This is a genomic window from Streptomyces sp. SirexAA-E, assembly GCF_000177195.2.
In the GTDB taxonomy this organism is placed as follows: domain Bacteria; phylum Actinomycetota; class Actinomycetes; order Streptomycetales; family Streptomycetaceae; genus Streptomyces; species Streptomyces flavovirens.
The window spans coordinates 4,229,088-4,342,641 of the sequence record NC_015953.1 but is presented as its reverse complement, the minus strand read 5'-3'; the positions used below and the strand labels follow the sequence as shown (position 1 = coordinate 4,342,641).

At 72.2% G+C, this 113,554-nt stretch carries 101 protein-coding genes and 1 pseudogene (2 of these 102 only partly in view); 41 read left to right on the top strand and 61 right to left on the bottom strand.

Annotated features, from left to right (window positions below):
- Positions 1 to 847: the 3' portion of an SDR family oxidoreductase gene (locus SACTE_RS19450; RefSeq protein ID WP_014047729.1), read on the top strand. 14 nt of this gene lie to the left of the window's left edge; the window shows 847 of its 861 coding nt (coding positions 15-861); its start codon lies off the left edge, out of view; the stop codon is at positions 845 to 847.
- A gap of 113 nt (positions 848 to 960) precedes the next feature.
- Positions 961 to 1,989 carry an EamA family transporter RarD gene (rarD, locus tag SACTE_RS19445; protein WP_014047728.1) on the top strand — a complete coding sequence of 343 codons (1,029 nt, stop codon included), beginning with the start codon at positions 961 to 963 and terminating at the stop codon, positions 1,987 to 1,989.
- Positions 1,990 to 2,019: 30 nt separating this feature from the next.
- Here the strand turns inward: rarD and SACTE_RS19440 are convergent, their stop codons facing one another.
- Together SACTE_RS19440 and SACTE_RS19435 are read right to left on the bottom strand one after the other, a co-directional pair.
- On the bottom strand, positions 2,020 to 2,409 hold the full coding sequence (locus SACTE_RS19440; protein ID WP_014047727.1) for a hypothetical protein: 390 nt from the start codon (positions 2,407 to 2,409) through the stop codon (positions 2,020 to 2,022).
- Complete coding sequence (locus SACTE_RS19435; protein WP_226995180.1) at positions 2,409 to 3,056, bottom strand: ABATE domain-containing protein; 648 nt, start codon at positions 3,054 to 3,056, stop codon at positions 2,409 to 2,411. Before SACTE_RS19435 ends, SACTE_RS19440 begins: the two co-directional genes overlap by 1 nt.
- Positions 3,057 to 3,078: 22 nt before the next feature.
- Here SACTE_RS19435 and SACTE_RS19430 point away from each other — a divergent pair, with 22 nt between their 5' ends.
- Entirely contained in the window at positions 3,079 to 3,528 is a 450-nt protein-coding gene (locus SACTE_RS19430) for a VOC family protein (protein ID WP_014047725.1), read from the top strand.
- A 15-nt stretch (positions 3,529 to 3,543) separates the two neighbouring features.
- Here SACTE_RS19430 and SACTE_RS19425 read toward each other — a convergent pair whose 3' ends face one another.
- Positions 3,544 to 3,909, bottom strand: coding sequence for a hypothetical protein (locus SACTE_RS19425; RefSeq protein WP_014047724.1), 366 nt, complete (start codon positions 3,907 to 3,909; stop codon positions 3,544 to 3,546).
- 53 nt (positions 3,910 to 3,962) lie between these two features.
- Complete coding sequence (locus SACTE_RS19420; RefSeq protein ID WP_014047723.1) at positions 3,963 to 4,223, bottom strand: hypothetical protein; 261 nt, start codon at positions 4,221 to 4,223, stop codon at positions 3,963 to 3,965.
- A 106-nt stretch (positions 4,224 to 4,329) separates the two neighbouring features.
- Between SACTE_RS19420 and SACTE_RS19415 the strand changes: the two genes are divergently transcribed.
- From SACTE_RS19415 to SACTE_RS19395, 5 genes are all read left to right on the top strand, one after another.
- Entirely contained in the window at positions 4,330 to 5,166 is an 837-nt protein-coding gene (locus SACTE_RS19415) for a helix-turn-helix transcriptional regulator (protein WP_014047722.1), read from the top strand.
- Positions 5,163 to 5,372: a DUF397 domain-containing protein gene (locus tag SACTE_RS19410; protein ID WP_014047721.1), complete on the top strand. Its 210-nt coding sequence runs from the start codon at positions 5,163 to 5,165 to the stop codon at positions 5,370 to 5,372. Before SACTE_RS19415 ends, SACTE_RS19410 begins: the two co-directional genes overlap by 4 nt.
- 33 nt (positions 5,373 to 5,405) lie before the next feature.
- Complete coding sequence (locus SACTE_RS19405; RefSeq protein WP_014047720.1) at positions 5,406 to 5,678, top strand: DUF397 domain-containing protein; 273 nt, start codon at positions 5,406 to 5,408, stop codon at positions 5,676 to 5,678.
- 34 nt (positions 5,679 to 5,712) lie between these two features.
- Positions 5,713 to 5,922 (top strand): DUF397 domain-containing protein, encoded by a 210-nt coding sequence (locus tag SACTE_RS19400; protein WP_014047719.1) that lies wholly within the window; start codon positions 5,713 to 5,715, stop codon positions 5,920 to 5,922.
- A 64-nt stretch (positions 5,923 to 5,986) separates the two neighbouring features.
- Positions 5,987 to 6,817 carry an HAD family hydrolase gene (locus SACTE_RS19395; protein ID WP_014047718.1) on the top strand — a complete coding sequence of 277 codons (831 nt, stop codon included), beginning with the start codon at positions 5,987 to 5,989 and terminating at the stop codon, positions 6,815 to 6,817.
- On the opposite strand, the gene SACTE_RS35125 is transcribed toward SACTE_RS19395, so the two are convergent.
- A complete protein-coding gene (locus SACTE_RS35125) occupies positions 6,735 to 7,001 on the bottom strand; it encodes an EthD domain-containing protein (protein WP_232793475.1) in 267 nt (88 codons plus the stop codon). The two genes, SACTE_RS19395 and SACTE_RS35125, sit on opposite strands and share 83 nt — an antisense overlap.
- A 21-nt stretch (positions 7,002 to 7,022) precedes the next feature.
- Here SACTE_RS35125 and SACTE_RS35120 point away from each other — a divergent pair.
- Positions 7,023 to 7,142: pseudogene (locus SACTE_RS35120) on the top strand (flavodoxin); the annotation flags it as partial.
- Here SACTE_RS35120 and SACTE_RS19390 read toward each other — a convergent pair.
- The 5 genes from SACTE_RS19390 to SACTE_RS19370 form a co-directional block, all read right to left on the bottom strand.
- The gene (locus tag SACTE_RS19390) at positions 7,135 to 7,782 is read right to left on the bottom strand and encodes a TetR/AcrR family transcriptional regulator (RefSeq protein WP_014047717.1); all 648 of its coding nucleotides are present in this window, start codon (positions 7,780 to 7,782) and stop codon (positions 7,135 to 7,137) included. The pseudogene SACTE_RS35120 and the gene SACTE_RS19390 sit on opposite strands and share 8 nt — an antisense overlap.
- A gap of 203 nt (positions 7,783 to 7,985) precedes the next feature.
- On the bottom strand, positions 7,986 to 8,867 hold the full coding sequence (locus SACTE_RS19385) for an ABC transporter permease (RefSeq protein WP_014047716.1): 882 nt from the start codon (positions 8,865 to 8,867) through the stop codon (positions 7,986 to 7,988).
- Positions 8,854 to 9,846, bottom strand: a complete 993-nt coding sequence (locus SACTE_RS19380) for an ABC transporter ATP-binding protein (protein WP_014047715.1) — start codon at positions 9,844 to 9,846, stop codon at positions 8,854 to 8,856. Before SACTE_RS19380 ends, SACTE_RS19385 begins: the two co-directional genes overlap by 14 nt.
- A 96-nt stretch (positions 9,847 to 9,942) precedes the next feature.
- A complete protein-coding gene (locus tag SACTE_RS19375; RefSeq protein WP_014047714.1) occupies positions 9,943 to 11,175 on the bottom strand; it encodes a sigma-E factor regulatory protein RseB domain-containing protein in 1,233 nt (410 codons plus the stop codon).
- 189 nt (positions 11,176 to 11,364) lie between these two features.
- Entirely contained in the window at positions 11,365 to 12,375 is a 1,011-nt protein-coding gene (locus SACTE_RS19370) for a polyprenyl synthetase family protein (RefSeq protein ID WP_014047713.1), read from the bottom strand.
- 156 nt (positions 12,376 to 12,531) lie between these two features.
- On the opposite strand from SACTE_RS19370, the gene SACTE_RS19365 reads away from it, so the two are divergent.
- The 3 genes from SACTE_RS19365 (at position 12,532) to fahA (ending at position 17,379) form a co-directional block, all read left to right on the top strand.
- A complete protein-coding gene (locus tag SACTE_RS19365) occupies positions 12,532 to 14,031 on the top strand; it encodes a peptide MFS transporter (RefSeq protein ID WP_014047712.1) in 1,500 nt (499 codons plus the stop codon).
- Positions 14,032 to 14,040: 9 nt separating this feature from the next.
- Positions 14,041 to 16,035, top strand: a complete 1,995-nt coding sequence (locus SACTE_RS19360; RefSeq protein ID WP_014047711.1) for a CocE/NonD family hydrolase — start codon at positions 14,041 to 14,043, stop codon at positions 16,033 to 16,035.
- A gap of 114 nt (positions 16,036 to 16,149) precedes the next feature.
- Complete coding sequence (gene fahA, locus SACTE_RS19355) at positions 16,150 to 17,379, top strand: fumarylacetoacetase (RefSeq protein WP_014047710.1); 1,230 nt, start codon at positions 16,150 to 16,152, stop codon at positions 17,377 to 17,379.
- A 143-nt stretch (positions 17,380 to 17,522) separates the two neighbouring features.
- Here the strand turns inward: fahA and recQ are convergent, their stop codons facing one another.
- From recQ to SACTE_RS19280, 15 genes are all read right to left on the bottom strand, one after another.
- Positions 17,523 to 19,532, bottom strand: coding sequence for a DNA helicase RecQ (recQ, locus tag SACTE_RS19350; RefSeq protein WP_014047709.1), 2,010 nt, complete (start codon positions 19,530 to 19,532; stop codon positions 17,523 to 17,525).
- A 119-nt stretch (positions 19,533 to 19,651) separates the two neighbouring features.
- Positions 19,652 to 21,355, bottom strand: coding sequence for an NADH-quinone oxidoreductase subunit NuoN (gene nuoN / locus SACTE_RS19345; protein WP_014047708.1), 1,704 nt, complete (start codon positions 21,353 to 21,355; stop codon positions 19,652 to 19,654).
- The gene (locus SACTE_RS19340) at positions 21,352 to 22,923 is read right to left on the bottom strand and encodes an NADH-quinone oxidoreductase subunit M (RefSeq protein WP_014047707.1); all 1,572 of its coding nucleotides are present in this window, start codon (positions 22,921 to 22,923) and stop codon (positions 21,352 to 21,354) included. The genes nuoN and SACTE_RS19340 overlap by 4 nt, the downstream gene beginning before the upstream one ends.
- Before the next feature lie 4 nt (positions 22,924 to 22,927).
- Complete coding sequence (gene nuoL / locus SACTE_RS19335) at positions 22,928 to 24,862, bottom strand: NADH-quinone oxidoreductase subunit L (RefSeq protein ID WP_014047706.1); 1,935 nt, start codon at positions 24,860 to 24,862, stop codon at positions 22,928 to 22,930.
- 12 nt (positions 24,863 to 24,874) lie between these two features.
- A complete protein-coding gene (nuoK, locus tag SACTE_RS19330; RefSeq protein ID WP_014047705.1) occupies positions 24,875 to 25,174 on the bottom strand; it encodes an NADH-quinone oxidoreductase subunit NuoK in 300 nt (99 codons plus the stop codon).
- Positions 25,171 to 26,037, bottom strand: a complete 867-nt coding sequence (locus SACTE_RS19325; RefSeq protein ID WP_014047704.1) for an NADH-quinone oxidoreductase subunit J — start codon at positions 26,035 to 26,037, stop codon at positions 25,171 to 25,173. Before SACTE_RS19325 ends, nuoK begins: the two co-directional genes overlap by 4 nt.
- Positions 26,034 to 26,594 (bottom strand): NADH-quinone oxidoreductase subunit NuoI, encoded by a 561-nt coding sequence (nuoI, locus tag SACTE_RS19320; protein ID WP_019993352.1) that lies wholly within the window; start codon positions 26,592 to 26,594, stop codon positions 26,034 to 26,036. Before nuoI ends, SACTE_RS19325 begins: the two co-directional genes overlap by 4 nt.
- 28 nt (positions 26,595 to 26,622) lie before the next feature.
- Positions 26,623 to 28,026, bottom strand: a complete 1,404-nt coding sequence (gene nuoH / locus SACTE_RS19315; protein ID WP_014047702.1) for an NADH-quinone oxidoreductase subunit NuoH — start codon at positions 28,024 to 28,026, stop codon at positions 26,623 to 26,625.
- Positions 28,023 to 30,548, bottom strand: a complete 2,526-nt coding sequence (locus tag SACTE_RS19310; protein WP_014047701.1) for an NADH-quinone oxidoreductase subunit G — start codon at positions 30,546 to 30,548, stop codon at positions 28,023 to 28,025. The genes nuoH and SACTE_RS19310 overlap by 4 nt, the downstream gene beginning before the upstream one ends.
- Entirely contained in the window at positions 30,545 to 31,921 is a 1,377-nt protein-coding gene (nuoF, locus tag SACTE_RS19305) for an NADH-quinone oxidoreductase subunit NuoF (protein ID WP_176724360.1), read from the bottom strand. Before nuoF ends, SACTE_RS19310 begins: the two co-directional genes overlap by 4 nt.
- Complete coding sequence (gene nuoE / locus SACTE_RS19300; protein WP_019993353.1) at positions 31,918 to 32,742, bottom strand: NADH-quinone oxidoreductase subunit NuoE; 825 nt, start codon at positions 32,740 to 32,742, stop codon at positions 31,918 to 31,920. The genes nuoF and nuoE overlap by 4 nt, the downstream gene beginning before the upstream one ends.
- 29 nt (positions 32,743 to 32,771) lie before the next feature.
- Complete coding sequence (locus SACTE_RS19295) at positions 32,772 to 34,094, bottom strand: NADH-quinone oxidoreductase subunit D (protein ID WP_014047698.1); 1,323 nt, start codon at positions 34,092 to 34,094, stop codon at positions 32,772 to 32,774.
- Positions 34,094 to 34,810: an NADH-quinone oxidoreductase subunit C gene (locus tag SACTE_RS19290; RefSeq protein ID WP_014047697.1), complete on the bottom strand. Its 717-nt coding sequence runs from the start codon at positions 34,808 to 34,810 to the stop codon at positions 34,094 to 34,096. The genes SACTE_RS19295 and SACTE_RS19290 overlap by 1 nt, the downstream gene beginning before the upstream one ends.
- Positions 34,807 to 35,361 (bottom strand): NADH-quinone oxidoreductase subunit B, encoded by a 555-nt coding sequence (locus SACTE_RS19285; RefSeq protein WP_014047696.1) that lies wholly within the window; start codon positions 35,359 to 35,361, stop codon positions 34,807 to 34,809. Before SACTE_RS19285 ends, SACTE_RS19290 begins: the two co-directional genes overlap by 4 nt.
- Before the next feature lie 18 nt (positions 35,362 to 35,379).
- On the bottom strand, positions 35,380 to 35,739 hold the full coding sequence (locus SACTE_RS19280; protein WP_003992243.1) for an NADH-quinone oxidoreductase subunit A: 360 nt from the start codon (positions 35,737 to 35,739) through the stop codon (positions 35,380 to 35,382).
- An 826-nt stretch (positions 35,740 to 36,565) separates the two neighbouring features.
- On the opposite strand from SACTE_RS19280, the gene SACTE_RS19275 reads away from it, so the two are divergent.
- A complete protein-coding gene (locus tag SACTE_RS19275) occupies positions 36,566 to 37,420 on the top strand; it encodes a C40 family peptidase (protein WP_014047694.1) in 855 nt (284 codons plus the stop codon).
- Between the two features lie 121 nt (positions 37,421 to 37,541).
- Here the strand turns inward: SACTE_RS19275 and mptB are convergent, their stop codons facing one another.
- Positions 37,542 to 39,020: a polyprenol phosphomannose-dependent alpha 1,6 mannosyltransferase MptB gene (mptB, locus tag SACTE_RS19270; protein ID WP_019993355.1), complete on the bottom strand. Its 1,479-nt coding sequence runs from the start codon at positions 39,018 to 39,020 to the stop codon at positions 37,542 to 37,544.
- A gap of 57 nt (positions 39,021 to 39,077) precedes the next feature.
- The gene (locus SACTE_RS19265; protein ID WP_014047692.1) at positions 39,078 to 40,364 is read right to left on the bottom strand and encodes a geranylgeranyl reductase family protein; all 1,287 of its coding nucleotides are present in this window, start codon (positions 40,362 to 40,364) and stop codon (positions 39,078 to 39,080) included.
- A 96-nt stretch (positions 40,365 to 40,460) separates the two neighbouring features.
- On the opposite strand from SACTE_RS19265, the gene SACTE_RS19260 reads away from it, so the two are divergent.
- A complete protein-coding gene (locus tag SACTE_RS19260; protein WP_014047691.1) occupies positions 40,461 to 40,976 on the top strand; it encodes a GNAT family N-acetyltransferase in 516 nt (171 codons plus the stop codon).
- Positions 40,977 to 41,000: 24 nt separating this feature from the next.
- Here SACTE_RS19260 and SACTE_RS19255 read toward each other — a convergent pair whose 3' ends face one another.
- Positions 41,001 to 41,693 (bottom strand): demethylmenaquinone methyltransferase, encoded by a 693-nt coding sequence (locus tag SACTE_RS19255; RefSeq protein WP_014047690.1) that lies wholly within the window; start codon positions 41,691 to 41,693, stop codon positions 41,001 to 41,003.
- Positions 41,694 to 42,020: 327 nt separating this feature from the next.
- Here SACTE_RS19255 and SACTE_RS19250 point away from each other — a divergent pair, with 327 nt between their 5' ends.
- Entirely contained in the window at positions 42,021 to 42,944 is a 924-nt protein-coding gene (locus SACTE_RS19250; RefSeq protein ID WP_226995179.1) for a DUF3152 domain-containing protein, read from the top strand.
- A 368-nt stretch (positions 42,945 to 43,312) separates the two neighbouring features.
- Entirely contained in the window at positions 43,313 to 46,213 is a 2,901-nt protein-coding gene (fxsT, locus tag SACTE_RS19245) for an FxSxx-COOH system tetratricopeptide repeat protein (protein WP_014047688.1), read from the top strand.
- A 163-nt stretch (positions 46,214 to 46,376) separates the two neighbouring features.
- Here the strand turns inward: fxsT and SACTE_RS19240 are convergent, their stop codons facing one another.
- The 4 genes from SACTE_RS19240 to SACTE_RS19225 form a co-directional block, all read right to left on the bottom strand.
- Positions 46,377 to 47,000 (bottom strand): hypothetical protein, encoded by a 624-nt coding sequence (locus tag SACTE_RS19240; protein ID WP_014047687.1) that lies wholly within the window; start codon positions 46,998 to 47,000, stop codon positions 46,377 to 46,379.
- A gap of 7 nt (positions 47,001 to 47,007) precedes the next feature.
- Positions 47,008 to 48,207 carry a cyclic dehypoxanthinyl futalosine synthase gene (mqnC, locus tag SACTE_RS19235; protein ID WP_014047686.1) on the bottom strand — a complete coding sequence of 400 codons (1,200 nt, stop codon included), beginning with the start codon at positions 48,205 to 48,207 and terminating at the stop codon, positions 47,008 to 47,010.
- 72 nt (positions 48,208 to 48,279) lie between these two features.
- The gene (locus SACTE_RS19230) at positions 48,280 to 49,941 is read right to left on the bottom strand and encodes a serine/threonine-protein kinase (RefSeq protein ID WP_014047685.1); all 1,662 of its coding nucleotides are present in this window, start codon (positions 49,939 to 49,941) and stop codon (positions 48,280 to 48,282) included.
- Between the two features lie 380 nt (positions 49,942 to 50,321).
- On the bottom strand, positions 50,322 to 51,200 hold the full coding sequence (locus tag SACTE_RS19225; protein WP_014047684.1) for a menaquinone biosynthesis protein: 879 nt from the start codon (positions 51,198 to 51,200) through the stop codon (positions 50,322 to 50,324).
- A 285-nt stretch (positions 51,201 to 51,485) separates the two neighbouring features.
- Here SACTE_RS19225 and SACTE_RS19220 point away from each other — a divergent pair, with 285 nt between their 5' ends.
- The 4 genes from SACTE_RS19220 to SACTE_RS34640 all read left to right on the top strand — a co-directional run bounded on the left by SACTE_RS19220 (position 51,486) and on the right by SACTE_RS34640 (position 56,278).
- Complete coding sequence (locus tag SACTE_RS19220) at positions 51,486 to 51,689, top strand: cold-shock protein (RefSeq protein WP_003967102.1); 204 nt, start codon at positions 51,486 to 51,488, stop codon at positions 51,687 to 51,689.
- A 244-nt stretch (positions 51,690 to 51,933) separates the two neighbouring features.
- Positions 51,934 to 52,758 (top strand): MerR family transcriptional regulator, encoded by an 825-nt coding sequence (locus SACTE_RS19215; protein ID WP_014047683.1) that lies wholly within the window; start codon positions 51,934 to 51,936, stop codon positions 52,756 to 52,758.
- Positions 52,759 to 52,938: 180 nt separating this feature from the next.
- The gene (locus SACTE_RS19210; protein ID WP_014047682.1) at positions 52,939 to 55,911 is read left to right on the top strand and encodes an AfsR/SARP family transcriptional regulator; all 2,973 of its coding nucleotides are present in this window, start codon (positions 52,939 to 52,941) and stop codon (positions 55,909 to 55,911) included.
- Positions 55,912 to 56,104: 193 nt separating this feature from the next.
- Positions 56,105 to 56,278 carry a hypothetical protein gene (locus tag SACTE_RS34640; protein WP_014047681.1) on the top strand — a complete coding sequence of 58 codons (174 nt, stop codon included), beginning with the start codon at positions 56,105 to 56,107 and terminating at the stop codon, positions 56,276 to 56,278.
- A 205-nt stretch (positions 56,279 to 56,483) separates the two neighbouring features.
- On the opposite strand, the gene SACTE_RS19205 is transcribed toward SACTE_RS34640, so the two are convergent.
- On the bottom strand, positions 56,484 to 57,026 hold the full coding sequence (locus SACTE_RS19205; protein ID WP_014047680.1) for a hypothetical protein: 543 nt from the start codon (positions 57,024 to 57,026) through the stop codon (positions 56,484 to 56,486).
- A 241-nt stretch (positions 57,027 to 57,267) separates the two neighbouring features.
- Here SACTE_RS19205 and SACTE_RS19200 point away from each other — a divergent pair, with 241 nt between their 5' ends.
- Complete coding sequence (locus SACTE_RS19200) at positions 57,268 to 57,918, top strand: hypothetical protein (protein ID WP_014047679.1); 651 nt, start codon at positions 57,268 to 57,270, stop codon at positions 57,916 to 57,918.
- Between the two features lie 17 nt (positions 57,919 to 57,935).
- On the opposite strand, the gene SACTE_RS19195 is transcribed toward SACTE_RS19200, so the two are convergent.
- Positions 57,936 to 60,308, bottom strand: coding sequence for a PQQ-binding-like beta-propeller repeat protein (locus tag SACTE_RS19195; RefSeq protein WP_014047678.1), 2,373 nt, complete (start codon positions 60,306 to 60,308; stop codon positions 57,936 to 57,938).
- A gap of 205 nt (positions 60,309 to 60,513) precedes the next feature.
- A complete protein-coding gene (locus tag SACTE_RS19190; protein WP_014047677.1) occupies positions 60,514 to 61,329 on the bottom strand; it encodes a VOC family protein in 816 nt (271 codons plus the stop codon).
- Positions 61,330 to 61,666: 337 nt separating this feature from the next.
- Between SACTE_RS19190 and SACTE_RS19185 the strand changes: the two genes are divergently transcribed.
- The 5 genes from SACTE_RS19185 to SACTE_RS19165 all read left to right on the top strand — a co-directional run bounded on the left by SACTE_RS19185 (position 61,667) and on the right by SACTE_RS19165 (position 66,013).
- Complete coding sequence (locus tag SACTE_RS19185; RefSeq protein ID WP_014047676.1) at positions 61,667 to 62,314, top strand: TetR family transcriptional regulator; 648 nt, start codon at positions 61,667 to 61,669, stop codon at positions 62,312 to 62,314.
- A 168-nt stretch (positions 62,315 to 62,482) separates the two neighbouring features.
- Entirely contained in the window at positions 62,483 to 63,151 is a 669-nt protein-coding gene (locus SACTE_RS19180; RefSeq protein ID WP_014047675.1) for a pyridoxal 5'-phosphate synthase, read from the top strand.
- A 76-nt stretch (positions 63,152 to 63,227) separates the two neighbouring features.
- A complete protein-coding gene (htpX, locus tag SACTE_RS19175; protein WP_014047674.1) occupies positions 63,228 to 64,139 on the top strand; it encodes a zinc metalloprotease HtpX in 912 nt (303 codons plus the stop codon).
- A gap of 9 nt (positions 64,140 to 64,148) precedes the next feature.
- Positions 64,149 to 64,733 carry a hypothetical protein gene (locus SACTE_RS19170; RefSeq protein WP_014047673.1) on the top strand — a complete coding sequence of 195 codons (585 nt, stop codon included), beginning with the start codon at positions 64,149 to 64,151 and terminating at the stop codon, positions 64,731 to 64,733.
- A 92-nt stretch (positions 64,734 to 64,825) separates the two neighbouring features.
- A complete protein-coding gene (locus SACTE_RS19165; protein WP_026359138.1) occupies positions 64,826 to 66,013 on the top strand; it encodes an NAD(P)/FAD-dependent oxidoreductase in 1,188 nt (395 codons plus the stop codon).
- 50 nt (positions 66,014 to 66,063) lie between these two features.
- On the opposite strand, the gene SACTE_RS19160 is transcribed toward SACTE_RS19165, so the two are convergent.
- The 3 genes from SACTE_RS19160 to SACTE_RS19150 all read right to left on the bottom strand — a co-directional run bounded on the left by SACTE_RS19160 (position 66,064) and on the right by SACTE_RS19150 (position 69,383).
- Complete coding sequence (locus SACTE_RS19160) at positions 66,064 to 67,410, bottom strand: hypothetical protein (RefSeq protein ID WP_014047671.1); 1,347 nt, start codon at positions 67,408 to 67,410, stop codon at positions 66,064 to 66,066.
- A 165-nt stretch (positions 67,411 to 67,575) separates the two neighbouring features.
- Positions 67,576 to 68,880 carry an MFS transporter gene (locus SACTE_RS19155; RefSeq protein WP_026359139.1) on the bottom strand — a complete coding sequence of 435 codons (1,305 nt, stop codon included), beginning with the start codon at positions 68,878 to 68,880 and terminating at the stop codon, positions 67,576 to 67,578.
- Positions 68,881 to 68,957: 77 nt separating this feature from the next.
- A complete protein-coding gene (locus SACTE_RS19150; RefSeq protein WP_014047669.1) occupies positions 68,958 to 69,383 on the bottom strand; it encodes a DUF2809 domain-containing protein in 426 nt (141 codons plus the stop codon).
- A 62-nt stretch (positions 69,384 to 69,445) separates the two neighbouring features.
- On the opposite strand from SACTE_RS19150, the gene SACTE_RS19145 reads away from it, so the two are divergent.
- The gene (locus SACTE_RS19145) at positions 69,446 to 70,447 is read left to right on the top strand and encodes a helix-turn-helix domain-containing protein (protein WP_014047668.1); all 1,002 of its coding nucleotides are present in this window, start codon (positions 69,446 to 69,448) and stop codon (positions 70,445 to 70,447) included.
- Between the two features lie 61 nt (positions 70,448 to 70,508).
- On the opposite strand, the gene SACTE_RS19140 is transcribed toward SACTE_RS19145, so the two are convergent.
- From SACTE_RS19140 to SACTE_RS19130, 3 genes are all read right to left on the bottom strand, one after another.
- Positions 70,509 to 70,970 (bottom strand): ATP-binding protein, encoded by a 462-nt coding sequence (locus tag SACTE_RS19140; RefSeq protein WP_014047667.1) that lies wholly within the window; start codon positions 70,968 to 70,970, stop codon positions 70,509 to 70,511.
- 525 nt (positions 70,971 to 71,495) lie between these two features.
- Positions 71,496 to 72,020 carry an EF-hand domain-containing protein gene (locus SACTE_RS19135; RefSeq protein WP_014047666.1) on the bottom strand — a complete coding sequence of 175 codons (525 nt, stop codon included), beginning with the start codon at positions 72,018 to 72,020 and terminating at the stop codon, positions 71,496 to 71,498.
- Positions 72,021 to 72,103: 83 nt separating this feature from the next.
- A complete protein-coding gene (locus SACTE_RS19130; RefSeq protein WP_014047665.1) occupies positions 72,104 to 72,478 on the bottom strand; it encodes an STAS domain-containing protein in 375 nt (124 codons plus the stop codon).
- Positions 72,479 to 72,770: 292 nt separating this feature from the next.
- Between SACTE_RS19130 and SACTE_RS19125 the strand changes: the two genes are divergently transcribed.
- Both SACTE_RS19125 and SACTE_RS19120 read left to right on the top strand, forming a co-directional pair.
- Entirely contained in the window at positions 72,771 to 73,352 is a 582-nt protein-coding gene (locus SACTE_RS19125) for a sigma-70 family RNA polymerase sigma factor (RefSeq protein ID WP_026359140.1), read from the top strand.
- A complete protein-coding gene (locus SACTE_RS19120; protein WP_014047663.1) occupies positions 73,349 to 74,563 on the top strand; it encodes a zf-HC2 domain-containing protein in 1,215 nt (404 codons plus the stop codon). The genes SACTE_RS19125 and SACTE_RS19120 overlap by 4 nt, the downstream gene beginning before the upstream one ends.
- 39 nt (positions 74,564 to 74,602) lie before the next feature.
- Here the strand turns inward: SACTE_RS19120 and purU are convergent, their stop codons facing one another.
- Both purU and SACTE_RS19110 read right to left on the bottom strand, forming a co-directional pair.
- Positions 74,603 to 75,505: a formyltetrahydrofolate deformylase gene (purU, locus tag SACTE_RS19115; protein WP_014047662.1), complete on the bottom strand. Its 903-nt coding sequence runs from the start codon at positions 75,503 to 75,505 to the stop codon at positions 74,603 to 74,605.
- A 28-nt stretch (positions 75,506 to 75,533) separates the two neighbouring features.
- A complete protein-coding gene (locus tag SACTE_RS19110) occupies positions 75,534 to 75,971 on the bottom strand; it encodes a hypothetical protein (protein ID WP_226995178.1) in 438 nt (145 codons plus the stop codon).
- A 183-nt stretch (positions 75,972 to 76,154) separates the two neighbouring features.
- Here SACTE_RS19110 and SACTE_RS19105 point away from each other — a divergent pair, with 183 nt between their 5' ends.
- Positions 76,155 to 77,426: an ABC transporter substrate-binding protein gene (locus tag SACTE_RS19105; protein ID WP_026359141.1), complete on the top strand. Its 1,272-nt coding sequence runs from the start codon at positions 76,155 to 76,157 to the stop codon at positions 77,424 to 77,426.
- Between the two features lie 24 nt (positions 77,427 to 77,450).
- Here SACTE_RS19105 and SACTE_RS19100 read toward each other — a convergent pair whose 3' ends face one another.
- On the bottom strand, positions 77,451 to 78,875 hold the full coding sequence (locus SACTE_RS19100; RefSeq protein ID WP_014047659.1) for a hypothetical protein: 1,425 nt from the start codon (positions 78,873 to 78,875) through the stop codon (positions 77,451 to 77,453).
- A 155-nt stretch (positions 78,876 to 79,030) separates the two neighbouring features.
- Positions 79,031 to 80,413 (bottom strand): hypothetical protein, encoded by a 1,383-nt coding sequence (locus tag SACTE_RS19095; RefSeq protein ID WP_014047658.1) that lies wholly within the window; start codon positions 80,411 to 80,413, stop codon positions 79,031 to 79,033.
- A gap of 231 nt (positions 80,414 to 80,644) precedes the next feature.
- On the opposite strand from SACTE_RS19095, the gene SACTE_RS19090 reads away from it, so the two are divergent.
- The 3 genes from SACTE_RS19090 to SACTE_RS19080 are packed head-to-tail and all read left to right on the top strand — an operon-like array spanning position 80,645 to position 83,842.
- A complete protein-coding gene (locus tag SACTE_RS19090; protein WP_014047657.1) occupies positions 80,645 to 81,358 on the top strand; it encodes a bifunctional DNA primase/polymerase in 714 nt (237 codons plus the stop codon).
- Between the two features lie 37 nt (positions 81,359 to 81,395).
- A complete protein-coding gene (locus tag SACTE_RS19085; protein ID WP_014047656.1) occupies positions 81,396 to 82,202 on the top strand; it encodes an ABC transporter ATP-binding protein in 807 nt (268 codons plus the stop codon).
- Positions 82,199 to 83,842, top strand: a complete 1,644-nt coding sequence (locus tag SACTE_RS19080; RefSeq protein WP_014047655.1) for a hypothetical protein — start codon at positions 82,199 to 82,201, stop codon at positions 83,840 to 83,842. The genes SACTE_RS19085 and SACTE_RS19080 overlap by 4 nt, the downstream gene beginning before the upstream one ends.
- Positions 83,843 to 83,872: 30 nt before the next feature.
- Here SACTE_RS19080 and SACTE_RS19075 read toward each other — a convergent pair whose 3' ends face one another.
- Entirely contained in the window at positions 83,873 to 84,778 is a 906-nt protein-coding gene (locus SACTE_RS19075) for an alpha/beta hydrolase (RefSeq protein ID WP_026359142.1), read from the bottom strand.
- An 808-nt stretch (positions 84,779 to 85,586) separates the two neighbouring features.
- Positions 85,587 to 86,279: a metal-dependent transcriptional regulator gene (locus tag SACTE_RS19070; protein WP_014047653.1), complete on the bottom strand. Its 693-nt coding sequence runs from the start codon at positions 86,277 to 86,279 to the stop codon at positions 85,587 to 85,589.
- A 198-nt stretch (positions 86,280 to 86,477) separates the two neighbouring features.
- On the opposite strand from SACTE_RS19070, the gene SACTE_RS19065 reads away from it, so the two are divergent.
- Positions 86,478 to 87,233 (top strand): SIS domain-containing protein, encoded by a 756-nt coding sequence (locus SACTE_RS19065; protein WP_014047652.1) that lies wholly within the window; start codon positions 86,478 to 86,480, stop codon positions 87,231 to 87,233.
- A 33-nt stretch (positions 87,234 to 87,266) separates the two neighbouring features.
- On the opposite strand, the gene SACTE_RS19060 is transcribed toward SACTE_RS19065, so the two are convergent.
- Together SACTE_RS19060 and pdxH are read right to left on the bottom strand one after the other, a co-directional pair.
- Positions 87,267 to 88,622, bottom strand: a complete 1,356-nt coding sequence (locus SACTE_RS19060; RefSeq protein ID WP_014047651.1) for a PAS domain S-box protein — start codon at positions 88,620 to 88,622, stop codon at positions 87,267 to 87,269.
- A 418-nt stretch (positions 88,623 to 89,040) separates the two neighbouring features.
- Positions 89,041 to 89,667: a pyridoxamine 5'-phosphate oxidase gene (pdxH, locus tag SACTE_RS19055; RefSeq protein ID WP_019993366.1), complete on the bottom strand. Its 627-nt coding sequence runs from the start codon at positions 89,665 to 89,667 to the stop codon at positions 89,041 to 89,043.
- Between the two features lie 289 nt (positions 89,668 to 89,956).
- Here pdxH and SACTE_RS19050 point away from each other — a divergent pair, with 289 nt between their 5' ends.
- From SACTE_RS19050 to SACTE_RS32600, 3 genes are all read left to right on the top strand, one after another.
- Positions 89,957 to 91,066: a citrate synthase 2 gene (locus SACTE_RS19050; protein ID WP_014047649.1), complete on the top strand. Its 1,110-nt coding sequence runs from the start codon at positions 89,957 to 89,959 to the stop codon at positions 91,064 to 91,066.
- 130 nt (positions 91,067 to 91,196) lie between these two features.
- A complete protein-coding gene (locus SACTE_RS19045) occupies positions 91,197 to 92,843 on the top strand; it encodes a DUF4158 domain-containing protein (protein WP_050986373.1) in 1,647 nt (548 codons plus the stop codon).
- Complete coding sequence (locus SACTE_RS32600; RefSeq protein WP_157839237.1) at positions 92,782 to 93,570, top strand: Tn3 family transposase; 789 nt, start codon at positions 92,782 to 92,784, stop codon at positions 93,568 to 93,570. The genes SACTE_RS19045 and SACTE_RS32600 overlap by 62 nt, the downstream gene beginning before the upstream one ends.
- Before the next feature lie 203 nt (positions 93,571 to 93,773).
- On the opposite strand, the gene SACTE_RS19040 is transcribed toward SACTE_RS32600, so the two are convergent.
- Complete coding sequence (locus SACTE_RS19040) at positions 93,774 to 94,436, bottom strand: response regulator transcription factor (RefSeq protein WP_014047648.1); 663 nt, start codon at positions 94,434 to 94,436, stop codon at positions 93,774 to 93,776.
- Complete coding sequence (locus SACTE_RS19035) at positions 94,433 to 95,593, bottom strand: histidine kinase (protein ID WP_014047647.1); 1,161 nt, start codon at positions 95,591 to 95,593, stop codon at positions 94,433 to 94,435. The genes SACTE_RS19040 and SACTE_RS19035 overlap by 4 nt, the downstream gene beginning before the upstream one ends.
- A 595-nt stretch (positions 95,594 to 96,188) precedes the next feature.
- Here SACTE_RS19035 and SACTE_RS19030 point away from each other — a divergent pair.
- Together SACTE_RS19030 and SACTE_RS19025 are read left to right on the top strand one after the other, a co-directional pair.
- Positions 96,189 to 97,679, top strand: a complete 1,491-nt coding sequence (locus tag SACTE_RS19030; RefSeq protein ID WP_014047646.1) for a dienelactone hydrolase family protein — start codon at positions 96,189 to 96,191, stop codon at positions 97,677 to 97,679.
- A gap of 1,099 nt (positions 97,680 to 98,778) precedes the next feature.
- Complete coding sequence (locus SACTE_RS19025; RefSeq protein ID WP_014047645.1) at positions 98,779 to 99,705, top strand: hypothetical protein; 927 nt, start codon at positions 98,779 to 98,781, stop codon at positions 99,703 to 99,705.
- A 47-nt stretch (positions 99,706 to 99,752) separates the two neighbouring features.
- Here SACTE_RS19025 and SACTE_RS19020 read toward each other — a convergent pair whose 3' ends face one another.
- The 10 genes from SACTE_RS19020 to SACTE_RS18980 all read right to left on the bottom strand — a co-directional run bounded on the left by SACTE_RS19020 (position 99,753) and on the right by SACTE_RS18980 (position 111,431).
- Positions 99,753 to 100,331, bottom strand: coding sequence for a TetR/AcrR family transcriptional regulator (locus tag SACTE_RS19020; protein WP_014047644.1), 579 nt, complete (start codon positions 100,329 to 100,331; stop codon positions 99,753 to 99,755).
- A complete protein-coding gene (locus SACTE_RS19015) occupies positions 100,319 to 101,056 on the bottom strand; it encodes an enoyl-CoA hydratase family protein (protein ID WP_014047643.1) in 738 nt (245 codons plus the stop codon). The genes SACTE_RS19020 and SACTE_RS19015 overlap by 13 nt, the downstream gene beginning before the upstream one ends.
- Entirely contained in the window at positions 101,053 to 102,633 is a 1,581-nt protein-coding gene (locus tag SACTE_RS19010) for a 4-coumarate--CoA ligase family protein (protein WP_014047642.1), read from the bottom strand. Before SACTE_RS19010 ends, SACTE_RS19015 begins: the two co-directional genes overlap by 4 nt.
- A 105-nt stretch (positions 102,634 to 102,738) precedes the next feature.
- The gene (locus SACTE_RS19005; RefSeq protein ID WP_014047641.1) at positions 102,739 to 103,899 is read right to left on the bottom strand and encodes an acyl-CoA dehydrogenase family protein; all 1,161 of its coding nucleotides are present in this window, start codon (positions 103,897 to 103,899) and stop codon (positions 102,739 to 102,741) included.
- Positions 103,896 to 105,872, bottom strand: coding sequence for a biotin carboxylase N-terminal domain-containing protein (locus SACTE_RS19000; RefSeq protein WP_014047640.1), 1,977 nt, complete (start codon positions 105,870 to 105,872; stop codon positions 103,896 to 103,898). Before SACTE_RS19000 ends, SACTE_RS19005 begins: the two co-directional genes overlap by 4 nt.
- A 7-nt stretch (positions 105,873 to 105,879) precedes the next feature.
- Positions 105,880 to 107,478, bottom strand: coding sequence for a carboxyl transferase domain-containing protein (locus SACTE_RS18995; protein WP_014047639.1), 1,599 nt, complete (start codon positions 107,476 to 107,478; stop codon positions 105,880 to 105,882).
- Positions 107,475 to 109,178, bottom strand: a complete 1,704-nt coding sequence (locus SACTE_RS18990; protein ID WP_014047638.1) for an acyclic terpene utilization AtuA family protein — start codon at positions 109,176 to 109,178, stop codon at positions 107,475 to 107,477. Before SACTE_RS18990 ends, SACTE_RS18995 begins: the two co-directional genes overlap by 4 nt.
- Entirely contained in the window at positions 109,175 to 109,981 is an 807-nt protein-coding gene (locus SACTE_RS18985; protein WP_014047637.1) for a TIGR03084 family metal-binding protein, read from the bottom strand. The genes SACTE_RS18990 and SACTE_RS18985 overlap by 4 nt, the downstream gene beginning before the upstream one ends.
- A gap of 297 nt (positions 109,982 to 110,278) precedes the next feature.
- Positions 110,279 to 110,446, bottom strand: coding sequence for a hypothetical protein (locus SACTE_RS34635; RefSeq protein WP_014047636.1), 168 nt, complete (start codon positions 110,444 to 110,446; stop codon positions 110,279 to 110,281).
- Positions 110,424 to 111,431 (bottom strand): EamA family transporter, encoded by a 1,008-nt coding sequence (locus tag SACTE_RS18980; protein ID WP_014047635.1) that lies wholly within the window; start codon positions 111,429 to 111,431, stop codon positions 110,424 to 110,426. Before SACTE_RS18980 ends, SACTE_RS34635 begins: the two co-directional genes overlap by 23 nt.
- A gap of 113 nt (positions 111,432 to 111,544) precedes the next feature.
- Here SACTE_RS18980 and SACTE_RS18975 point away from each other — a divergent pair, with 113 nt between their 5' ends.
- Together SACTE_RS18975 and SACTE_RS18970 are read left to right on the top strand one after the other, a co-directional pair.
- Entirely contained in the window at positions 111,545 to 112,432 is an 888-nt protein-coding gene (locus SACTE_RS18975) for a LysR family transcriptional regulator (RefSeq protein ID WP_014047634.1), read from the top strand.
- Positions 112,433 to 112,493: 61 nt separating this feature from the next.
- Positions 112,494 to 113,554 carry the 5' portion of an EstA family serine hydrolase gene (locus SACTE_RS18970; RefSeq protein WP_014047633.1) on the top strand. Its footprint extends 106 nt past the window's final position, so the window shows 1,061 of its 1,167 coding nt (coding positions 1-1,061); its start codon is at positions 112,494 to 112,496; the stop codon falls past the right edge of the window.

The following is a 113,554-nucleotide window of genomic DNA, read 5'->3' as shown; positions in this document are numbered from 1 at the left end:
CACCGGAGCCACCGGCGCCCTCGGCCGTCTCGTCGTCGAGCAGCTGCTCGACACGGTCCCGGCCGACCGGATCGTCGCCGTCGTCCGCGACAAGGAGAAGGCCGCCGCGCTCGCCGCCCGGGGCGTCGAGCTCCGCGTCGCCGACTACGACCGCCCCGAGACCCTCGCCGGGGCCTTCCGGGCCGGCGACCGCGTCCTGCTCATCTCGGGCAGCGAGGTCGGCCGGCGGATACCCCAGCACACCGCCGTGATCGACGCGGCGAAGGCCGCCGGGGTCGCGCAGCTCGCGTACACCGGAGTGCTGGGCGGGCCGGACGCGGACTTCCTGCTGGCCGAGGAGCACAAGGCCACCGAGCAGCTGGTCCTCGACTCCGGGCTCCCGTACACCTTCCTGCGCAACGGCTGGTACACCGAGAACTACACGGCGAACCTGGCCCCGGTCCTGGAGCACGGCGCCGTCGTCGGCAACGCGGGCGACGGACGCATCGCCTCCGCCACCCGGGCGGACTACGCCGCGGCCGCCGTCGCGGTCCTCACCGGCGAGGGCCACCTCGGCACGGCGTACGAGCTGAGCGGGGACACCGCCTGGTCGCTGGACGAGTACGCCGCGGTGGTCGCCGAGGCCACCGGCAAGGAGATCGCGTACAACCGGGTCCCGGCCGCCGTGCACCAGGAGATCCTCGTCGGCGCCGGGCTGCCCGAGGCCTTCGCCGCGATCCTCGTCGACGTCGACGAGGCGATCGGGCGCGGGCTGCTCGCCGCCACCGGCGGTGACCTGGCCCGGCTCATCGGCCGGCCGACGACCCCCCTCGCCGAGACGGTGACCGCGGCGGTCGCCGCCCTGTGAGCCACCGGCCGCCTGTCATGACCGTATCCGTGAGACGGCTGTGACAGGCGGCCCTTCCGGGGCTACCGTCGTGCAGTCGGCCGACCGCCGGCCGAGGAGCGCCGGGAGGGCCTGTGGAAGGGAAGAACGAACAGCGGGCAGGCCTGCTGTACGGAATCGGCGCGTACGGGATGTGGGGTCTGGTGCCCCTCTTCTGGCCGCTGCTGGAGCCGTCGGGCGCGGTGGAGATCCTCGCCCACCGGATGGTCTGGTCGCTCGCCGTGGTGGGTGTGGCCCTGCTGGCGCTGCGCCGCTGGGCCTGGATACGTGAACTGCTCGGCCGGCCCCGGCGGCTGGCGCTGATCGCCGTCGCCGCGACCGTCATCTCGGTCAACTGGGGCCTGTACATCTGGTCGGTCAACAACGGCCATGTCGTCGAGGCGTCGCTCGGCTACTTCATCAACCCGCTGGTCACGATCGCCATGGGCGTCCTGCTGCTCGGTGAGCGGCTGCGGCCCGCCCAGTGGGCCGCGGTCGCGACCGGCCTCGCGGCGGTGCTCGTGCTGGCGATCGGCTACGGGCAGCCGCCGTGGATCTCGTTGGTGCTGGCGTTCTCGTTCGCGACGTACGGCCTGGTGAAGAAGAAGGTCGACATGGGCGGCCTGGAGTCCCTGGCCGCCGAGACCGCCGTGCTGTTCGTGCCCGCGCTCGGGTTCCTGCTGTGGCTCGCGGCGCGCGGCGAGTCGACGTTCGTCACCTCGGGCGCGGGCCACGGGGCCCTGCTCGCCGCGACGGGCATCATCACCGCGATCCCGCTCATCTGCTTCGGCGCGGCCGCGATCCGGGTGCCGCTGTCCGTGCTGGGCCTGCTGCAGTATCTGGCGCCGGTCTTCCAGTTCGCGCTGGGCATCCTGTACTTCCACGAGGAGATGCCGCCCGAGCGCTGGGCCGGCTTCGCACTCGTCTGGGTCGCGCTGGCCCTGCTGACCTGGGAAGCGCTGCGCACGGCACGGCGCACGAGGGCCGAGGCGCTGCGCCTGGCGGTACGCGCGGCCGAGGCCGGAGCGCCGACGGGCACGGATTCCGCTTCGGCGCCGTCCGGACCGGGCTCCACGGCCGCCACGGACGGGGGCCCGGCCCAGGAGCGTACGCCCGCTCCCTGACCCCGGCGGCCGGGCGGGCGAGGCCGCGCGTCAGCCGAGGGCGGCCTCGATCCGGTCCATCACATTCCGCCAGTGGGCGCGCCGCTCCTCGCGCTCCCCGGCGCCGCCCAGATGTTCCTGGTGCAGGCGGAGAACGGCCCGGTCGTCGGAGCGGCCGGGTGAGACCGCGACCTGGACCGTCGTCGGTCCGTGGGTGAGCCGGACCCGGTCGCCGGGGCGGTAGCTGCGGAGCTCCCCCTCGACGCCGTCGTCCGTGCGGTATCCGGCGCCCTTCTCGGTGGGCAGCCGCACCCCCGGCCCGAGCCAGAGGGCCACCCCTTCGTCGCTCGTCACGAATTCCCAGAGCGCCTCGACGGGCCTGGGCAGGGCCCGGGAGACCCCGATCTCCCATCCCGCGTCCTGTGTCAGTCCGGTCGGCATCACGCCTCTCCTTCCGCTCGTCCGGCACCGTCGCCGGGCAGGGCGGTACGGGCGCGATGGGCCCGCACCTTGTGGCGGTTCCCGCAGCGGCCCATGGCGCACCAGCGCCGTCTGCCGGGGCGGGACGTGTCGACGAAGTGCAGGGCGCATTCCACGGCCTCGCACTCCCGGACGCGGTGGGCGTTCGGCCCGGTGAAGAGTTCGACCGCGTCGCGGGCGACCGTCGACAGCAGGGCGCTGCCGGTCGCGCCCGGCGCCCACACCCGCTCGCCCGACGGGGTCACCGCCGCCACCAGCGGGGGTGCCGCGGCGACCTCGTTCACCACCTGCGTGTCGGCCGGCGCCAGCTCCTCGCCCCGCGCACGGGCCCGCGTCATCCGCCAGAGGGCACCGCGCAGCACACGTGCCCGCTCCAGCTCCTCGTCGCCGACGACCAGCGGCAGCCCGTCCGGCAGCCGGCTCTCCGCCGCCCAGCGGACCAGGTCGGCGGGCTCGCGCAGTGTCTCGTACGTCCACGGCATCCCGCCCGGATCACTGGTGAGCAGCAGCTCCAGGCAGAGAGCGCCGGGATCGAACCGGAACACGCGGCCTCGCGGTGTCCGCAGGACCATCCCCGGCTCCGGAGTTTCGGTTGCCCTCTCCGTCATGTAACCACTATAAACGGTTTCCATGACCCTGCACTGGAAGCTCGTCATCGACGCCGGCGACCCGCACGCCCAGGCCGACTTCTGGGCCGAGGCCCTCGGCTACGAGGTCGAGGACAACAGCCCTCTCATCACCGAACTGCTCGCCGGCGGCCAGGTCCCCGAAGCCGCCGTCGTCGAGTCCCACGGCCGCCACGCCTGGCGCGGCCTGGCTGCGGTGCGGCACCCTGACGACCCGCACGACGCCCGCAGCGGGACCGGCCTGGGCCGCCGTCTGCTCTTCCAGCAGGTCGTGGAGCCGAAGACGGTGAAGAACCGCCTCCACATCGATGTCCACACCGAGCCCGGACAGCGCGAGGAGGAGGTGGCCCGACTGGTGCGACTCGGAGCGAGCGTGCTGGACACGATCGAGGAGCCTGGGGGCTCGTGGCAGGTCCTCCTGGACCCGGAGGGCAACGAGTTCTGCGTGCACTGAGCGGCGGGGCGGACCTCAGGGTGCGTCCTGCTCGGGGAACAGGTGCGGGCTGTCCCTCCTCACCAGCTCCCACAAGGCCGCCCTCGTGGGGTCGACGACGTCCCAGCTGTGCCCGGAGGAGTGCTCGGCGAACAGCTCGCACGCACCCCCCTCGCCGTCCACCTCCGGGCACCACGCGAACGGCGCCAGCCGCGTGCGCCGTTCGTCCCAGCGCGCCCACACGCCACCGCTGTCGCCGTCCAGGTCCCACAGCAGCGTGGCGTGGTCGCCCTCGTGCCCCTCGCCGAGTTCGCACAGGACGTACGCCGGTTCCGGATCTTCCAGCAATTCCACGAGGTGGCGCGGAGGACTCAGCAGGGTGAAGGCGGTGCACTGGTCCACGGTTCAGCCCTCCAGGGCACGACGGGGTCCTTCGGAACGGTCACGGCGGCACCTCACAGCCACTCCCCCGCGCTCCGGCGGTTCGCGATGGCCGTCGCCGCGTGCAGATGCTCCCTGGCGTCGGCGGGCCGCACGTGTGCGGGATCCGCCTCCCATTCGGCCCCGCCCCTGACGGGCCGCAGGGACCAGTACGGGCCGGCGACCCCCCGGAACTCGCCCACGCGGTCACCGCGTTGGGTGTCCACCACGAGCGTGCCGGGGGCGGGGACGGGTGGGAGTCCCGGTCGGCTCGGCAGTCCGCGTTCCACAGACATGGGCCACTCCTCTCCGTAGCGACTCCGCTACTGTGCGGCTCAGCGTGTCCCACACCTGGGCACCCTTCAAGCTGTGAGAAGCGAATGAAAGGTTGGCGAGCCCCCCATGAACCGCAAGGAGTTGAACCCAGACGCCTCGCCCCAGGCGGCCTACGGCGCACGTTTACGCAGCCTGCGGGAAGCACGCGGCTGGACCCAGGACGATCTCGCCGCGCGCATCGGCTACTCCAGCGTGCACATCTCAGCGGTCGAAACCGGCCGCAAGCCTCCAACCCTTCGCTTTTCGCTCAGTACCGACAAGGCACTCGGCCTGACCGGCGGGGCGGACACATTCGAGCGCCAGTACCGCAAGATCCGGCAGGGCGCACTGCTGGAGGGATTTCCGGAGTACCTCAGGTACGAGGGTCAGGCAGTTGAGATCCGGCTCTACAACGTCGGGATCATCCCCGGCTTGTTGCAGACCCCTGCGTACGCACGCGTGCTGGCCGACAGCACCGTACGCCGAGGCGCCATCGCACCTGAACAGGCCGACGAGCGCGTGTCTTTCCTGGCGGAGCGGCAGGCGGCACTGGTTCGCGATCGGCCGCCCATGGTGTTCGTGATCATGGACGAAAGCTGCATCCGCCGCCCTGTCGGCGGATCCGCCGTCATGAGCGCCCAGATGGCACGGTTGGCCGAGTTCGCCGAATCACCGAACTCGCTGCTGCAGATCGCACCGTACGAGATAGGGGAACGACGCACCTTCGACCTGCCCGTCAACCTCCTGACGCTGCCGGACCGCTCGGTTGTCTGCTACGCCGAATCCCAGGCCCAGGGAAACCTGGACCGGGAGAGCACCTCGGTGATGCCCATGTTGACGGCCTACCATCAACTACAGGCCGAAGCGCTGTCCCAGGCGGCATCAGTGGCCATGATCGAGCAGGTACGAAAGGGCATGTCGTGACGACCGATTCCCCCCGCTGGTTCAAGTCCTCCTACAGCAACAACGGCGGCGACTGCATCGAGGTCGCCGTGAACCTCGCCACCTCACGCGGCGTCGTTCCCGTCCGTGATTCCAAGGATCCGCTCAGCCCCGTACTGACCGTCCCCACCGCCGCCTTCGCGTCCTTCGTGACCGGCGTCAAGACCGGAGAGTTCCGCACCGTCTGAGCGCATCCATCGGACCACCGCGAAAGGGCACCCATGACGACCAACTCCCTCCGCTGGTACAAGTCCTCCTACAGCGGCAACGGCGGATCCTGCATCGAGGTCGCCCTCGACCCTGCCTGGATCAAATCCTCGTACAGCGACAACGGCGGTACCTGCGTCGAGTGGTCACCCGGCCACGCGGCCGCCACCGGCACCGTCCCTGTCCGCGACTCGAAGGACCCGAGCGGGCCGGTCCTCGCCGTCCCCGCCGCCGCCTTCGCGTCCTTCGTGACCGGGGTCAAGGCCGGGACGTTCGACGCCGCCTGAGGGCACCTACCGGACAACCGCGAAAGGGCAACTCGTGACGACCAACTCCGCCCGCTGGTACAAGTCCTCGTACAGCGGCAACGGCGGCACCTGCATCGAGGTCGCCGTGAACCTCGCCACCTCACGCGGCGTCGTTCCCCTCCGTGATTCCAAGGATCCGCTCAGCCCCGTACTGACCGTCCCCGCCGCCGCCTTCGCGTCCTTCGTGACCGGGGTCAAGGCCGGAGAGTTCGGCGCCGTCTGAGCGGTGAGCACAGCCGGAGCCCCGTGCGCAAGCCGGGGCTCCGGGCGTCTCTAGGCTGACCCCCATGGTCACGCCACTCGCACCCGTCCTCGTCGCCACGGACCTGGACGGCACCCTGCTGCGCTCCGACGACACCGTGAGCCCCCGCACCCGGGCCGCCCTGGCCCGCGCCACCGCGGCCGGTGCGCTCCATCTCGTCGTGACGGGGCGGCCGGTGCCGAACATACGGGCCCTCCTCGCCGACCTCGGCTACGAGGGCATCGCCGTCTGCGGCCAGGGCACCCAGGTGTACGACGCCGGTTCGGCCCGGATGCTGCACTCCGTGGCGCTCGACCGGGAGCTGGCCGAGACGGCGCTCGGCAAGATCGAGGCCGAGGCCGGAGGGGTCTTCGCGGCCGTGGACCAGGACGGCGCCGACGGCGTGACCCTGATCGAGCAGGGCTACCGCATGCCGCACGCGTCACTGCCCGCCCGGACCGTCACCCGGCGGAGCGAACTCTTCGCGACGCCGGTCATCAAGGTCCTGGTGCGCCACCCGGAGCTGACGGACGACGAGCTGACCGCCCTGGCCCGTGCCGCCGTGGGCGATCTCGCCTCCGTGACGATGGCGGGCCCCGGCACGGTGGAGCTGGCACCGTACGGGGTGGACAAGGGCACCGGAATCGCTCTGGCCACCGCACAGTTGGACCGCGACCCCGCCGGGGCGGTCGCCTTCGGAGACATGCCCAACGACCTGCCGATGTTCCGGCTCTGCGGCCACGGCGTCGCGATGGCCGACGCCCATCCCGAACTCAAGGCGGCGGCGGACGAGATCACCCTGTCGAACGAGGAGGACGGGGTCGCGGTGGTCCTGGAGCGCCTCTTCGACCAGAGAGCACAACCCTTTCTTCAGTGACCATCACTGCCACTGAATGCATGACCGTGCTCTCGTCCGGGTTCACCAGCTCCTCGTAGTTCTTGGACGCGAAGAAGGCATCGTGGTCCGCACAGCTTTCGAACCAGATCTCAGTCAGGCCGTCGTAGGCGGGGCTCGGGTAGCTTTCAGCGGACACCGGGTGGGAGACGGGGTACTTCTTCACGTACTGCTGCGCTTCCGGTGCAATTCCGCGGCCTGTCTGGGCATGCGGTGGGGCGGGGCGCTGCTGGGCAACGGCACCCGCCCCGGTGACGTACGGTCCGACACCGAGGCGGTGGCCCGGGCCAAGACCTTCTTCAGCTGAGGTCTCCGGAAGCGGGACGGGGGACGGCCCCCGGCAAGGCACCCCGGGGGCCGTCCGGTGCCGCGCCCAGGGAGCGCAGGACGTGGTCCACCAGCGTCGCGACCGTCGCCTCGTCCTGCGGCGGCTTACGCAGCACGTGGCGGTAGTAGACGGGGCCGTAGAGCATCTCCACGGCCAGTGGGAGATTCGCCCCCGCCGGCACCTGCCCCTGCTCCTGGGCCTTCGCCAGTCGCGCCTCGGCCGCCGCGAAGCGCGGGCCGACCAGTTGTTCCTGGACGGCCTCGGCCAGGGCGTCGTCGTAGTGCATCTCGGAGAGGATCCCGGCGTACGCCGGTCCGTAGGGCGGTGTGGAGGTCAGCTTCACCGCGCTGTTGATGTGCGTCCGCAGGTCGAGCGCGATGTCGCCGGTGTCGACGAACGGTGTGGCGCCGACGAACGCGTCGACGAAGGCCTCCAGGAGCACCGCCCCCTTCGAGGACCACCAGCGGTAGATCGTCTTCTTGCTCACGCCGGCGCGGGCCGCGATGGCCTCCACGGTGACCCGGCCGTACCCCTTTTCCGTGCACAGTTCCAAGGCGGCGTCGAGCGTCGCCCGTCGTGATCTCTCGCTGCGGCGCAGGGAACTCTGCGATGTGATCATTCGGTGAGCATAGGGGGATACCGGCCACTGCTTGTTGACAGGTCGTCGCCAGAAGTCGAACAATGACCTTGCAGAAACGGAACGTACCGTGTCGTGACGTTTCGCCTACACCGTTCGTGCCGTTCGTGCCGCGACGAGCCGATCGGGGGACGGCTCGACCGGCCGACGGCGCGGACGGACGGCTCCCGGCAGGTGGTCATCGCTCAGGCGGTGATGTCCTTCGTCGTGAATCGGGCCCAGGCAGCCGAGCCGAACACGGCGGTGTACAGCGCCTGGAGGCCCAGGTTCCTGACCATCTCGTCCCAGTAGACGGGCTCGCGCAGCAGGTCCGTGAAGGACAGCCAGTAGTGCGGGAAGAGATACGGTCCGATCGCCTCCAGCTGCGGCATCGTGTCCAGGATCTGCGCGGTGATCAGCACGCCGACGGTGGCCGCCATCGCCGCGATCCCGCTGTCGGTGAGCGTCGAGACGAACAGGCCCAGCGCGGCGAACCCGGCCAGCGACACCGCGACCGTCACCGCGATCAGCGCGGCGCGCACCAGACCTTGGCCGAAACTGATCCGGGTCCCGGAGATCGTCGTGACCTCACCGACGGGGAAGAGCAGCGACCCCACCACGAGCGCCGAGACCGCCACGACCAGGGTCGCTACCAGGCAGAAGACCAGCACCGACGTGTACTTGGCGAGCAGCAGCCTGCTCCGGCCCGCCGGGGCGACCAGCAGGTAGCGCAGGGTCCCGGCGCTCGCCTCCCCCGCGACGCTGTCGCCCGCGACCACCCCGGCCGCCATCGGCAGGAGGACGGGGAGCGTCGCGGAGAGGGCCGCGAAGACCAGGAAGAGGCCGTTGTGGGTGGCCTGGGTGAGGAAGGCCGGTCCTCCGCCGCCTCCGGGACCGGCCGGGGAGCCGTCGCCGGTCTCGACGCGCACGGCGATGCCGATGAGGACGGGCACGGCCGCCAGCACCCCGAGCAGGGCCAGGGTGCGTCCCCGGCGGAGCACGGTGACCAGTTCGGAGCGCAGGATCCCGAGGGTCCACAGCGCGCGCCGCCGCGGTGCGGTGGGGGCGGTGAGCTCAGCCGGCGACATCGAATCCCTCTCCGGTGAGGGCGACGAACGCGTCCTCCAACGAGCCGCGTTCGACGCCGAAGGACCGTACGCGCACGCCCTCGCGGACCAGCGCGGCGTTGAGGTCCGCGAGCTCCGTTTCCGGGGGCGGGGCGTCCGCGCCGACCCGTTCCCCGTCGGTGAGGATCCCGCTCGCACCGCGCTCCCGCAGGACGCGCGCCGCGCTGTCCGGGTCGGGGGTGGTGACGACGAGCCGGCCGCGGGCGTGCGCCGCGATTTCGGCCACCGGTCCCTGGACGAGGAGCCGGCCCCGGGCCATCACGGCGGCGTGGCCGCAGAGCTGCTCGATCTCGTCCAGCAGGTGGGAGGAGAGGAAGACGGTGGTGCCCTCGGACGCCAGCTCCCGTACCAGCGCGCGGATCTCACGCATGCCCTGCGGGTCGAGGCCGTTCGTCGGTTCGTCCAGGACGAGCAGCCGGCGCGGCCGGAGCAGCGCGGCGGCGAGTCCGAGGCGCTGCTTCATGCCGAGCGAGTACGCCTTGGCCTTCTTCTGGGCCGCCGCCGCGAGGCCGACCCGCTCCAGGGCGGCCTCCACCCGTGCCCGACGGGTACGGGGATCGGCCGTCGGGTCGGCGCGGTCGTAGCGTACGAGGTTGTCGCGGCCGGTCAGGAAGCCGTACGGCGCGGGGCCTTCGATGAGGGCGCCGACGTGCGGCAGTACCGTGCGGGCGCCTGCCGGCATGGGGGCGCCGAGGACGCGGGCGGTGCCCGAGGTCGGTTCGACGAGGCCCATCAGCATGCGGATCGTCGTGGTCTTGCCCGAGCCGTTGGGCCCGAGGAAGCCGAAGACGCTGCCGCCCGGCACACGGAGGTCGAGTCCGTCGACCGCCAACTGGCCCCCGCGGTAGCGCTTGGTGAGCCCCCTGGTCTCGATGACGGCGTCCGTGTCCCGGCCCGTGCCCGGCACCGGGTCCGCCGCCCGGTCGGCTGTGCGTTCCATACGCGCTCCGGTTCCCCTTCCCGCGGCCGGCCGGGCCGCCGTACGCGTCCGCCCCGCCGTACGGAGCGTACGGCGGGGCGGTGTGAGGTGTGTGTCCTACCGTGCGGTGTCGGCGGCCTTCACCAGCGCGTCCTTGGTGACGGCGCCGACGTAGACCTTGCCGTCGTCGGTCAGCAGGGCGTTGACCAGGCGCGTCTTGAAGACCGTGCCCGTGCCGAAGTCGCCGGTGACCTTGTCGCCGAGGGCGCCCAGCAGGCCCTGGGCCTCGGCGGGCAGCCCGGCGGCGTCCTTTCCGGAGAGCCCCTCGGCGCCGCTGCCCGCGTCGATCACGGCGACCGAGGTCCAGCCCTCGCCGATGACGTCGGCGGAGCCGAGGTCGCCCAGTCCCGCCAGGTCCTGGTGGAAGGCGCCGCCGCTCTGGTCGTCCGCGCCCGCCGCGAGCTCGTCCGCCTCGGTCACCACCGCGCCCTTCGGCGGGGTGAAGGAGAAGGACGAGGCGTCGGGCTTCGCGAAGTCGACCTGGGTGAAGCCCGCGTCGACGACCGCCTTGCCGCCGCCGCTCGGCGCCAGGGTGAATTTCAGCGGGACGCCGTTCTCGGCGTCCACCGCGACCCTGACGGACCCCACCGTGGAACCGGACTGCTTGGGCTTGATCAGCAGCTGGTACGCGTCGCGACCCGCCACCCGCGCCGTGCCGTCGACCGTGACGGAGGTGGTGTCCCCCGCCGCGTCGAGTGCCTTCTCGGCCATCTCCTTGGGCGTGCCGGGCACGTCCTTGTGGGCCGGTCCGTCCTGGGCCCCGCCCTCCGCCCGCTGGTGGAAGACCGCGTCGCTCTCGCTGTCGTACGCCCAGACGTCGTCCCCGTTGTGGACGATGCTGTACTCGCTGCCCTTGTCCAGGAGCGACAGGCGCTGGCGGTCGGGGCCGTCGGCCGCCAGCCGGAGCGTGTGCGTGCCGGAGGTGAGCTCCGTCAGCCGGTCCGCGGGTGCGGCGCTCGGCCTGTCCCCGCCTTGCGACCCGCCCGCCAGGAGCGAGTCCGTGAGCCCGCCGAACGACGGGATCCCGAGGTCGGTGCTGATCTTCAGCGTGCCGGAGAGCTGCTGCTCGTCCGACGCGGCGATCTTCTCGACGAGTTCCTGCGCCGTGATCCGGGGCAGCTCCGGGTCGCCGGAGTCGGCGAGCGCCGGGACGAGTCCGATCGTCGCGGCCGCCACCCCCGCCACCGCGACGGGGACGACGTAGCGCGCCGCCTTCCGGCGTCCCACGACCGTGCCCGGGGCCTCGCCGGTGGCGTCACCCGTGGTCTGTGCGCTGTCCTTCGGTGCCATGTGTGCCCTACCTCCGTGATCGGCGGCTGCCATCCCGTTGCGCTCGCCCACTCCCCGCCGCCCTTCTCACCCGATGTGGTCGGAAGTGGTCGTACTCCATCTGACCAAATCGGACGGCGACAGGCGTCAGCCCGGGGGAGCAACTGGGCCTACCTCTCCGGGATGACACCGACGGGAGACACCCTAGGGTCAGCCCGCGCGGTGCACCACGGCGTCGCACAGCTCTTCGAGGGCGGACTTCGCGTAGCACTCCGGCAGCGGCGTCAGCACGGCCCGCGCCTCCTGGGCGTACCGGACGGTGTCCCGCCTGGCCTGCTCCAGCGCCGGGTGGGCGCGCAGCCCGTGCAGCGCCTCGGCGAGCCGGGCGTCGTCGTTCAGGTCGCCGTCGAGCAGCTCCACCAGCTTCAGGTCCTCGGGCCTGCCCTCGGCGGCGGCCCGCGCCCGCAGGTGGAGGACGGGGAGGGTGGAGATGCCCTCGCGGAGGTCGGTGCCCGGGGTCTTGCCGGACTCGTGGGAGTCGGAGGCGATGTCCAGGACGTCGTCGGCGAGCTGGAAGGCGATGCCGAGCCGCTCCCCGTACTGGGTGAGGATGTCGACGACCGACTCGTCGGCGCCCGCCATCATGGCGCCGAACCGCCCGGCCACGGCGACCAGCGAACCGGTCTTGCCGCCCAGGACGTCCATGTAGTGGTCGACCGGGTCGCGCCCGTCACGCGGGCCGGCGGTCTCCAGGATCTGGCCGGTGACCAGCCGCTCGAACGCCTCGGCCTGGATGCGTACGGCCTCGGGGCCGAGGTCGGCCAGGATGTGCGAGGCGCGGGCGAAGAGGAAGTCGCCCGTCAGGACGGCCACGGAGTTGCCCCAGCGGGTGTTGGCGCTCTCCACCCCGCGGCGTACGTCCGCCTCGTCCATCACGTCGTCGTGGTACAGCGTCGCGAGGTGCGTCAGCTCGACGACCACGGCCGCGGGGACGACGCCCGGCGCGTCGGGGTCGCCGAACTGCGAAGCGAGCATCACCAGCAGCGGGCGGAACCGCTTGCCCCCGGCGCTGACGAGGTGCTGCGCGGCCTCCGTGATGAACGGGACCTCGCTCTTGGTGGCGTCCAGCAGCCCGGCCTCGACAGCGGCCAAACCGGCCTGGACATCGGCCTCAAGGGCCTGGTCCCGCACGCGCAGTCCGAACGGCCCGACGACGGTCACGAGGGGATCTCCTGTCTGCTGACGATCACACGGAATGTCGATGTGTCGCTGTCTTCACTCAAGTCAGCGTATCCGGTCCCCTTTGGATCACCGTGGGCGCCTTCCCGCCACCGCCGGTATGTTCGGGATCAGCTCATACGATCAGGAGTTGCCGCTTTGTCCCACGCCGCCACCACCAACGAACCGGAAGGCCCCGCACCCGAGGACGACCACGCCTTCTTCGGGCAGCCACGGGGCCTGATGACCCTGTCCGGGCTGGAGGTCTGGGAACGTTTCTCGTTCCTCGGCATGCAGGCCATCCTGGTCCTCTTCTTCGCGGACTCGGTCGCGAACGACGGCCTGGGCATGGACCCGGGCACCGCCGCCTCGGTCTCCGCCGCGTACGGCACGCTGGTCTACCTCGTCTCCGTCGCGGGCGGCTGGCTGGCCGACCGCATCCTCGGCTCCTACCGCGCGGTCCTGTACGGCGGCATCCTCATCGCCTGCGGCCACTACGCGATGGCCGTGCCGACCGCCACGATGACCTGGGTGGGCCTCGGCCTGATCAGCGCCGGCACCGGACTGCTCAAGCCCAACGTGGCGTCCATGGTCGGCAAGCTCTACCGCACCGAGGACGAGCGCCGGGACGCCGGCTTCGCCCTCTACTACATGGGCATCAACATCGGCGCCTTCGCCGGTCCGCTGATCACCGGCTGGCTCGGTGACCACGCCGGATGGCACTGGGGCTTCTCCGCCGCCGCCTTCGGCATGACGCTCGGGCTGATCCAGTACGTGGCGGGCAGGCGTCACCTGGCCGGGCGAAAGCGCGCGGCGGAGTACGCCCTGGCGCCGGGCCCGATGCGCCGGGCCGTGCTGCTGATCGTGGGCGGCGTCGTCGTGGTGGCCGTCGTGGCGACCGCCCTGGCGCTGATCGGCTGGCTCACCATGGACCGGTTCGTCGACGTGCTCACCCTCGTCTCGGTGATCGCCCCGGTCGTCTACTTCGTCGTGATGTTCCGGAGCCCCCGGGTCACCACGGAGGAACGCGGCAGGCTGCGGCCCTACGTCGTGCTCTTCCTGGCCTCGGTCGTCTTCAACTTCATCCTCTTCCAGGCGTACTCGACGATGATGCTGCTGGCCTCGACGAACGCGCGTACGGAGATCTTCGGCTTCCACTTCCCGGCCGGCTGGTACGCCTCCGCGCTCGGCGCCTTCGAGGTGGCGCTGGCGCCCGTGGTGGCCGCCGTCTGGGCCCGGATGGGGACGCGCCAGCCGCACGCCTCCAACAAGATCGCCATCGGGGTGATCCTCGGCGGACTCTCCTTCCTGCTGATGGTCCTGCCGACCTCCGGTCACGCCGACGGCACCTACCGGATGGCCGCCTGGTGGATCGTCGGCTCCTACCTGCTGCTCGGACTCGGCGACATCCTGCTGGAGACCTCGGGCATGTCGGCCACCACCAAGCTCGCGCCCAAGGCGTTCGCCAGCCAGACGATGGCGCTGTGGTTCCTGTCGCTGGCGCTGGCCAACGGCATCCAGGCACAGATCGTGAAGCTCTACGGCGAGGTCTCCAACCCCGCCTACTTCGGTGTCAATGGCGCCGTCGCGGTGCTGGCCGGTGTGGCCGTCATCGCAGCCGCTCCCTGGCTCAAGCGCACCATGCACCCCGTCCACTGAGGTACCACCATGCAGATCCGCACCGAGTTCCCGTACGAGACCACCCACGAAGACCTCTACATCCCCCTGTCGGACGGCACCCAGCTGTACGCCAGGATCTGGCGGCCGGTCACCGACGAACCGGTGCCCGCGCTGCTGGAGTACCTGCCCTACCGGCTCAGCGACTGGACGGCTCCCCGCGACTGGCAGCGCCACCCCTGGTACGCCGGCCACGGCTACGCCTCCGTGCGTGTCGACGTGCGCGGGCACGGCAACAGCGAGGGGCTGCCGGGCGACGAGTACGACGCGACGGAGCTCGCCGACGGGGTGGCCGTCGTGCACTGGCTCGCCCAGCAGGAGTGGTGCTCGGGCCGGGTCGGCATGTTCGGCATCTCCTGGGGCGGCTTCAACTCGCTCCAGATCGCCGCGCTCGCCCCCGAACCGCTGAAGGCGATCGTCACGGTCTGCTCGGCCGACGACCGCTACGACAACGACGTCCACTACATGGGCGGCTCCGTCCTGGGCGTCGACATGCACGCCTGGGCCTCCACCATGCTGGCCTTCGTCTCCCGCCCGCCGGACCCGGCGGACGTCGGCGACGACTGGCGGCAGATGTGGCTGGACCGCCTGGAGGCCGTCGACCCGTTCATCCACACCTGGCTGGCCCACCAGTCCCGCGACGACTACTGGAAGCACGGCAGCGTCTGCGAGGACTACGGCGCGATCAAGGCGAAGGTCCTGGCGGTCGGCGGCTGGCACGACCCGTACCGCGACACCGTCCTGCGGCTCGTGGAGCACCTGGACCCGGGGCAGGTGCGCGGGCTGATCGGCCCCTGGTCGCACCAGTACCCGGACCGGGGGCTGCCGCCGGGGCCCGCGATCGGCTTCCTCCAGGAGACGCTGCGCTGGTGGGACCAGCACCTCAAGGGCAAGGACACCGGAGTGATGACCGAGCCCCTGCTGCGCTCCTGGATCAGCGGCTCGCACCGCCCGGCCACGGTCTACGAGACGCTGCCGGGCCGCTGGGTCGGCGACGCCTCCTGGCCCTCGGAGAACGTGACCCCGGTGGCGTACGCGCTGGCGGGCGGCGCGCAGATCGTCCGGTCGCCGCAGCAGACCGGGCTGGACGCCGGCCGCTTCTTCCCGTTCGGCAACGACGCGGACCTGCCGCCGGACCAGCGCGACGAGGACGCCAAGTCGGTGTGCTTCGAGTTCCCCGTCGAGGACGGCCCCGTCGAGATCCTGGGACGGCCCCGGGTGCGGCTTCGGCTGCGGCTGGACGTGCCGCGCGGCCAGGTGATCGCCCGGCTCTGCGACGTGGCCCCGGACGGCGCCTCCACGCTGGTGACCCGGGGGGCGCTCAACCTGGCGGCCCGCAACGGGCGCGACCGCGCGGAGGACTGGCCCGTCGGGGAGACCGAGGACGTGACCTTCGAGCTGAACGGCATCGGCCACACCTTCCCGCGCGGCCACCGCATCCGGATCGCCGTCTCCTCCTCGTACTGGCCGTGGATCTGGCCGCAGGCCGGTTCGGCGGGCTTCACCCTGGAGGCCGACGGCAGCCTCGTCGAGCTGCCGGTGCGCCGGCACACCGAGGACCCGGGGATCACCTTCGGCGAACCGGAGCAGTCGGAGCCGCTGGGTGTCGTGTACCCGGCCACCCTCGACGAACAGCGCCCGGAGCGGCTGGTGGTCCGGGACGTGGCCAAGGGCGAGTGGCGCCTGGAGGTCGACCCGCGCTACGGCGGCACCCGGGTCTACCCGGACGGCCTGGAGTTCACCGAGGACGCCGTGGAGACGTACACGATCCAGGAGGACGACCCGCTGTCGGCCCGGGCGCGCTCCGACTGGACGATCCGGCTGCACCGCCCCGAGATGGCCTGGGACGTGCGGGTCGAGACGCGTTCGGAGACCTCCGCGGACGCGCACGACTTCATCACGTCCAACGAGGTCGTGTGCCGGGACGGTGGTGAGGTCGTCTTCCACCGGACCTGGGAGAAGAGGATTCCGCGGACGGCCGGCTGAACGCGGTTATCGGGTAACTTTCCGGGCATTACGCGTCGTTGAGGCATGCCGCCGGGTGGTGGCGCCGACGTAACGTGTGACCCTCAAGCGACCTGGAAAGCGAGGCAGCAACAGATGCCCGAGCAGAGCAGCCCGCTCGATCTGGCCGAGGGCGACCCCTTCGGTCCGCACAACCTTCCGTACGGCGTGTTCTCCACCCCCGAACACCCGGCGGACCGCAGGGTCGGTGTCCGTATCGGCGGCCATGTGCTGGACGCGGGGGCGGCCGCGCACGCGCTCGGTTCGCCCTACGCCCAGCTGCTGGCACAGCCGAGCCTGACGCCGCTGCTGGCGGCCGGGCGCACCGCCTGGCGTGACGTCCGGCGCGCGCTGACCGCCTGGGTGTCCGTGCCCGCGCACCGCCCGGACATCGAGCCGCTGCTCTATCCGATCGAGTCGGTGACGCTGCACCTGCCGTACGAGGTCGCCGACTACGTCGACTTCTACGCCAGCGAGCACCACGCCACCAACGTCGGGAAGATCTTCCGTCCCGACGGCGACGCGCTCACCCCCAACTGGAAGCACCTGCCGATCGGTTACCACGGGAGGGCCGGCACCGTCGTGGTCTCCGGCACGGACGTGGTGCGGCCCTCGGGGCAGCGCAAGGCGCCCGCGGACCCGGCGCCCGTCTTCGGACCGTCGGTGAAGCTGGACATCGAGGCGGAGGTCGGCTTCGTCGTCGGCGTCCCGTCCGAGCAGGGCGCCCCCGTCGCGCTCGGCGACTTCCGGGAGCACGTCTTCGGGCTCTGCCTGCTCAACGACTGGTCGGCCCGGGACATCCAGGCGTGGGAGTACGTTCCGCTGGGCCCCTTCCTCGGCAAGTCCTTCGCCACCTCCGTGTCGGCGTGGGTGACCCCGCTGGAGGCGCTGGACGCCGCCCGTACCGCGCCGCCGGCCCGGGACTTCCCGCTGCTGCCCTATCTGGAGGACGCGGACGACGAGGAGCCGGGCGGCTTCGACATCCGGATCCAGGTCGCGGTCAACGGGCGGACCGTCGCCGAGCCGCCCTTCGCCTCCATGTACTGGACGGCGGCCCAGCAACTGGCGCAGATGACGGTGAACGGCGCCTCGCTGCGCACCGGTGACCTCTACGGTTCCGGCACGGTCAGCGGCGCGGAGCCGGGCGAGCGCGGGTCCCTGCTCGAACTCACCTGGAACGGCCGCGACCCGCTGGACCTGCCCGACGGCGAGCGGACGTTCCTGGAGGACGGGGACACGGTCACGCTGACCGCCTGGGCGCCGGGACCGCACGGGACGCGGGTGGGGCTGGGCGAGGTGACCGGGCGGATCGTGCCGGCCGGGTGACTCCTCGGGGTGCCCCGGCGGTACGCGGCCCCTCTCGTCGTGTACCGCCGGGCGCCCGGCCCGGAGCACCCGGCGTAAGGGCCCTCCGTCAGGACCTTCCGTCACGACCTTCCGTCAGGTCCTTCCGTCAGGTCCTTCGCGGGTCAGTCGAACTCAGGCGGCTCCTCGTCCCAGCCGAGGTGCCGGTCCTCCTCGGCCGCCGCCCGTGCGGGGGCGGCCGGCTCCGCCGGTGCACGCGGTGCCGGTGCCTGCTGCGGGACCGCGGCCGGGACGGCCGTGGGGGCCGGCTCCGGGGCGTCCAGCCCCTCGGGGGCGTCCAGCCCGGACAGCACCTCCAGGACCCCCTCGCCGTACGTCGCGAGCTTCTTCTCGCCCAGGCCGCTGACCCCGCCCAGCTCCGCCAGGGAACCGGGTCGCAGGGCCGCGATCTCGCGCAGCGTCGCGTCGTGGAAGATCACGTAGGCCGGGAGGCCCAGCTCCTTCGCCTGGGCCCCGCGCCAGGCGCGCAGCGCCTCGAAGACCGGGACCGCCTCGGCCGGGAGGTCCACGGGGGCCTGCTTGCCCTTGCGCTCGCCCCGGGCGGACGTCTTGGCCGTCGGCCTCTTCGGCTCCTTGCGGAGCAGCACCTCGCGCTCCCGGCCGAGCACCGAACCGCTCGCTTCGGTCAGCACCAGCGTGCCGTACTCGCCCTCGACCGCGAGCAGCCCCTGGGCCAGCAGCTGGCGCACCACGCCCCGCCACTCCGCCTCGGCCAGCTCCTCGCCGATGCCGAACACGGAGAGCTGGTCGTGGTCGAACTGGATGACCTTCGCCGTCTTGCGTCCCAGCAGGATGTCGATGATCTGCCCGGCCCCGAACTTCTGGTTCCGCTCGCGCTTCAGCCGGACGACGGTGGACAGCAGCTTCTGCGCGACCACCGTGCCGTCCCAGGTCTCCGGCGGGCTGAGGCAGGTGTCGCAGTTGCCGCAGGCCTCCTCGGAGGGCGCCTGGCCGAAGTACGTCAGGAGCTGGGCCCGGCGGCACCGCACGGTCTCGCAGAGCGCCAGCATCGAGTCGAGGTGCGCGGACGCCCGGCGCCGGAACGCCTCGTCGCCCTCCCCGCCCTGGATCAGCTTGCGCTGCTGGACGACGTCCTGGAGGCCGTACGCCATCCAGGCGGTGGACGGCGCCCCGTCACGGCCCGCCCGGCCGGTCTCCTGGTAATAGCCCTCGACGGACTTGGGCAGGTCGAGGTGGGCGACGAAGCGGACGTCCGGCTTGTCGATGCCCATGCCGAAGGCGATCGTCGCGACGACGACCAGGCCCTCCTCGCGCAGGAAGCGCGACTGGTGGGCGGCGCGCGTCCCGGCGTCCAGGCCCGCGTGGTACGGCACGGCCTCGATGCCGTTGCGGCAGAGGTACTCGGCGGTCTTCTCCGTCGCGTTGCGCGAGAGGCAGTAGACGATGCCCGCGTCCCCCGCGTGCTCCTCCTTGAGGAAGGTGAGCAGCTGCTTCTTCGGGTCGGACTTCCCCACGACCCGGTACTGGATGTTGGGGCGGTCGAAACTGGCGACGAAGTGCTTCGCCTCGGGCATCCCGAGGCGCTGGGTGATCTCCTGGTGGGTGGCGTCGGTCGCCGTGGCCGTCAGCGCGATACGCGGCACATCGGGCCAGCGCTCCCCCAGCACCGACAGGGCCAGGTAGTCGGGGCGGAAGTCGTGGCCCCACTGGGCGACGCAGTGCGCCTCGTCGATGGCGAACACGGAGATCTCGCCGCGGGCGAGCAGCCCGAGGGTGGAGTCCAGACGCAGCCGCTCGGGGGCCAGGTACAGCAGGTCCAGCTCGCCCGCCAGGAACTGGGCCTCCATCGAGCGGCGCTCGTCGAAGTCCTGGGTGGAGTTCATGAAGCCGGCGCGGACACCGAGGGCCCGCAGGGCGTCCACCTGGTCCTGCATGAGGGCGATCAGCGGGGAGATCACGATGCCGGTGCCGGGCCTGACCAGGGCGGGGATCTGGTAGCAGAGGGACTTGCCACCGCCGGTGGGCATCAGGACGACCGCGTCGCCACCCGCGACCACATGGTCGATCACGGCACCCTGCTCGCCGCGGAACGCCTCGTACCCGAATACCCGGTGCAGCGTCTGCTGCGCAGCGCTCTCGGTCGTCACACTCATGGTCGCGCCCGTCCGTCCGTCTTCACCCGTCACCGGCAACCATAGGCGCCGCCTACGACAACGCCGGACGGGCTTGACTTTCGTCCCTGCCCGTCCGGCGTCGCGGTGTGTTCGTCCCGTTACCGCACGAACCCTCCGGCCTGGCTCGCCAGGTCCAGGAAGTACTGCGGGGCCAGACCGAGCACCAGGGTCACGGCGACCCCGACGGCGATCGTGGTCATCGTCAGCGGGGACGGGACGGCGACCGTGGGGCCGTCCGCCTTCGGCTCGCTGAAGAACATCAGGACGATGACCCGGATGTAGAAGAACGCGGCGATGGCCGAGGAGATCACACCGACCACGACCAGCGGAGCCGCACCGCCGTCCGCCGCCGCCTTGAAGACGGCGAACTTGCCGGAGAAGCCCGAGGTGAGCGGGATGCCGGCGAAGGACAGCAGGAAGACCGCGAAGACCGCGGCGGTCAGCGGCGAGCGGCGGCCGAGCCCGGCCCACTTCGACAGGTGCGTCGCCTCGCCGCCCGCGTCGCGCACCAGGGTGACGACGGCGAAGGCGCCGACCGTCACGAAGGAGTACACGCCCAGGTAGAAGAGGACCGACGAGATGCCGTCCGGGCTGGCCGCGATGACACCGGCCAGGATGAAGCCGGCGTGCGCGATCGAGGAGTAGGCCAGCAGCCGCTTGATGTCGGTCTGGGTGATCGCGACGACCGCGCCGCCCACCATCGTGACGATGGCCACGCCCCACATGACGGGGCGCAGGTCCCAGGTGAGGCCCGGCAGCACCACGTACAGCAGGCGCAGCAGGGCGCCGAACGCGGCGACCTTGGTGGCCGCGGCCATGAAGCCGGTGACCGGCGTGGGGGCGCCCTGGTAGACGTCCGGGGTCCACATGTGGAACGGCACGGCGCCGACCTTGAAGAAGAGGCCCATCAGGATCATCGCGCCGCCGATGAGCAGCAGCGCGTCGTTGCCCATGGTGTCGGCGAGTGCCGGGTCGATGTCCTGGATGTCGCCGTCGACCACGCCCGCGATGCCCGCGTACGAGACGGTGCCCGCGTAGCCGTAGAGCAGGGCGATCCCGAAGAGCAGGAACGCCGAGGAGAAGGAGCCGAGCAGGAAGTACTTCACCGCGGCCTCCTGCGACATCAGCCGCTTGCGGCGGGCGACGGCGCACAGGAGGTAGAGCGGGAGGGAGAAGACCTCCAGCGCGATGAAGAGCGTCAGCAGGTCGTTGGCGGCGGGGAAGACCAGCATGCCCGCCACCGAGAACAGGAGCAGCGGGAAGACCTCGGTGGTGGTGAACCCGGCCTTGACCGCGGCCTTCTCGCTGTCGCTGCCGGGAACCGAACCGGCCTGGGCGGCGAAGGAGTCGACCCTTCCCCAGGCTCTCGACTTCGTCCCGGCAGGGGATACCCCGTCGCCGTGTGGAGCCGGTTCCAGGCGCCGCTCGGCGAAAGTGAAGACGGACACCATCGAGACGAGAAGGATCGTGCCCTGGAGGAAGAGGGCCGGGCCGTCGACGGCGATGGCCCCCATGGCGGCGATGTGCGCGCTCTTGGTGGCGTATCCGTCGGCCGCGAGGCCGATGACCGCGGCGAACGACGCCGCGAGGGCGACGACCGTCAGGAACACCTGGGTGGTGTACCGGGCGCGCCGCGGGACGAAGGCCTCGACCAGGACGCCCAGGACGGCGACGCCGACCACGATCAGGACGGGCGCCAGTTGGGCGTACTCGATGGTCGGCGCGGTGAAGCGGTCACCCGGCGCCGCAGATGTCACCTCGCCCGCCGTCGTCCACAGGCTGTGGACAGCTGTTGCGCTCACTTGGCGGCCTCCACCTCGGGCTGGGGGTCCTTCTTCTGTACGTCCTGCATGGTGTGCTGCACCGCCGGGTTGACGACGTCGGTGACCGGCTTCGGGAAGACGCCCAGGAAGATCAGCAGGGCGATCAGCGGAAGGGCCACGGCCAGCTCACGGACCCTGAGGTCGGGCATGGCCCGCACGCTCTCCCGGACCGGCCCCGTCATCGTCCGCTGGTAGAGGACGAGGACGTAGAGCGCGGCGAGCACGATGCCCACCGTGGCCACGATGCCGACCACCGGATACGCGCTGAACGCGCCGACCAGGACCAGGAACTCACTGACGAAGGGGGCGAGTCCGGGCAGCGAGAGGGTGGCGAGACCGCCGATCAGGAAGGTGCCGGCCAGCACCGGCGCCACCTTCTGCACCCCGCCGTAGTCGGCGATCAGGCGCGAGCCCCGACGGGTGATCAGGAATCCGGCGACGAGCATCAGCGCGGCGGTCGAGATCCCGTGGTTGACCATGTAGAGCGTGGCGCCCGACTGTCCCTGGCTGGTCATCGCGAAGATGCCCAGCACGATGAAGCCGAAGTGCGAGATCGACGCGTAGGCGATGAGCCGCTTGATGTCGCGCTGGCCGACGGCGAGCAGCGCCCCGTAGATGATGGAGACCAGGGCCAGCACCAGGATCACCGGCGTCGCCCACTTGCTGGCCTCCGGGAAGAGCTGGAGGCAGTAGCGGAGCATCGCGAAGGTGCCGACCTTGTCGACGACCGCGGTGATCAGGACGGCGACCGGGGTGGTCGCCTCGCCCATGGCGTTGGGCAGCCAGGTGTGCAGCGGCCAGAGCGGGGCCTTGACCGCGAAGGCGAAGAAGAAGCCGAGGAAGAGCCACTTCTCGGTGCTGCCGGCCATCTCCAGCGAGCCGTTGGCCCGTGCCTCGGCGATCTCCGAGAGCGAGAAGCTTCCGGCGACGACGTAGAGGCCGATGACGGCGGCCAGCATGATGAGCCCGCCGGCCAGGTTGTAGAGGAGGAACTTGACGGCCGCGTAGCTGCGCTGGGCCGCCGCGTTCTCCTCGCTGCCCGCGTGCGCCCGGTCCCCGAAGCCGCCGATGAGGAAGTACATCGGGATGAGCATGGCCTCGAAGAGGATGTAGAAGAGGAAGACGTCGGTGGCCTCGAAGGAGAGGATCACCATCGCCTCCACCATCAGGATCAGGGCGAAGAAGCCCTGGGTGGGGCGCCAGCGGCTGGAGTGCGTCTCCAGGGGGTCGGCGTCGTGCCAGCCGGCCAGCAGGACGAAGGGGATCAGCAGCGCGGTGAGTCCGAGGAGCGCCACCCCGATGCCGTCGACCCCGAGGTCGTACCGGACGCCGAAGTCCGCGATCCAGGGGTGCGACTCGGTGAGCTGGTAGCGGTCGCCGCCGGGTTCGAAGCGGGCGAAGACCAGGCCCGCGAGGACGAGGGTACCCAGGGAGAAGAGCAGCGCCGTCCATTTGGCGGCGGTGCGGCGCCCGGCCGGGACGGCGGCGGTGACGATCGCGCCGACCGCCGGCAGGGCCGCCGTCGCTGTCAGGAGGGGAAAGGACATGGGATCAGACCGCCCTCATCAGCAGGGTCGCGGCGATGAGTACCGCCGTACCGCCGAACATCGAGACCGCGTAGGAGCGGGCGTAGCCGTTCTGCAGCTTGCGCAGCCGGCCGGAGAGCCCGCCCATCGAGGCGGCCGTGCCGTTGACGACGCCGTCGACCAGGGTGTGGTCGACGTAGACCAGGGACCGGGTGAGGTGCTCGCCGCCGCGGACCAGGACGACGTGGTTGAAGTCGTCCTGGAGCAGGTCGCGGCGGGCCGCCCGGGTGAGCAGCGAGCCGCGCGGGGCGACGGCCGGGACCGGCTTGCGCCCGTACATCGCCCAGGCGACGGCGACACCGATGACGAGGACCACCATGGTGGCCGCCGTGACGGTGGTCGCGCTGACCGGGGCGTGGCCGTGGTCGTGTCCGGTGACGGGCTCCAGCCAGTGCAGGAACCGGTCGCCGACCGAGAAGAGCCCGCCGGCGAAGACCGATCCGAAGGCCAGCACGATCATCGGGATCGTCATGGACTTCGGCGACTCGTGCGGGTGCGGCTCGCCCGTCGCGGCAGCGGGCTCCACGTCGGGCTCGTCCGGTGACGGGGTGGCCGCGTGGCGCCAGCGCTCCTCGCCGAAGAAGGTCATCAGCATCACCCGCGTCATGTAGAACGCGGTGATCGCGGCGCCCAGCAGGGCCACGGAACCGAGGATCCAGCCCTCGGTGCCGCCCTTCGCGAACGCGGCCTCGATGATCTTGTCCTTGGAGAAGAAGCCCGACAGGCCGGGGAAGCCGATGATCGCGAGGTAGCCGAGGCCGAAGGTGACGAAGGTGACCGGCATGTACTTCCGCAGGCCGCCGTACCTCCGCATGTCCACCTCGTCGTTCATGCCGTGCATGACCGAACCGGCGCCGAGGAAGAGGCCCGCCTTGAAGAAGCCGTGCGTCACCAGGTGCATGATCGCGAAGACGTAGCCGATGGGGCCGAGGCCCGCGGCGAGGATCATGTAGCCGATCTGCGACATCGTCGACCCGGCGAGGGCCTTCTTGATGTCGTCCTTCGCGCAACCGACGATCGCACCGAAGAGCAGTGTGACCGCACCGACGATCGTGACGACCAGTTGGGCGTCGGGGGCGGCGTTGAAGATCGCGCCGGAGCGGACGATCAGGTAGACGCCCGCGGTCACCATGGTGGCGGCGTGGATGAGGGCCGAGACCGGGGTCGGGCCCTCCATCGCGTCACCCAGCCAGGACTGCAGCGGTACCTGGGCGGACTTGCCGCAGGCCGCGAGGAGCAGCATCAGGCCGATCGCGGTGAGCTTGCCCTCGCTCGTGTCCCCGGTGGCCTCCAGCACCGGCCCGAAGGCGAAGGTGCCGAAGGTGGTGAACATCAGCATGATCGCGATGGACAGCCCGATGTCGCCGACCCGGTTGACCAGGAAGGCCTTCTTCGCCGCGGTCGCCGCGCTGGGCTTGTGCTGCCAGAAGCCGATGAGCAGGTACGACGCCAGGCCGACGCCCTCCCACCCGACGTACAGCAGCAGGTAGTTGTCGGCGATGACGAGGATGAGCATCGCCGCGAGGAACAGGTTCAGATAGCCGAAGAAGCGGCGGCGGCGCTCGTCGTGCTCCATGTAGCCGATGGAGTAGATGTGGATCAGCGTGCCCACACCCGTGATCAGCAGGACGAACGTCATCGACAGTTGGTCGAGCTGGAAGGCCACGTCGGCCTGGAAGCCCTCGACGGGGATCCAGCTGAAGAGTTTCTGGTGCAGGGCGCGGTCCTCGGCGCCCTTGCCCAGCATGTCGGTGAAGAGCACCGCACCGACGACGAAGGACGCGGCGGCGAGCACCGTACCGATCCAGTGTCCGGACCGGTCGAGCCGGCGGCCGCCGCAGAGCAGGACCGCCGCTCCGAGCAAGGGCGCCGCGACCAGCAGCGCGATCAGGTTTTCCACGACTGCGACCCCTTACAGCTTCATCAGGCTGGCGTCGTCGACCGAGGCCGAGTGGCGGGAGCGGAACAGCGACACGATGATCGCGAGCCCGACCACGACCTCCGCGGCGGCGACGACCATCGTGAAGAAGGCGAGGATCTGGCCGTCGAGGTTGCCGTGCATCCGGGAGAACGAGACGAGCGCGAGATTGCAGGCGTTGAGCATCAGCTCGATGCACATGAACACCACGATCGCGTTCCGCCTGATCAGCACCCCGGAGGCGCCGATCGTGAACAAAAGGGCCGCGAGGTAGAGGTAGTTGACCGGATTCACTTGGCGACCTCCTCCCCTTCTTCTGCGTGTTCCTCGGACGCTTCGGCACGGTCCGCGAGGCCGCGGCCCAGCCGCTCGCCGGAGCGCTGTTCCAGCGCCTTGAGGTCGGCGAGCGCCTCGCCGGACACGTCACGGATCTGGCCGCGGCGGCGCAGTGTCTGCATGACCGTCAGCTCGGACGGGGTGCCGTCCGGGAGCAGACCGGCGATGTCCACGGCGTTGTGCCGGGCGTAGACACCGGGGGCCGGCAGCGGCGGCAGGTGGCTGCTGCGCACCCGCTCCTGGGACAGCTCCCGCTGGGTCTTGGCACGTTCGGTGCGCTCGCGGTGGGTGAGCAGCATCGCGCCGACGGTCGCCGTGATCAGCAGGGCGCCGGTGATCTCGAACGCGAAGACGTACTTGGTGAAGATGAGGTTGGCCAGCCCCTCGACGTTGCCGCCGTGCAGGGCGTTGGCGGCACCGAGGCCGTTGTAGCTGCGCAGCGAGGCCTGGCCGATCCCGGCGATCAGCAGGACGCCGAAGCCGAGCCCGCAGCCGGCGGCCAGCCAGCGCTGGCCCTTGATGGTCTCCTTCAGGGAGTCCGCGGCCGTGACGCCGACGAGCATGACGACGAAGAGGAACAGCATCATGATCGCGCCGGTGTAGACGACGATCTGCACGATGCCCAGGAAGTAGGCGCCGTTGGCGAGGTAGAAGACCGCCAGCACGATCATGGTGCCGGCGAGCGACAGCGCGCTGTGCACCGCCTTCTTCATCAGGACCGTGGAGAGCGCCCCGATGACGGCGACGGTGCCGAGCAGCCAGAACTGGACGGCCTCACCGGTGGAGGTGGCGGAGGCCGCTGCGGCCAGGGAGGCGTTCACGCGTCCACCTCCTTCTCGGTCTCGCCCTTGGAGACGGCGCTCTGGCGCTCGGTGCCCGGGGCCGCCTCGGTCACCAGGCCCCGGTAGTAGTCCTGTTCGTCCATGCCGGGGAAGATCGCGTGCGGACTGTCGACCATGCCCTCCTCCAGCCCGGCGAGGAGCTCGTCCTTGGTGTAGATGAGGCTCGCGCGGGTGGTGTTGGCCAGCTCGAAGTCGTTGGTCATGGTCAGCGCCCGGGTGGGGCACGCCTCGATGCACAGCCCGCACAGGATGCAGCGCGCGTAGTTGATCTGGTAGACGCGGCCGTAGCGCTCGCCCGGGGAGTAGCGCTCCTCGTCGGTGTTGTCCGCGCCCTCCACGTAGATCGCGTCGGCGGGACAGGCCCAGGCGCACAGCTCGCAGCCGACGCACTTCTCCAGGCCGTCCGGGTGCCGGTTGAGCTGGTGTCGGCCGTGGAAGCGCGGCGCCGTCACCTTCGGCGTCTCCGGGTACTGCTCGGTCAGCCGCTTCCTGAACATGGCCTTGAAGGTCACGCCGAAGCCGGCGACCGGATTCATGAACGTGTCCCCTGAGGGCTCCGATGGCTCAGACACCGTCGGCCTCCTTTCCGTTACCCGCGCGATCGTCACTCTGAGTATCCGGTCCACCACTGACAACGAGCTCGCGCTCACGGCGTGGCGTGCGGCGCGGCACCGGCGGCAGGGTCTGGCCGGGCAGCGGCGGCACCGGGAATCCGCCCGCCATCGGGTCGAACGCCGGCTCGGGACCGGCCGCCTCCTCGGCGGCCTTGGCCTTGCGGTCGCGGAAGACGTCGGCGACGAAGGAGATCAGCAGGATCGCGATCACGGCCGCGGCGACGTACAGCACGATCCGGGAGAAGTCGTATCCCTCGTTGCGCAGCGCCCGGACCGTGGCGACCAGCATCAGCCAGACCACGGAGACCGGGATCAGGACCTTCCAGCCGAGCTTCATCAGCTGGTCGTAACGGACGCGGGGCAGGGTGCCGCGCAGCCAGATGAAGAAGAAGAGGAGCAGCTGGACCTTGAGGACGAACCAGAGCATCGGCCACCAGCCGTGGTTCGCGCCCTCCCAGAAGGTGCTGACCGGGTACGGGGCCCGCCAGCCGCCCAGGAACAGGGTCACGGAGACGGCCGAGACGGTGACCATGTTGACGTACTCGGCGAGCATGAACATCGCGAACTTGATCGACGAGTACTCGGTGTTGAAGCCGCCGACCAGGTCGCCCTCGGACTCGGGCATGTCGAACGGGGCGCGGTTGGTCTCCCCGACCATCGTGACGACGTAGATGATGAAGGAGACCGGCAGCAGGATGATGTACCAGCGGTCCGCCTGCGCCTCGACGATCTGCGAGGTCGACATCGACCCGGAGTAGAGGAACACCGAGGCGAACGCGGCGCCCATCGCGATCTCGTAGCTGATCATCTGGGCGCACGAGCGCAGACCGCCGAGCAGCGGGTAGGTCGATCCGGAGGACCAGCCGGCCAGCACGATGCCGTAGATGCCGACGGAGGCGACCGCGAGGATGTACAGCATCGCGATCGGCAGGTCCGTGAGCTGCATCGTCGTACGGTGGCCGAAGATCGACACCTCGTTGCCGGACGGCCCGAACGGGATCACCGCGATCGCCATGAACGCCGGTGCGGCGGCGATGATCGGGGCGAGCACGTAGACGACCTTGTCGGCGCGCTTGACGACGACGTCTTCCTTCAGCATCAGCTTCACGCCGTCGGCGAGCGACTGGAGCATGCCCCAGGGGCCGTGCCGGTTGGGGCCGATGCGCAGCTGCATCCAGGCGACGACCTTGCGCTCCCACACGATGGAGAAGAGCACCGTCACCATCAGGAACGCGAAGCAGAAGACCGCCTTGACGACGACGAGCCACCACGGGTCCGTGCCGAACATCGAGAGATCCTCGGCGGCCAGGACGGCACCCTGGGGCGCCGCGGCGAGTTGGGCGAGGCCGGTCACTCTCCTACCTCCGATGTCACGACTGCGTCCGCCGGCGCGGTGCGGGAGCCCGGGGTGGCCGGATGGATCCGGACCGGGCCGCCCGGCTGCGCGCCGGTGTCGGCGGGGACTCCCCGGCCGACGGAGTTGAGCGGCACCCAGACCACCCGGTCCGGCATCGCGGTGACGGCCAGCGGGAGTTCGGTGGTGCCGGCCGGGCCGGTGACGGCGAGCAGGTCGCCGTCCTTCACCCCGGCCTCGGCGGCGGTGGCGGCGGAGAGCCGGGCGACGGCGGCGTGCCGGGTACCGGCCAGCGCCTCGTCGCCCTCCTGGAGCCGGCCCCGGTCGAGCAGCAACCGGTGTCCGGCCAGCACCGCTTCGCCGTCGCCGGGCCGGGGCAGCGGCCGGGAGGACTCGCGGGGGTCTTCCGCGTGCGAGCCCTGCCATCCGCCGAGCCGGTCGAGCTCCCGGCGGGCCGCCCTCAGGTCGGGCAGCGCCAGGTGTACGTCGAGGGCGTCGGCCAGCATGTGCAGCACCCGGCCGTCGGTCGGGCAGAGCGTCCGCGGCAGCTGCTCGGGCTTGAGCGCCGCCTCGAACATCCGCGCCCGGCCTTCCCAGTTGAGGAAGGTGCCGGGCTTCTCCGCCACGGCGGCCACCGGCAGCACCACGTCGGCGCGCTCGGTGACGGCGCTCGGCCGCAGCTCCAGGGAGACCAGGAAACCGACCTCGTCCAGGGCCTCGACGGCCCGCGCCGGATCGGGCAGGTCCTCCGGGTCGACGCCCGCGACCAGCAGCGCGGCCAGCTCGCCGGTGGCGGCGGCCTCCACGATCTGCCCGGTGTCGCGGCCGTGTCGGGCGGGGAGTCCGGCGACGCCCCAGAGCGACGCCACCTCCTCACGGGCCCGCGGGTCGGTCGCCGGGCGGCCGCCGGGCAGCAGCGAGGCGATCGCGCCCGCCTCCAGCGCCCCGCGTTCACCGGCCCGGCGCGGGATCCACACCGGTGTGGCGCCGGTGGCCGCGGCGGTGCGCAGTACGGCCGTCAACGCGCCGGGGACGGCGGCGAGCCGCTCGCCGACGACGATGACGGCGCCCTCACCGCGCAGCGCCTCGGCCGCGGCGGCGCCTTCGGCGTCCAGCCCGACCCCGCCCGCGAGCGCGTCCAGCCACTCGGTCTCGGTGCCCGGCGCGGCGGGGAGCAGGGTGCCGCCCGCCTTCACGAGGCCCCGGCTGGCGTACGGGGCGAGCGCGAACGTCCGCTGTCCGCCCTTGCGGTGGGCCTTGCGCAGCCGCAGGAAGACCCCGGGGGCCTCCTCCTCGGCCTCGAAGCCCACCAGCAGGACCGCCGGCGCCTTCTCCAGCGAGGTGTAGGTGACCCCGGTGCCGTCCAGGTCCCGTCCGCGTCCGGCCACCCGGGCGGCGAGGAAGTCGGCCTCCTCGGCACTGTGCCGCCGGGCCCGGAAGTCGATGTCGTTGGTACCGAGGGCGACCCGGGCGAACTTGCTGTACGCGTAGGCGTCCTCGACGGTCAGCCGGCCACCGGTGAGGACACCGGCCCGGCCGCGCGCGCCCGCCAGGCCCGCCGCCGCCGCCCGGAGCGCCTCGGGCCAGCTCGCCGTCTCCAGCACGCCGTCCGCGTTACGGACCAGCGGGGTGGTGAGCCGGTCACGCTGCTGGGCGTAGCGGAAGCCGAAGCGGCCCTTGTCGCAGATCCACTCCTCGTTGACCTCGGGGTCGTTCGAGGCGAGCCGCCGCATGACCTTGCCGCGGCGGTGGTCGGTCCGGGTCGCGCAGCCGCCGGCGCAGTGCTCGCAGACCGACGGCGACGACACCAGGTCGAAGGGCCGGGAGCGGAACCGGTAGGCGGCCGAGGTGAGCGCCCCGACGGGGCAGATCTGGATGGTGTTGCCGGAGAAGTACGACTCGAACGGGTCGCCCTCGCCCGTACCGACCTGCTGGAGCGCCCCGCGCTCGATCAGCTCGATCATCGGGTCGCCCGCCACCTGGTTGGAGAACCGGGTGCAGCGTGCGCAGAGCACGCACCGCTCGCGGTCCAGCAGCACCTGGGGGGAGATGGGGACCGGCTTCTCGAAGGTGCGCTTCTTGCCGTCGAAGCGGGAGTCGGTGCCGCCGTGCGACATCGCCTGGTTCTGCAGGGGGCACTCGCCGCCCTTGTCGCAGACCGGGCAGTCCAGCGGGTGGTTGATGAGCAGGAGCTCCATCACCCCCTTCTGGGCCTTCTCCGCGACCGGCGAGGTGATCTGCGACTTGACGACCATGCCGTCGGTGCAGGTGATGGTGCAGGAGGCCATCGGCTTGCGCTGCCCCTCGACCTCGACGATGCACTGCCGGCAGGCGCCCGCCGGGTCGAGCAGCGGATGGTCGCAGAAGCGCGGGATCTCGATGCCGAGGAGTTCGGCGGCCCGGATGACCAGGGTCCCCTTGGGGACGCTGATCTCGATGCCGTCGATGGTCAGCGTGACGAGGTCCTCGGGCGGGACGGCCGCCTCGCCGCCCCCGGAGGGCGCACTCGTGGTGACTGTCATGCGTTCACCCCCCGGTGAGCGTTCGTGTCGTCTGTGTCGTCGGCCCAGAGGGTCGACCTGGCGGGATCGAAGGGGCAGCCCTTGCCGGTGACGTGCTGCTCGTACTCCTCGCGGAAGTACTTGAGCGAGGAGAAGATCGGCGAGGCGGCGCCGTCGCCGAGGGCGCAGAAGGACTTGCCGTTGATGTTGTCGGCGATGTCGTTGAGCTTGTCCAGGTCGGCCATCTCGCCCTTGCCGGCCTCGATGTCGCGGAGCAGCTGGACGAGCCAGTACGTGCCCTCGCGGCAGGGCGTGCACTTGCCGCAGGACTCGTGGGCGTAGAACTCGGTCCACCGGGTGACGGCCCGGACCACGCAGGTGGTCTCGTCGAAGCACTGGAGGGCCTTGGTGCCGAGCATGGAACCGGCGGCGCCGACGCCCTCGTAGTCCAGCGGGACGTCGAGGTGTTCGTCGGTGAACATCGGGGTGGAGGAGCCGCCCGGGGTCCAGAACTTGAGCCGGTGCCCGGCCCGCATCCCGCCGCTCATGTCGAGCAGTTGGCGCAGGGTGATGCCGAGCGGGGCCTCGTACTGCCCGGGGCCGGCGACGTGGCCGCTGAGCGAGTACAGCGTGAAGCCCGGGGACTTCTCGCTGCCCATCGACTTGAACCAGTCCTTGCCCCGGTTCAGGATCGCGGGAACCGAGGCGATGGACTCGACGTTGTTCACGACAGTGGGACAGGCGTACAGACCGGCGACCGCGGGGAAGGGGGGACGCAGCCGGGGCTGGCCACGCCGTCCTTCGAGCGAGTCGAGCAGCGCGGTTTCCTCTCCACAGATGTACGCACCGGCACCCGCGTGCACCGTGAGTTCCAGGTCGAGCCCCGAACCCAGGATGTTCGCCCCCAGATAACCCGCCTCGTAGGCCTCGCGCACGGCCTCGTGCAGCCGCCGCAGCACGGGGACGACCTCGCCGCGCAGATAGATGAAGGCGTGCGAGGAGCGGATCGCGTAACAGGCGATCACGATGCCCTCGATGAGGCTGTGCGGGTTGGCGAAGAGGAGCGGGATGTCCTTGCAGGTGCCCGGCTCCGACTCGTCGGCGTTGACCACCAGGTAGTGCGGCTTGCCGTCGCCCTGCGGGATGAACTGCCACTTCATGCCGGTGGGGAAGCCGGCACCGCCGCGTCCGCGCAGACCGGAGTCCTTGACGTACGCGATGAGGTCGTCCGGCGACATGGCCAGCGCCTTGCGCAGTCCCTCGTAGCCGTCGTGACGGCGGTAGGTCTCCAGGGTCCAGGGCTCCGGCTCGTCCCAGAACGCCGACAGGACGGGGGACAGGAGCTTCTCCGGACTGGTTCCGTCTCTGTCGATCTCGGCTGCCAACGTCATCACTCCCCCTCCTCGGCTGCGGGCCCGGCCGGGTTCGCCGGGTCGGAGGCCGATGTCTGCTGCGGTGCGTCGTGCGAGCTCAGGTGCTCGGTCGGTGACGGGTCGTGCGGCGGGGTGTCCCGGGGGGCCGCGCCCCGCGGGCCGACCACCCGGGCCTGCCCCACTGCTTCGCCCTTGGCGAGCTTCAGCCCGATCAGGGAGGCGGCGCCCGCTCCGCCGGTGGCCTCGACGGCACCGGGGCGGGGGTCGGGGAAGCCGGCCAGGATGCGGGCCGTCTCCTTGTAGGTGCACAGGGGGGCGCCGCGGGTGGGTTCGACGGTCCGGCCGGCGATCAGGTCGTCGACGAGCCGGGTGGCGCTCTCCGGCGTCTGGTTGTCGAAGAACTCCCAGTTGACCATCACGACGGGCGCGAAGTCGCAGGCCGCGTTGCACTCGATGTGCTCGAGGGTGACCTTGCCGTCCTCGGTGGTCTCGTCGTTGCCGACGCCCAGGTGGTCCTTGAGCCGGTCGAAGATGGCGTCGCCGCCCATCACCGCGCACAGGGTGTTGGTGCAGACCCCCACCTGGTAGTCGCCGCTCGGCCGGCGCCGGTACATCGTGTAGAAGGTGGCGACGGCGGTGACCTCGGCGGTGGTGAGGCCGAGGAGTTCGGCGCAGAAGGCCATGCCCGTACGGGAGACGTACCCCTCCTCGGACTGCACCAGGTGCAGCAGCGGCAGGAGGGCCGAACGGCTGCCGGGGTAGCGGGCGATCACCTCCTTCGCGTCCGCTTCGAGCCGGGCACGCACCTCGGCCGGGTAGGCGGGGGCGGGGAGCTGCGGCATCCCCAGGCTGACTTCTTGGTTGGGCGCGGTCACCGGTCGACGCCTCCCATCACGGGGTCGATGGACGCGACGGCGACGATGACGTCGGCGACCTGGCCGCCCTCGCACATCGCCGCCATGGCCTGCAGGTTGGTGAAGGACGGGTCGCGGAAGTGGACCCGGAAGGGGCGGGTGCCGCCGTCCGAGACGACGTGCACGCCGAGTTCGCCCTTGGGGGACTCCAGGGCGGTGTACGTCTGGCCGGGCGGGACCCGGAAACCCTCGGTCACCAGCTTGAAGTGGTGGATCAGGGCCTCCATGGAGGTGCCCATGATGTTCCTGATGTGGTCGAGCGAGTTGCCGAGGCCGTCGGGTCCGAGCGCGAGCTGCGCGGGCCAGGCGATCTTCTTGTCGGCGACCATGACCGGGCCCGGCTCCAGCCGGTCCAGGCACTGTTCGACAATCCTCAGCGACTGCCGCATCTCCTCCAGGCGGATGAGGAAGCGGCCGTAGGCGTCGCAGGTGTCGGCGGTCGGCACCTCGAAGTCGTAGGTCTCGTAGCCGCAGTACGGGTCGGTGCGGCGCAGGTCGTGCGGGAGTCCGGCGGACCTGAGGACCGGGCCGGTGGCGCCGAGGGCCATGCAGCCGGCCAGGTCGAGGTAGCCGACGTCCTGCATACGGGCCTTGAAGATGGGGTTGCCGGTGGCGAGCTTGTCGTACTCCGGCAGGTTCTTCCTCATGGTCGTGATGAACTCGCGGATCCGGTCGACCGCGCCGGGCGGCAGGTCCTGGGCCAGGCCGCCGGGCCGGATGAAGGCGTGGTTCATCCGCAGACCGGTGATCATCTCGAAGAGGTCGAGGACGAGTTCACGGTCCCGGAAGCCGTAGATCATGATCGTGGTGGCGCCGAGCTCCATGCCGCCGGTGGCGACGCAGACCAGGTGCGAGGAGATCCGGTTGAGCTCCATCAGCAGCACGCGCAGGACGGTGGCCCGGTCGGGGATCTGGTCCTCGATGCCGAGCAGCTTCTCGACCCCGAGGCAGTACGCCGCCTCGTTGAAGAACGGGGTCAGGTAGTCCATGCGCGTGACGAAGGTGGTGCCCTGGGTCCAGCTGCGGAACTCCAGGTTCTTCTCGATGCCGGTGTGCAGGTAGCCGATGCCGCAGCGGGCTTCCTGGACGGTCTCGCCGTCGATCTCCAGGATCAGCCGCAGCACGCCGTGCGTGGACGGGTGCTGGGGCCCCATGTTGACGATGATGCGTTCGTCGTCCGCCTTGGCGGCGGACTCGACGACCTCGTCCCAGTCGCCGCCGGTGACCGTGTACACGGTGCCTTCAGTGGTGGTGCGTGAGGATGCTTGGGAAGTGGTCATCAGCTGTACGACCTCCGCTGGTCCGGAGCCGGGATCTGGGCGCCCTTGTACTCGACGGCGATGCCGCCGAGCGGGTAGTCCTTGCGCTGCGGGAAGCCCTGCCAGTCGTCCGGCATCATGATCCGGGTGAGGGCGGGGTGCCCGTCGAAGACCAGCCCGAAGAAGTCGTACGTCTCGCGCTCGTGCCAGTCGTTGGTCGGGTAGACCTCGACGAGGGACGGGATGTGCGGGTCGCTGTCCGGGGTGGACACCTCCAGGCGGATCAGCCTCCCGTGGGTCAGCGACCGCAGGTGGTAGACCGCGTGCAGCTCGCGGCCCTTGTCCCCCAGGTAGTGGACGCCGCTCACCCCGGTACAGAGCTCGAAGCGCAGGGCGGGGTCGTCACGCAGGGTGCGGGCGACCCGGGGCAGGTGCTCGCGGGCGATGTGGAAGGTGAGTTCGCCCCGGTCGACGACCGTCTTCTCGATGGCCTCGGACGGGAGCAGGTCCTGTTCCTCCAGGGCCCCCTCCAGCTCGTCGGCCACCTCGTCGAACCAGCCGCCGTACGGCCGGGACGTGGCACCCGGCAGGGTCACGGTACGGACGAGTCCGCCGTAACCGGAGGTGTCGCCGCCGTTGTTCGCGCCGAACATGCCCTTGCGTACGCCGATGACCTCGCCGGAGCGGTCGACGGGTGCGGGGACCTGGCCGCTGTTGGTGTTCTGCTCGTCGCTCACCGCAGCAGCCCCTTCATCTCGATCAGGGGGAGCGCGTTGAGGGCCGCCTCCTCCGCCTCGCGGGCCGCCTCCTCGGCGTTGACCCCGAGCTTGGAGCCCTGGATCTTCTGGTGGAGCTTGAGGATGGCGTCCATCAGCATCTCGGGACGCGGCGGGCATCCCGGCAAATAGATATCGACCGGGACAATATGATCAACACCCTGAACAATGGCGTAATTGTTGAACATTCCACCCGATGATGCGCAAACGCCCATGGAGATGACCCACTTGGGGCTCGGCATCTGGTCGTAGACCTGCCTCAGGACGGGTGCCATCTTCTGGCTGACCCGGCCCGCGACGATCATCAGGTCCGCCTGGCGCGGTGAGCCGCGGAAGACCTCCATACCGAAGCGGGCCAGGTCGTAGCGCCCGGCCCCGGTGGTCATCATCTCGATGGCGCAGCAGGCGAGGCCGAAGGTGGCGGGGAAGACGGACGACTTCCGCACCCACCCGGCGGCCTGCTCGACAGTGGTCAGAACGAAGCCGCTCGGCAGCTTCTCTTCGAGTCCCATGGTGTGCCCCTCAGCCCCTCAGTCCCATTCCAGGCCGCCCCGGCGCCACACATACGCGTAGGCGACGAAGACGGTGAGCACGAAGAGCAGCATCTCCACGAGCCCGAAGATCCCCAGGGCGTCGAAGGTGACCGCCCAGGGATAGAGGAAGACGATCTCGATGTCGAAGACGATGAACAGCATCGCCGTCAGGTAGTACTTGATGGGGAAGCGGCCGCCTCCGGCCGGCGTGGGTGTGGGTTCGATACCGCACTCGTACGCTTCGAGCTTTGCCCGGTTGTACCGCTTGGGGCCGATAAGCGTGGCCATGACCACGGAGAAGATCGCAAACCCTGCCCCGAGGGCGCCGAGCACGAGGATGGGCGCGTAGGCATTCACGCTCCTCGCTCCTTCCAGTCGTCCTTGACCGTTGGACCGCATCGGGCGACCGGCTCGCCACCTCATCAAGATCGTGCACATGTGAGGCAGTTCACAAGCCCGACTGCCCCGCATCCTATGCCCGCCGTCCTGTGATCTGCGACACGGGGTACGCCAACGTCTTTGTGATCTCCACCACCTGACGAACGATCATGAAGTCGTATGAGCGGTGATCTTCACACGCGAAGCGGTCGAGTGATCACGAGACGTGACATCCGGGGGTGTCATGGCAGGTCAAAGGCGCCTCGCCCTATCAATCGACGGACCGTACAAGCAAATTGGCGCTGGACACGATCATGGTGATATAGGGGGCGGCCTCACTCACCCGCCACTCGGACGGGGGGCGGCGGGTACCGATGTGGACAATGCGCACGTATTCACGAGCTCCCGGACACGGCCGCCCGATGGCACCCGACAGGTGGCCCAGCGAACGGACATGACTCACCAACAGGACATGAGGGCACAAGCGGAACAGTCGACGGAAGGCCACGCGGGGCACGTGCACACGGTTGCCTCCCGACCGGGGCACCTGCTGTGACCTGCGTCACGAGCGCGCCGGGGCCAGAGGAAGCGGGCTTGGCCAACCGCGCGAACGGATGGTAAGCGGCGGGCAATTCGGGCGTATTACTGAAAACCCATGATCACCACCATGATCACCAACGTCCGTTTTGCCCGCTACGGCGTCAATAAGGGCCCCAAATAAGCGGATTCACAGGTTCCGAACGTAACTGTGTCGCAACACACGTTTCTTGATGGGACCCCTACAGCCCTGATAGCGCTAGTACCCATGTCCCACACCGCTCACATACCCAGCCACCGGAAGCCCCGCCAAAGCGCCTCGAAGACGGCGCTGCGGGCCGGAGTTGCCGGTGGCGTCCTCAGCACCATCGCGGTCGCGGGTGCCGCCGGACCGGCCCAGGCCGAGCCGGTGACCCAGACCATCGAGATGCCCACCATCACCGCCGGGCTCTCCACCACGGTCGCCGCGTCCGCCCAGGCGACGCAGCAGGTCGCGCTCGACCTCGAGACGCGCGCCAACGAGGAAGCCGCCGCGGCGAGCGCCGCCAAGACCGCCGAGAAGGCCAAGGCGGAGGCCGTCCGCAAGGCCGAGGCCAAGAAGAAGGCCGAGGCCGCCGCCAAGGCGAAGGCGGAGGCCGCCGAGCGCGCCTCCCGTACGGCCGCGCGCACCACGCTCAGCGCCTCCACCGGCTCGTCCTCGTCCTCCTCCTCGTCCTCCGGTTCGTCCTCGGCCGGTTCCTCGACGGCGTCGTACTCCTCCAGCGCCACCGGCTCCGCGGCCTCCGTCGTCGCGTTCGCCCAGGCCCAGATCGGCGACGCCTACGTCTCCGGCGGCACCGGCCCCAACTCGTGGGACTGCTCCGGTCTCGTCCAGGCCGCGTTCCGCACGGTGGGTGTCGACCTGCCGCGCGTCTCGCAGAGCCAGTCGACGGCCGGCACCCAGGTCTCGCTCGACAACCTGCAGCCCGGCGACATCCTGTACTGGGGTGGCGCGGGCAGCGCGTACCACGTGGGGATCTACGTGGGCGGCGGCCAGTTCGTCGGCGCGCAGAACTCCAGCACCGGTGTGGTGCAGAAGTCGCTGGACTACGACCCGCCGTCGGGCGCGGTCCGCGTTCTCTGATTCACAAGCGGATCCACAGCGGACCCACCGCGGGGTTCACGGCAGGTCCACCAGCCGATTCACCAGCGGTCGTGAAGCGCTTCGGGCCGTCATCCCCCCGCTCGGGGGTGACGGCCCGTCATCATGCCCCGGTCCGCAACCCGGCGGCCCTGTCCGCCCCGGTATCCGCCGCCGTGTCCGGATCGTCCGCCGGGAGTCCTCCGGGGTCGGCCGCGGTACGGCGCACGAGGACCACCCCGAGCACACAGGTGAGTCCCGCCAGCACGAACCCGTAGGCGGGCGTCGACCCCGAGGGCTGCGTCTCGTAGACGAGCGCCGCCGACAGCACCGCCACCGCGCTGCGGGCCCGGCCCCCGCCCGCGGTGGCGGCGAGCACCACCGCGCCCCACAGCAGGTACCACGGCTGCACCATCGGGGAGAGGGCCACCAGAGCCAGCAGCGCGAGGCCGAGGGCGTGGACCGGTGGGAGCCGCCCGGCGGCGGAGCGCCACGCCAGCAGGGCGATCAGGACCAGGGCCGCCGCCAGCCCCAGGTTCTGCACGGCGGAGGTGACCGGCGCCGGGTCGGTACCGAACAGCAGCCGCCCCAGGTGCCCGAGTCCGAGCCCCAGGTCGCTGCTGGCCGAGAGCGCGGTGTGGATACGGCCCGCGACACCCTGGGTGTCCAGCCAGCCGAACCCGGTGCCGCCGACCAGCGTCACCAGGAGCACGACCGCCCCGGCGACCGCTCCGGGCCCCAGCAGCCCCTTGGCCACCCGGCGTGCCGTCGGACCGGTGGCAGCCCGGCCCACCACGACGCCCACGAAGAGCAGCGCCACCGCGGCGGGCGACTTGACCATCATGGCCAGCCCGATGAGCACCGAGCCGCTGATCCACCTCCCGCGCAGCGCGAACACCGCGCCCGCCAGCATCAGCCCGGCCATCAGACCGTCGTTGTGCACGCCGCCCACCACGTGCATCAGCAGCAGCGGGTTCAGCGCGCCCAGCCACAGCGCGGCGCTCCCGTCGCGGCCGTGCTCACGCGCCAGGCGCAGCAGCGCCCAGGCGATCAGGGCCAGCGCCCCCAGGGCGACGAGCCGCAGGACGAGGACGCCGGGCACGATCGTGCCGCCGGTCGCCCAGGCCGCCGCCCGCGCGAGGATCAGGAAGAACGGGCCGTAGGGGGCCGGGGTGTCGGTCCAGTGGCCCCCCACGCTCGCGGCCGCGTCGCCGCCCGGACCGGCGGGGTCCAGGACCGAGGGGCCGACGCTGTAGACGTCGTGCCCTTCGAGGACCATCGCGCCCTGGGCGAGGTAGCTGTAGACGTCGGCGCTGTAGAGCGGCGGGGCCAGGACGAACGGCACGGCCCACCACAGGAGGGTGACCAGGGTGTGGCGGACACCGGCGCCCGTCCTGCCGTACAGCCACCAGGCGACGACGAGTGTGGTGAGCCCGGCGTAGGCCAGGACGTATCCGGCGGCGGTCACCGCGGTGCCGTGCGGGACCCACAGGCCCCACGGGTCATGGGCAGGCAGGGTGCCGACGGCCCAGCCGCCCAGAGCGGCCGCCGCAGCACCCACCGTGCCCAGCCGGCGGCAGCCGCCGGCGCTCCATGCCCCCATTGCCCGCATGGTCCGCAAACCTACCCCAGGGCCCGGCGGCGACCCCGGCGGCTTCGCTCAGGCCTTCGGGGCGACCTTGGAGAGCCCGTTGATGATGCGGTCCATGGCGTCGCCGCCGGTGGGGTCGGTGAGGTTGGCGAGCATCTTCAGCGTGAACTTCATCAGCAGCGGATGGGTCAGACCGCGCTGGGTCGCGATCTTCATGACCTTGGGGTTGCCGATCATCTTCACGAAGGCACGGCCCAGCGTGTAGTACCCGCCGTAGGTCTCCTTGAGCACCTTCGGGTAGTGCTGGAGGGCCAGTTCGCGCTGGGCGGCCGTCGCTCGGGCCTGGGCCTGCACGATGACGTCGGCGGCGATCTGGCCGGACTCCATGGCGTAGGCGATGCCCTCGCCGTTGAACGGGTTGACGAGCCCGCCCGCGTCACCGACGAGCAGCAGCCCCTTGGTGTAGTGCGGCTGGCGGTTGAAGGCCATGGGGAGCGCGGCGCCCCGGATCGGCATCGTCATGTTCTCCGGGGTGTACCCCCAGTCCTCGGGCATCGAGGCGCACCAGGCCTTCAGCACCTCGCGCCAGTCGAGCTCCTTGAAGGCGGACGAGGAGTTGAGGATGCCGAGCCCGACGTTGGACGTGCCGTCGCCCATGCCGAAGATCCAGCCGTAGCCCGGCAGCAGGCGGTCCTCGGCGCCGCGCCGGTCCCACAGCTCCAGCCAGGACTCCAGGTAGTCGTCGTCGTGGCGGGGCGAGGTGAAGTACGTCCGTACCGCGACGCCCATCGGACGGTCGTCACGGCGGTGCAGCCCCATGGCCAGTGAGAGCCGGGTGGAGTTGCCGTCGGCGGCGACGACCAGCGGGGCGTGGAAGGTGACCGGGGTCTTCTCCTCGCCGAGCTTGGCGTGCACGCCGGTGATGCGGCCGGTACGCGCGTCGGTGATCGGGGCGCCGACGTTGCACCGCTCGTGCAGCCGCGCGCCCGCCTTCTGCGCCTGCCGGGCCAGCTGCTCGTCGAAGTCGTCGCGCTTGCGGACCAGTCCGTAGTCCGGGTACGAGGCGAGGTCGGGCCAGTCCAGCTGGAGGCGGACTCCGCCGCCGATGATGCGCAGGCCCTTGTTGCGGAGCCAGCCGGCCTCTTCGGAGATGTCGATGCCCATGGAGACCAGCTGCTTGGTGGCGCGCGGGGTGAGGCCGTCGCCGCAGACCTTCTCCCGGGGGAAGGCCGTCTTCTCCAGGAGGAGGACGTCCAGCCCGGCCTTCGCGAGGTAGTACGCGGTCGTGGAACCGGCGGGACCGGCGCCGACGACGATGACGTCCGCGCTGTGTTCGGACAAGGGCTGCTCGGTCACGTCCGGATCTCCCGAAGACTCGAAATCGCGTGCCGCGCGGCACCTGTCGCGTGCAGTCTATGGGGGCTTGCCGTTCCGACTCCGAAGGGCTCCCAGATGTCGCTCGCGCCTCCCGCCGCCCCGCTCGTACACCTGCGCGTCCCCACCGACGAGGACGCCCTGGCCTGGCACAGGGTCTTCGCCGATCCCGAGGTGATGGAGTTCCACGGCGGCCGGCCGGCGGAGCTCTCCGTCTACGAGGAACTGACCGCGCGCCAGCGCCGGCACGACGCGGAGCACGGGCTGTGCCTGTGGACCCTGCTGGACGACGCCGGCGAGGTGCTGGGGTTCACCGGCGCCCAGCCGTGGCCGCACACGTCGTTCGGCCCGGTCGGTGAGATCGAGATCGGCTGGCGGCTGGCCCGGGCGGCCTGGGGCCGCGGCTACGCGACCGCCGCCGCCCGCACCACGCTGGAGCGGGCACGCGCGGCCGGGGTGCCCGAGGTCGTGGCCATGGTCAACTCCCGTAACGAGCGGTCGATGGCGGTGACCCGCCGGCTGGGCATGCGGCAGGCGGAGTCGTACACCACCCCGTCCGGCGCGGAGGCGTACTGCTTCCGGCTGACGCTCTGACCGGCCCCGCCCCGGGGGCCTCCGTCAGGCGCGGACACCCCGGTGCAGGGCGACGACCCCGCCGGTGAGGTCGCGCCAGGCGACCTTCGACCAGCCCGCCTTCCGCATCAGCCCGGCCAGGCCCGCCTGGTCGGGCCAGGCGCGGATGGACTCGGCGAGGTAGACGTACGCGTCCGGGTTGCTGCACACCGTGCGGGCGACCGGCGGCAGCGCGCGCATCAGGTACTCGGTGTAGACCCGGCGGAACGGCGCCCAGGTCGGCTGGGAGAACTCGCAGATCACGACCCGGCCGCCGGGCTTCGTCACCCGGTACAGCTCGCGCAGCGCCTGGTCGGTGTCCTGGATGTTGCGCAGCCCGAAGGAGATGGTGACCGCGTCGAAGGTCTCGTCCTTGAACGGGAGCTTCGTGCCGTCCCCCGCCGTGAACGGCATCCAGGGGTGGCGCCGCTTGCCGACCCGGAGCATGCCGATCGAGAAGTCGCAGGGCACCACGTAGGCGCCGGCCCGCGCGAAGGGCTGCGAGGAGGTGGCCGTACCCGCCGCCAGGTCGAGGATCTTCTGCGCCGGGCGGGCGTCCACCGCCTTGGCGACCTCCTTGCGCCAGCGCCTGGCCTGCCCGAGGGAGATCACATCGTTGGTCAGGTCGTAGTTCGCCGCCACGTCGTCGAACATCGAGGCGACTTCGTGCGGCTGCTTTTCCAGGGATGCTCGGGTCACCCTCCCATTCAAGCAGCCTGCCCGGCGACCGCCCCGGGCGGTGTGGGTGCGTCCCGAACCATTCGGCCCCCACGGCACTCATAGAGGGGAGCGGGGAGGTCCCCGAAAGCCGGCGAGGGGCGGAGCGTGGACACCGAGTCCCGGACGCGGGCAACGCTCCCGGCTCCCCCCTGCCCCCGACAACTCCCTTACATCTCACCGGTAGACAGGGGGCCGGAGGTGGTGCGGCAGGCGGACGAGCACCCGGCCCCGACGCGGCAGGACAGCGCCCGGAGCTGAAGATCAACTCTGGACGACCACATCGAGACCACGGATACTCACCAGAACATGCACAGTGAAAACGCACGTCGAATACGGAACTCCGCCGGTTCCCGGCGAGGCCCGGGGACGGCTGCTTCCGGCCCGCGGCTCCCGCGCACGCAGAGCCGGAAGCGGTCCCAGGAGCGCCGAAGACGCCGGCAGAGACGCCGCGCGGTGCTGACGGGGACGGTCGTCGCGGTCGGCGCGGTCGCCGCGTTCCTCTTCGTCGACCCTCCGTGGCAGCACGACGACGACGCCCTCGCCGCCGACCGCACGCCCACCGGCCCCACGTCGCCGGCGCCCTCCTCCCCCGACGCGTCGCCGAGCCCCGAGGTCACGCAGTCCCCCGAGGCGTCCCCGAGCACCGAGAAGACGGTGGACCCGGACTCGGTACCGGAGTCGGGGTCCGGCACCTTCACCGTGGCCCGCGCCGGGATCTCCTCCTCCGGCAAGGGCGATCCCTACCGTGTCGAGGTCGAGGACGGGATCGGGGTGGACCCGGACAGCGCGGCCGAGGACGTGGCCGCGATACTCGCCGATCCGCGCGGCTGGAACGAGGGCGGGACCCGCTCCTTCCGCCAGGTCGCCGACGGCTCCGCCGGACTGGTGATACGCATCGGCACCCCCGCGACCACCGACAAGCTCTGCGGGCAGTACGACCTGGACACCGGCGGCGAGGTGAACTGCCGTGGCGGGGAGAACGTCATGGTCAACCTCCGCCGCTGGCTGCTGGGGTCACCGACGTTCGACGGCACCGCCGCCGAGTACCGGGCCCTGATCATCAACCACGAGGTCGGCCACTGGCTGGGCCACGGCCACGAGACGTGCCCGGGCCCGGGCAGGCCCGCCCCCGCGATGATGCAGCAGATCAAGGGCCTGAAGGGCTGCACGTCCAACGCCTGGCCGTACACCGCGGACGGCACCTACCTGGGAGGCCCGTCGGTGCCGTGAGACCCGGCGAGCACCGCTCCCCCGAAGCGGGTTCCACGGGTTCGTATCCTGCCGGGGCACAGCTCGGTGCGGTCCTGCCCTGAGATCCTTCCTCCGGGATGGGCTCCACTCGGCCTCGGACTCCTCGTCCGGGGCCTTTTGCGTGAGCGGACGGGATGTCGCTGCCCCCCGCGAGGTCCGCACGGCGGTGTTCGATCGACGCGTCGGCTCGGCGTGGGGCCGCAGGCGTCGGACGCGTGCCTCGTACGTACCGAGGCGGTCCTCGTGTTGCCGACGGGATCTTGTCGTTCTCCACCCTGCTTCGCGCCGTACGCGAGATCATGGCCCGAGGTCCGTGCAAGAAGCGCCAAGGCATTCGGAGGGCACAGGTGACCGACACCACGCGACGGTTCTTCGTCAGCTACGCGGGCCCTGACCAGGCCTGGGCGGAATGGGTCGGCTGGCAGCTCAAGCGGGCCGGGCACCAGGTCGAGCTGGACCGGTGGGACTGGCAGACCGGGGACGACTTCGTCCAGAAGATGAGCCTCGCCCTCCAGAGGGCCGACGCGGTGGTGGCCGTGTTCTCCAAGAGGTACTTCGCCGCCGAGCGCTGGAGCGGGGACGAGTGGTCGGCCACCGTGGCCATGCGGGGACGACTCGTGCCCGTAGCGATCGAAGCCCTGACCGACGACGACATCCCGGCCCTCCTGCGGAACAGGCTGTACAAGGGTCTCCACGGGCTCGACGAGCCCGCCGCCACCGCCGCTCTCCTCGAAGCCGTCCACGGACCGGTTCCCCCCGCTGGTCCGGTCGCCTTCCCCGGCGCCGCATCACCTGACGCGGATACGGTGCCTGACCCCCAACGCCCCAGGCTGCCCAGCAGCGTCGGCCTGCCCGAGGTGTGGAGCGTCCGCCGCCGCAATCCCGACTTCTCCGGCCGCGAGGACGAAATGGTCCAGCTCCGGGCCGGGCTGTCCGGCGGACATCAAGCCGTGGTCCAGGCCCTCCACGGGATGGGCGGGATCGGAAAGACCCAGATCGCCTTGGAGTACGCCCACCGATTCGCCAGCCAGTACGACCTCGTGTGGTGGATCGATGCCGAGCAGGCCGACCAACTGCCCGTCCGTTACACCGAACTCGCCGATCGTCTGGGCATCGCCAAGTCCGATGCCGGCTCCGAGGCCAACGCCCACGCCCTTCTCCAGCATCTGCGGACGCGGCACCGCTGGCTACTCGTTCTCGACAACGCCGACCAGCCCGACCAGATCGAGCCCTGGCTGCCCGAGGGCCCCGGCCACGTCCTGATCACCTCCCGCAACCCCGACTGGCACGGGATCGCCCATCAGAGCGACCTGGACGTGTTCACCCGCCCCGACTCCCAGGCCTACCTCAAGAGTCGTATCCCGGGCATCACCCCGGAACAGGCAGACCTCCTGGCGCTGGATCTGGGCGACCTCCCCCTCGCCCTCGCCCAAGCCGCAGGAGTCCTGCGCAGTGGCATGTCCCTGGATCGATACCGCCGGCTCCTGACCACCAACACCGAACTCCTCCTGCAGGAGAGCGACGTCCGCGACTACCCCGCGCCCCTGGCCGCGACGGTCATCATCGCCGCCACCCGCCTCACGGACGACGGCCATCCCGATGCCACCGCCCTGCTCCGCCTGGGTGCCTTCCTCGGCCCCGACCCCATCCCGACCGCCTGGCTGGAAACAGTCCGTCCCCGCCTGACCACCATTCCCGGCGACCCGGACGACCCGATGTGGCTGCGCAACGCCCTCCAGCATCTCGGCCGCTTCGGACTGGCCCGCACCGACTTCGACACCTTCCAGATCCACCGCCTCACCCAGGCCATCCTCCGCACGCAGCCCAGTCCCGAACAGGCCGCGGCGATCGGCGACGACGTCACCACCGTCCTGGCCGCGGTCGACCCCGGCGACCCGCAGTCCCCGGCCGACTGGCCGGCGTGGGCCTCCCTCACCGCCCATCTCGCCACGCCTCACGTCACCACCGCCGTCACCGGCCAACCCGGCCTACGGGCGATACTTCTGCATGCCACTCACTTCCTCATCCGCAGCGGCCTCCCGCGCGCCGCCCACGGCCTCGCCCAGGCACTGCACCGGTCGTGGAACACGGACCTGGGGCCGAATCACCCCGACACCCTCACCTGTGCGCAGTACCTCGGGCACGCGAGCGTCGACCTCGGCGACTACGCCACGGCCCGCCCCATCATCGAGGACACCTTCGTCCGTCGCCGCCGGGTGCTGGGCGAAGACCATCCCGACACACTGCACTCCGCCAACGACGCCGGGACTGCCCTGAGTTACGCGGGAGAACCCGCGAAGGCCCATCGCCTGCACGAGGACGCGCTCGTCCGTCGCCGCCGGGTCCTCGGCGAGGACCACCCCGACACCCTCAACTCCGCCAGCAACCTCGCTTCCGCTCTCGGCGAGTTGGGCAAGTACGCGGAGGCCCGCCCCATGCAGGAGGACGCGCTCGCCCGCCGCCGCCGGGTCCTGGGTGAGGACCACCCCGACACCCTCAGCTCCGCCGGCAACCTCGCCAGCACCCTGCACGCCCTGGGCGAGTCCGCGGAAGCCCGCCGCATGCACGAGGACACACTCGCCCGCCGCCGCCGGGTCCTGGGCGAGGACCACCCCGACACCCTCAACTCCGCCAGCAACCTCGCCACCACCCTGCACGCCCTGGGCGAGTCCGCGGAAGCCCGCCGCATGCACGAGGACACACTCGCCCGCCGCCGCCGGATCCTCGGCGAGGACCACCCCGACACCGTCAACTCCGTCGGCAACGTCGCAAGCGTCCTGTACGCCTTGGGGGAGTATGCGGAGGCCCGCCCCATGGAGCAGGACGCGCTCGCCCGCCGCCGCCGGATCCTCGGCGAGGACCACCCCGACACCCTCAGCTCCGCCGGCAACCTCGCCACCACCCTGCACGCCCTGGGCGAGTCCGCGGAAGCCCGCCGCATGCACGAGGACACACTCGCCCGCCGCCGCCGGGTCCTCGGCGAGGACCACCCCGACACCCTCGTGTCGTTCAACAGCGTGGCTGTCATCCTGCACTCCCTCCGCCTGTACCCGGAGGCTGTCGAACTCCTGCAGGACGCACGCGCCCGCTTCCTACGCGTCCACGGTGTGCATCACCCTGACACCACGCAGATCACGAGGAACCTCGCTGCGTCGCTGAGGGCGATGGGCAGGAGACACGAGGCCGAACAGCTGATGGGACGGAAGGCGAGCAAGGGCAAGCGCCGCTTCGGCCGCAAGCGACGGTGACGCCTCAAGGAGGCAGGCCACGCGGCCCCGGGCGGGCACTGTGGGACTGGGCGCTGTCCCGGATCCGCGTCGCCCCCACGGACGACCAGCTGATGTCCATGGAGCGCCGGGGGGTGTGCGCGCTGTTCGCGTCCGTCGGTGCCGTGAGACCCGGACCGTGCCCTCAGCTCGCCCGGAAGAGCAGCCGCCCGCCCAGTACCGTGGCGACGCAGCTCCCCGCGCCCCGCGCGGCCAGCTCCCCCGCGTCCCGTACGTCGAAGACGGCCAGGTCCGCCGGGTCTCCGGCCCCCGGCGGCGGCCCGACCGGGCGGGCGGTGCCCGCCAGTGGGTCCAGGGAGGCCGGGGGCGCCGCGTCGCCGGACGTCGGCGGCAGGAGGCGCAGGCCCGAGCGGGTGACGGCGGTACGCACCCCGGGGCGGGTGAACGTCCCGGCGACGGCGGTCGTGCCGTGCCGCAGCATCCGCTGGAGGCCGCGCCGGGCGCTGGCGCCCCAGCGGGCGTCGTCCATGGCGAGCGCGGTGACCGCCTCGCCGGACAGCGGTCGGGTGCCGAGCGCGTCGGCCTCGCGCGGGTCCGGGTGGTAGGTCTCCTCCAGCAGTTCCCGCGCGGTGACGTTCACCAGGCCCCGGGCGACCAGCCCCGGCCAGCGCCGCACCCGGGCCGTGGGGAAGGCCGCGGAGACGTCCGTCCACGGCCCGACCGCGACGACGACGCCGCCGTCCACGGCCACGGAGTCCGCCCCGTCCGGGGCGCCGAGGACCGCGTCGGCGGCGTGGATCGTCAGCACCGGCAGGTCAGTTGGCGTCGAGGAGCTTGAGCTCCGGGTGCGCCGTACCGCCGGTGATCGCGGTGGAGGAGATGTGCGAGACGACGCGCTCGTCGACCGGGTCGTTCGCCGGGTCGTCGTGGACGACGAGGTGCTCGTACGTCGTGGCGCGCTGGGCGGGGACGCGCCCCGCCTTGCGGATCAGGTCGATGATCTCCAGCCGGTTGGAGCGGTGCTTGGCACCGGCCGAGGAGACGACGTTCTCCTCCAGCATGATCGAGCCGAGGTCGTCCGCGCCGTAGTGCAGCGACAGCTGGCCGACCTCCTTGCCGGTGGTCAGCCAGGAGCCCTGGATGTGGGCGACGTTGTCGAGGAAGATCCGGGCGATGGCGATCATCCGCAGGTACTCGAAGAGCGTGGCCTGCGTCTGCCCCTTCAGCTTGTTGTTCTCCGGCTGGTAGGTGTACGGGATGAAGGCGCGGAAGCCGCCCGTGCGGTCCTGGACGTCGCGGATCATCCGCAGGTGCTCGATGCGCTCGGCGTTGGTCTCGCCGGTGCCCATCAGCATGGTCGCGGTGGACTCGACCCCGAGGCCGTGCGCGATCTCCATGATCTCCAGCCAGCGCTCGCCGGACTCCTTGAGCGGGGCGATCGCCTTGCGCGGCCGGGCCGGCAGGAGTTCGGCGCCGGCACCGGCGAAGGAGTCGAGGCCGGCGGCGTGGATCCGCGTGATGGCCTCCTCGGCCGTGACCCCGGAGATCCGGGCCATGTGCTCGATCTCGGAGGCGCCCAGCGAGTGGATGACCAGCTGCGGGAACGCCTTCTTGATCGCGGAGAAGTGCTCCTCGTAGTACTCGACGCCGTAGTCCGGGTGGTGGCCGCCCTGGAACATGATCTGCGTACCGCCGAGTTCGACGGTCTCCGCGCAGCGGCGCAGGATGTCGTCGAGGTCGCGGGACCAGCCCTTGGCGGTGTCCTTCGGCGCGGCGTAGAAGGCGCAGAACTTGCAGGCCGTGACGCACACGTTGGTGTAGTTGATGTTGCGCTCGATGATGTACGTCGCGATGTGCTCCGTGCCGGCGTAGCGGCGGCGGCGTACGGCGTCGGCGGCGGCCCCCAGCGCGTGCAGCGGAGCCGACCGGTACAGGTCGAGCGCCTCCTGCGGCGTGATCCGCCCGCCTTCGGCGGCGCGGTCGAGGATGGGCTGAAGGTCGGCCTTCTCGGTCACCGGGCTGTCACCTTTCGGCGGTTTTTCTACGGATCCGCGGACCGATCCAGCCTACGCCAGCCGTATGCCGCCTCAGCCGCCGGACCGGGTGAGCGTGCCCTTCGGCGTGCCCGCGGCCTCCTCGTGCGACTCGTAGCGCAGGGTGGTGCGGGAGGTCAGGGTGAAGTCGAGGTCGGCGTCACCGCCGGTGCACAGGGCGCCGTCGGCGTTCTCGGGGTCGGTCCGTTCGCGGATCCTCAACTCCGTGGCCGTACCGGAGACGAGGGTGCCGATGCCCTTGCAGACCACGCTGGTGCCGAGCACGTCGAGCCGGTGCGTCAGCCGGACCACGTCCTCGCCCCGCGCGCCCTCGGTGAAGACGGCGGTGACCGTGCCGTGCGGCAGTCCGCTGCGCTCGGTGGCGGAGCCCTTCCAGGTGCCGACGAACGCGTCGGGCAGCGCCTTCACCGGTGCCGCCGCGGAGGCGGAGGGGCCCGGGGCCTCGGATCCGGTAGCCGCGGGCGGCGCTGCCCCCTCGTTTCCGTGGCGGTCGTCGTCCCCGCCCGGGAACAGGTCGCCCAGCATCGTCGCGCCGACGGTGACGGCGGCCAGCGCGCCGGCCACGGCGAGCGCCACGGTGCAGCTGATCCGGCGGCCACGCCGCTCCCCGGCCCCCGCGCCGGCGCCCAGGGAGAAGCCGATCCGGGCCCCGGGCTCCCCGGGGCCCGCCGCGCCGTAGGGCCCCAGGGCCGGTGCGGCGGACGGCGGGGGCGGCAGCGGCGGGCCGAAGCTGCCGAGTGCCGTGTTCACCGGTGACACGCTGCTGAAGGGCACCGGCCCGGACCGCACCGGCTCGTCCTGCGGCTCCAGGTCCAGCAGGGCCACCGCCGACCGGCTGACCTCCCGCACCAGCGGTTCCGGCAGCCAGCCCGGCGCCACCAGGGCGGCGGCCCCGCCGGGCGCGAGCCTGCGGGCGAGCTCCGCGGGGGCGGGCCGGTCGGCGGGGTCCTTGGCGAGGCACCCGGCCACCAGCTCCCGCAGTTCGCCCTCCAGGTCCCCCAGTTCGGGTTCCTCGTGCACCACCTTGTAGAGGAGTACGGCGGACGAGTCGCCGGGGAAGGGGTCGTTGCCGGTCCCCGCGTAGGCGAGGACCGCCCCGAGCGAGAAGACGTCGGCCGCTCCGGAGATGTCCAGGCCCCGGATCTGCTCCGGCGCCATGTAGCCGGGCGAGCCGACGGAGACCCCGGTGGAGGTGAGGGAGACGGTGGCACCGAGGGCGCGGGCGATCCCGAAGTCGATCAGCCGGGGCCCGTCGAGCGCGAGCAGGACGTTGGACGGCTTCACGTCCCGGTGGATGAGGCCGTGCGCGTGCACGGCGGCGAGCGCCTCGCCGAGTCCGGCCCCCAGGGCCCGTACCGCCGGCGTGGGCAGCGGACCGTGGCGGGTGACCGCGTCGGAGAGCGGTGGCCCGGCCACGTAGCCGGTCGCCACCCACGGCACCGGCGCGTCCGGGTCGGCGTCCAGGACGGGGGCGGTCCACTGCGCGCCGACCCGGCGCGCGGCCTCCACCTCACGCCGGAAGCGGGCCCGGAACTGCTCGTCGAGGGCGAAGTGGGGGTGGACGACCTTGACCGCGACGGTGCGCCCCCCGGCGCTGCGCCCCAGATAGACCCGGCCCATCCCACCCGCGCCGAGCCTGCCGATCAGCCGGTAGGCGCCGATCGTGTGCGGTTCGCCGGCTTCCAGCGGCTGCATATGGACTCCCCCTGTGAACCCCGAGACCTCCGAGCGCAGCCTAGGCGTCCGGGGTCTCCGCCCCCAGGGAGACCTTCTGTCGATTTCGGGCCCTAAGGGAACGAAGTCAAGGATTTCGCCATGGCGAAAGGCGCGAATACGTCGGTCGCCCTGTGCTCACGGCGGCGTTCACCGGTGCGATACCGGATCGCAAACAGGGGGCGCCCCGGAGTAGGCCCGCTATTCGGCGACCGCTCGTATGCGAGGGGCGTCCCCGGGCAGTGCACGGGCATTCATACGCATTCCCGGGAACGGAATGGAGCGTGAAGGACGTACGCGGTAAAGGCCGGACGGGAAAGTTCGGGATTCATCTATCTCCCGGCCTTTCCCGTCCGCCCGTGTCAGCCGCCCAGCAGCTCGACCGTCACATCGGCCGGGTACCCGGTCCCGGGGCCGGTCCTGCGGGCGAACTCGCGCACCCCGGCCAGCTGGTCCGGGCCGAAGCGGAAGTCCAGCGTGGTGAAGTACCGCTCCAGCACCTCGGCGTCGAAGGCCTCCCAGCGGGCGGCCTGCTCGGCCACCTTGGTGACCTCCTCGAGCGAGACGTCGCGCGAGGCCAGGAACGCCTCGTGCACCTTCTCCACGTACACCGGATTCGAGGCCAGGTAGTCCTTCCGGGCCGCCCAGACCGCGAAGACGAACGGCAGCCCCGTCCACTCCTTCCACATCTGGCCCAGGTCGTGGACCTGGAGGCCGAGCCGCGGGGCGTCGTGCAGGTTGGCGCGGAGCGCGGCGTCGCCGATCAGCACGGCGGCGTCGGCCTCCTGCATCATCACGCCGAGGTCGGGCGGGCAGGTGTAGTAGTCGGGCGTGACGCCGTAGCGCTCGGCGAGGAGCAGCTGGGCCAGCCGTACGGAGGTGCGGGAGGTCGAGCCCAGCGCCACCCGGGCGCCGTCCAGCTGCTCCAGCGGGAGCTGCGACACGATCACACAGGACATGACGGGGCCGTCGCAGCCGACCGCGATGTCGGGGAGGGCGACCAGCTCGTCCGCGTTGCGGAGGAACTCGACCAGGGTGACGGGCCCGATGTCGAGGTCCCCCCTGATCAGCTGCTCGCTGAGTCTCTCCGGGGTGTCCTTCGAGAGCTCCAGATCGAGCAGTGTCCCGGTGCGCGCCAGGCCCCAGTAGAGGGGGAGGCAGTTCAGGAACTGGATGTGGCCGACCCGCGGCCTGCTGCGACGGTCGTCGCCTTCTACGGGAGAGACGGTTGAATTGTCCACATCGCGAGGCTAGACCCGTGCCCGGGGGCGGCCGTCATCGGGGCGTCCGGACGTCTCCCCGGGAGGCTTGTCCGTCAGCCGTTCGGCGGCTCAATCAAACATCCGAGTGAAGTGATCTTTCCCTCTACCGCTCCCCGCGGACTGCGTGCTAGGCTCGCCGCAAGTTGCAGTTTGGTTTCCCTTGCAGTACAGAGCCTGCGGAGCATGTAACCCGCAGGCTTTTGTAGTTTTCAGACTTGTTTGCAGGTTCTGGAGCAGGGCAACCCTTTGGCCCAAGGAGGGCTTATGGCTACCGGAACCGTCAAGTGGTTCAACGCTGAAAAGGGCTTCGGCTTCATCGCCCAGGACGGCGGCGGCCCGGATGTCTTCGTCCACTATTCCGCGATCAACGCGTCCGGGTTCCGCTCCCTCGAGGAGAACCAGGTCGTGAACTTCGACGTCACTCAGGGCCCGAAGGGCCCGCAGGCTGAGAACGTCACCCCGGCCTAGGTCGTTCGTTCGGACCGGACCGGGCACGCGAGCCCGGTGTGATCCGGACGGAGGGTCTTGGAGTTGCCCGGGTCGGCCGATCGCGGCCGGCTAGCAGTACCCAAGGAGCCCCGCTCCCCCGTCTCGGCGGAGGAACGGGGCTCCTGCCTTTCCCGGAGCGCCGCCCCGCGGGCGCCACCCCGCAAGGCCCCCGGAAGCCGCCGCTTGACCTTCACCCCGTGTCAGGCCCTTCCCTGGGAGCACCATGTTCACCATCGGAGACTTCGCCCGGTACGGCAGGGTCTCGGCCCGGATGCTGCGCCATTACGACGCCCTCGGCCTCCTGCGCCCGGACCGCACCGACCCCGCCACCGGCTACCGCTACTACGGCGCCGCCCAACTGGCCCGCCTCAACCGCCTCATCGCGCTCAAGGACCTCGGCCTCACCCTCCAGCAGGTGGGGGCCGTCCTCGACGAGCGGTTGGACGCGGAGGAGTTGCGCGGGATGCTGCGGCTGCGCCGGGCGGAGCTGGAGGCGGCGATGGCCGCGGCGGCCGCACGGCTGACGCAGGTCGAGGCGAGGCTCCGGTCCATCGAGAGCGAGGGGCGCATGCCCGAGAACGACGTCATGGCCAAGCGGATCCCTGCGGTACGGGTCGCCGAACTGACCGCCACGGCAGCCGGCTACCAGCCTCAGGACATCTCCCCGGTCGTCGGACCGCTGTACGACCGGCTGTTCCCGCTGCTGGCCGCGGCGGGCGTCGGACCCACCGGCCCGGGCATCGCCCGGTACGAGGACGCGCCGGGCGGCGACGGAGCGGTGACCGTGCACGCCGGGGTGACGGTCGCCGCCCCGCCCGGCCCGCTCGGCGACACCGGCGTCACGGTCGTCGAGCTGCCCGCCTTCGAGGCGGCGACGATCGTCCACCGGGGTTCCATGGACGACGTCCTCGCCACCGAGCAGGTCCTGGCCCGATGGCTCGACGCACACGGCCGCAACGGCGCGGGGTACGCCCGCGAGGTCTCGCTGGAGTGCCCCGAGGACCGGACCGGCTGGGTCACGGAACTCCAGCTGCCACTGGTCGGCTGACTCCCCGTCAACCCCGCCGCGCCGGGCCGGGGCACCGGACACCGTCACGGTCCTGTGCGGACGGCCACCCGATGCTGACGATTCCGCCTGCGACAAGGCAGACTGTTGACCGCGATACCAGCGGTACGGAGCGCGGCGGCACCAGCAGGACCGGCGGGGCGAGCAGGACAGGGGGCATCAATGGACCGCGACAACGGACCTGGCGTGCGCGTGCCGGAGCAGTACGCTCCGGACCAGGCGGCGGACGGCACCGGATTCCGCTTCTCCGTGCTCGGCCCCGTACGTGCCTGGCGCGGCGGTGAACCACTGCCCACCGGCTCCCCGCAGCAACGCGCCCTGCTGGCCGTCCTGCTGCTGCGCGACGGCCGCACGGCCACCGCCGCCGAGCTCATCGACGCGCTCTGGGGCGACGCCCCGCCCTCCCAGGCCCTGGCCACCGTGCGGACGTACGCCTCCCGGCTCCGCAAGGTCCTCGGCCCGCAGACACTGGTCAGCGAGTCCGGCGGCTACGCGCTCCGCTTCCACCGCGAGGCCCTCGACCTCGCCCGCGCACAGGACCTCGCCGCCGTCGCCGAGAAGGCCCGCGGCGGCGACCGGCTCCGGGCCCGCGCCCTGATCAACGAGGTCCTCGGCCTGTGGAACGGCGAGGTGCTGGCCTCCGTACCCGGCCCGCACGCCGAGACCCAGCGCACCCGCCTGGAGGAGTGGCGCCTCCAGCTCACCGAGACCCGCCTCGACCTGGACCTGGAGGTCGGCAGCCACGCGGAGGCCGTCTCCGAGCTGACCGCGCTCACCGCCGCCCACCCCTTGCGCGAACGGCTGCGCGAGCTGCTGATGGTCGCCCTGTACCGCAGCGGCCGGCAGGCCGAGGCGCTCGCCGTGTACGCGGACACCCGGCGGCTGCTCGCGGAGGAGCTGGGCGTCGACCCGCGCCCCGAACTGGCCCGCCTCCAGCAGCGCATCCTCCAGGCCGACGAGGAACTGGCCCGCACCGCCGACGAGGCCGCCCCCGCCTCCGCGCCGGTACGCCCCGCCCAGCTTCCCGCGACCGTCGCGGACTTCACGGGCCGCGCCTCCTTCGTCCGGGAGCTGGGCGACCAGCTCGCCTCGGCCGAGGGCGCGGTGATGGCCGTCTCCGCCCTGGCCGGCATCGGGGGCGTCGGCAAGACCACGCTCGCCGTCCACGTCGCCCACCAGGCCCGCCCGCACTTCCCGGACGGCCAGCTGTACGTCGACCTCCAGGGTGCGGGCGCCCGGGCCGCGGACCCCGAGACGGTCCTGGGGGCCTTCCTGCGCGCCCTCGGCACCCCCGACTCGGCCATACCGGACTCCCTGGACGAGCGGTCCGCCCTCTACCGCTCCACCCTGGACGGACGGCGCGTCCTGATCCTGCTGGACAACGCCCACGACGCGGCCCAGATCCGCCCGCTGCTCCCCGGCACGGCGGGCTGCGCGGCGCTGGTCACCAGCCGGGTCCGCATGGTCGACCTGGTCGGCGCACACCTGGTCGACCTGGACGTGATGTCACCGGAGGAGGCCCTCCAGCTCTTCATCCGCATCGTCGGCGAGGAACGCGTCACCTCCGAACGCGACGCCGCCCTGGACGTGGTGGCCGCCTGCGGCTTCCTGCCCCTGGCCATCCGTATCGCCGCCTCCCGGCTGGCCGCCCGCCGGACGTGGACGGTCTCGGTCCTGGCGGCGAAGCTCGCCGACGAGCGCCGCCGTCTGGACGAGCTCCAGGCGGGCGACCTCGCGGTCAAGGCCACCTTCGAGCTCGGCTACGGCCAACTGGAGCCGGCCCAGGCCCGCGCCTTCCGCCTGCTGGGCCTGGCCGACGGCCCCGACATCTCGCTCGCCGCGGCCGCCGCCGTCCTGAACCTGGACCCCCACACGACGGAGGACCTCCTGGAGGCCCTGGTCGACACCTCGCTCCTGGAGTCGGCCGCTCCGGGCCGCTACCGCTTCCACGACCTGGTCCGCCTCTACGCCCGCTCCTGCGCCGAACGCGACGAACACCCGCCTCGTGAGCGGGAGATGGCCCTCTCCCGACTGCTGGACTTCTACCTGGCGACCGCGGCGGAGGTGTACGCGCTGGAGCGGCCGGGGGAACGCGTCCTGGACCACTTCTCGCGCACGGTGCACCCCGGCCTCACCTTCCGGGTACGGGAGACCGCGCTGGACTGGCTCTTCTCCGAGTCCAGCGGTCTGCTCGCCTGCGCCCGCCAGTCGGCCGGTGCCGGGATGCCCCGACGGGCCGCCGATCTGCTCATGGCGGTGGTGGACCTGGGCGAATCGGGGGCCAACTCGCATCAGTTCGCCACGGCGGCCAGGGCCGTGAGCGAGGCCGCGCGGGTGGCCGGGGACGCACAGGCGGAAGGCCGGGCACGCACCATGGTGACCCACATCCTCAGCGTCTCCGGGCGGTTCGCCGAGGCGGACGCAGAGGCTCAGCGCGCCCTCGACCTCGGCCGGCTGGCCGGTGACCCGGTCTCCCTCGCCCAGGTCCCGAACCAGCGGGGGATCATCGCCCTGTACGAGAACCGGCACGCGGACGCCGAGAAGCACCTGACGCAGGCGCTGGCCGCCTTCCGCGCGGACGGCAACAAGCCCGGTGAGGCGTCCGCCCTGTGCAACCTGTCCCGCGTCCACCTGGCCACCGGCCGGCGGGAGAGCGCCGTGGACCTCGCCCGGCAAGGCGTCGCCATCTACGAGGCGGACGCCTCGGGCGGCCTGGCGCTCCGCCTGGCCAACGGCAAGTACGCGCTGGGGCTCGCCCTCACCGGCACCGGCCGCACGGGCCTCGCCCAGGAGACCCTGACCGAGGCCATGTCCATCTTCCGGGACAGCCGCCAGCAGTTGTGGCACGGGATGACCCTGTTCCGCCTCGCCGAACTGCATCTCGCCATCCGCCAGCCCGCCCGCGCGGCCTCGCACGCCGAACAGGCGCTGGTGATCCTGCGCGGCATCGGCGGCGAGTGGCGCCGCGCCAATGTCCTCACCGCGCTGGGCCGGGCCCTCACAGGCATAGGCCAGACGGACCGGGCGCAGGTCTGCTGGGGCGAGGCGCTCACCATCTTCGACGAACTGGGCTCCCCCGAGGCCGAATCCGTGCGCGCGCTGCTGGCCCCGGCCCCCGTGGCGCAGGCTTCCTGACCGGCGTTCATCAATCGTTTATCGCCTCCCGGCACTCTCTACTCATCGATCCGTCGCGTCGGGGGGCAGACGGATCGGCGAGTGGCCTCACCGTTAGGGTGAACGGCCCTGGAGAGCCCGCCCGGCGATCCACGGGGGAACCGCCGGGCGGGCCCATCCGTCCGCTGTCAGAACGTTTCAGGAGTTGAGCTGCATGGCCGACAAGAGCGACAACCTCAAGCCGACGGACGCCCACGCGACGGGCGGAGACCTCACCACGCAGGACGCGCACGCCACGGGTTCGCCGCTCAAGCCGGCCGACACCCACGCGACGGGCGGAACGGCCACCACCCAGGACGCGCACGCCACGAGCGAGCCGGCCAACTAGAGCCACCGTCGACGGGGGTACGGGGGTACCGGGGGAACGGCCGCGGCGGCGCGGAGGGGGAGCCGTCGCGGCCGCCGCGCACAGGCGCCGGACCGCAGCCGCATCGGCCTCGGGACGGACGACCACGCCTGACACCACGCAGGGCCCGAGCCGGGTGGCTCGGGCCCTGCGTGGTGTCAGGCGTCCGTACGGCGCCACCGGCCGGTCAGTAGCGCAGTTCCGCCGTGACCAGGCAGCGCTTCACCCGGGAGACCGCCCGGGGGCTGTCCATGCGGACCGTCACGGTCTTCGCCTCGGTGGCCGCGAGGTCCACCGTGGCCTCCCCGGTGTCGACCGCCGTGCCGTTGGCGTCGACGAACGTCACGTCCACCTCGTACGTGTGCGAGGTGGAGGAGGCCGAACGGATCTCGACCGTCGACGACGTCACGGCCTTCCGCTTGCCCTTCTTGGGCTGGACGCACCGCACGACCCGGACCTCGGGCGCCTCGGTGGCGGTCGCGGTGGGGGTCGGTGCCGTGTACGTGGAGCCGCCGGAGGAGCTCGACGTGTCGTCGTAGTCGTCGTCGGAGTAGTCGCGGTAGCCACCGTTGCTCTTCTTGGAGTTGGAGCACCCGCCGCCGGATCCGCTGCTCTTGCCGCTACGGCTCTTGCCCCCGCTCTTGCCGCCGTGGCCGGACGTCTGGAAGCCGGTGAGCGCCAGCACCACCACCGCCAGCACCGCCGCGAACCTGATCCGTCGCCGCATCATCGATGCAGCCCCCCTTGCTGTCGTGAGCCGGCCTGACGTCGGCTGCCCCTTCGGCCGTCGCACAGCCGCGCGACACCGTAACGCACAGCATTCCGGCCGGGACCGACGGCTCGGTCATGGCCCTGTCACGGTCCCGTCATGGTCCGGTCATGGGTGCCGGATGGCAGGGCCGACCGGCCGGGCGTAGCGTCGGTCGAGGGGTGCCGTGCAGTTCCGTGCGCGCAGGCCCGGGAGGCCGTCCATGATCCGCAACGTCATCGGCTCCGTCCTCGCCCTTCTCGGGGCGGCGGGTGCCGTCCAGAGCCCCTTCCGCAGCTGGTACAACGACCGCCTCGGGCGGGACTACCGCATCCAGGACCTCTTCGGCGGCATCAGTGACGCCTCGTCCGCCGTGATGAGTTCGATCCTGCTGCCTTTCCTCTTCGCCGCGCTGGTGACCCTCGTCGGCGTCGTTCTCCGGTCCCGCTGGATCGTGGCGGTGGCCGGTCTGGTCGTCCTGGGCTTCACCGTGCTGTGGATGGTCCGGCAGGGCCAGGAGGCGGGCAGCCTGAGCGTCGGCGGCGACGGGTCGGGGCTGCGGTACGGCGTGGCGCAGGCGCTGGCGGGCGGGGTGCTGCTGCTGCTGGGCGCGCTGGTGATGTCCGGGCGTACGCGGTCGGCGCCGCGCGGGCGCCCGGCCGGCCCGTACCCGGCACCGGCGGACGACCGCCCCGACACCTGGCCGCCGACGCAGGAGCCCGGGCCGTCCTCGCACACGTCGTCGGCCCCGGAGCCCGAGCCGGACCCGTACACCGGTCCCGGCCGCCACCGGGCGCCCGCGAGCGACGAGGACACGGCCGAGTTCCCGGCCCAGGACGAGGACCCCGGCCCGTACCGTCCCGGGCATCCGTGAGGCGCCCGGGACGGATCTCAGGTCCGGGCCCTGTTCCCGGTGCCCGTGCCCTTCAGCGCGTCCAGCGCGTACACGCACCGGTCCTTGCTGCAGGCGTAGACGACACCCGCCCGCGCCACCGGTGAGCCCGTGATCTCGCCGCCGGTGGCGAGCTTCCAGCGGAGCTGGCCGCCCGCCGCGTCCAGCGTGTACAGCACGTGGTCCGCCGAACCGAAGTGGACCCGGCCGTCCGCGACCACCGGAGCGCCCACCACCTCGCCGCCCGCCGCGAACCGCCACTTCGGGGTCCCGGTCACCGCGTCCAGCGTGTAGAGCGCGCTCCCACTGCCCACGTGCACGTTCCCGCCCGTGACCAGTACCGGCTCGACGGACTGGCGGGCCTCGGTCGCGATCCGCCACCGGTCCTTGCCGGTCGAGGCGTCCAGCGCGTAGACGGTGCCGAGGTAGTCCGCGAGGTACACGCCTCCTCCGGTGACGGCGGGCCCCGGGGCGAAGGCGGGCGGCGAGAGGAAGACGGCCGGCGACTCGAAGTGCCAGCGCACCCGGCCGGAGACCGTGTCCACGGCCAGCACCCGGGTCCCGGCGGCGATGTACACGAAGCCGTCCTCGGCCGGGGTCACCCGCACCGGGACGCCCCCGCAGGAGGCCGCGTCGCCGACCGGGTACGACCAGCGCTCGGCGCCGGTCCGCGCGTCCACGGCCCGCAGCCGCGCGTCCTGCCACAGGTAGACCGTGCCGTCGTGGAGGACGGGCCCGGCCTCGGGCGTCTCGAAGTCGGTCTGGATCCCCGAGGCGTCCCACAGCTTCTCGCCGCTGGACGCCTCCCACGCCTGGACACCCCCGCCGCGCGTCCCGGTCAGTACGGTGCCGCGCTCGGCCTTCAGTGAGTACACCCAGGCCTCCGTGCCCAGCCGCCACTGCTCGGCACCGGTCGTCGCATCCAGCGCGTACAGCGACGGGCCGTCCGAGGCGTGGATCCTGCCCCCGTCGACGGCCATCGACCAGGCGACGTCCCGGGTCTTGAACTGGCGCCGCCCGTTGCCCACGTCCAGCGCGTGCACCTCGAACGACGTCACATAGAGCAGGTCGCCGACGACGACGGGCGTCCCCCACACGTCGTTCGACATGCGGAAACGCCACGGGCGCCAGCGTTCCGGGACGGCGGGCGCCGCGTCGGGCGCGGGGGCGGGGGCGGGCACCGGAGGCGACGGACGGCCGGCCGGGACCGTCATCCCGGCGGGCGGGCGCACCCAGCCGGTGGCCGGGTCGGCGTGCGCTGCGGCAGCGCCACGCACCTCAACCGGGCGCGGCCCCGGACCGATCGGCACCTGTGCACCGGGCAGCTGCACGGGGCCGCCGTCGGGGGTCGGAGACGGCGGACGTGCGGGGGCCGGCGCCCTGCGGGCGTCACCGTCGGCGCGCCAGGCCGTGTCCCGCCGGGCGCCGGGCGGCTGCTGCGGGGGCGGCGGCACGGCCGGCGGTGCGGCGATCGCGCGGCCGCCGCCCCGGCGGCGCTCGATCATCGCCGTGGCCGAGGTAGGCAGCCAGGCCGACGCCGTACCGCTGTCGTCGCCGCCGGAGGCGAACAGATGCGGGGCCAGCTGTGCCTGGAGGTCGGCGGGGCTGGGCCGCCGGGACGCTTCCATCTGCATGCAGGACTCGATCAGGGGGCGCAGGTCGTCGGGCAGTCCCTCCGTGTCGGGGCCCTCGCGCAGCAGCATGAACACGGTCTCGACCGGGTTCGCCCCGTGGAAGGGCGCATGGCCGGTGGCCGCGAAGACCAGCGTCGAGCCGAGCGAGAACACGTCGCTGGCACCCGTCACACTGCGCGAGTCGCGGGCCTGCTCGGGCGACATGTACGCGGGGGTGCCCACCGCGACGTTCGTCATCGTCAGCCGGGTGTTCGAGACGCCCGAGGCGATCCCGAAGTCGATCACCCGTGGCCCGTCCTCGACGACGAGGACGTTGGACGGCTTGAGGTCGCGGTGGACGAGCCCGGCGCCGTGGATCGACTGGAGGGCCTCGGCGATCCCGGCCGCCAGCCAGCGAACGGCCTGCGTGGGCATCGGCCCGCATTCGTTCACTATCTCCTCGAGGGAGGGGGCCGGGACGTAGGCGGTGGCCAGCCAGGGGACGGCCGCACGCGGATCGGCGTCCACCACGGCGGCGGTGTAGAACCCGCTGACGGCTCGGGCGGCCTCCACCTCACGCGTGAAACGGACCCGGAACAGCTGGTCCTCCGCCAGTTCCGTGCGGACCGTCTTGATCGCCACCCGTCGGCCCGATGCCGACCGCGCGAGATAGACCAGCCCCATGCCGCCGGCCCCGAGCCGTCCCAGCACCTCGAACGGGCCGATCCGCCTCGGGTCATGCTGCGTCAGCTGCTCCACTTGCCTGCCACCTCCCCGTACGGACCTCAGGAACAGAAGCCCGCGAAATCCCGCCCTGTGCAGCGTCTCACCACTGAGCACCACCCGGCGGTGCGCCCCCCGATTCTTCCTGGCTCGCGGCCCGGTTGCGAACCCGGGGGCGGATCGGGGTGTCTTGTGTCACTCCACCCGTTTCAGGACACCCGTGTCCGCACCGGCCGCTCGGCTACGGCAGGAGCCCGGAAGGCTGCAGCACGGCGAAGACCGCACCCTGGTCGTCCTGGAGCACCGCCATCCGCCCGTACGGGATGTCGAACGGCGGCGCCGAGATCCGGCCACCGAGGTGGACCGCGGTGCCCGCCGTCCGGTCGCAGTCGGCGACGGCGAAGTAGCTGAGGAAGTAGCTGGGAAGCATCTCGGGGACCGCGTCCGTGATCACGGCCCGCCCGCCGATCGCGGTGTCGGTGCCCGGTTCCGTCCCGGCCGGGGACCACATCCGGAAGTCGGTGCCGGCCACGGCACCCTGGCCCGAGCCGCCCGGCTCTCCGGGCAGGGTGAGGTCGGTGCCCTGGAAGCCGAAGACCTCCTCGTAGAAGGCGTCCACCCGCTCCGGCTGCCTGGTGTGGACCTCGGTCCAGCAGAAGGAGCCGGGGGCGCCGTGCTTCCCGAAGCCGGTCCGCTCGCCCGCCTGCCAGAGGCCGAAGACGGCACCGCCGGGGTCGGCCGCCTGCGCGAGGACCCCGGCCCTGCCCGCCCGTACCGGATCGGTGATCACCTGGCCGCCGGCCTTCCGGACCAGGGCGACGGTGGCGAGGATGTCGTCCGTGGAGAAGTAGACGCCCCAGGCCGTCGGCATGCGGCCGTCCTGCTTGGCGGCGAGGGCCGCGACGAGTTCGCCGTCGCTGTACGCGTCGGCGAACGGCATGCCGTCGCCGGCCCGGAAGGTCCAGCCGAAGAGCCCGCCGTAGAAGCGCTTGCCGGCTTCGAGGTCGGAGAGCTGCACATCCACCCAGCACGGCGTGGACGGCGCGAATGCGGCCATGGGCAGGTCCCTCCTCGATGGTGACGCCCGTCACACTCAACGTAGCGTCGGGAGGCCCGCAGCGCGCTCCGGGCCCGCTCCCCCAGGGACAGGAACGCATATAAATAGAACTTTCGCCCGAGCCGTGAAGATGCGTGGACCGCGTGGACACCAGTTGTCCACCGAAGTTATCCACAGGCTGTTGATAAGAACATCGGACCGGAACCCTTCGCTCCGGCCCCCTCGTCCCCCCGCCGTTCCACCTTCCGCGCGCCCCCGAAACACGGCTCCCACCGGGGCGTTCCCCATTTGCAGTCGGTCAGATCGCGCTCCCACCCCCCGTCGGTAAGCTGACGGCATGACAGGACAAGTACGCACCGTCGACGGCCGCGTGGCTGGTCGGCGAGGTCAGGCGACGCGGCAGAAGCTGCTCGACTGCCTCAGCGAGATGCTCAGCTCCTCGCCGTACCGGGACGTCAAAGTCATCGACGTCGCCCGGAAGGCGGGGACTTCACCCGCGACCTTCTACCAGTATTTCCCCGACGTCGAAGGCGCCGTCCTCGAACTCGCCGAAGAAATGGCCCAGGAGGGCGCCGGCCTGACCGAACTGGTCGCGGGCCGCTCCTGGGTCGGCAGGGCGGGACGGCAGACCGCCGAAGAACTCGTCGACGGATTCCTCGACTTCTGGCGGCGCAACGACGCGATCCTGCGCGTCGTGGACCTCGCGGCCGCCGAGGGCGACAAGCGGTTCTACAAGATCCGCATGAAGATCCTCAACTCGGTCACCGGCTCCCTGACCACCGCGGTCAAGGATCTCCAGTCCAAGGGCAAGGTCGACAAGGACGTCAGCCCGGCGGCGGTGGCGGGCTCGCTCGTCATGATGCTGTCGGCGGCCGCCTCGCACCAGAAGGGGTTCACCAGCTGGGGCGTGAAGCAGGCCGAACTGCGCCCGAACCTGGCCCTGTTGGTGCACCTGGGCATCACCGGCAAGAAGCCGGCGAGGTAGGCGCCGGCCAGGACTCCCCGCATACAACACAGGGTGCCGCGCGGACATCCCGCGGCCCCCGTCCTGTCTCACCGACGGCGGACCACACGACGTGGTCCGCCGTCGGTGTTTCCCGCAGGGCGCACCCCGCACCGGGCGGACCGGCGGGCGGCACGGTGCAATGGGTCCATGAGCGATACACAGAAGACCTTCCGCGCGCTGCTCCACGCCCAGCGGGTCTGGGACGTCCCCCTCCCCCGCTTCGACGCCTCCGCCGCGCCCGCGGATCCCCTCGACCTGTTCCGCACCTGGTTCGCCGAGGCGGTCGCGGCCGGCCAGACCGAGCCGCACACCATGACCCTGGCCACCGTGGACGCCGAGGGGCGGCCGGACGCGCGGACGCTCATGCTGCACGACGCGGACGAGCGGGGCTGGCATTTCGGCACGCACACCACCAGCGAGAAGGGCCGCCAGCTCGCGGCCCGCCCGCACGCGGCCCTCACCTTCTACTGGCCCGCCCAGGGCCGCCAGGTGCGGGTGCGCGGGACGGTCACCCCGGTGGGCCGCGCCGAGAGCCGGGCGGATCTGCGGGCCCGGTCCACCGGGGCCTTGGCGGCGGCCCTGACCGGGACGCAGAGCGAGGTGCTGCCCTCCCGCGACGAACTCGTCCGTGCCTCGGAGGAGGCCTGGGAGCGCGCGCGGGCGGAGCCGGACACGGAGGTGGAGACCTGGTCGCGGTACGTGGTCGAACCGCACGAGGCCGAGTTCTTCCAGGGGGACGCCGAGCGCCGGCACGTCCGCCTGCGCTACCGCCGGGAGGCCGTCGGTCCGTGGACCCGGGAGCTGCTCTGGCCCTGAGGCCGGACCCCTACTTATCCGGTCTTCAGGGCAGAAGGGGCGCTATGGGAGTCAGGTGAGCTGGTTGGAGGCACCCATGGCACGAGTCCGTTCCCGTTACGCCCCGGACCGGGGCCTGACCACCCGCATGGTCGGAACCATGTTCTTCATCGGTCTGCTGTACGTGGTCATCGTCGGAATACTCCTCGCGGTCCTGCAGGGCTCCTGGCCGATCATCCTGGTCATCGTGGGCGGTCTGTTCATCGCCCAGTTCTGGTTCAGCGACCGCATCGCCGCCTACGGCATGGGCGCGCGCGAGGTCGGGCCGCAGGAGGCGCCCGAGCTGCACGGGGCGATCGACCGCATCTGCGCCCTGGCCGACATGCCGAAGCCCCGGGTGGCGATCGCGCAGAGCGACGTACCGAACGCGTTCGCCACCGGCCGCAGCGAGAAGACGGCCCTGGTCTGCGCGACCAGCGGGCTGCTGCGCAGACTGGAGCCCGACGAGCTGGAGGGGGTCCTGGCCCACGAGATGTCGCACGTGGCCCACCGCGACGTCGCCGTCATGACCATCGCGTCGTTCCTGGGGGTCCTGGCCGGGATCATCACCCGGATCGCCCTGTGGGGCGGCTTCGCCCGCAGCAACCGGGGCAACGACCCGGCGGGGATCATCATCATGCTCATCCCGCTGATCAGCGCGGTCGTGTACGCGCTGAGCTTCCTGCTGACCCGGCTGCTGTCCCGCTACCGGGAGCTGTCCGCCGACCGCACCGCGGCCCTCCTCACCGGCCGCCCCTCGTCACTGGCCTCCGCGCTCACCAAGATCAGCGGCCAGATGGCGAGGATCCCGACGGAGGACCTGCGCAAGGCCGAGCCGTACAACGCCTTCTACTTCGTGCCGGCCTTCGCCGCCAAGGAGAGCCTCGGACGGCTGCTCTCCTCGCACCCGACGCTCGAACAGCGCCTCGACCAGCTGGCCCGCATCTCGGCCGGCCTGTCCCACCCGTAAGGAGGCCCAGTGGGCCTGCTCGACAGCATCCTGGGCCGCAGCAAACCGGTCCGGCCCGACCTGGACCAGCTCTTCGCCGTCCCCTCCGCCGCGCTCACCCTCGAAGCAGGCACCGGCTTCACCCCGACCGGATACGGGTCGGTGTGCTTCGCCGGGGTGGAGGGCGGCACCTTCGCCCGTATCCGGCAGGACGTACGGGAGCTGCTCGACGCGGACACCGGGCGGGGCGGGGTCCCGGTGGAGTTCAGCCAGGACACCTACGGCTACACGTGGCTGCTCGCACAGCAGCCGGCCGAGGACACCGCGGCCCTGGTCAACGACCTGCACGCGGTGAACACCCTGCTCCAGGACGGCGGCTTCGGCCCGCACCTGCTCTGTTCGCTGATCGGGTTCCGGAACGCCGAGGGCCGGCGGCTGGCGCTGGTCTACCTCTACAAGCGCGGCACCTTCTACCCGTTCGCCCCGGCCCAGGGCGGCGGCGAACGACGGGACAACCAACTGGAGCTCCAGGTCAGGGCGGTGCTCGGCGACGACCTGCGGGTCGAGGGCGATCTGAGCCGCTGGTTCCCGGTGTGGGGCGCGCCGGGGCTGTGAGCGGCCGGCCGTGATCATTTCGCAACCGATTCCGGCCTGGAGCGAGACCTATCATGTGCATGTCGGCAGGTGTGCCCGGTTACGCTCCGGACATGCCCGACAGCACATCCGCACCTGCCGCCCTGCCCGCCTTCGCCGACCGCACCGAGGACCGGCCGGTCTACGTGATCGGTGGTGGCCCCGCCGGCCTCGCCACCGCCGCGGCCCTGCGGGCGCGCGGGGTGCGGGCGGTGGTCCTGGAGCGCACCGGGGAGGTCGGCGCGTCCTGGCGCCGCCACTACGACCGGCTGCACCTGCACACCACCCGGCGGTGGTCGTCGCTGCCCGGGCTGGCGATGCCGCGCCGGTTCGGACGGTGGGTCTCACGCGCCGACATGGTGCGCTACCTGGAGAAGTACGCCGACCACCATGAGCTGGAGGTCGTCACCGGCGTCGAGGTGTCCCGGATGGAGCGGGCCGGGGACGGGACGGGCTGGCGGCTGAGCGCCACCGGCGGGCGGGTGCTGACGGGCCGGGCGGTGGTCGTGGCGACCGGCTTCAACCACACCCCCCGGGTCCCGGACTGGCCCGGCCGCGAGGGGTTCACCGGCACGCTGCTGCACGCCGCGGAGTACCGGGAGCCGGGCCCCTACGCGGGCAAGGACGTGCTGGTGGCCGGCATCGGCAACACGGGGGCCGAGATCGCCGTGGACCTGGTCGAGGGCGGTGCCGCCCGGGTGCGGATCGCGGTGCGCACGCCTCCGCACATCGTGCGCCGCTCCACGGCGGGCTGGCCCGCGCAGGCGACCGCCGTCCTGGTCCGCCGGCTGCCGGTCCGGCTGGTCGACGCGGCGGGGCGGCTGATGTGCCGGATCTCCGTGCCCGACCTCTCGGCGCACGGACTGCCCCGGCCGCGCGGTGGCCTCTACTCCCGGGTCCGCCAGGGCGCGATCCCGGTGCAGGACGTCGGGCTGATCGCCGCCGTGAAGAGTGGCCGGGTGGTGCCGGTGGCGGCCGTCGAGTCGTTCGACGGGGACACGGTGGTACTGGCCGACGGCGCCAGGGTCACGCCGGACGCGGTGATCGCGGCGACCGGCTACGAGCGGTCGCTGGAGGGTCTGGTGGGCCACCTCGGGGTCCTGGACGACCGGGGCCGCCCCGTCGTGCACGGCGCCCGTACCCCGAAGCAGGCCCCCGGGCTGTACTTCACCGGGTTCACCAACCCGATCAGCGGGATGCTGCGCGAGATAGCCCGGGACGCCCGGAAGATAGCCGGGCGGCTGGCCTCGGCGAAGGGCTGACGGGGCGGGGACGGGGCGCACCGCACCGTCCCCGCCCGGCCCCCCGGCCGTCAGGCGGTGGGGTTCACCGTGACCGTGGCGGTGTTGTTGCCCGGCTCGGGGTCGAACGGGAAGTCGGTGCCGAAGCTCGCGGGCCTCAGGGTGACGGCGCCGTGGGCGTCGGGCACCACGGTGTCGACGCGCAGGTCGAAGGGGAAGACACGGGTGGTGTCCTCCAGCACCCAGTACGGCATCTCGCAGACGTAGCTCGGGGCGCCGAGCCGGCCCGCCCGGTAGCCGCCGGACAGCGTCCGGGGCTCACACGCGTCGGGCACGGAGGTGGCGGTGGTGCCCGCCGGGACGGTGAATCCGACCAGGGCCACCGAGTCGCCCGAGCCGAGGTTGCCGAACCAGCCGGGACCGTTGTTGTGGAAGGTGACGTCGGCCCGGACGGTGTCGCCCGCCGCACCGCTGACCTTCACGTCGCGTACGGAGAAGTCCGCGGTGCTGACCGCCTTCAGCGCCACGGAGACGTAGTTGTCCTCCTCCGCGATGTCGTCAGCGCCGCCACCGGGCCTGAGGCTGATGTCCAGCCGCTCGGTCAGGGCGTGCGGGGCGAGGGACATCCGCAGCGGCTCGGGCAGCGTGAAGGTCTCCCCCGGTTCGAGGACCTGGTCGAAGGCGCAGTCGGCCTGGTACATCGGCGCGTAGTCGTCGTCGCCGAGATCCGTGTAGGTGCAGGCGTCGTACCGGGAGTCGAAGCCGAGCCCGTACGAGGCGGTCATGCCGAGGGTGAAGCCCTGGGCCGGGACGGCGCCCCGGTTGGTCACGGTGAGCGGCAGGGTGTGGACGCTGCCGGGCTGGGCGCCGGTGACCGGGTCCAACTCGTTCAGGGCCAGGTCGGGGCCGGAGGTGACGGTGACCGTGGAGTCGAAGGAGTCCTTCGGGGCCTCCAGCGTCCCGTCGGGGCCGCCGAGCGCCGTGGCCTCGTAGGTCACCTTGCCCTGGGCACCCAGCTCGGCGCCGGCCGCCGGGCGGAGGCCGAGGGTGATCTGCGGGTCGTAGTCCTCGCCGATCACGGGAACCACGGGTATGTCACACACCGCCGTGGTGCCGGCGGGCGCGCAGTTGGAGGGCCAGCTCACCTCGGCGACCCCGGCGAGGCCGGAGACGTCCACGGTGACCTGGCCGTCGATCACCGAGAAGGTGTCGTTGTCGTGGTACAGGCCGACCTCGAAGTCGGTCTCGGACTCCGAACCGGCCTGGAGGTTCTGCTCGTACGGCGCGGCGATCCACAGCTGGTCGGACTGCGGTTCGTCGGCCGACGCCGGAACGGACAGCCCGGTGAGCAGGGCTCCGGTGACGACGGCGACCGAGGTGGCGAGGCGCGCGACGGGGCGGGCGGGGACAGGTCTCATGGCTCTCCAGTGACGGGGTCGTGACGGGCTCCCGCCGGTGGACGCTGCCACCGGCATCAACCATGTGACGATCAAGGACCGTCCAGGGTTGTGGAGCTTCAGCCATCACATCGCGGGAGGGGACGTGCCGTCACCTGGGTTTTCCTGCCCGCCCCTGACGGTCTGTCACTGCGCCACGAGGCCGTCCCGCGGTGCGCGGCGGATGACCAGGGCCATCAGGGCCGCCGACGCGCACAGGGCCCCCGCCGCGTACCAGACCACGTCGTACGAGCCGAAGACGTCACGGGCCACGCCGCCGAGGAAGGCCACCAGGGCCGCGCCCACCTGGTGGGAGGCGAGGACCCAGCCGAAGACGATCGCGCTGTCCTCGCCGTACTGCTCACGGCACAAGGCCATCGTCGGCGGGACCGTGGCGACCCAGTCCAGGCCGTAGAAGACGATGAAGAAGACCATCGGCGGGTGCACCGACGGGCCGAGCAGCATGGGCAGGAAGAGGAGGGAGACCCCGCGCAGCGCGTAGTAGACGGCCAGCAGCCTGCGGGCGTCGAAGCGGTCGGTGAGCCAGCCGCTGAAGACCGTGCCGATGACGTCGAAGACCCCGATGACCGCGAGCAGCGAGGCCGCCGCGGTGATCGGCATGCCGTGGTCGTGGGCCGAGGGGACGAAGTGGGTGCGGATCAGGCCGTTGGTGGAGGCCCCGCAGATCGCGAACGTGCCGGCCAGCAGCCAGAAGGGCCCGGTGCGGGCCGCGTCGGCCAGGACGCGCAGGGTGCGGGTGGCGGCGCCCTTCGCGGGGGCCGGCTTCTCCACGTACGTGCCGCCGTACGGAGCGAGGCCCACGTCGGCCGGGTGGTCCCGCATCAGGAGCCAGACGAACGGGACGACGACGAGCGCGGCCAGAGCCACCGTCACCGAGGCGGGGCGCCACCCGTGCCGGTCGACGATCCAGGCGCACAGGGGGAGGAAGACGAGCTGGCCGGATGCCCCGGCCGCGGTCAGGATGCCGCTGACCAGGCCGCGGCGGGCGACGAACCAGCGGTGGGTGACGGTCGCAGAGAAGGCCATCGCCATGGAGCCGGTGCCCAGACCCACGAGCAGGCCCCAGTACAGCATCAGCTGCCAGGCGGCGGTCATCCAGACGCTGGCCAGGGCGCCGGCGGCCACCGCGCTCAGCGCGACGACGACGACCCGGCGGATGCCGAAGCGGTCCATCAACGCCGCCGCGAACGGCGCGGTGAGCCCGTACAGGGCCATGTCGATGGAGACGGCCAGCCCGATCTCGCCCCGGGACCAGCCGAACTCGGTGTGGAGGGGGTCGATGAGCAGACCCGGCAGGGAGTTGAAGGCCGCGCCGCCGATGATCGTCACGAAGGTGACGGCGGCGACGATCCACGCCCGGTGCATGCGCGGGCGGGAGGGGCTGCGGGGCGGGGCGGCCAGGGGCGTCGCGCTGTCGGTCGTCGGATTCACGTGGACCAGCATCCGGGCGGCCGCCATCGCGCACGAGTGGCTTGGATGCCACCCTTCGCAAGGATCGGGCCATCGGGTCAGAGGCGGACGGAGGAGCGCCGGGAGACCAGGCCGGTGTGGAGCGCCCAGGCCAGGGCCGCGCCCACCGCGTACCAGAGCAGGTCCGGTGCGTTGAACGTCGAGCCGAGCACCAGCCGGGCCGCCGTGCTGCGCCGGGAGAGTTCGGCGGGCAGGTCCGTCAGCTGGGCCAGCTCCACCGCCCAGCTGACGGCCAGCGCGGCACCGGCGGCCGTGAGCGGGCGCACCCGGGGCAGCAGGAGGACCACGAGGGTGTGGATCAGTACGGTGTACAGGGCGTCCCCCGCGTACTTCGCCGCCGCGCCGTCCCCCACCGCGCGGACGCCCAGCCCCGCCGCGACCGTGAGCGCGGCGGCGGCCAGCGCCGCGGCACGGACGGCGACGGCGGGGGGAATGGATGAACGCCCGGACTGCTTCACCTTCATGGCAGGGACGTCTACCAGCCCCGAGCCGCGAACACCCAATCGACGGGAGAACAGGAGTCAGCGTGCCGCACCGTGTCGTCGTCCTCGCCCTGGACGGGCTGCTGCCCTTCGAACTGGGCATCCCGCAGCGGATCTTCGGCCTCCCGAGGGTTCCCCACCCGCTCGGCAAGGGCGAGAAGCTGTACGAGGTCGTCACCTGCTCCACCCGCCCGCCGGGCCCCGTCCTGACCGACGCCGACTTCCACATCGTCGTCGAGCACGGCCCCGAGGCCCTGGGCACCGCGGACACCGTCGTCGTGCCCGCCTCGTACGAACTCGGGCCGGTCCACGAGGAGGGCAGGCTCACCGACGAACTGGCGGCCGCCCTCGCGTACATCAGGCCGGGGACGCGGCTGGTCTCCATCTGCACGGGCGGTTACGTCCTCGCGGCGGCCGGATACCTGGACGGACGCCCCGCCACGACGCACTGGGCCTCGGCCGGCCACTTCCAGCGGCTCTTCCCGAAGGTCCGCGTCGATCCGGATGTGCTGTTCATCGACGACGGCGACGTCCTGACCTCGGCCGGGGTGGCCGCCGGGATCGACCTCTGCCTGCACATCGTGCGGCGGGACCACGGCACCGCCGTCGCCAACGACGTCGCCCGGCGCACGGTCGTGCCGCCGCACCGCGACGGCGGACAGGCGCAGTTCGTCCGGCGGCCGCTGCCCGAGACGGGGTCCGCCGGCACGGCCGCGGCACGGTCCTGGGCGATCGGCAGGCTGGACCGGCCGATCCTGCTGCGGGACATGGCCCAGCAGGAGTCCATGAGCGTGCGGACGTTCACCCGCCGTTTCCGCGACGAGGTCGGGGTGAGCCCGGGGCAGTGGCTGACGCAGCAGCGGGTGGAGCGGGCCCGGCATCTGCTGGAGTCCACGGACCTGTCGGTCGACCAGGTGGCACGCGACGCGGGCTTCGGTACGGCGACCTCCCTGCGGCAGCACGTGCAGGCCGCGCTGGGGGTGCCGCCGACGGTCTACCGCCGGACGTTCCGCACGCGGGGCGCGGAGGCGGTGCGGGCGCACTGAGCCGGGCCGTGCGGGTCCGGCCCCCCGGTCCGGGGCCTTCGGCGCCCGGCCCCCGGCGCCCTCAGATCCGCGCGCCGCCCAGAGCGTCCGACTGCTCGCCCGGGGTCGCCGGGGCCGGCACCGGGACGCCCCGGTCGATCTCGCACCAGATGCGCTTCCCGGCGCCCTCCGGCTGCCAGCCCCAGCGGTCGGCCAGGCCGTCCACCAGCTCCAGTCCGCGGCCGCCGGTGTCCTCACCCTCCGCGTGCCGCGGCCGGGGCGGGCGACAACTGGTGTCGGCCACCTCGACCCGGACCGTCCCCGCCGACTCGGCCGAGCCGAAGAGCATCCGCAGCACGGCGGGGCATCCCGTGTGGACGACCGCGTTGGTGACCAGCTCCGAGATCAGCAGGACGAGCGTCTCGGCGAGCGATTCGTCGTCCTCCATCCCGGACCCGGCCAGACGCGACCGCGCCCATCTCCGGGCCCGTCCCACTTCCGCGGGATCCGGGCCCACTTCCAGCTGAACCTGAAGCACCTGCACCGCTCACACCATCCGAACCGGCGGACACATCGCCTCGCGCCTCCTCGGGATCACGGAACGTGACTCCCCTACGAGACAGCATGGTTGACGTACAGTCACCGCAACAAGCGCTTCGGGCATATTCCAGCGTGAAGGAGTACCCGTGGTGCATACTGTGCGACGCACGCCGCGGTGAGTCGAACAGGAGCGCGTCGGCGCCTCGGGAACCGGCTCCCCGGCAGGTCCGGCACAGCCCCTCGCTCCGCGAGCGGTTCGCCGTCCGGGGGCCGGGGCGACCGCACGGGCCACTCCCTCGGTCTCCGGTACCACCACCACTCGCATCCCACGGAGCGTACCCGAGCGGACCGTCCGACTCCGGCCGGTGACCACCCCGGACGAAAGTTCGGACCGCCACCGACTGCGCTGCGTCACCTCTCGGCCAGGACCGGCCGGATCCGGCCAGCCGTCTCAGGTGCCCGGCTGAGTCACGCTCCTCGGGCGTCCGGCTCGCTCACCCTTTTCAGGCGTCCGGTTCGCTCACCCTTTTCAGGCGTCCGGCTCGATCACGGTGAAGTACGCGGAGAACGCGGCGACCGCGTCCGCCTCGGCGACCCGTCCGTCCTGGTCGGCGTCCAGGCTCCGGGCCGCCACCCCCGCGATGTCGCCGCCGGCGCCCAGCACCCGCAGGGCCCGTTCCACGGCAGCGACCGGGGCCGACCCCGCGGGGCCGTCGCCGCCCGCCACGTCGATGGCGGCCCGCAGGAAGGGCCGGGCGATCTCCGCGAAGCGCTCGGGGCTGTCGCGCAGCCGCTTCACCGCGCCGCCCACGAACTCCTCGCGGTTGACGCGCTGGTCACCGTCCACGTCGGCGATCCCCGCCATGCCCTGCCAGAAGGCCTCCGCACCCGAGTAGAGCGCCTGCCCCCTGTCGCAGCGGGCCTTCGTCCCGAACTCGGCGAGCAGACGGGCCGCCGCGGCGTCGAAGTCGGCACGGTCGATGTACCCGTTGCCGTCCTGGTCGAAGGCGGCGAAACGGTGAGCGATCTTGCGCTCGTACTCTGCGCTGTCCATGCCCGGAGGGTACGACGTGGGAGGGCGCCCCGTGTCACGCCCGCTCGTCGGCGGCGTCACAACCGGGATGACGGCCGTCCGCGTCAGGCGGTGAGCGGCCGGGAGACCCCGTCGGTGGCCGATCCGGCGTCGGGGTAGACCTCGAAGAGCCTGCGGACACCGAGGGCACCGAGCACCTTGTTGACGTGGGAGCCGTCCTCCGCGCCGCGGGCCGGGAGTATCAGCCGCAGCCGTCCGCCGCAGGACTTCATGAGGCGGCGGGTGGCGATCAGGACGTTGACTCCGCTGGAGTCGCAGAAGAAGACGCCGGAGAGGTCGAGGACCACGTCGTGCCGGCCCTCTGCCACGGCTCCGTGGACGGACTGGCGCACGGCGGGCGCGGACGCCAGATCGAGCTCGCCGCGGATCCGCAGCACGGTCCACGCGCCCTGCTCGTTCTCGTCCACCTTCAGCGTCACGCCACTGGACCTCTCGTTCCGGCGGGTTCCGGAGGATCCGGAAGTTTCCGTTCCCCCTCGCGGCTGCCCGCGCCCCGGGCCTGCGAAACACCGGTGCGCTCATCGGCCCGGCACAGGTTTCATACAAAACCGATCGCCTAATGATCGTTTGCTCGGAGGACAGACGGCAAGACGTGACGTTTTCCCTATCATCTGGCGCCACTCGGGGGACGTACTTGGTGCAAAGGCGCGTGGTCGGTGGAGGCCGCCCACTACATTCGAGGTGACGAGGGGCACAGGGCTGGGGGCTGGGATGGCGAAGGACGCACCACCGCGCTGGGACCGCCGCATGCAGCAGAGGCTGGCGCGCGGCGAGGCGGCTGCCCTCGGCGAGCTCTACGACCGCTTCGCCCCGCTCGTGCACAGCCAGGCCCACCGCATGCTCGACGACGAGGAGGCCGCGGACCTGGTGACCCGGGAGGTCTTCGGCTACGTCTGGGAGAACCCGGACGCCTACGACCCGAAGCAGGGCCCGATGCGGTCCTGGGTGGCGCGGCTCACCCACCGCCGGTCGGTGGAGCGGCTCCGCGCGACGCACGGCGAGGCCGAGGGACCGGACGCGCGGGCCCACGACGAGGAGCTGGAGCACCGGGTCCGCAAGGCCACGGCCGCCGCCCGCGCCGACTACATCGTGGCCTCGATGCCCGCCTCCCTGCGCTCCGCCCTGGAGCTCGCGTACGTCCAGCGCCGCGACTACCGCCAGGCGGCCGCCGACCTCGGGGTCACCGGTGACGAGGCCCGGCGACGGCTGCGGCTCGGCCTCCAGCTGCTCTCCACCGCGAGTCCCCGCCCGCCGGACGGGTCCGCGCCACCCGGATACGGACCGACATCATGAGCAGCGACACCGGCGGCAGCGGCCGCGACGAGGAGCGTCTGGACACCGGGCGCATACCGCGGCCCAGGGACGCCGTGGACGACAGCCCGTCCGCCGGGGACGGCGGCCCCGGCCTGTCCCACCAGGTCCTCAAGTCGCTGCTCGGCGCCTGGGCGCTCTCCGCCTGCTCCGCCGAGGAGACCGCGGCGGTGGAGGAGCACCTCACCGGGTGCGCCCGTTGCGCGGAGGAGGCGCTGCGGCTGCGGGACGCGGTGGGCCTGCTGCACACCGACGGCAGCCTGGACCTCGACCCGATGCTCCGTTCCCGGGTCCTGGAGGGGTGCCTCGGCCGTCGTCCCGCGCGCATCCCGGTCCCGTCCTGGGCCGCCCCGTACGACGCGGAGACCGCCCGGCTCGACGCGCTGCTCAGGGACTTCGGCGACGCCGAGTGGCACGCCCCGGTGCGGCTGAAGTGGTTCGAGGACGAGCGCCAGGCTCACCGCAGGACGACGGTGGCCGGGGTGATCAGCCATCTGACGGCGGTGGACGGCCTCGTCTCGGCGGCCCTCGGTCTGGACGACCCCCTGGGGAACGGTGAGAAGCCGTTGTCCCCGACCGGGCGGACGGAAACATACTGGTCGTCCGCTTACCATCCGCCGACCAGGACCGTCCGTGAGCCGTGGCGCGACCAGAGCCACACGCTGGTGCGCACGGTCTCCTTCGCCGGGCGCGGTGTCGGCGAACTCTCGGTGCCGTACGGCGCCTTCGCCCTGCCGCTGGAGGATTCGCTGCTGGAGCGGGCCTTCGAGTGCTGGGTGCACGGCGGTGACATCGCGGACGCGGTGGACTACCCCTACGAGCCGCCCTCCCCGCCCCATCTGCACCGGATGATCGATCTGGCGGCCAGGCTGCTGCCCGCCACCCTCGCCGGACGCCGCCGCGCGGGACTGGCCGCACCGGCCCGCGGGCTGGTCACGGCGGGCGCGCCGGGGCGCTCGCTCCACCTGGAGGTCGAGGGCAGGGGCGGTGGCGACTGGTACATCGCGCTGGACTCGCCGGCCGCCATGGGCTCGCCCGACCACACGGTGGCCCAGGTCGCCCTGGACGGCGTGGAGTTCTGCCGGCTGGTCGCCGGGCACGTACCACCGGTGGAGGCGGCGGCCGGGCAGGAGGGCGACCGCGAGGCGATCAGCGACGTGCTCTTCGCCGCGGCCTCCCTCAGCCGCCTCTGAGGGCCCGGGTCCGGACCTTCGCCCGCCCCCGGAGGGCCGCTACGGGAAGATCACCGTACGGCGGCCGTTGAGCAGGATGCGGCGCTCCGCGTGCCACTTGACCGCTCGGGCCAGCGCCCGGCACTCCACGTCCCGTCCGACGGCCACCAGCTGGTCGGGGGTCACACCGTGCCCGACGCGCTCGACCTCCTGCTCGATGATCGGGCCCTCGTCGAGGTCGGCGGTCACGTAGTGCGCCGTGGCGCCGATCAGCTTCACCCCGCGCGCGTGGGCCTGGTGGTACGGCTTCGCGCCCTTGAAGCTCGGCAGGAAGGAGTGGTGGATGTTGATGATCCGGCCGCTCAGCTGCTTGCAGAGGTCGTCGGAGAGCACCTGCATGTAGCGCGCCAGGACGACGAGTTCGACGTTCTCCCCGCGCACCAGCTCCAGCAGCTGCGCCTCCGCCTCCTGCTTGGTGTCCCTGGTCACCGGGATGTGCCGGAAGGGGATGCCGTACGAGGCGACGAGCTCGGCGAAGTCCGTGTGGTTGGAGACGACCGCCACGATCTCCACCGGCAGGGCGCCGGTGGAGGCACGGAACAGCAGGTCGTTGAGGCAGTGCCCGAACTTGCTGACCATCAGCACCACCCGCATCCGCTCCGAGGCGCGGTGGATCTGCCAATCCATCCGGAACGAGTCGCCGATGGCGGCGAATCCGGCCCGCAGCTTCACCACGTCCGCGGGGCCGTCCGCCGAGAAGTGGACGCGCATGAAGAACAGACCGGTGTCGTGGTCGCCGAACTGCTGGCTGTCCTCGATGTTGCAGCCCGTCACGAGGAGGTAACTCGACACGGCGTGCACGATGCCCTGTCTGTCGGGGCACGAGAGCGTGAGGACGTACTGCTCGGCGGCGGTGTCCGAGGCAGCGGCGGTAACGGAGTCGGCAGGCTGCGGCGCGGTCATCCCCGTAGGGTGCCACACCGCGGCAGGGTCAGGCCGACCTGGTCATGATGCGGAGCACGTCCAGGGACCGGGGCGGAATGTCCGGGTCCTCGGCGTCGTTGACGGCGAGCGCCACATGGGCCTCACGGGCGGCCGTCACGGCCTCCGGCCAGCCGGGGTGCTCCAGGTAGGCCGAGACGGGGGCGTCGGCGCCTATCTGGTGCATGATGCGCAGCACCCGCAGGGCCGCGACGTCCACCAGGGCGGCCTCGGCCGAATCGCGGAAGATCGTCCCGACGTACTTCTCCGCGGACCAGTTGTCCAGCCAGGTGTCCTCGACCAGGCGGTACACGGCGTCGGTCACGTCGCCGTACCCTTCCTGGCCGGCCAGCCAGCACTCCTGGTGGAAGACGGGGTCGGAGAGCATGTGCAGCGCCGAGCGCACGTTCGCGCGCCAGCGCCACCACGGCATGTCGTTGAGCGGCATGCCGCCCATGGTGGAGGAGCGACGGCCGCGACGGGAAGAGTTCTCCGAACCTTGCTGCACGGTTGTCGATCGTACGTTCCGCTCGGCGGCCCGCTCACCGCCCCCCGCAATTCACCCGGACGTCACCGTACGTCGACCCGGTCACACCGCCCCGTTACCCGCCGGGCGGAAAAGTCCGTACCCATGACCGGACGGCGACGCTCCTGCTCCCCCCGCCCTCGCGGGCACCTCGTGCGCACGGCGGCGGCCGGGGCGCTGCTCGTCTCCGGATGCGGCGTGCTCCCTGGGGCGTCGGGGGACTCCAGGGAGCCCGTCACCGTGATGACCTGGGCCCCCGAGTCCGCCGGGCCGCAGGCGGTGGGCATGGCGGGCATGCCGGCCATGGCGCGGACGTATGCCGCCTGGATCAACGAGCAGGGCGGCATCGGCGGACACGAACTGCGGGTCCTGACGTGCGACGAGGGCGACACGGCCATCGGCGCCTCGACGTGCGCCCGGCGCGCGGTCGAGGAGGACGTGGTGGCCGTCGTCGGCTCGTACAGCCGCTACGGGCGCGCCTTCCTGGCCCCCCTGGAGGCGGCCGGCATCCCCTACATCGGCGGCTACGGGGCCTCCCCCGAGGAGTTCACCAGCTATCTCTCCTACCCGGTCAACGGCGGCCAGTCCGCGCTCGTCGCGGGCAACGGCAAGCAGCTGGCGCGGGGGTGCGAGCGGGTCGCCCTGGTGCGGCCGGACACGCTCGTCGGCGACAGCATGCCCGCCCTGCTCGACGAGAGCCTCACGGCCGCCGGCCGACCCGCCGCCCACGACATCACGGCGCCGGAGGAGGCCACCTCCTACGACGGGCAGGCGGCCGAGGCGCTCCGCGAGGCGGGCGGCGGCTGTGTGACGGCGGTGCTCGGCCAGGGCACGGAGACCTTCTTCGACTCCTTCCGCCGGCTCGAACCCGAGGACGGCACGGTACGGATCTCCTCCGTGCTCGGCAGCGTCGGGCAGTCCCTCATCGACCGCACGGGCGGTCGGAAGAGCCCGTTCGAGGGGGCGTACGTCACCGGCTGGTACCCGGAACCGGGAGACGCCCGCTGGGAGGAGATGCGCCGGGTGATCCGCACCTACGCCTTCGACGACAACCGGATCGACCCGGAGGACACCGGGGTGCAGACCACCTGGATCGCCTACACCGTGCTCAAGGCGGTCGTCGAGGCGATGGACCGGTCCGAGATCACGGCCGGCGGCGTCAGCGTCAGCCTCAACCGGGGCACCCGGGTCGACACCGGCGGGCTCACACCCGTGCTGCGCTGGCGGTTCGCGGACATGGTCGGCTCCGCCGCGTACTCGCGGATCGCCAACGGGCAGGTGACGTTCCAGGTGGTGCGCGACGGACGCCTCGTCACCGACCGGAAGGGCTTCGTGGACGTCTCCGAGACCCTGGTGGACGCCCGCCTGCGCGGTTGAGAGCCTGGGACGCCACCCCCCGGGTCAGAGCTGTACCGGTTCGCGCTCGGTCAGCCCGTACTTCCGGGCGACGGAGTTCCACAGCCCCGAGGCCTTCTTCTTGGCCTGGGTGGCCTCGCCGCTGGAGTTGGCGGCCTTGCCCGTCTCGTCGGTCGACTTGGCCGTGCCGCCCTTGCAGATCTTCTTGTGGTTCCGCTTGGCCTGGCCGGCCCACGCCGCGTAGTGGTCGTCGGCCTCGGCTGAGGCCTTCCAGGCCGCCTTCAGCGAGGACGCCAGCTCCTCGTGGCCGGGGAGCTGGTCGATGCTGATGCCTTCGAGCCGCGTCACCAGTTCACGGCGCTGGGCGGCGGCACCCTTGAGATCCTCGGCCGCCTGGTCCAGGTCGCTGCAGTTCTTGATCTTCTCCACCGCGCCGATCACCGCCGCACGGCTGTTGTTGCTGTCGGCGAGGAGCTTGTCGAGCGCCTCGGCCTGCGGCTTCGCCGGGTCGGCGGCCTGGGTGGACGGTTCGCCCGCGGACGAACTCTGCGAGGCGACCGGCTGCTTGTCGTCCTTCCCGGAGTCGTCGCCCCCGCTCATCAGCGCGCCGGCGCCGAGCCCGACCACCGCGCAGCCGACGACGACCGCGGCGATCAGCGGGATGTGCGGCGAGCGTCTGCGCTCCTCCGTGCGGCCGTGGGGCTCGGGCTCGGGTTCCGGGCCGCGACTGACGCCCTGAAGCCCCGACCGGTACGGCTCGGCGGCCGGCGGCGGGGCCTGCTGCCCGTACGCGCCGGGGAACGGCTGCTGGTGCGGCGGCTGCTGGTGCTGCGCCGGGTCGACCTGGGACATCTGCTGGGTGGCGCCCGCCGGTTCCGGGTTGCGGAACAGGCTGTCGAACTCGGCGGGCGGCTGCCGGTCGCCGGGAGCGCCCGGCCGGATGCCGTACGGGGCACCGCCGGGCACCGGGGGTATGTACTGGGTCGCGTCCGCGTCCCCCGCCTGACCGGGGGACTGCTGGTAGCCGTTCGGATCGGCGCCGGGCACGGGCGCGATGTACTGCGTGGCGTCCGCGTCCCCGCCGGGCCCCGCCTCCGGGGGCAGCGGCTGGGCGTACGGCTGGGGCTGGTGCTGCGGCTGCTGGTACGGGTCCTGCGGGGACCCGTACCCGTCCTGCTGCCCGTACGGCTGCTGCGGGGGCGGATACGCCCCGTGCTGCGGCGCGTATCCGCCCTGCTGGGGCTGCTCCGGAGGCAACTGCCCCGGCGGCAGACCGCCCTGGGGCGCGGACTGCGGGCCCCAGGACTGGCCCCAGGGCTGACCGCCCGCGGGAGCGGCGGGTTCGGCAGGCTGGTTCGCCTGCCCCCCTGCCGACCAGGGTGCGCCGCCGTCTGAGGGCAGCACGACCCCTTCGTGGGCGGGCCGTACAGCAGGGGGCTGCTGCTCGTCACCCTGTCCGCTCTGCGTCACCGGGACTCCTACATGTCAACCTACGGAATCGTCGGCTCACGCTACCGGGTGTACGCCACCCCGCGCCAAGCGCCCAGGTGCGCTCACCGACCCTTCACACGGCGGGTAACACGCAGCGCCCCCGCGGCGCTGATCACGGTGGCTCGCACGGCCGTTCAGGCGGCCTGCAGTTCGAGCCGGGCGTCGAACTCCCGGACCGCGGGCTGATCCCCGTACGGCGCGAGGCGCTGCTGGAGGTCGTCGAGGTACTCGGCGCCCCGGCTGGAACGCACCGTTCCCAGCAGCTCCATCGCCCGCAGCCCCGTGTGGCACGCCTGCTCCACCTCGCGCTGCTGGACCTGTGCAGTCGCCAGCAGCACCAGACCGATCCCCCGGCGCCGCGTCCGGGACTCCGGCAGGGCCGCCAGCGCCTCCTTGGCCCGGCGCGCGGCCGGTTCGGCCTGGCCCAGGTCGCGGTGACAGTGCGCCAGCTCGTCGGCGAGGTAGCCCGCGTCGAAGTGGGCGATCCAGGACGGGTCGTCACCGGTCTTCGGATCCGCCCGCTCCAGCGCGTCCACGGCCCGGCCGGCCACCACCTCGCAGGTGCGGGCGTCCCCCATCAGCGCGTGCCCCCGCGCCTCGGCGGCGTGGAACATCGCCTCCGCCCTCGGTGTCACCCTCCCCCGGGCGCCCTCCTGCGCGGCCCGTGCCAGCTGCGCGATCTCCCGCGGGTTGCCCAGCTGGGCGGCGAGATGGCTCATGGACGCGGCCAGCACATAACCGCCGTACGCCCGGTCGCCGGCGGCCTGGGCCAGGCGCAGCGCCTGGATGTAGTACCGCTGGGCCAGGCCGGGCTGGCCGGTGTCGACCGCCATGTACCCGGCGAGTTCGGTGAGCCGGGCGACGGCGGCGAACAGGTCCCGGCCGGTCGATTCGCGGTACGCCCCCGAAAGGAGCCCGGAGACCACGCTGTTGAGGTAGTGCACCAGCACGGGCCGCACATGGCCGCTGCCGAAGCGGTGGTCCAGGTCGACGAGCGCGGCGGTCATCGCCCGCACCGCCTCCACGTCCGCCGGTCCGACCCTGGCCCCGGCCGTCCGCGCCACCTGCGGGTCGGCCCCGGAGATCAGCCAGTCACGGCTGGGCTCCACCAGGGCCGACGCGGCCACCGCCGAGCCCGAGAGCAGATCGCGACGGCCCACGTCGCTGCGCCACAACTCGCAGACCTGCTCGATCGCGCCGAGCACCGTGGGGGCGAACTGCAGGCCCACGCCCGAGGCGAGGCTCTTGCCGTTGGCCATGCCGATCTCGTCGATCGTGACCGTGCGCCCGAGCTTGCGGCCGAGCGCCTCGGCGATGATGCCGGGGGCCCTGCCGCGCGGTTGCTGCCCCCGCAGCCAGCGGGCCACGGAGGTCTTGTCGTAACGGAGGTCGAGCCCCCGCTCGGTCCCGACCATGTTGACGCGTCGGGCGAGGCCCGCGTTGGAGCACCCCGCCTCCTGGATCAGCGTCTGGAGCCGTTCGTTCGGCTGGCGTGCGACGAGAGGCCTGGCTGCCATGTTTCCCCCTGGGAGCGCAGTGATCAAGGAAGGGATCACTGCCCGGCGTTGGCGCAAGAAATGCGCATATTCATCATCATTGGGTACCACCTTGAGCGTGTGCACACAGTCGTGCATGTGGCTACCCGCACTTCGGGGCACCGCCTCATGCGCGCCCCCGTCAGTGCACCCGTGCGCCCCGCGTGGGGGCCCGGTGCGCCGTGACCGGCGACCGTGCGCCCGTAACCCCGGATGGCGGCGGAAGTTGTGCTGGACGTGGAAGAGCGCATCGCAGGAGTGACGGAAGTCGCGCAGGCCGTACGGGTCCCCCGGCAGCGAGGTGAGCAACTGCTCGAAGCCGCGGCCTGGTACGCGGAGGAACGGCACTGGGACGTGGTCCCCGGCACCTGGCTGGACGTGGTGGAGGGCGCCGAGCGCTGCTCGTGCGGGGACGCCGGCTGCGCCGCGCCCGGAGCCCACCCGACCCGGCCCGACTGGATGGGCCAGGCGACCGGCAGTGGGGCCGCCGCCCGCCGGATGTGGTCCGACCGGCCGGGTTCCTCGGTGCTGCTCCCGGCCGGACGGGCCTTCGACGCGCTGGACGTACCGGAGTCGGCCGGTTTCCTGGCGCTGGCGCGGATGGAGCGGATGGGGCTCCCCCTCGGCCCGGTCACCCGCACCCCGGACCGCAGGATGCTGTTCCTCGTCCTGCCCGGCGCGTCCGCCAAGGCCCCCGGCCTGGTGAGCGGGCTGGGCTGGGACGCCGGGGCGCTCGGCCTGGTCGGCCGGGGCGAGGGGCACTACGTCGTCGGCCCGCCCACCCGGGTCGGCGGGCGCGGGGCCGTGCAGTGGGCGCGCCGGCCGAGCCAGGCCAACCGCTGGCTGCCGGACGTGGACGAGCTGATCAGCCCGCTCGCCTACGCCTGCGCGCGCGAGGCCGCCGACGCCCGGGAGCGCCTTTCGTAGGCTGGTCCCCATGACGGGGACTTCGAAAGGCAGTGCGATGCCGGAACACGCAGCGAGCACGGACAGGACGGACGCGACGGTGCCCGCGGTGCGGGTCGAGGGGCTGTGGAAGCGGTTCGGTGACCAGGTGGCGGTCGCCGGGATCGACCTGGAGCTGCCCGCGGGCAGGTTCATCGGCCTGGTGGGCCCGAACGGGGCGGGCAAGACCACGACGCTGTCGATGGTGACCGGACTGCTCAGGCCCGACATGGGGCGTGTCGAGGTCCGCGGTCACGACGTGTGGCGCGATCCGGTGGAGGTGAAGTCGCGCATCGGGGTGCTCCCGGAGGGGCTGCGCCTCTTCGAACGGCTCTCGGGGCGTGAACTGCTCGCCTACATGGGCAGGTTGCGCGGGCTGCCGGGCGCGGAGGTGGACAAGCGGGCCACCCAGCTGCTGGACGTGCTCGATCTGGCGGGGTCGCAGCACAAGCTCGTCGTGGACTACTCGACCGGTATGCGGAAGAAGATCGGGCTCGCGGCCGCGCTGCTGCACAACCCCGAAGTGCTCTTCCTGGACGAGCCGTTCGAAGGGGTGGACCCGGTCTCGGCGCAGATCATCCGTGAGGTACTGGAGCGCTACACCCGCTCCGGCGCGACGGTGGTCTTCTCCAGCCATGTGATGGAGCTCGTCGAGTCGCTCTGCGACTGGGTGGCCGTGATGGCGGCGGGCCGCATCCGGGCACAGGGCACGCTCGCCGAGGTGCGCGGTGACGCGCCGTCGCTGCAGAGCGCCTTCCTGGAACTGGTCGGTGCGGGCGGCCGGGAGACCGGCGGCTCCCTGGACTGGCTGGGCGGCACCCGATGAGCGCGCTGGACGCGTCGGCGGGGCCCGCGGTCCCGGCCGCCGGGGCGCAGGGCCTCGTCCCCGTCTTCGTACGGTTGAAGCTGTCGCTGTTGCGCAACGGGCTGCGGCAGTCGTCGGGGCGGAAGGCGGCGTACGTCAGCTCCCTCGTCGTCACGCTGCTGCTGGCCGCCGGTCAGGTGGCGGGGCTGGTGCTGCTGCGCGGCCACGCGCAGGCGCAGACCCTCGCGGTGCTGCTGATGGGGGTGATGGCGCTCGGCTGGGCGGTGATGCCGCTGTTCTTCCCGAGCGGCGACGAGACCCTGGACCCGAGCCGGCTGGTGATGCTGCCGCTCCGGCCGCGTCCGCTGATCGGCGCGCTGCTGGTGTCCTCGCTGGTCGGGATCGGGCCGCTCTTCACGGTGGCCCTGGCGGTCGGGTCGGTGATCGCCGTCGCGCACGGGGCGGTGGCCGTACTGATCGGGGTCGTCGCCGCTCCGCTGTCGCTGCTGGTCTGTGTGGCGCTGGCGAGGTGGGTCACCACGGCCAACACCCGGCTGCTGACCTCGCGCAAGGGCCGCGACCTCGCGGTGCTCAGCGGGCTGGTGATCGCGGTGGGCATCCAGTTCGTCAACTTCGGTACGCAGCGGCTGAGTCAGGCGGGCGGGCTGTCCGCGCTGGAGCCGGCGGCGGACGTGGTGGGCTGGCTGCCCGCGGCCTCGGCGCTCGGCGCGGTGGGGTCGGCCTCCGACGGGTCGTACGGCGTGGCCGCCGGCCGGTTGGCGGTCTCGGTCCTCGCCCTGGGAGTCCTGCTGTGGCTGTGGCACCGGAGCCTGGACCGGCTGATGTCGCAGCCGGACGGCTCCACGGTCGCGGCGGCCGGACCGTCACGCCGCCGGTCCGGGACGGAGCGCTCCGGGTTCTTCGCGCTGTTCCCCGAGGGGCGCACGGGAACGGTGATGGAGCGGAGCCTGCGGTACGTCGCGCGGGACCCGAAGACCAAGGCGGCCTGGGTGACGGCGCTGGCCATCGGCCTGATCGTGCCGGTGCTCAACGCGGTGCAGGGTGTCGGCTCGGTGTACTTCGCGTGCTTCGCGGCCGGGATGCTCGGCATGCAGATGTACAACCAATTCGGGCAGGACACCTCCGCCTTCTGGATGGTGGCGATGACGGTGTCCTCGGCCCGGGACGCCTGTCTGGAACTGCGGGCGCGCGCCTTGGCGCTGCTGCTGTTCGTCCTGCCGTACACGGTCCTGGTCTCCGTGGTGACGGCGGCGGTGCTCGGGGACTGGGCGGCCCTGCCCGGGGTGGTGGGGCTGTCGTTCGCGCTGCTGGGCGGGATGCTGGCGACGGGTGCGCTGGCCTCGGCCCTGTTCCCGTACTCGATCCCGCAGGACGGCGCGTTCAAGAACGTGGCGCCGGGACAGGCCGGGATCGCCTGGATCTCCATCTTCGGCGGTCTGCTGGCGTCCGCGCTGCTGAGCGCGCCCGTGATCGCGCTGACGATCTGGCTGCATCTGGCCGGTCACCAGGGCTGGTTGTGGCTGCTGCTGCCGGTGGGGGCGGCCTACGGGACGCTCATCGGGTGGCTGGGCGTACGGCTGGCCGCTCCGCGCACCGCGGAACGGCTGCCGGAGATCCTGGCCGCGGTCAGCAAGGGCTGAGGGCCGCCGGGCCAGGACCGGTCCGGGCGGTCAGGGGACGGCCGGTGGGCTGACCGCCTCCCGGTCGTCGTGGCGCTCCTCGGCGAGCCGGTCCAGGAAGGGCTCGACCGCGGCGCGCCAGCCCTCCGGCCGGTCGTAGTGGACCAGGTGCCCGGCGTCGGCCACCTCCGCGTACTGCCCGCGCGGCAGGACGCGGACCATCTCCTGCGCCTCGGCCCGGCCCAGCTCGCCGTCGAGTCCGCGCAGCACCAGGGTGGGGCAGCGCACCTGCGCCAGCTCCTCCCAGTGGGCGTCGTAGACCCAGGTGGCGCGGGACTCCAGCATCTGGCGCCGGGAGAAGACGGGGCGCCAGCCGTCGGGGCCCTCGGCCATCACCTCGGCGAAGAACTCGCCGCGGGACGGATTGGGGCGCTCGACCCAGGGGTCGTCCTCGCCGAACCACTTCCGGACGTCGGCGAGGGTGGCGAAGGGCACCGGCCAGGTGGCGAACCAGTCCTCCCACTCCCGCTGCGAGGCCGCGCCCAGCGCGGACGCGCGCATGTCGCAGACCACCAGGCCCTCGACGAGGTCGGGGCGCTTGGCTGCCAGCTGCCAGGCGGTGAGGGCGCCCATCGCGTGTCCGATGAGGGTGACGGGGGCGAGGCCGAGCTGTTCGATCGCGGCCTCCACGTCGGCGACGTACGCGTCACGGGTGAACGGGCCCTCGGCGGGCTTCGCGCTGCGGCCGTGACCGCGCTGGTCGAGGCCGACCGGCCGGTGGCGCTCGGAGAGCCAGCGGGCGGTGGACGTCCAGTGCGCGGCACGCCCCATCAGGCCGTGGAGCAGTAAGACCCCGGGCGCCTGCTCGGCCTCCGCTCGCCCCTTCGGCGGGTCGGCGAACTCCCAGGCCGACAGGCGTAGCCCGTCGGACCCGGTCACATCAACGCGCCGCACCATAGGTTCTGGCACCCCCTTCTGGTCCTCGATCACCGTGTGGTCGCCTGCGCCAGGCTATCGAACCTTTATTCGAAAAAGGCGTTCCGGCTCGTAACACCCCACCTTCGAGTGACACCGCTCCAGGATTGGCGGCCGTCGCCGGGGGGAGATCTTCTCCAGGCAGCGGATCACTCGGGGACAAGGGTCCGCGGTCACTGACCTCGAGAGCTCGGGGCTCCAGGTCAGCGCAGGGGAGGTCGAGCCCCGGCACCTTCGGGCGCCGGGGCCGTCCGTCGTCCGGGAGGCGATCCGTCCGCCCGCGCGAGGGCGGACCGGCCCGCCCCGTGCGCCCCCGGGGGCCGTACGGAGCACGGCGGCCGCTGTGCGGCGCACAGGCCAGCGCGACGGGCGCATTCCCCGCTCCCTCCCCGACCGCCCGGCAGGCCTGCCGGCGCCCTCAGGTCATATGCCTGGCCACAGCCTGGCACGCGTTTCGCCCGGGCGCTGCGATTCCGGACGGAAAACAGAAAGCGGCCCGTACCCGCCCACTTCTGCACGTGCATCCGCATTTGCAGCCGCGCGGACGCCCCACGATCCCCGCAGGTGAAAGGGCGGGCCGAAGCGGGCGGCCGGGGCGCAAGGGCGCTCGTCCGGCGCACGGACGCACATCGGCGCCGACGCGGGAGCCCCACGTCGGCGCCGATGTCCTCCGTCCTCGTGCGACGGCCCGCGAACCCCGGTGAGCGATCACCGGGCCCGCCGGGACGGGCGTGCCGTCACCGGGTGCCCCGGGCGCGGTGAGCTGCCCGGGGCGCGGCGGGCCGTCCTGTCAGCGCTTGGCGACGAAGACGTGCGAGGCCACATCGGCCTGCAGCTCCGCGGCCTCTCCGCTGGAACCGACCAGCACACCGCCGGCCGACTCCGTCACGCTGACCACCGAGCCGGGCTGCACGCCCGCCCGCCGCAGCGTGTACATCAGCTGGGCGTCGGTCTGGATCGGCTCGCCGATCCTGCGCACCACCACGGTCTTGCCCTCCGCCCCCGGGTCGAGGTCGGCCAGGCTGACCATGCCCTCGTCCAGGAACGGGTCGGCCTCGGCCTGCTCGCCCAGCTCCTCCAGCCCCGGGATCGGGTTGCCGTACGGAGACTCCGTCGGGTGGCGCAGCAGCTCCAGCACCCGGCGCTCCACGGCCTCGCTCATCACGTGCTCCCAGCGACACGCCTCGGCGTGCACCTGCTCCCACTCCAGGCCGATCACGTCGACGAGCAGGCACTCGGCGAGCCGGTGCTTGCGCATCACCCGTGTCGCCAGGCGGCGCCCCTCGTCGGTCAGCTCCAGATGCCGGTCCCCGGCGATCAGGACCAGCCCGTCCCGCTCCATGCGCGCCACCGTCTGGCTGACGGTCGGACCGCTCTGGTCCAGCCGTTCGGCGATCCGGGCGCGCATCGGGACCACGCCTTCCTCTTCGAGCTCGAGGATGGTGCGGAGATACATCTCCGTTGTGTCGATCAGTCCGGACATACGTGCCCCTCGATGCTGTGACATGAAGTCGTCGTGCGATGGCCCTCCACCAATTCTGACGCATACCACCGACAACCGTGCCGCCCCGTCGCCACCGGGCCTCGGTGAAGGGCCCGGGCGGTATTGACAGGTCACCGCTCCTCACCGCAACGTGATCGGCGGCATGCCACCCCGGCCCCCGTTGGAAAGGGTTCCTCGATGAGCGACACCAAGCTCGCCGGTCAGTTCTTCGACGCAGCGATCGGCCTGCTGGAGCGTGTGCGCGACGAGGAGGCCGAGGCCGTCGCCGCGGCGGGAGCCGCGATCGCCGACACGGTCGCCGCGGGCGGGCGGCTCTTCGCCTTCGGCGCCGGCCACTCCTCACTGGCGGCGCAGGACGTCGTCTACCGCGCGGGCGGGCTGGCCCTGATGAACCTGCTCGCCGTGCCGGGCACCGTCGGCGTCGACGTCATGCCGGCCACGCTGGGCTCGGCGCTGGAGCGGGTGGACGGGCTGGCCGGCGCGGTGCTCGACTCCAGCCCCGCCCGGTCCGGCGACCTCCTGGTGATCATCTCCCTGTCGGGGCGCAACGCGCTGCCCGTGGAGATGGCGCAGAACGCCCGGGCGCTGGGGCTCACCGTCATCGGCGTCACCTCGGTCGCGTACGCGACGGGCACCCGGTCCCGGCACGTCTCGGGGGGCTTCCTTCGGGACCACTGCGACATCGTCCTCGACAGCAAGATCGCCATCGGCGACGCGGAGCTGACCACGGCCGGGGTCGAGGCGCCGTTCGCGCCCGCGTCGACGGTCGTCACCAGCGCCCTGATGCAGGCGATGATGGCCACCGCCGCGGAGGAGCTGGTCGCCCGGGGCATCGAGCCGCCGCTGCTGCGGTCGGGCAACGTGGACGGCGGACACGAGTGGAACGGGCGCGTGATGCGGGAGTACGGGGACCGGATCTTCTACCGCCACTGAGCCGCACCCGGCGGCCCCTGAGGGGCCGGCCCGTCAGAGGGCGTCCCGGCCCGTCAGCTGGGCCAGGTCCACCGCCGAGGCGACCCGGGCCGCCACGCTCTCCGCGTACAGCGCGTCCGGCCGCTCGAAGGCGCTGCGGTTCGCGGCGCGCAGGAACGTCACCACCCCGAGCGTCCGCCCACGGCTCCGCAGCACCACGCACAGGGCGTGCACCGCGTCCCCGGGCCACTGGCGCTCCAGCGCCCAGGTCTCTCCCGCACCGGCCCGGGCGCTGGTACGGACCGCCCCCGTACGCTCCACCGCCTGGAGCGCCGGGTGCCCCGCCGCGTACCGCACCGGGATCGAGCCGCCGGACACGGGCAGGCAGGGGCCCGGCGCGTCGGACGGTGTCGCCGCGGCCCGTACCAGCCGCTCGCCCGCGAACACGTCCACCAGCACGTGGTCGGCGAAGCCGGCCAGGGCGTAGTCCAGCGAGGAGGTCGCCGCCTCCATGGGGTCCTGGCACTCGGCCGCCTGCCGGGCGGCCCGGTGCAGCTGGTTGGACCGGAAACGGAGCCGGTCGGCCTCCTGCTCCGCCAGCTTGGCCTCGGTCACGTCCCGGAACAGCCAGCCCACTCCCAGCGGAACCGGTTCTTCGGCCAGCGGCGAGACCAGCCGGAGGAATCCGCTGCGCCAGCACCGGCGCCGGTCGCCCTCGGCGGTCCGCACCGTCACCCACAGCTCGGCCGGCGCGGGCGGCGCGCCCTCGGCCAGCACGTGCTGGAGCGCGCCCTGGAGCTCCTCGACCCCCTGCACGATCAGCTCGCCCAGCGGGCGCCCCAGCAGCGCCGTACGCCCGGCACCCAGTGTCCGGGCCGCGTAGGAGTTGACGACGGTGGGCCGCAGGTCGACGTCGACCAGGACCACACCCCAGGACGCGTCGTCGAGCAGCGCCTCACTCAGCGCGATGGACCGCTCCAGGTCGATCTGGGCGTGCACCTCGCTGAACGCGCAGTAGACCCCGGCGGGAGCGCCGTCCGGGCCGCGCACCCCGGACGACTGGGTCCGCACCAGGACCCGGCCGCCGTCCTTGCGCAGCAGCGCGAACTCGTGCACCTGGCGCCCCGGGGCGTCCATGGCCGACATCAGCCGCCGCTGCACGTCCTCGGCGTCCGCGCTGCGCACCGCCCACCCCGCGAAACCGCGGCGCCCGACGGCCTCCGCGGCGCTCCAGCCGAGGATCCGCTCGGCCTCGCGGTTCCAGTGGGTGACGGTGCCTCCCGCGTCGAAGGCACAGAGCGCGGCGTCCATCCCGTCGAGCAGCGCCGCGAGCAGCACGGCGCCCTCGGGGCCGGGCCCCTCCTCGGGCCCGATCGCGTCGGCGACCCCACTGCTCCTGGAAGCACTCACTCCGCACCTCCCGCAAGGCGAATTCTGCCTTTACCGCACGTCAGACCATTGAACTCGAAGGTGGGCCACCCCACAGCCACTTCCCGGAAATCAGGTGTCCACCCGCTCCCCGACAAATCGCTTGTGTCCCCCGGAAACCAGTGCCTAGTCTGTGGTCACACGCTGAAAGGAGGTGATCCGAAAAGTGCAGTCTTATCGGATTCGTGAGGTGGCTGCGGGCTGACAGCCCGTCGTCGCACACCGTGCACCTCGGCAGGCTGTCTGCCGAAACCCAAGCAGTCACCGACCCGCAGGCTCGCCGGTAAGTCCGGCCGGCTCCTCCGCAAGGAGGGACCAGAGCCTGCGGGTTTCTGCGTGTCCGGGGCCGGTGCTCCGGACACGCGGGAACCCGGGGCGTGGGGCACGCGGGCCCCGTGCCCTACGGGCAGAGCCGTTCCACCCGCCAGTCCGCGCCCTCGCGGACGTACCGCAGCCGGTCGTGCAGCCGGTTCTCGTGGCCCTGCCAGAATTCGATCGTCTCCGGGACGACGCGGAAGCCGCCCCACTGCGGGGGCGCCGGGACCTTCTCGCCCTCCGGGTAGCGGGCGGCCAGTTCCTCGTAGCGCCGGACCAGCTCCTCGCGTGAGCCGACGACCGTCGACTGTTCGCTCGCCCAGGCCCCCAGCTGGGAACCGTGCGGCCGGGTGCGGAAGTACGCGACCGTCTCGTCCCTGCCGACGCGCGCGGCGGATCCCGTGACGACGACCTGGCGGGCCAGCGGGTGCCAGGGGAAGAGCAGCGAGACGTACGGGTTCGCGGTCAGCTCGCGGCCCTTGCGGGAGCCGTAGTTCGTGAAGAAGACGAAGCCGCGGTCGTCGTAGTGCTTGAGCAGCACCGTGCGGGAGGACGGCCGGCCCTCCGGGGTGGCCGTGGAGACCACCATCGCGTTGGGCTCGTGGAGCATCCCGCCGGCCGCGACCTCGCGGAACCACTGGGCGAACTGGTCCATGGGGTCCGCGGCGAGGTCCTTCTCGGTGAAGTCCTCGGAACGGTACTGCTCGCGCATCGCGGCGGGATCGGTGGTGCAATCGGAGGCAGAGGCGCGCTCGGAGGCGGAAGACGGAGTGGCGTCAGCTGTGGGCACGGGGCCATCCTGCCGCAGCGTGGGGCGGCGCCCGCCGGTGAGGGGCGGGATTCCGGCCGGTGCGGCACCGGTCCGCCGCCGCCACGGACCTGATCGCGGAGTCTGTGCCTGACGTCACCCTTCCCCGCACCGTGCGTACCCGCCAGTATCGTGGCAGGCCCGAGGGACCTGATGGGCCCGCACACAGCCGCCGAGCCGAGGGAGCCGCCTGATGTCCGATTTCGTACCCGGACTTGAAGGAGTCGTCGCGTTCGAGACGGAGATCGCCGAACCCGACAAGGAAGGCGGCTCGCTCCGCTACCGCGGCGTCGACATCGAGGACCTCGTCGGTCACGTGTCGTTCGGCCATGTCTGGGGTCTCCTGGTGGACGGGGCGTTCGACCCGGGCCTGCCGCCCGCCGAGCCCTTCCCCATCCCCGTCCACTCCGGTGACATCCGGGTCGACGTGCAGTCCGCGCTGGCGATGCTGGCGCCGGTGTGGGGTCTCAAGCCGCTCCTGGACATCGACGAGGAGACCGCGCGCGACGACCTGGCGCGGGCCGCCGTCATGGCGCTCTCGTACGTCGCGCAGTCGGCGCGCGGCCAGGGGCTGCCGATGGTCCCGCAGAGCGAGATCGACAAGGCGCGGTCCGTGGTCGAGCGGTTCATGATCCGCTGGCGCGGTGAGCCGGACCCCAAGCACGTCAAGGCCGTCGACGCCTACTGGACGTCGGCCGCCGAGCACGGCATGAACGCCTCCACCTTCACGGCCCGGGTCATCGCCTCGACCGGCGCGGACGTGGCGGCGGCGCTCTCCGGTGCGGTCGGCGCGATGTCGGGTCCGCTGCACGGCGGCGCCCCGTCGCGCGTCCTCGGCATGATCGAGGAGATCGAGCGGACCGGGGACGCCACGGCGTACGTGAAGCGGGCGCTGGACCAGGGTGAGCGGCTGATGGGCTTCGGCCACCGGGTCTACCGGGCCGAGGACCCCCGGGCGCGGGTCCTGCGGCGTACGGCGAAGGAGCTGGCCGCGCCGCGCTTCGAGGTGGCCGAGGCTCTGGAGAAGGCCGCGCTGGAGGAGCTGCACGCCCGCCGCCCGGACCGGGTGCTGGCGACGAACGTCGAGTTCTGGGCGGCGATCGTGCTGGACTTCGCGGAGGTCCCGGCGCACATGTTCACGTCGATGTTCAGCTGCGCCCGTACGGCGGGCTGGTCGGCGCACATCCTGGAGCAGAAGCGGACGGGCCGCCTGGTGCGACCCACGGCGACGTACGTCGGCCCGGGTGCGCGGGACCCCCGGGAGATCGCGGGGTACGACCAGCTCGCGGGCCAAGGCGGCTGACGGAGCGGGCCGGTGCCCGGGAGCGGTGTGCTCTCGGGCACCGGCCCGCTGAGCCGTCTCCAGCCATGAGCGCCGGTCGAATGCGCCCAACGAGCTGCGCCCGAGGCTCTGTCAGCGCCCAGCGGTACGGATGCTCGGGACCTTCCTGACTGAGGACCCCACCGTGGTGCCAGCCGCCGTGGTGCGGTTCGTCGCCGAACAGCTCGGCGGCGGCGGCGAGCATTTCGCCGAGTACGGGGCGCGCTCGCAGACGGTGTACGAACATGCGTGGGAGATCCGCGACGAGTACAGATACCGGGACTTCGCCGCAGGTGAGGCGGAGCTGAAGGAGTTCCTGGCGGCGCGAGTGTGGTCGTCGTTGGAGGGGCCTCGTGCCCTGTTCGACCGGGCGGTGGTGTGGCTGGTGAACAACCGGGTGCTGTTGCCCGGGGTCACGAGGCTGGCCCGGATGGTGGCCGCCGTACGGTCGGAGGAGAACGACCGGCTGCATGCCGCGCTGTACGAGGCGGTCCCGTACGACCTGCGCACCGAGATGATCCGGCTGCTCGAAGTACCGGAGAAGAAGCGGGTGTCGGAGCTGGAACGGCTGCGGCTGGGCCCGATGCGCGTGTCGGGCAGGGCCATGGAACTCGCCCTGGACCGTGCGCGTGAGGTCCGGGGCCTGGGCGCCGGCGCGGTGGACGCCGGACGGGTCCCGGCCGCGCGGATGACCGGGCTGGCCCGGTACGGGCTGACCTCGAAGGCGCCGACGCTGAAGCGGCTGGAGGTCACCAGGCAGACCGCCACGCTGCTGGCGACGGTGCGGCATCTGGAGACGGCGACGGTGGACGACGCGCTCGATCTGCTGCACGCGCTGATGGCCACCAAGCTGCTCGCGAAGGCCGAGCGGATGGGCAACGACGCCAAGCTCAAGGCCCTGCCCCAGCTGCGGAAGGCAGCGAAGAAGGTCGCCGCGGCGGTCGACGTGCTGATGACGACCCCGCCCGCGACCGACACCGGCGAACTCGTCTCCGTGGTCGACGCGTGGTCGGCGATCGAGCAGGTCGTGCCACGCGAGCAGCTGGCCGAGGCGCTCGCCACGATCGCCGCGGCGGTCCCGGACGCCGACGGGGACGACGACGCGGAGTGGCGGGCCGAACTGGTCGCCCGGTACGGCACGGTGCGCGGTTTCATCCGCCTGCTGGTCGAGGTCATCGACTTCGGCGCGGTCGAGGCCGGCGCCCCGGTCGTGAAGGCACTCAAAGCTCTGCCGGAACTGATCGGCCGCAAGAAGGTCGGCGCCGAGGAGGTCGCCTCCGACCTGGTGACCGGCTCGTGGCGGCGGCTGGTGTTCGCCAACCCCAGCCTGCCGCACGGCGTGGTCGACAAAGCCGCGTACTCGTTCTGCGTCCTGGAGCACCTGCACCGCTCGCTGCGCCGACGGGACGTATTCGCCAGGGACGGTGACCGCTGGGGCGATACGCGCGCCAAGCTGCTGGCCGGGGCCAGGTGGACGGCCGCCGAGCCGAAGGTGCTCACCGCGCTCGGTCTGGGAAGCGAGCCCGCCGGACACCTCGCCGAACTGGCCTCCGCCCTGCACGCGGCGTACGTCCAGGTCGCTGCCGGGCTGCCGGGCAACACGGCGCTGGAGGTGGTGGGCGGGAAGCTGAAGCTGCAAGCTCGGCAAGGCCGAGGAACCCAAGCTCATGCCGCCGTTCCGTCACATGGTCAACGGCATGCTGCCGAAGGTCGACTTCCCCGAACTGCTGCTGGAGGTCGCCGAACTGACCGGCATTGAGGAGGTGTTCACACACATCTCCGGCGCGGACTCCCACATGGAGGGCTTTGCCACCAGCCTGTGCGCGGTGCTGCTGTCGGAGGCCTGCAACGTCGGGTTCACCCCGGTCATCAAGCCGGGCGTCCCGGCGCTCACCCGTGGCCGTCTGGTCCAGGTCGACCAGGGCTACTTCCGGGCGGAGAACATCTCGGCGGCGAACGGCCTGTTCATCGAGGCGCAGGCGAAGATCGACGTCGTACGGGCGTGGGGCGGCGGCCTGGTCGCCTCCGCCGACGGCGTACGGTTCACCGTCCCCGTCCAGACCCTGTACGCGGGTTCGAACCCGCGCTATTTCGGTCTGCGGCACAAGGGCGCAACGTGGTTGAACGTCGTAAACGACCAGGTGATGGGCCTGGGCGGGGTGGTCGTGCCGGGCACGCTGCGCGACTCACTGTTCATCCTGGACGCCATCCACGCCCGCGACGGCGGCCCGAAGCCGGAGACCGTCATCACCGACACCGCGTCCTACTCCGACATCGTCTTCGGCCTGTTCGCGATCTGCGGCTACCAGTTCTCACCGAGGATCGCCGACATCTCCGACGCCCGGCTGTGGCGGACGAACACCGCGGCGGACTACGGGCCGCTCCAGCCAGTCTCGAACCACACCATCCGCCTGGACCGGATACGCGCCCGGTCCGGCCCCGGAGTCACCACCTATGACTCCGGGGCCGGACCGCCTTGGGTATGAGGCTCAGTCAGGCCGCCGGGTGAGCACGGGTCAGACGATGCTGAACAGATCAGGTACCTGCCAGGGCGCTGATCGGCTTGCGGGCTGCCGCCTTGCTCAACCGCTTCGCGGCGGTCGTGGTCCGCTCCCGGAGAGCGCGCGGCTCGATGCCGGTGCCCTTGACCGCCTTGGCGAACTCGGCGTCGAATCGCTCCCTGCCGACCTCATGCCGGGTGGATGAGGCGGCTTTCGTAGGCGAAGATCACGGCCTGTATCCGGTCGCGGAGTTCGAGCTTTTGCAGGATTCGCCCCAGGTGGGACTTCACGGTCGCCTCCGCCAGGTACAGGGTGGCCGCGATCTCGGTGTTGGACAGGCCGCAGCCCACCTTGATGAGCACCTCGCGCTCGCGGGCGCTGAGTCGGCTCAGCCACTCGTCGCGGTCGGCGCTGCTGCCGTCGGGGATGTGTGGGCGGAGGTTCTCCAGCAGGCGACGGGTGATGCGCGGGGAGACCACCGCGTCGCCCGCTGCCACGCTGCGTATCGCGGTGAGCAGCTCCTCGGGCCTGGTGTTTTTCAGCAGGAAGCCCGAGGCTCCGGCTTTGAGTGCGGTGAAGGCGTACTCGTCGAGGTCGAAGGTGGTGAGGATCAGTACTCTGCTCTGCGGGGAGATGCGAATGACCTGTCGGGTTGCCTCGATCCCGTCGGTCCCGGGCATCCGGACGTCCATGAGGACGACGTCGGGGCGCAGGTCCCGGGCGAGGCGTATGGCCTGGACGCCGTCTGCGGCTTCGCCGACCGGTGCCATGTCGGGCTGGGTCTCCAGGACCGTGCTGAAGGCCATACGGAGCAGCGCTTCGTCGTCGGCGATCAGGATGCGGATCGTCATGCGGATGCTGCTCCGCTTCTGCCGAGGTCGAGGCGGGTGTGGACTCCCCAGCCGCCGCCCGGGAGCGGTCCGGCCTGCAACGTCCCCCCGTAGGCGGCCGCGCGCTCGCTCATGCCGGGGATGCCGTGGCCGGATGGTGTGGCGCCGGGAAGTGGCGGGCGGGGGCCGCTGTCGGTGACGTCCACTGTGACGGTCTCGGTCGAGCACCGTATCCGGACCTTCGCGTGTGTGCCGGGGGGTGTGTGCTTGAGGGTGTTGGTCAAGGCTTCCTGTACCAGGCGGTAGACGGTCAGTTGTGCAGTGGCGGGTATGTGAGTGTGGCCGCCCTGGACCTCGACGCGGGTCGGCAGCCCGGCGGCGCACATCTGGTCGGCGAGGGCTGCCAGTTGTGCGATGCCGGGCAGCGGGTGGCGCTCCGCGTCCGGTTCGTCGGTCCGCAGGATGCCCAAGGAGCGTCGCATGTCGGTCAGGGCCTGCCGGCCGGTCTCGGAGATTTGGAGCATCGCGGTGGTGGCCTTGGCGGGGCACCTGTGCTGTGCGTACACGGCGGCGTCGGTGAGCGCGACCATGACGGACAGGTTGTGGGTGACGATGTCGTGCATCTCCCGGGTGATACGTGTCCTTTCCTCGGCGACGGCCAGCCACGCCTGCTGGTCTTGTTGTTGCTCCATGTGTGCGGCGCGTTCCTCCAAGGCCGCGAGGTAGGCGCGTGTGGTCCGCACATTCACACCCAGGACGGCGGCGGCGACGACCATCGCGGTCACCGCGACGAAGGGGGTCAGGAACGCGCCTTCCGTCGCCCAGCGCAGGCAGGCCAGCAGGGCCCCGCCCTCCACGATGGCACCGGCGACAAGCGTGCCGCGCCGGCCCGAGTTCGCGGCCGCCGTGTAGAGAGCCACCAGCAAGGCGATGTCCGCCGGCAGTTGGACGTCCATCAGCCACTGGACGAAGGCCGCGGCTGCCACGGCGCCGAACACCGTGAGCGGGGCCCGGCGTCGCCACACCAGGGGCAGTGCGAGGGCGGCGGTGAGGGCCACGGCCACCGGGAGCTCTTGCGGCGCGCGCGTGGTCATGATGTTGATCAGGAGCAGCGCCGGTAGCAGCGAGTCCCACACCATGGGCGGCAGCCGGGAGCCCCAGCGCCGGGCGGCTCTCATCGGTCGCGCCGCTCGTGCGGAGGCCAGGTCGGCGTACCTCGTCAGCCGTACGGCTGTCCTAGGGCTTGTTTCGAAAGTCCCGCCTGTCCGGCGACGCCTGGCACGCACGCTCGCTGCGTTGTCGGTATCGCCCCGATACATCCAGTATCGGGGCGACCCTCCGCCTTGCGATCGCACGCACCAGACGCCGCCGGCCCCGCCCTCCGGGCGGACGGCGCTACTTTCGAAACAAGCCCTAGCCCGCAGCACCCGGTCCCGGTAGCGCAACGGGTGGGCACTACCGGTTTCTGCGGCCGCCTCGGTCATCACACGTCCCTGTCGATTTCAGCGTCACAGTGGCCCCAGCCGGGGCCGCCACCGCGTACAGCCGGAGCCGGGTCGGGTACGGGAGCGTAAGACCCGCGCCGCCCGCACGTACCGCAGCCCTGTCACGGTAGGCCGCGATCCAGCGGCACGCATGAGTCCACCGTCTGAAGGAATCGCGCGGAAGTACGACCACAGGAGGAGCCCGGCCACCCCCCACGGTCGCAAGGCCTCTCACATGGGCGTGCCTCGGATTGCGACTCCGGCTGTACACGATGGCGACCCAAGGGCGATGTGGCAGCGCGTGCCCCGCGCCGAGCATGGCCGGGTGACCGAGAACATCATGGGACTGCACATGTCCCTTCTGGAAGTCCTTGTCTTGCTGGGTGCCGTCGCGCTGGTGGTGGCGCGCTGGCTTCCCCCTGCCGTCCGCCCACGCGTCACGATCGCGGCGGGGGCAGTGTTCGTGCTGTCCGCGATCGTGCTGAGCGTGGTGGGCATCCGCTGGCAGCTGCTGCCAGTACTGGCAGGCACTGTCGTCGCGTTGCCGTTCGCCCTCTCTCCCCTGCTGCGACGCCATACCGGCCGGCCGACGTGGCGGGCCCGGTGGTGGCTGGCCTTGCCCGGGTCGGTGGCCTGCGTCGGCCTGATCGCCACAGGTCCGGTGGCCGCCTGGGCCTTTCCCGTACCCGTGTTCCCCGAGCCGTCAGGCCGTTTCGCGGTCGGCACCCGCGTGGTGCAGTGGACCGACCCACGCCGCCCCGAGACCTTCACCGCCGATCCGCACGACCGGCGCACGGTCGTGGTCCAGCTCTGGTACCCCGCGCAGAAGAGCCCCGCAGGCACGCAGCGGGCCCAGTGCCTCGGACGCACGGAGCACGAGGCGCGCACCGTCTCCGAGGCCCTCGCCCGCGCGGTCGGCCTGCCTGGCTTCCTGGTCGACGGCATCCCACGTGCCCACACCCGTTCGGTCTTCAACGCCCCGGTGGCCGACGGGGGCGGACGCTTCCCGGTCGTGCTGTTCTCTCCGGGATCGGGCGGAGTACGCACCCAGAACACCGCCTGGGCGGAGGAGCTGGCCAGCCACGGCTATCTGGTCGCCGCCCTCGACCACCCGTACGACTCCGCCGCCGTCGTCCTCACCGACGGCCGAACGATTCACACCAAGACCACCTCCACCGGCGACCGGGACAAGGACAACAAGCTGGCGGCCGGTTGGACGACTGTTCGGGGCGCCGACCTCAGCTTCGTCCTCACTCAGCTGGACCGTCTGGGCCGAGGTGAGATCGCCGGCCCGCTGACCGGACGCCTGGACACTGGCCGGGTCGCGGTCACCGGCCACTCCATGGGTGGTGCCGCCGCCCTGCAGGCAGCCCGGCAGGACCACCGGTTCGACGCCGTCATCGATCTGGACGGCTACCCCCACGGCCCCACCTCCCCCTCCCTCCACCAGCCGACGCTCGCGCTCACCCAGGCCATCACCCCCGCAACCGACCCGCACTACATGCCCCGCCTCACCAAGGCCCTCAAGCTCAACACCGCGACGAGCTACCGGCTCACCATCCCCGGCGCCGCACACCTCACCTTCATGGACGGCCCCCTGTACCTGCCGCCTGTGCCCTCGATAGTCGGCTCTTTGGGCCGCACCGAGAGCCCCCGCGTCGTCGCCGCAACCACTCTCGCCTTCCTGGACACCACCCTGCGGGACAAACCCGGTGACCTGGCCGGCGTCCTGTCGGCCTACGGCGACCTCAGCGTCTACCGCCCAAGCAACAACCGCTGATCGGCTGGGCGGCGGCAGCCGACGGCACGGCCGTTCCCCTTCCCAGCCGGAGTGCAGTCCGCGGTGGCCTGGTGGAACATCGAAGCCAGTACGTCGGCCAACGGCCTGTCCCACGCGATGCGGACGGTGGCGCGTGCCCTGTCCGTCTGTCCTCTGTCGATCGCCGCGCGCCACTTTCCGGGGTGAGCGCCCCGGTGTCGGTGAGTGCCCTCAGCCGGTCGACCTGGCGGTCCCCCGCCACCCGGAGTCCCGTGCGTGTGACCAACTCCTGGGCCAGGACGTCACCGAACTGCCCGGCCTGGACCTGGGCCGCGGTCGAGTTGCTGAAGCCGTTGAGCTCGGCCAGGGCTCCGTACAACGCCAGGAGGGGCTGATGCTGGTACAGCACCCCGAAGTTCGGCGATGCCTTCGCCAGTTCTCGAAGCCGGTCATCCACGGTTGTCCCCACCCCGCCTTGCGCAGATCACGATGAGAGATCGAGTCCAGGGGCCCGGGACGAACAGGCGTTGGGTTTTGCGGGTCCCGTGGCTCGGGTCCCGAGCCTCGGGACCCGAGCGCCGGGGATGCCCGGTTCACTCTTCCGGGTGTACGGGGAGAGGGCCGGGCCCGAAGCCTGAGCTTCGGGATCCGGGCGTCGGGACACGGGCTCCGAGATCCGAGCGCCTTCTTACAACCGGTAGGAAAAAGAAGGGTGGGAAAACCTCCCCCACCTCCCTTACCCGCCACGGCCTGCAAGTATGACTAATCGTGACCGGCTTGCAGCGAAGTGTCACGGCTGCTTACGGTGCGACCAAACGAACGACCCCGACGCGGTGTTGTAGCACCGGCCGGGGTCTCACCCCAAGATCGAAAGAGCGATCCCGTGGCTACCCAGCACCCTAGGGCTTGTTTCGAAAGTCCCGCCTGTCCGGCGACGCCTGGCACGCACGCTCGCTGCGTTGTCGGGATCGCCCCGATACATCCAGTATCGGGGCGACCCTCCGCCTTGCGATCGCACGCACCAGACGCCGTCGGACCCGCCCTCCGGGCGTACGGCGCTACTTTCGAAACAAGCCCTAGTGCCGCCCCCTGCGCGCCCGCACTCTCCCCTCCGTATCCGATGGCCAATCCCGGTTACGGCAAGCGGTCCATGCCGGACCAGCTCCCTGCTCGCGCGGAGGACTTCGCGATCCTGCCCGCACGGGAGCGGTGCATCGCCGGGTTCATCGACCACCTCCCGGACGGCGCGGCCATGGACGTGAAGAGCTTGGCCAAGCAGCTACCGCTCTACGGCCAGCAGGCGGTCGGCTCGGCCCTGAAGGCGCTGTCCGTCGCCGGGTATCTGCGGCGCGTGCGGTGCCTGGTCGGTGAGGGCGACCAGGTCCGCTGGGTCTTCCGCACCTTCTGGTCCCGTACGGCCCGCGACAACGAGTGGTGGGCCTCCCACCTCGTCACCGAGGGTCGCGGAGGCACACCGTCCGCCGCCGCGCCCCCGCCGCCGCCTTGGGTGCCTGCGGAGGAGGAGACCCCGTCCGCAGCGGTGGCCGTACCGCAGCAGCGGGCCCCGAAGCCGGGACCGGCTGCCGATTCGCCCTCGCCCGCCTACCTGGCCCTGGCACAGCTCGGCCGGACCGAACCCCGTCTGGCTCTCTCCGCCGCCGACTGCGCGGTCCTGGAGGGACGGGCTGCCGAGTGGCTGGCCCGGGGCGTCGGCACCGACTACCTGACGCAGGCCCTCACCGCCGGGCTCCCCGCGCAGGTCGATTCACCCGTCGGTCTCCTCCGCAGGCGCCTCGAGGACAAGATCCCGCCTCATCTGCCCCGGCCCGCCGCACCGCCATCGTCCGGTGAACCCGTGCACCGCACGATGGCGGAGTGCACGAAGTGCGGCGTACACGGTCGCCCGGAGGCCCTTCCCGACGGCCTCTGCCGCTCCTGTGGCCTGCCCGGCCCGTCGGTGCCCGCGGGCCTTCCCACGGGCGGTCTGGCCGAGTCGGACGTCCGTGCCCGCGCGGGCCACGTCCGGGAGCTGCTCAGGTCACGCTGAGCGTGCGTCGTGACGCTCCGTTCGGACTCTCCGAGCTCTGCAACCGCTCAGCCCAGCGCCTCGTCGAGCAGGCCCGCCCACTGTGCGACGACCCGGTGCCGCCTGGCGGTGTCGTCCGTCAGGAGGTTGGCGAGGCCCAGGCCGCGGGCCATGTCGAGGAGGCCCTGGACGGTTTCGCGGACTCCGGGGCGCTCCTCGTCGGCGCCGAGGAGTTCGACGGCGATGCGGTGGGTCTCGCGGCCGACCCGGGCTTCCAGTTCGGTGACGCGGGGGCGGAGCTGTTCCTCGTTGGAGGCGGCGACCCACAGCTGGAGCGCGGCCCGGAAGAGGGGGCCGGTGTAGAGGTCGACGAGCGCGGCGACGACCTCGGCGCGGCCCTGGACGGGCAGGGCGCGCAGGGCGGCGGAGCGTTCCTCGGCGACGTACTCGACGGCGCCGGTGAACAGGTCCTCGCGGGTGGGGAAGTGGTGCTGTGCGGCGCCGCGGGAGACTCCGGCGCGTTCGGCGACGACGGAGACGGTGGAGCCCGCCCAGCCGTGTTCGGCCAGGCAGGCCACCGCCGCTTCGAGGAGCCCTTGGCGGGTGGCTCGGCTGCGGTCCTGCTTGGGGGGTGTCACAGCCGCCATGCGGGGTCCCGTCGTTCGAGGAAGGCCGTCATCCCCTCGCGTGCGTCGTCGGAGGCGAACAGGGCCGCCGAGCGGGCGATGAGGTCTTCGGAGTGCTGGTCGAAGTCGTCCAGCACAGTAGCGGTGACCAGCTCCTTCGATGCGGCCAGCCCCTGGGGCGAGGCCCGGCGCAGTCCGTCCAGGACCGGTACGAGTGCCTTGTCCACGTCGTCGGCCGTGGCGAGGGAGACGAGTCCGATGCGGGCGGCCTCCGTCGCGTCGAAGCGTTCACCGGTGAGGTAGTAGCGGGCGGCGGCGCGCGGGTCGAGGCGGGGCAGCAGGGGCAGGGAGATGACGGCGGGGGCGAGGCCGAGGCGGGATTCGGTCAGGGCGAAGGAGGCGTCCGGTCCGGCGGCGGAGATGTCGCAGGCCGCGAGGAGGCCGAGCCCGCCGGCCCGGACGTGCCCGGTGACCCGGGCGACGACGGGCTTGGGCAGGGCGACGACGCGCCGCATGAGGGCGACGAGGTCGTGCGGGTCGGGCGGCGCGGTGAGGTCGGCGCCCGCGCAGAAGGTGTTCCCGGTGTGGGTGAGGACGACGGCCCGTACGGCGTCGTCGGCGGCGCAGGCGTCGAGGGCGTCGGCGAGTTCTTCGACGAGCCGGGCGCTGAGGGCGTTGCGGTTGGCCGGTGAGTCGAGGGTGAGGGTGGTGACGCCCCGCTCGTGGGCGGGTGGGGCGAGGGTCATGACTGCTTCTCCCGGTCCCTCAGTTCGCGGCGGAGGATCTTGCCCGAGACCGCGCGGGGGACGGAGTCGATGAATTCCACCTGTCTCACCTTCTTGTACGGGGCCGCGCGTTCCGCGACGTACGCCATGACGGCGTCGGCGGTGAGGTCCTCGGTGTCCTGGCGGCGGACCACGTACGCCTTGGGGACCTCGTTGCCGTCGTCGTCGCGTACGCCGATGACCGCCGCGTCCGCGATGGCGTCGTGGGTCAGCAGCAGGGCCTCCAGGTCGGCTGGGGCGACCTGGTAGCCCTTGTATTTGATCAGTTCCTTCACCCGGTCCACCACGTACAGCCAGCCGTCCTCGTCGACGCGGCCGACGTCGCCGGTGTGCAGCCAGCCGTCGGGGTCGATCATCGCGGCGGTGGCGTCGGGGCGGCCCAGGTAACCCTTCATCACCTGCGGGCCCCTGATGAGGATCTCGCCGTCGGCGCCGGTACCGAGGTCGGTACCGGGGTCGGTCAGCGAGACGATGCGCATCTCGGTGCCGGGCAGCAGCTTCCCGACCGCCCCTGGCGGCGGGTTCTCGGCGTCGAGCGGTACGACGTGGGTGCCGGGCGAGAGTTCCGTCATCCCGTAGGCCTGGCGTACCGGCGGCAGGCCGAGCCGGGCGGAGCAGGCGGCGGCGAGGTCGGCGTCCAGCGGGGCGGCGGCGCTGACGACGTACCGCAGCGAGGAGAGGTCGTAGGCGCCGACCGCCGGGTGCTTGGCGAGGGCCAGCACGATGGGCGGGGCGACGTACAGTCCGCTGATGCGGTGTTCCTGGACGGCTCGGAGGAACTGTTCGAGGTCGAAACGGGGCAGGACGACGACGGTGGCGCCGCAGCGCAGTGGGACGTTCATCAGGGCGGTCAGCCCGTAGATGTGGAAGAAGGGCAGGACGGCGAGGATCGTGTCGCCCGGTTCCAGCGGGATGAAGGGGCGCAGCTGCTCCAGGTTGGTGCCGATGGAGCGGTGGGTGAGCATGACGCCCTTGGGGGTGCCGGTGGTCCCGGAGGAGTAGGGCAGGGCGGCGACGTCCTCGGCCGGGTCGAAGGTGATGCGGGGCTCGGGGGCGGTGGAGCCGAGCATGTCGAGGACGGAGGTGTGTCCCTCGGCCCGGTCGCAGACGAGGATCCGCTCGACGCCGCCGGCGAGTTCGGCTGCCTGCCGGGCGGTGTCCAGGAAGAGGGAGACGGTGACGATCCAGCGGGCCGTGGAGTCGGTGAGCTGTTTGGCGAACTCCTCGGCGGTGGCGAGCGGGTGGACGGTGGTGACGGCGGCTCCGGCGCGGGTGGCGCCGTAGAAGACGGCGGGGTAGGCGATCGTGTTGGGGCTGTGCAGCGCGAGGACGTCGCCCTTGCGGAGGCCGGCCTCGGCGAGGTGGGCGGCGATGCGCCGGTGGAAGGTGTCGAGCTGGGCGTAGGTGACGCTCGTGCCGTCGGTGCCGTCGATCAGGGCGACGGTGTCGCCGAACCGTTCGGTGGCCTGGCCGAGGACGGCGTCGTGGATGGGTGTGTCGAGGGCCGGGACGTCTGCGTACTCGCTGCGGAACACCATGGTGGTCCCCTGTCGTCGTCGCCGTGCGGTGCGGAGGTCGGCTCTTCCTCTCCGGCGGTACGGAGAGGGGGCCTCGGACGGACCGGACGCGCCGGTGCGCCGGACTCAGTACGACTTGGGCAGGCCCAGCGACTGGTGGGAGACGTAGTTCAGGATCATTTCGCGGCTGACGGGTGCTATCCGGGCGACGCGGGCGGCCGTGATCAGGGAGGCGAGGCCGTACTCGCGGGTGAGGCCGTTGCCGCCGAGGGTGTGGACGGCCTGGTCGACGGCCTTCACACAGGCCTCGCCCGCCGCGTACTTGGCCATGTTGGCGGCTTCGCCGGCGCCGGTGTCGTCGCCGTCGTCGTAGAGCCGGGCCGCCTTCTGCATCATGAGGCGGGCCAGTTCCAGGTCGATGTGGGCGGTGGCGAGCGGGTGCGCGATGGCCTGGTGGGCGCCGATGGGCGCCTTCCACACCTGGCGGGTACGGGCGTACTCGACGGCCTTGCCGAGTGCGTACCGCCCCATCCCGATGCCGAACGCGGCGGTCATGATGCGCTCCGGGTTGAGCCCGGCGAACAGTTGGAGCAGCCCGGCGTCCTCGTCGCCGACGAGCGCTTCGGCGGGCAGCCGTACGTCGTCCAGGACCAGCTCGAACTGCTTCTCCGGGGCGTGGAGTTCCATGTCGATCTGCGAGCGGCCGAAGCCGGGGGTCTCGCGGGGGACGATGAAGAGGCAGGGCTTGAGCGAGCCGGTGCGGGCGTCCTCGGTGCGGCCGACGACGAGCGTGGCGTCGGCGATGTCGACCCCGGAGACGAAGACCTTGCGGCCGGTGAGGACCCAGTCCCCGCCGTCCCGGCGGGCGGTGGTGGTGATGCGGTGGGAGTTGGACCCGGCGTCGGGTTCGGTGATGCCGAAGGCCATGGTGGTGGTGCCGTCGGCGAGGCCGGGCAGCCACTGCCGCTTCTGGCCCTCGGTGCCGAAGCGGGCGATGACGGTGCCGCAGATGGCGGGTGAGACGACCATCATCAGCAGGGGCGATCCGGCGGCCCCCAGCTCTTCCAGGACGATGGAGAGTTCGGCCATGCCGCCGCCTCCGCCGCCGTATTCCTCGGGGAGGTTGACGCCGAGGTAGCCGAGCTCGGCGGCGTCGGTCCACAGCTCGCGGGGGTGGGAGCCCTCGCGGATCACGGAGGTCATGTAGTCGCGGCCGTAGCGCTTGCCGAGGGCGGCGACGGCGTCGCGGAGTGCCTGGTGCTCTTCGGTTTCGAGGACGGTGCTCATGCGTTCTCCTCCGGTGCGGCGGAATCGGTGGCCGCCGGTGCGGTGGCGGCCGGATCCGTGACGACGGCCAGCAGTGCGCCGACCTCGACCTGGTGGCCGGGTGCGGCGTGCAGTGCGGTGAGGGTGCCGGAGGCGGGGGCGAGGACGCGGTGCTCCATCTTCATCGCCTCCAGCCAGATCAGCGGCTGCCCGGCCTCGACGGCGGCGCCCGGCGCGAGGCCGTCCGCGAGCCGTACGACGGTGCCGGGCATGGGGGCGAGCAGGGAGCCGGGTTCGGTGCGTTCGGCGGGGTCGGTGAAGCGGGGCAGGGCGGTGAAGGTGTACGCGCCGCGGGCCCCGTCCACATGGACCTGGGAGCCGTGGGTGGTGACGGCGAAGTGGTGGGTGAGGCCGCCGGTTTCGAGGGTGACGTGGTCCGGGGCGGCGGTGACGACCCGTTCGCCGGTGTCGGGGAGGAGCGTGGAGCGCCCGCTCCGGTAGGCGATCTCGTACGGGGTGCCGTCGGGTTCGGCGCGGTAGCTCCTGACCTGGGGTCCGGAGGCAAGGTTGCGCCAGGCGCCGAAGCGGGCGGGGCCGGTGGCGGGCCGGGTGGCGGCCTGGGCGAGCGCGGCGGCGGTGGCGGCGAGCCGGCGGGCGGACTCGTCGCCGGGGGTGGTCAGGGCGGCGAGGTGGCGGTCGTAGAAGCCGGTGTCGGGGTGGCCGCCGGTGAAGTCCGGGTGGCGCAGGGAGCGGACCAGCAGGTCCCGGTTGGTGACCGGGCCGTGGATGCGGGCGCGTTCGAGGGCGCGGGCGAGGAGGCGTACGGCCTCGGGGCGGGTGGGGGCGTGGGCGACGACCTTGGCGAGCATCGGGTCGTAGTGCACCGGGACGGTGTCACCCGCGGTGTACCCGGTGTCCAGGCGCAGGCCCGGCTCGTCCGGCACCTCGAACGTGAGCAGTGCTCCGGTCTGCGGCTGCCAGTCACGGGCGGGGTCCTCGGCGTACAGCCGGGCCTCGACGGCGTGCCCGCGCGGCTCGGGCGGTGCGGCGGCGGGCAGCGGTCCGCCCTCCGCGACCCGCAGTTGCAGGGCGACCAGGTCGAGCCCGAACACCTCCTCGGTGACGGGGTGTTCGACCTGGAGCCGGGTGTTCATCTCCAGGAAGTACGGGCGGCCGTCGGCCGACAGGAGGAACTCGACGGTGCCCGCCCCCCGGTAGCCCACCGCCTGCGCGGCGGCCACGGCGGCGTCGTGCAGCCGGGCGCGCAGCGCGTCGTCGAGCCCAGGGGCGGGGGCCTCCTCGACGACCTTCTGGTGGCGGCGCTGGAGGGAGCAGTCCCGGGTGCCCAGCGCCCACACCGTGCCCCGGTCGTCGGCCATGACCTGGACCTCGACGTGCCGGCCGCGTTCGACGTACGGCTCGGCGAAGACCTCTCCGTCGCCGAACGCGGCGGCGGCCTCGGCGGCCGCCGCCGTCAGCTCCCCGGGCAGGTCGCCGATCTCCCGCACGATCCGCATGCCGCGGCCGCCGCCGCCCGCCGACGCCTTCAGCAGCAGCGGAAGGTCCTCGGCCGTGGCGGCGGCCGGGTCCACCGGGGCCAGCAGCGGCACCCCGGCGGCGGCCATCAGTTCCTTGGCACGGGTCTTGGACGCCATCAGTTCGATCGCCTTGACCGGCGGGCCGACCCAGGTCAGTCCGGCGTCCTGCACGGCCTGGGCGAAGGGGGCGCTCTCGGAGAGGAACCCGTATCCCGGGTGCACGGCGTCGGCCCCGGCCGCGAGCGCGGCGGCCACCACCAGGTCGCCGCGCAGATAGGTGTCGGCGGACGAGGACCCGGGGAGGCGTACGGCGGTGTCGGCCTCCCGTACGTGCAGGGCCCCGGCGTCCGCGTCGGAGTACACGGCCACGGTGGCGATGCCCAGCGCACGGCAGGTGCGCAGGACACGGCAGGCGATCTCGCCCCGGTTGGCGACGAGGAGCGTGTGGATGGTCATGTGGCCCTCACATCCGGAAGACGCCGAAGCCGCCGCGGGCGCCCTCGACCGGTGCCGTGTGGATCGCGGACAGGCACATCCCGAGGACGGTCCTGGTGTCGCGGGGGTCGATGACCCCGTCGTCGTACAGCCGTCCCGACAGGAACATCGGCAGGGACTCGGACTCGATCTGCTGCTCGACCATGGCGCGCAGTCCGGCGTCGGCCTCGTCGTCGTAGGGCAGGCCCTTGGCGGCGGAGGAGGCGCGGGCGACGATCGACAGGACGCCGGCGAGCTGCTGGGGGCCCATGACGGCGGACTTGCTGCCGGGCCAGGCGAAGAGGAAGCGGGGGTCGTAGGCGCGGCCGCACATGCCGTAGTGGCCGGCGCCGTAGGAGGCGCCCATCAGGACGGACAGGTGCGGGACCCGGGAGTTGGACACCGCGTTGATCATCATGGCGCCGTGCTTGATGATGCCGCCCTGCTCGTACTCCTTGCCGACCATGTAGCCGGTGGTGTTGTGCAGGAAGAGCAGCGGGATGTCGCGCTGGTTCGCGAGCTGGATGAACTGGGCGGCCTTCTGCGACTCCTCGCTGAACAGCACGCCCTGTGCGTTGGCGAGGATGCCGACGGGATAGCCGTGCAGCCGCGCCCAGCCGGTGACCAGGCTGCTCCCGTAGAGCGGCTTGAACGCGTCGAAGTCGGAGCCGTCGACGAGCCGGGCGATCACCTCGCGCGGGTCGAAGGGCACCTTCAGATCGCCGGGGACGATGCCGAGCAGCTCCTCCTCGTCGTACTTCGGGGGCTCGGCGGGCAGCGGATCGGGGTGCGCCTTGCGCCGGTTGAGGCGGGCGACGATCCGGCGGGCCTGCCGGAGGGCGTCGTGCTCGTCCACCGCGAAGTGGTCGGCGAGTCCGGAGGTACGGGCGTGCATCTCGGCGCCGCCGAGCGATTCGTCGTCGCTCTCCTCGCCGGTGGCCATCTTCACCAGCGGCGGGCCGCCGAGGAAGACCTTGGAACGCTCCTTGATCATCACGGTGTGGTCGGACATCCCGGGGACGTACGCCCCGCCGGCCGTCGAGTTGCCGAAGACGACGGCCACGGTCGGGATGCCGGCCGCCGACAGCCGGGTGATGTCGCGGAAGAGCGCCCCGCCGGGGATGAAGATCTCCTTCTGGGAGGGCAGGTCGGCGCCGCCGGACTCCACCAGGCTGACGCAGGGCAGCCGGTTGGCGAAGGCGATCTCGTTGGCGCGCAGGGCCTTCTTCAGCGTCCAGGGGTTGGAGGCACCGCCGCGCACGGTCGGGTCGTTGGCGGTGATCAGGCACTCCACGCCCTCGATGATCCCGATGCCGGTGACGAGGGAGGCGCCGACCGCGTAGTCGCTGCCCCAGGCGGCGAGCGGGGACAGCTCCAGGAACGGGGTGTCCGGATCGACCAGCAGCTCGATCCGTTCCCGGGCGAGCAGCTTGCCGCGCCCGCGGTGCCGGGTCACGTACTTCTCGCCGCCGCCCGCGAGGGCCTTGGCGTGCTCGGCGTCCAGCTCGGCGAGCTTGCCGAGCATCGCCTCGCGGTTCGCCGCGTACTCGGGCCCCGCGGGGTCGAGCGCGGTGGGCAGGACGGTCATGCGGGCACCTCCGGGGGGTCCAGCAGCGACACGGGGACGGGGAGGCACCGCGAGCGCAGCCACTCCCCCACCGCCTTGGCCTGCGGGTCGAAGCGGGCCTGCGCGGCGACGCCCTCACCGAGCAGCCCGTGGACGACGAAGTTCAGCGCCCGCAGGTTGGGCAGCACATGGCGTACGACGGTGAGCCGGGCGGTCTCCGGCAGCAGCTCCTGGAACCGCTCGACGGTCAGTTCATGGGCCAGCCACCGCCAGGCGTCCTCGCTCCGTACCCAGAGGCCCACGTTGGCGTCGCCGCCCTTGTCGCCGCTGCGGGCGCCGGCGATCAGCCCGAGCGGGGCGGTACGGGTGGGCCCGGCGGGCAGCGGCGGGGGCAGCGGGGGCGGCACGACGGGTTCCAGCTCGCGGTACCGTCCGGCGGCCGGGACGCTCTCCTTCCGCCCGTCGGGCAGGACCGCCACGTGGGCGGCCTCCTCCGCCGGCAGGCTCCCGGCCTCGAACACCCCGTAGGGGGCGCCCTTTCCGGGCGGGGCGGTGACGTGGAAGCCCGGGTAGCTGCCGAGGGCGAGTTCGACGGCCGCCCCGGAGACCGCGCGGCCGACGGCCTCGGCGTCCTGGTCGCGGACGACGAGCCGGAGCAGGGCGCTGCCGGTCTCCTCGGTGGGCGCGTCGGGGCGGTCGGTGCGGGCGAGCTCCCACCGCACCTCGGCGGGGGCTCGGCCGGCGCGGGCCAGGGCGTCCTCGAACTGGTCCCGGACCAGGCGGGACTTGGCCTCGATGTCGAGACCGGTCAGCACGAAGACGACCTCGTTGCGCCAGCCGCCGAGCCGGTTGAGTCCGGTCTTCAGGGTGGGCGGCGGCGCCTCGCCGCGCACCCCGGTGATCCGCACCCGGTCGGGGCCGTCCTGGGTGAGGTGCACGGTGTCGAGGCGGGCGGTGACGTCGGGTCCGGCGTACCGGGCCCCGGCGGTCTCGTACAGCAGCTGGGCGGTGACGGTGCCGAGGTCGACGACACCGCCCGTCCCGTCGTGCTTGGTGACGACGCCTGAGCCGTCCGCGTGGATCTCGGCGAGCGGGAAGCCGGGGCGGCGGACGTCGTGCTCCCCGAAGAACGCGTAGTTGCCCCCGGTGGCCTGGGTCCCGCACTCCAGCACGTGTCCCGCGACGACGGCGCCGGCCAGCGCGTCCAGGTCGCCGGGCCCCCAGCCGAAGTGCGCGGCGGCCGGGCCGGTGACGAGGGCGGCGTCGGTGACGCGCCCGGTGACGACGATGTCCGCCCCGGCCCGCAGGCAGGCGGCGATCCCGGCGCCGCCGAGGTAGGCGTTGGCGGTGAGGTACCCCTCGGGCACCGGCAGGCCGTCGCCCTCGACGTGGGCCACGCGCACGGGCACGGCCAGCCGGTCCGCCAACGCCCGTACGGCGTCGGCGAGTCCGGCCGGATTGAGGCCGCCGGCGTTGGTGACGATCTTGACGCCGCGTTCGTGGGCGAGGTGGAGGTTCTCCTCCATCTGCCGCAGGAAGGTGGAGGCGTATCCGCGCTTCGGGTCCTTGAGCCGGCTGCGGCCCAGGATCAGCAGGGTGAGTTCGGCGAGGTAGTCCCCGGTCAGGACGTCGAGCGGGCCGTCGGTGAGCATCTCGCGTACGGCGTCGAAGCGGTCGCCGTAGAAACCGGAGGCGTTGCCGATGCGCAGGGGCCCGGTCACCGCTCCCCCTTCGGGGGCCGTCCCGCTCCCGCCGGGCCGGCGAAGGCCTGCGCGATGTCCAGCCACCGGTCGGCGTCGGGCCCCACGGCCGTCAGGGCGAGGTCGTCGCGGTGGGCGCGCTGGGTGACCAGGAGGCAGAAGTCGAGCAGCGGACCGCTGACCCGCTGGGCGGCGTCCTGCGGCCCGTGCACGACCGTCTCGCCCTCCAGCCCCTTGAGTTCGACCCGGAAGGGCTCACCGGGCGGCTGCTGCCCGCGCACGGCGTAGGCGTAGTCCCGGGCCCGCACCCCGATCCTGGCGACGTGCCGCAGCCGCCCGGTCGGCTGCCGGTGCACGCCGAGCGCGTCGGCGACGTCCTGGCCGTGGGCCCAGGTCTCCATGAGCCGCGCGGTCGCCATCGAGGCGACGCTCATGGACGGGCCGTACCAGGGGAACCTGACGCCCGGCGGCGCCGCCCGCAGCGCCTCGTGGAGCCGGGCCCGCCCCTCGCGCCACTGGACGAGGAGGTCCTCGGCCGGCAGGAGCGCCACGATCTCCCCGGCCGCCTCGTCCACGAAGGTCTCGGGGCGGGCGAGCGCCCTCTCCACCTCGGCGGCGAAGGCTCCGGGCTCGGTGACGGCGGTCAGGGCGACCTCGTCGGTCCAGTTCAGGTGGGCGATCTGGTGGGCGACGCTCCAGCCCTCGGCGGGGGTCGGCGCGGACCAGCCCTCCGCACTCGCGCCGGCGACCAGCAGGTCGAGTTCCTCGCTCTCCTGACGCAGGTCGTCGAGCACGGCGGCGTTCAGGGCCGAAGCGTCGGACACGGTGCGCTCCCCTCGGGGCGTGGCGGTGTGTCCCGGAGCATGCCAGCGCCACGAAAAACAAGCAAGCGTGCTTGCATGGTTTTCTGCCCGGCGCCGACCGCGCTCGACGGAACGCGCCTCGATGGGCGTCGCTCTCCCGCGCGGGACGCGGGACGCGGGGCGGAAGCGGAACGCGAAGCTTCCGGTGGTCGGCAGTGGCCGGTCGCCGCGCCCGGAAGCGCTGGGCTACGCGCCTACCGGCACGGCGAGGGGCGGTCGGCCCGGCGCCGGGCTTCCTCCCCGGGCGGCCGTGCTCCGCTATTCGGAGCGGTCGCCCTCCGCCTGGGACGGCTGGGTTCTCGGGGTGTCGGGGTGGGTCTCGGCCGCCCGGCCGCGTTCCGGGGCGTCGTCGCGTTCGCCCTCGGCCTGCGAGGGGGTGTGCGCGTACAGCCCTTCGTATCCGTCAGTGGCCTTCTCGGTTCCCACGGACACGCCTCCTTCCGCTCTTCGGCCCCTTCTCCATCGTGCCTCGCGGGGTCGTGGCGCGCACCGCGCCGATGCTGGCGCCGACGACCAGGGCGATGGCGAGGGCGTCGGTCGTGGAGAGCGCCTGGTCGAGGACGAGGAATCCGGCCATGGCCGCGATCGCCGGTTCCAGGCTCATCAGGACCGCGAAGGTCGGGGCGGGGAGCCTGCGCAGCGCCATGAGCTCCAGGGTGTACGGCAGGACCGAGCTCAGCAGGGCCACGGCCGCGCCCAGACCCAGGGTGGTGGGGACCACCAGCTTCGATCCGGACTCCATGATGCCCAGCGGCAGCGACAGGACCGCCGCCACCGCCATGGCGAGGGCCAGCCCGTCCGCCTGCGGGAAGCGCCGTCCGGTGCGGGCGCTGAAGACGATGTACGCCGCCCACATCACGCCCGCCCCCAGGGCGAACGCGGCGCCGGCCATGTCCAGCCGGTCGAAACCCCCGCCGCTGAGCAGGACGACGCCGCCGAGCGCCAGCCCCGCCCAGACCAGGTTGAGCAGGCGGCGCGACGCCACCACGGACAGGACCAGCGGACCCAGCACCTCCAGGGTGACGGCGACACCCAGCGGGATGCGGTCGGCGGCCTGGTAGAAGAGTGTGTTCATGCCGCCCATCGCGACGCCGAACGCGACCACCGTGCCCCAGTCGGCGCGCGAGTGGCCCCGCAGCGCGGGCCGGCAGACGGCCAGCAGGACGAGCGCGGCGGCGGCCAGGCGCAGCGTGACCACGCCCAGCGCGCCCGCCTTCGGCATCAGCAGGACCGCGACCGCCGCGCCGAACTGCACGGACAGGCCGCCCGCGACCACCAGGGCGACCGGTCCCAGCGCCGCCCGGCGGGCACCGGGACGCGCCGGGCCGCCGTGGCCCGCGCCGTCGAGCGTCGCCACCGCCTCGGGTACACCGACGGCCGCCGCCTCGGCGGCACTGCGCGAGTCGTTCACCTGGGAACCTGAACCTTTCGGGAAGCCGGTGGGCGTACGGGGCCCAGGGCCACCGTAGAGACTGGCGCGCGCCGCGTGAAATGCGTGCTGCGCTCCCGTTATGCTCCGCCCGCATGAGTACTTCCCAGGGCCCCGGACGCGGTGTCGAGGTCAGGCACCTGCGGGCCTTCCTGGCCGTCGCCGAGGAGGGCAGCGTCACGCGGGCCGCCGCCCGGCTGCGGGTGAGCCAGCCCGTCGTCTCCCGTACCCTCGCCGCGCTGGAGGGCCGTCTCGGCGTACGGCTGGTGGACCGGTCCACCCACCATCTCGCGCTCACCCCCGAGGGCGCCGTCTTCCGGGACAAGGCCGCGCTCGCGGTCTCCGCCTTCGACGACGCGGTCACCCCCGGCCGGCCGCACTCCCGGCCGCTGCGGCTCGGGCACGCCTGGTCGGCGCTCGGCCCGTACACCACGCCGCTGCTGCGCACCTGGCAGCAGCGGTGTCCGCAGACCCCGCTGGAGCTCCTGCGCATCGACGACCGCACGGCCGGTCTCGCCCGGGGTGAGGTCGACGCGGCGGTGCTGCGGGGTCCCGTGGACACCCCGGGGATCGTCACCGAGGTGCTGTACACCGAGGGCCGGGTGGCCGCCGTCGCCGCCGACGGACCGCTCGCCGCGCGCGCCTCGCTCTCCCTGGCCGATCTGACGGCCGGTGCCGTCGTGCTGAACACCGTCTCGGGCACCACCACGCTCGGCCTGTGGCCCCAGGACGACCGGCCCGCCGCCACCCTCACCGTCGCCAACACCGACGACTGGCTGACCGCCATCGCGGCCGGCCGGGGCGCCGGGGTCTCCGGCAGTTCCACCGCCGGGACGCACCCGCACGCCGGGGTCGCCTACCGTCCGCTGGAGGACGCGCCGCCGCTGCCGGTCCTGCTGGCCCGGCGGGACGGCCCGGCGCATCCGGCCCTTCCCGAACTGCTGTCGCTGGCACGGGAGATCGTCACCTGGGACGGGGAATGAAAGCCGCCGGTACGGCAGTTGGGAGCGGATGACACCGAACACGACGCTCCAGGGGGGCCTCATGACCGGCGGGAACGACACGGCCGTCACCGTGCACGGCGATGTGGCGGCGGGCTTCGAAGGCGTACGGGAGGAGTTCGCGGCGGTGCTCGCCGCCGACCACACCGAGCCGGGCGGCCAGCTCGCCGTCCGCCACCACGGCCGACTGGTGGTGGACCTGTGGGCGGGGGACGGGATCTCCGGGGATTCGCTGCCCGCGGTGTTCTCCTCCACCAAGGGGGCGGCCCATCTGGTGGTCGCCCTGCTGGTGCAGGACGGCGTACTCGACCTGGAGCGAACGGTCGCGTCCTACTGGCCGGAGTTCGCCGCCGAGGGCAAGGGCGAGCTGACCGTACGGGAGCTGGTCGCGCACCGCTCCGGCGTGATCTGGGCGAAGGACGGGCTGAGCCCGCGCGAACTGGCCGACGACCGGGTCCTCGCCGCGCGGCTGGCGGGTGAGCGGCCGTACTGGGAGCCCGGGACGGCGGCCGGCTACCACGCGCTGGTGATCGGTGCGCTGACCGGTGAGGTGGTACGCCGCGCCACCGGGCTGTCGGTCCAGGAGATCTTCGAGGAGCGGGTCCGCGCCCCGTACGGGCTCGACTTCCACCTGGGTCTGCCCGAGGCGCTGGAGTCCCGGCACGTGCCCATCCGGCCCGGGGTGCCCACGCCCGAGCAGGCGGCTGCGGCCGAGGCGGCCCCCCTGGACCCGGACGGGTTGATGGCCCACGCCTTCGGCCTGGCCGGTGACACGCCGCTGGACCTGGTGGACTTCGTCAACACCCGTGAGGTCCGGGCGCTCGGCCCGGCCTCGGTCGGCGGTGTGGCGTCGGCCCGCGGGCTGGCCGGGATGTACGCGTCGGCGATCGGTGAGGTGGACGGCCGGGCGCCGCTGCTCAAGGCGGACACGGTGGCCGAGGCCGGCCGGGTGCGGTGGACGGGCACGGATCTGGTGACCGGTGAACCGGACCATTTCGCCCTCGGCTTCGAGGCGTCCCGGGTGCGCTACCCGTCGCTGGGCGAGGGGTCGTTCGGGCACTCGGGGGCCGCCGGTTCCGAGGCGTTCGCCGATCCGTCCCGGGG

Bases quoted from the DNA above. Each gene is read 5' to 3' on its own strand.
- SACTE_RS19440 (WP_014047727.1), bottom strand. From the start codon at position 2,409: ATGCCGACCGGACTGACACAGGACGCGGGATGGGAGATCGGGGTCTCC.
- SACTE_RS19435 (WP_226995180.1), bottom strand. From the start codon at position 3,056: ATGACGGAGAGGGCAACCGAAACTCCGGAGCCGGGGATGGTCCTGCGG.
- SACTE_RS19430 (WP_014047725.1), top strand. From the start codon at position 3,079: ATGACCCTGCACTGGAAGCTCGTCATCGACGCCGGCGACCCGCACGCC.
- SACTE_RS19420 (WP_014047723.1), bottom strand. From the start codon at position 4,223: ATGTCTGTGGAACGCGGACTGCCGAGCCGACCGGGACTCCCACCCGTC.
- SACTE_RS19415 (WP_014047722.1), top strand. From the start codon at position 4,330: ATGAACCGCAAGGAGTTGAACCCAGACGCCTCGCCCCAGGCGGCCTAC.
- SACTE_RS19405 (WP_014047720.1), top strand. From the start codon at position 5,406: ATGACGACCAACTCCCTCCGCTGGTACAAGTCCTCCTACAGCGGCAAC.
- SACTE_RS19395 (WP_014047718.1), top strand. From the start codon at position 5,987: ATGGTCACGCCACTCGCACCCGTCCTCGTCGCCACGGACCTGGACGGC.
- SACTE_RS19390 (WP_014047717.1), bottom strand. From the start codon at position 7,782: ATGATCACATCGCAGAGTTCCCTGCGCCGCAGCGAGAGATCACGACGG.
- SACTE_RS19385 (WP_014047716.1), bottom strand. From the start codon at position 8,867: ATGTCGCCGGCTGAGCTCACCGCCCCCACCGCACCGCGGCGGCGCGCG.
- SACTE_RS19380 (WP_014047715.1), bottom strand. From the start codon at position 9,846: ATGGAACGCACAGCCGACCGGGCGGCGGACCCGGTGCCGGGCACGGGC.
- SACTE_RS19375 (WP_014047714.1), bottom strand. From the start codon at position 11,175: ATGGCACCGAAGGACAGCGCACAGACCACGGGTGACGCCACCGGCGAG.
- SACTE_RS19360 (WP_014047711.1), top strand. From the start codon at position 14,041: ATGCAGATCCGCACCGAGTTCCCGTACGAGACCACCCACGAAGACCTC.
- fahA (WP_014047710.1), top strand. From the start codon at position 16,150: ATGCCCGAGCAGAGCAGCCCGCTCGATCTGGCCGAGGGCGACCCCTTC.
- recQ (WP_014047709.1), bottom strand. From the start codon at position 19,532: ATGAGTGTGACGACCGAGAGCGCTGCGCAGCAGACGCTGCACCGGGTA.
- SACTE_RS19340 (WP_014047707.1), bottom strand. From the start codon at position 22,923: ATGTCCTTTCCCCTCCTGACAGCGACGGCGGCCCTGCCGGCGGTCGGC.
- nuoI (WP_019993352.1), bottom strand. From the start codon at position 26,594: ATGAATCCGGTCGCCGGCTTCGGCGTGACCTTCAAGGCCATGTTCAGG.
- SACTE_RS19310 (WP_014047701.1), bottom strand. From the start codon at position 30,548: ATGACAGTCACCACGAGTGCGCCCTCCGGGGGCGGCGAGGCGGCCGTC.
- nuoE (WP_019993353.1), bottom strand. From the start codon at position 32,742: ATGCCGCAGCTCCCCGCCCCCGCCTACCCGGCCGAGGTGCGTGCCCGG.
- SACTE_RS19295 (WP_014047698.1), bottom strand. From the start codon at position 34,094: ATGACCACTTCCCAAGCATCCTCACGCACCACCACTGAAGGCACCGTG.
- SACTE_RS19285 (WP_014047696.1), bottom strand. From the start codon at position 35,361: ATGGGACTCGAAGAGAAGCTGCCGAGCGGCTTCGTTCTGACCACTGTC.
- SACTE_RS19275 (WP_014047694.1), top strand. From the start codon at position 36,566: ATGTCCCACACCGCTCACATACCCAGCCACCGGAAGCCCCGCCAAAGC.
- mptB (WP_019993355.1), bottom strand. From the start codon at position 39,020: ATGGGGGCATGGAGCGCCGGCGGCTGCCGCCGGCTGGGCACGGTGGGT.
- SACTE_RS19260 (WP_014047691.1), top strand. From the start codon at position 40,461: ATGTCGCTCGCGCCTCCCGCCGCCCCGCTCGTACACCTGCGCGTCCCC.
- SACTE_RS19250 (WP_226995179.1), top strand. From the start codon at position 42,021: ATGCACAGTGAAAACGCACGTCGAATACGGAACTCCGCCGGTTCCCGG.
- SACTE_RS19230 (WP_014047685.1), bottom strand. From the start codon at position 49,941: ATGCAGCCGCTGGAAGCCGGCGAACCGCACACGATCGGCGCCTACCGG.
- SACTE_RS19220 (WP_003967102.1), top strand. From the start codon at position 51,486: ATGGCTACCGGAACCGTCAAGTGGTTCAACGCTGAAAAGGGCTTCGGC.
- SACTE_RS19215 (WP_014047683.1), top strand. From the start codon at position 51,934: ATGTTCACCATCGGAGACTTCGCCCGGTACGGCAGGGTCTCGGCCCGG.
- SACTE_RS19210 (WP_014047682.1), top strand. From the start codon at position 52,939: ATGGACCGCGACAACGGACCTGGCGTGCGCGTGCCGGAGCAGTACGCT.
- SACTE_RS34640 (WP_014047681.1), top strand. From the start codon at position 56,105: ATGGCCGACAAGAGCGACAACCTCAAGCCGACGGACGCCCACGCGACG.
- SACTE_RS19205 (WP_014047680.1), bottom strand. From the start codon at position 57,026: ATGATGCGGCGACGGATCAGGTTCGCGGCGGTGCTGGCGGTGGTGGTG.
- SACTE_RS19200 (WP_014047679.1), top strand. From the start codon at position 57,268: ATGATCCGCAACGTCATCGGCTCCGTCCTCGCCCTTCTCGGGGCGGCG.
- SACTE_RS19190 (WP_014047677.1), bottom strand. From the start codon at position 61,329: ATGGCCGCATTCGCGCCGTCCACGCCGTGCTGGGTGGATGTGCAGCTC.
- SACTE_RS19185 (WP_014047676.1), top strand. From the start codon at position 61,667: ATGACAGGACAAGTACGCACCGTCGACGGCCGCGTGGCTGGTCGGCGA.
- SACTE_RS19180 (WP_014047675.1), top strand. From the start codon at position 62,483: ATGAGCGATACACAGAAGACCTTCCGCGCGCTGCTCCACGCCCAGCGG.
- htpX (WP_014047674.1), top strand. From the start codon at position 63,228: ATGGCACGAGTCCGTTCCCGTTACGCCCCGGACCGGGGCCTGACCACC.
- SACTE_RS19165 (WP_026359138.1), top strand. From the start codon at position 64,826: ATGCCCGACAGCACATCCGCACCTGCCGCCCTGCCCGCCTTCGCCGAC.
- SACTE_RS19160 (WP_014047671.1), bottom strand. From the start codon at position 67,410: ATGAGACCTGTCCCCGCCCGCCCCGTCGCGCGCCTCGCCACCTCGGTC.
- SACTE_RS19150 (WP_014047669.1), bottom strand. From the start codon at position 69,383: ATGAAGGTGAAGCAGTCCGGGCGTTCATCCATTCCCCCCGCCGTCGCC.
- SACTE_RS19135 (WP_014047666.1), bottom strand. From the start codon at position 72,020: ATGGACAGCGCAGAGTACGAGCGCAAGATCGCTCACCGTTTCGCCGCC.
- SACTE_RS19125 (WP_026359140.1), top strand. From the start codon at position 72,771: ATGGCGAAGGACGCACCACCGCGCTGGGACCGCCGCATGCAGCAGAGG.
- SACTE_RS19120 (WP_014047663.1), top strand. From the start codon at position 73,349: ATGAGCAGCGACACCGGCGGCAGCGGCCGCGACGAGGAGCGTCTGGAC.
- purU (WP_014047662.1), bottom strand. From the start codon at position 75,505: ATGACCGCGCCGCAGCCTGCCGACTCCGTTACCGCCGCTGCCTCGGAC.
- SACTE_RS19110 (WP_226995178.1), bottom strand. From the start codon at position 75,971: ATGCCGCTCAACGACATGCCGTGGTGGCGCTGGCGCGCGAACGTGCGC.
- SACTE_RS19105 (WP_026359141.1), top strand. From the start codon at position 76,155: ATGACCGGACGGCGACGCTCCTGCTCCCCCCGCCCTCGCGGGCACCTC.
- SACTE_RS19095 (WP_014047658.1), bottom strand. From the start codon at position 80,413: ATGGCAGCCAGGCCTCTCGTCGCACGCCAGCCGAACGAACGGCTCCAG.
- SACTE_RS19090 (WP_014047657.1), top strand. From the start codon at position 80,645: ATGGCGGCGGAAGTTGTGCTGGACGTGGAAGAGCGCATCGCAGGAGTG.
- SACTE_RS19085 (WP_014047656.1), top strand. From the start codon at position 81,396: ATGCCGGAACACGCAGCGAGCACGGACAGGACGGACGCGACGGTGCCC.
- SACTE_RS19080 (WP_014047655.1), top strand. From the start codon at position 82,199: ATGAGCGCGCTGGACGCGTCGGCGGGGCCCGCGGTCCCGGCCGCCGGG.
- SACTE_RS19075 (WP_026359142.1), bottom strand. From the start codon at position 84,778: ATGGTGCGGCGCGTTGATGTGACCGGGTCCGACGGGCTACGCCTGTCG.
- SACTE_RS19070 (WP_014047653.1), bottom strand. From the start codon at position 86,279: ATGTCCGGACTGATCGACACAACGGAGATGTATCTCCGCACCATCCTC.
- SACTE_RS19065 (WP_014047652.1), top strand. From the start codon at position 86,478: ATGAGCGACACCAAGCTCGCCGGTCAGTTCTTCGACGCAGCGATCGGC.
- pdxH (WP_019993366.1), bottom strand. From the start codon at position 89,667: ATGCGCGAGCAGTACCGTTCCGAGGACTTCACCGAGAAGGACCTCGCC.
- SACTE_RS19050 (WP_014047649.1), top strand. From the start codon at position 89,957: ATGTCCGATTTCGTACCCGGACTTGAAGGAGTCGTCGCGTTCGAGACG.
- SACTE_RS19045 (WP_050986373.1), top strand. From the start codon at position 91,197: ATGCTCGGGACCTTCCTGACTGAGGACCCCACCGTGGTGCCAGCCGCC.
- SACTE_RS32600 (WP_157839237.1), top strand. From the start codon at position 92,782: ATGCTGCCGAAGGTCGACTTCCCCGAACTGCTGCTGGAGGTCGCCGAA.
- SACTE_RS19040 (WP_014047648.1), bottom strand. From the start codon at position 94,436: ATGACGATCCGCATCCTGATCGCCGACGACGAAGCGCTGCTCCGTATG.
- SACTE_RS19035 (WP_014047647.1), bottom strand. From the start codon at position 95,593: ATGAGAGCCGCCCGGCGCTGGGGCTCCCGGCTGCCGCCCATGGTGTGG.
- SACTE_RS19030 (WP_014047646.1), top strand. From the start codon at position 96,189: ATGTGGCAGCGCGTGCCCCGCGCCGAGCATGGCCGGGTGACCGAGAAC.
- SACTE_RS19025 (WP_014047645.1), top strand. From the start codon at position 98,779: ATGGCCAATCCCGGTTACGGCAAGCGGTCCATGCCGGACCAGCTCCCT.
- SACTE_RS19020 (WP_014047644.1), bottom strand. From the start codon at position 100,331: ATGGCGGCTGTGACACCCCCCAAGCAGGACCGCAGCCGAGCCACCCGC.
- SACTE_RS19015 (WP_014047643.1), bottom strand. From the start codon at position 101,056: ATGACCCTCGCCCCACCCGCCCACGAGCGGGGCGTCACCACCCTCACC.
- SACTE_RS19010 (WP_014047642.1), bottom strand. From the start codon at position 102,633: ATGGTGTTCCGCAGCGAGTACGCAGACGTCCCGGCCCTCGACACACCC.
- SACTE_RS19005 (WP_014047641.1), bottom strand. From the start codon at position 103,899: ATGAGCACCGTCCTCGAAACCGAAGAGCACCAGGCACTCCGCGACGCC.
- SACTE_RS19000 (WP_014047640.1), bottom strand. From the start codon at position 105,872: ATGACCATCCACACGCTCCTCGTCGCCAACCGGGGCGAGATCGCCTGC.
- SACTE_RS18995 (WP_014047639.1), bottom strand. From the start codon at position 107,478: ATGACCGTCCTGCCCACCGCGCTCGACCCCGCGGGGCCCGAGTACGCG.
- SACTE_RS18975 (WP_014047634.1), top strand. From the start codon at position 111,545: ATGAGTACTTCCCAGGGCCCCGGACGCGGTGTCGAGGTCAGGCACCTG.